We start from the raw sequence: 114,218 nt of genomic DNA, 5'->3' as shown, positions 1-114,218 counted from the left end.
GGAAGCGTTAAAGAAATGGGCTGCGGAAAAAAATTTACTTAACGAATCATCCATATTACTTGGAATTGCCCAAGAAAATCCGGAATCTACACCTCCTGAGAAATGTCGTTATGATGCTTGTATTGTTATTCCAGACGATTATCGGATAGATGACACGGATAATAACATTTTCGAAACTGAACTCGCTGGTGGTCATTATATGTAACCTATGAGGTGAAGCATACAGCCTAGGATATTCAAAAAGCGTGGGCTGATATTTTTCCTGCGTTAAATAGTAGCGGATATCAAATAGACGACAAACCCATATTCGAAAGATACATTGGTGATATGTTGTATAACCATTATTGCGAGATATGTATACCTCTAAAAGCGTTATAGTGCAGCAAGAAAACAAGCTTCACTGCCTTGATGGTTATGATTAGCTTTCATAATTTGTATTTCGATATGGTTCTAAGCTCTGATCGTTAAAGTATTCTTTTAAAAAGTCCCTTGTTGTTTCAGGGAATTGATAAGTTTTTGATAATTGGTCTGACTCGGATACAGATTGTTTTATACTTTCAATGGGTATCCACTCCGTTCCGATTTGTCCAACATCAGCCTGTGAGCTGATAAAAGTATTAGTCATTTTGATCCTGCATTCATAAATAAACTCTACTGCATGTACTTCCTTCGTGATAAAAGAGTACTCATGATTTTTTGATATGTATTCTCTAATACAAATAAACTTGTGTTCTGCGACATCAATTCCTAGTTCTTCTAAGCATTCACGTTGTAATGTCTGCTCTAGGGTTTCGCCTACCTCCTGAGCCCCTCCTGGCAAAGTATAATACACTCCAATTTCAGGACGTTCTTTTTTTATCGCGAATAACAGTCCGTCTTGAACAATCAGTGCCCGTGCTGTATTTCTAATCATCTATGACACCTCAATAAATTATTATGAATATGCATCACTGTTTTTTGGACCACTTATAAAAGGACCCAGCCTGAGATCACTTTTACTCTTAGGCTGGGTCGATTGTTATGACAAACAAAGGGCGATTTTTTTACTAAAGACCTCTATTTTTATTATTCATATACTAAAACCCAATACTTCTCTCCGGGTTTTCCTTCTTCAACAACCTTTTTCCATCCACTTTTTTCATAGAAACCTAATGCTTTATGATTTTCTGATACACACTTTAATCTTACGGGCTTACCCATTTTTTCTATAGCATGGTTAACTAATTGAGTACCAACCCCTTTACCGCTAAAATCGGGGTGTACAAATAAATTATGAATAAAGTTCTCAGGTAAATATAAAGATGCGAAACCAAGGATTCGGGAATTTTCTTCAGCTAATAGTATATATTCCTCAGTCGTATCTCTATCAAAATCATTTAAATTCATCTCTTCTGCATCTGCCCAGTGAAAGCTCTTGCGGCGCGATTCAAGATATATTTGTCTTAACTGAGGGTAGTCTATTTTACTTGCTTCTCTGATAATTATAAGATCAATCTCCTATCTACAAAAAATTATGAGTTATATAAACATAATAAAGGATATGGTGAACCCCCTTCAAGCAACAAGATGTCGCGAATGAAATACACTTGGAAGATCTAGGGGTAAATAAGTGCGAGTTGGCCGGCAGCAGAGCGGGTAGTCGATGCAGGGTTGTCTGTTGAGTTGCTTCCCTTGAAGTTGATCATTTTCTACAAACGATATATGTTCTAAACTAAAAAGCCGCAGCTACGCAGCTGTAATAGAATCTTTCTTCAGCATGGAGAATATCAATGTATCCGTAATGAACTCACCAAATATATAGTCCCGAAGCAAACCCTCCTGCACAAAACCCAACTTTGTTAAAAGATTTACAGACGAATGGTTTTCCGGTATTACTTTAGCTTGTACTCGGTTCATATCCAGCTCATTAAATGCAAATGGAATAATCGTATTGAGCACTTCGGTCATGATCCCTTTTCCCCAATAATTTGACCCTCAACTTTCGTAGCTATTCCCCAAGTGATCATTTCTTTTCTGGTAAATGCGTTTTGAAATCGAGTAAATGTCTTGGAGGCTGTCTCGATATTTTTGGGCCCTGGATATCCCCAATATTTTGTTACTTCTTGATCTGAGAAATAACTGTAATATGCCTCGGCATCTTCCGAACGTAATTCTCTCAATATAAATCTTTCAGTTTCAAGCTTAGGGAAAGAAGAAAATGCATCTTTAAAAGGCATATTGGATCCTCCGGTTTATGGGTTTTTAAAACTTCTTGTGTCATTTGGGACATCTTCCATGATTATACATTGGATGACTGAGGGGATGATTGATTGTTAGTGGTTATTGATGGATTAAACCCCTTATTTTGTGCTAAGGTCTATAATGAGGTGAATCCATGAATGGTAAAAAACTTGTGATCTTGATCGTGCTTATCTGTGTATTTGGATTAATCGCTATCTATGGGTTAATTTATTTGATCATATGGTTTGCTTTTAATTCATAAATTTCGGCCCCGGCATCTTGGACAATCTAACTTCTGCTTCGGGAGGTAATAACATGAGTGGTAAAAAAATTTTCCTGCTGGTAGTGCTCATTTTTGTAATTATCGAAATCGGGTTAATTGGATCCTACTTTTTGGCGACCGCGGAACCCCCAACTCATTAAACATTAAGTTGCGTTCTCCCATCGGTCCGTTAGTTAGTCAATATTTGTTAAGCGGAACTTCAAGTAGCTCCTAAGCGTCTTATATAAAAAGGAGCTGATTTAACATGGTTCAAGCAACCTTCATTATTTTCGGTGCTATATTTATTGCACTCGGTATCCTTAGTCGCATTAAACCCACGTTTGGTTGGAGTATGAATGAAGCGTGGAAAGTGAAAGGTGACTCCGAGCCAAGTGACGCCTACATTGAAGCCCGAAAGTTTGGTGGGTTTATAGCGATCGTGATCGGTTCATTTTTCTTTGCAATTGGAATTCTATTAATATTTATATATTAAGCTCTCAGTAAGCCAAGTTATTACATATTCAAGTAAATCTGGTTATAATACGATTCTATACTCGCTGGATTTATACGAGCTGAGTCCAATCCCTTAGTCTCTCTTATTTCCGATACGAGAGGGTTGCTCGTCTCTTATGTACTCGACCGCCGGCATGACGAATGCCCAGCCGAGACATGAAATGATGTTCGGTTTGGAGGTGAAAAACAGCTATGAAAAATAGAAACGTGACAGGTGTAGTGTTGGCCATTATTTATTGTGTTGTCCTTTATGGGATATTAATCGAAGCACCACCTGGTGAAGTTCCAAATAATCCGCCATGGGCATACTTAATGATTCCACTTGGAGCAATTGCAATTACGGCTCTCTTTGATTTTGTGATCAAGTACGATTTCTTCCGAAAAAAGGAGTAAAAAATGGAGCGAGTAAATGATATAATCCGATCAGAACAAGATCTCATTCGTCTCGCGCAACAAGATCTGGCCCAACCACACGATCGTCCATAGTCGGCAAGACTATTATATTGTTACGGCGAGGACGGCAGCAACAAAGAGGCCGCCATGCCGGAGACCTCTTAACCCTCTCTAAGTTTTATTTGCTTGATGGCCGTAAAATCGGACCTCCGGGTACGCCTCATTTGAGCGTTCCGGCGTTTCCCCCTTCAAATGCTCGTCGAAAAATTCAAGCACGTCTTCAAATAGCCGCATACATTCCTCCTTTAGGAACCTTCACATTCATGTTATCGGATATCAAGGCTTTTTCGAAACATTCAGCAATGAGTCCATATTTATAGGATAGGGTTGTAAGTATCATTAAATTTGATATTCATAGTTGTTATCAATCCGGATATACCCTAATATACAATGCCACCTATCTCTGTAAAAAACACTGGAGTAGTTCTGATTATCCCTATTCCCTTCGGCAACTAATATTTCATTATCACTGCAAGCCAGTACAATCCCCGTGTGGTCATGTGAATCATTAGATAGTAATTTTTCATAGATCACGATATCGCCACGTTGGGGAGTAAAGCCGTTATGCTTATCAATATGAAAAAAACCATTTTCAGGTAGCTGTGCCCATTCGAGCAACGCTCCTACACCGGCAAGTCGATATTTACCATTAGGGTATCGGATCGGCATTAAAAATCCAGCTTCAAAACAACAATGATACACAAAAGCAGCGCACCAACTGTTCTGTAAAACTTGATAGATGGCTCGATCCGGCCAATATTCACAAATTTTTCGATATCGCTGATCTCCTGGCAATCCGATGATGTTTGCTCTCCCCAGGTCTTCAGCAATTTCAGCCATTCTCATTCGTTTATCTACGTTACTAAAAACAATTTCTTCTTGGTTGCTCTTCTCAACTATGCACTCTCCCGGGATTCCCAGTTCACGAAAAACCTTCTGCAGTCTGTCGGCATCTTGTTGCTGCACGATACAACCCGGATTTTGAAAATACAAATGCAAAACATATGCATCCTTAATGATTTCATCAAGAGGGCCATGGGTCCGATCTCTGTAATCTCTGTAAAAGATTGCCCGTAGAATTGTGACCTGCTCTTCTGTAGTAAAGGCCTCCATCTCTCTTAAAATCGTTCTTACTGTTTCTGCACTATTGATGCCAGGGAATTCTATGATTCCAGTATTAAAGCGGTAATAATCATGAAGAAGGCCACTAATGGCTGCAATTTCTTGATTTTGATCCCTTCTCTTTGCAAGCAGCGAGGCAGTGCTGGACACTCCATATAATTGAACACAAGCTTCCTGTCGCTGTATTTCACTATCCAATGAACCGATCATCTCTTGAACAAGAATACGAATGCTATCCAACTGTTTATTATTCAAAGCATCGCCTCCATGTTTTAATGCGCCGTTAGGATGTACGCTGATTCTCTATAACGTTCCGTTAATCTACGAACCCTAGAAGATCATCAATATCCTCCTGTTATTCTAACTTTCTCGATATTCCCTACAAAGCCACTAATCTTTCCTATCCCATACCAGGATGAATAGCGTTGCTAATGGTCCAATTAATAATGATATTAGAAACCAATGAAGTCCGCTTCTGTTCTTTCCTTGTGCTAATCCTGCATTAATTAATGCCAGTGTTCCCCAGCCAATAGTGAACTCACTATTATTCATAAATTAACTCCTTATTTTTGTTAAATCGACGCTGCAACACTTTGTTAAACGAAGGAATTTTGTAACACCTCAGATCATGTACTTCTTATTTCACCTTTAAAATGCCTTTGAAATTACATATCTTTAAATTGGTTTAATAAACTCAACTCGATTGCCAAATGGATCCCTGAATTCAAATCTTTCATATCCTGGTATTGCTACAGATTCCAGTATCTCAATACCATTATTGTTAAGCAGCTTTTCCATTTCTTTTAGGTTTTCCACTTCATACGCTAGATGGGCTTTCGTTTGTAAACGATCCACTCCATCTTCTGTTCCAATATGTAGTTGTTGATCTCCTACCTGAACCCAAAAGCCGCCTCGACCAACTAATGATTCCGGTTTTGAGATTTCTTCCAGTTTGAGAATTCCACAATAGAAGTTCCTGGCCTCTTCTTCTTTTCCCTTCGGAATTGTGATTTGGGCATGATGAAATCGTTTTATCATATCAATGCTCCTTTTGAAAAATTTTTAATATATCGCTTCGTTCATACATGTAACGTTCTCATATTCACGAATCGTAATTAGAGATTTCTATTAAATTTCCATCTGGATCTCTTAGGTATACTGACGTGATCGATCCTAATGCTCCTGTTCTTAATACAGGACCTTCCTCAATCATTACATTGCAATATTCTAAATGGCGTATGACATCCGGTATATGATCGTCTGTTATAAAACATAAATCAGCAGTGCCTGGCATAGGCGTTTTCGCTTTTGGCTCAAACTCTTTGCCTGCTTCATGTAGATTTATTTTCTGCTGCCCAAAATGCAATGCCTTTCGTCCTCCTCCAAATGTTACAGTTCGCATTCCTAAGACCCGCGAATAAAATTCACAGGTTTGATCAATATTCGAAACAGTCAAAACTAAATGATCTAAACGATTGATGTTTATTTTAATCAGCCCCCATTTTAAAGTTTTCTTGCTTTGATCACGAAGGTTACCGGAAACATCTTCGCTCTTTTTACCAAATCATCATTTTCATCGTGCAACTGTATAATTTCATTGTCAGTTTCTTCAATCATTTGTTCAATAACAAACCCTGCTTTCGCCAACGCGTTAATGTAGGTTGATAGTTTACGATCAGATAAGGTTAGCTCGCCTTGACAAAAATCTGGAGATACCGAATACCAGGATTCATCGAAATAAGGCTTGTTAATAGTAAATCTATTATTTTCTTGAACAACACATCGGTGTATAGGATGAGACCAGCTGAAAATAAATATGCCGTCTTCTTTTAAATAAGAAGCGATCCGGCAAAAAGTGCCTTCAAGGTCGGTTGTCCAGCCTATGGCGTAAATTGAATAAACAATGTCAAAATAATCTGTGGGAACTTCACATTCTTCTTCCATGGGGGAACAGATCAATTTTGCCGAAAGACCGCACTTCGTCAAATGCTGCTTTGCCCTTTCAATTTGTTTTTCTGATATATCGATCCCCCATAGTTCAGATGCTTTGCGATCCCCGTGATATTGCAAGGATTGGCCGTTTCCACAACCAATTTCTAATAACTTTTTTCCGGAAACATCGCCAAAAAGTTGGCACTTTTCTTCTGAAACAAAGGCCCCATAATAAGGAAGCACAATTGCTCTTAAGAAGTCATTTCCTTTCGTATCCCAATAGAAGCTGTTTGTTTCATGAACATGATGCTTGTTCAACCTAATGACCTCCTCTTCTTCGATATCCTTCAGCCAAACCGTAGGACGAATGCCCCACAGCGCGAATATGGTGTTATACGAGATCCCCTTCTTCAACGAAAAACTTGCTGTCATTCGCAAAGCAGCTCTCTTATACTCGTTCTTCAATTAGGGTTGCTACACTTCCCATATGTTACCGTCAGGATCTGCGAACGTTATGTTCGGTCCGCTTGTCACTCGTTCACTTAAAATGTTCACTCCGTTTTCCTTGAATCGTTTAGAGAGTTCTTGAATTCTCGGAGTAATAAAGCATGCCATTGCATGGGGTTTGCCGTTGTCCAATGACCATGAAAACGTAATCGACCACCTTCTTCATCCGATTGGTGAAGGAACAATGCAGGTACGACTTGCCTTAAACCAGGTGAAGGCAGGTTTCCATTACGATCGGGAAGATTCAATACAGCCATCTTCATTCCAGGCTCAACAAGATCGTTGTTTGCGGGTTGGTACCCTAAATTCTTTTGGTACCATTGAATAGACTCGTAAACATCGTTTACTGGCACGTAAATACAAGTGATACCCGTAATGTCTTCCAGGCTTTCTTCCACTTCGTTTCCCTTATTTTCGTTCATATCAGTTCCTCCCTCTCATCATTGGTAATCAACTAAGGCTGCAGTTTCAGTTTTATTTCTCGCTTGGGCACGCTTTTTCTTAGTGTTATTTATTTATGTAATAAAGACCAAGTGCTGCGAACACTTGGTCAGTACAATTGGCTTGGATGGTTTATTCCATTCTAAGTCGTACAGGAACAAAACCCACCTTCGGCCTCAACCTTTGGGTGGGTTTCTACTTTCTCTTGTTGTTATTATGATGTATGGTGAAAGAGCAAGAATGAAATCCATGCCCACCTAAGATTCGATTATAGTTATATTTTACCTTTATTGGCATTTGCGTACAAACGTTCTCCATTGCATCTTTCATATAACGTTAATTGTAGCGAGCCTAAGGGAGCGCAGCGCCTGGGTAATAAAACGACTTGTGACGTTTGTGTCGTTTTACTTAAAGAATTTTTCGATTATAATTTCTGCACACTCTTCTGGTGTATTTAAACTGGTATCGACTGAGCAACTATATTGAATGTTCTCCGCCATTAATTCGCTTTGCCAATCTGACTGATCCTCTGATCTATCCCCACGCTCAATATTGCGCTTGCGACATATATCTAAAGGACAATACACCTCAACAATTTCTAAGGGATACCCCATAAAAATGCCTTTAACCTTGTCATAGTGTGGAACTAACTCGGGTCTTTCAACTAAAACCCCATCGATTAGAATGTTCTTGCCACTATCTGAAAATAATCTTGCTGTATGGTACATCATAATAATGACTTCGCTAAGATACTTCCAATAATCTTTATGCAGATGTTTATCCCCTATCATTTGTTCAAAAAGGTCATTTGCAACTACATAAAAAAATGGATCCGTGTGAGATTGAATGGCATCAACGATGGAAGTTTTTCCAGAGCTCGTTACTCCATTCAAAAAGATAATTTTCCCTTTATCCATCTGGCTCCCCTTCATGTTAGTGGTTTAATTAGGAATTACAATTTTCATAATTTCTCATGGTTTCGATAACTTTCCTTGAAAAGCTATCCATTATTATTTTTCGGTTCTTTCATACCAAGTTCTGTTACCCTCAATGTTTGTTTCTGAGTGATCACTAGCGTCCGATGTCTTGAAGTACCTAGCGTAATACGCATGTTCAATTGTTTTTTTATCTTTATCCGTATCAATATCCAGATAAATGTTGTCGGGGCATTCTTGAATAATCTCAAAAATAGACCATTCCATATTCTCTTCATTTATTCAGGTACTTCAATGTATTCTGATACTCTTGTTTTCAATATTTCAATTAGTTCTTCATCCATATATCTATATTCATCTTCTATATCAAGTCTTATTACTCGCTTTCCGTTTAGATCTAAGCTGAATTTTTCTTTCAGTCTTCTTTCATGTTTTTTCTCCATTACAAATATTAAATCAGCCCATCCAATATGGCCGGCAGTAACTTTGATTCTCGCGTTCTCTTCTGTACCGGCAGATTTTACATCATACATGTTGTACTGTTCAAATATCTTCTCTGCTGTAAGACTTCTCCATCTATTTCTACTACAGATAAATAACAACTTTATATTGATCACCTTCAGAAATTATTTTCATATCTCCCTTAAAATAAATATACCACTACTACCAAATCATGGTAATGGTCTATTATCTCCGAACACGAGAGGCTTAAGGAAAATCGCGCCGGTTCCTTGTTATTTGATGTTCCTGACTTCCTCAAGTTAACCTCAAGCCTCATTCTTTCAATATCCTCTTTGCAAATATGACTGAGAACAAACCCACCTCTGACCATCAACCTTTGGGTGGACGCTCAAGGTTTTTATAGAATGTGTGAGATCTCTTTTTTGCTCACCTCGTTACACCTTATGGATAAAAAAAGAGCCTCACACAAGTTATATAACTCGTGTGAAGCCTCTCATCTACTTCATGTTTCCTACGACTTTCACTCGCAGTCTCGTCGCATTTCCCGGATGATAAGCCAGCGGGGTTTCTTCCACTTCCACAAGCTCAACCGTTGCCGGATCAGCGCCAGCCAACACCGCCTGCTTCACGGCTTTTTCTTGCGCATCTCTTAGTGAATCCTCACGGGGCTCTGTAGAATAGATATAAATTTGTTCATATTGTCCGCTGATTTGAGCTATACACGCGCCAATGGCGTTGGCTACGCCCCCGTTCTCAGGCTTAATCATATGGGATACCCCGCGAATCGTGTCCGGGATAACGACACAGCCGCCGCCTACCAAAACAAGCTCAACGTCTCCCGATGATGTCTTCATTTTATCAATGGCCTGCTCAATGATGGTTGCAATTTCAGCTTGCACATTTTTAGCGAAGTCTTCATCCAGATGGGCTACCAAGCTCTTATCCCCGACATCCGCGAGACCCAGCCGAACGGCAATGTCGGTTGCAGTCAGCGTATGCCCGCCAAAGACCAGCGCTTCCTGTCCAATCTTGTATCCTACGCTGTCAGGGCCAACTGTAATTTTGCCGTTCTCCGAACGCACAATGCTTCCGCCGCCCAACCCGACGGAGATAATATCCGGCATGCGGAAATTCGTCCGGATATCGCCAACCTCGACCGCAACCGAAGATTCTCTCGGGAAGCCGTCCTGCAACACCCCGATGTCCGATGTCGTCCCTCCCACGTCGAGAACCATCGTATCTTTGATCTTCGCCAAATAAGAGGCACCGCGTATGCTGTTCGTTGGCCCGCATGCAATGGTTAGGATCGGAAATTGCTTAGCATAATCGATTGACATCAGGGTACCGTCATTCTGGCATAGGAACACCGCTGCGCCTGTGATGCCCTCTTCTTCTAACGCCTGTACAAATCCTTGGGTCGTCGTTTCAATCACCTTGCATAAGGCTGCGTTCAGTATGGTCGCATTCTCCCGTTCAATTAAGCCGACAGAACCAATCAATGAAGAACAGGAAACAGGGAATTCAGGTCCGTATACTTGATGGATGAGATCGCGAATCTGGAGCTCCTGATCATTTTTAATGGATGAAAACACACCAATAACTGCGATGGACTCGACGCTGCTCCCCCATTCCTCTAAAAGAGCTGTAATTTCAGCTTCATCGACTTCTCCAAGCACTTGGCCGTCATATTCATATCCGCCATGAACGAGAGCATATTTACCCGACAGCTTTTCCACCATATCCTCAGGCCAGGATGTGTACGGAGCAACGGAAGCCGTTGCCGGGTAACCCAGACGAATGACGCCGACTTGCGCCAGCTTTTTACGCTCAACAATGGCATTGGTACACTGCGTCGTACCTAACATGGCATGCGTGATTTGGGCTTTATTAATATTCGATTCCTGCAGCAAATTCCGGAGCGAGGTTTCAATCCCTGTTTTAATATCTAGACTTGTTGGGGATTTAACCGCATGAATCAAATGATGATTCTCATCCAATATGATGGCATCTGTGTTGGTGCCGCCTACATCGATCCCGATTCTATACATTCTCAGCCACCGCCTTTTTCACCAGTTCCTCAATAGCGACATAATCGTAATCATAACCGAAGTATCTTGGTCCTACCGTCTGGACTCCCTTTTCCGTTCTCCATTTTTCATGAGCAGGCAGTCCAACCACCCGTACGCGTTTACCGTATTTCAGGCTCTCCGTAGTTACAGGCGACAAGGTTTCGTAATCAACCAGACAGATCAAATCCGGGGTCATCGCTACCACTTGACCATTCTTTTCAGCAATCAGGTTTTCATTTTGAAAATGAACCTTCATCCCGCCGCCTTTAAACGCCTCAATTCCTTCAAGATGCATTTGGCCGAGGTTAAATCCTCCCTTGGTTTCCCGGATGACATCCACAATTTTGCCTTGGAAAAGTTCATAGCCGGACACCAGGTTCAGCAGTTCTTGAAGCTTATCGCCCGCGTCCCGATTCTTCGATGTAATGATGGCTCCGATCTGTTCGGACAGGGTCACGATATGATGAACGCCGCTCTGCTTGATTTGAGCACCCGTTGCAGGGTACAGGCTGACTAAAGCACTGGCACCCATTTCAACCGTAGCCACTCTCGCCAGCCGTTCCGTCCATTTGTTATCAATGGTCTCAAAGATGCCGATGTTCCCTTTTTCATCCGTAATCGCCATCGGTGTCGCCGGAATGCCGTCCAGGTTAAACGTGACCATTTGCAGCTCCGGGAATGCCCGTCCCATACCGTCACAGTCGATCAGAGGCAATCCCAGCTGCGCCGCAACGACGATGGGAATCATGGAATTGACGCCTCCCGCTTCCATCGGAAACGTGCCGGTGATCTGTTCTTTTCCCAAGTACTTCGCTAATTTTTGAAAAACCTTAACAAACTCGTCCCCTTTAGGGAATTTCTCCACGAGTACGGAAGGCGCCCCCATCATCGCGGCCGGGATAAAAAAGTCCTCATCCTGAATCTCATCGACGGAGAACAGTTTTACAGGTCCAAACTTCTCAATGGCCGAGAGAGCCATCAATTTGCCAATGTAAGGGTCCCCCCCTCCGCCGGTTCCTAAGAATGCTGCGCCGACGGCGATGTTTTCAACAGCTGCTTGATCTAAATATCTCATTTACGTTTCCTCCAATATGACTGTTTTCCGAGCCGATAAACGATAGCCTGCATAATAGATGACAAAAGAAATGACAATCCCGATCAACGGCTGATTCGGTACCTGCGGCAAGCTTGGGAACAGGGATAACACAACAGGGGTACAAGCGATGACCGCGCCCACAAGCCAGGAAATGACGCCCAGTATATTCACGCCTTCGACCTCATGCCAGCGGCTCTTGTCCCCTTTGCCAAGCACCCAGTAAGATGCGATCATCACGCCTGCAACCGGCGGAATCATGGCCGACAGAATGGACATAATCGGCGTAAAATAGTTGAGTATGCCAACGACAGCTAGTACCGTCCCGATCGTTCCGGCGATGCCGACGGCCCATTTTTCTTTTTCCTTTGATACGTTGAACACGTTTATTAAGGCAAAACCGCCTGAAATGGCATTCACGAGGTTCGTCTTCCATGTAGCGAGGATCAAAACAACACCGCCAATAAACGGAGTCGTGATGCTCAAAAAGGTTGCTGTAATATCGCTGGCCTGGTAAGCAATCGTCAGGACGGCTCCTGCACCGATCATCAGCAAGCCCGCTGGGATAATTCCGAAAAGGGCGGCTTTCAGGACATCGGACCGTTTTCTCGAAAATTGGGAGTAATCTCCCGCGACAACCGCTCCCAAGGCAAACGAACCCAGGGTTACCGCCAGTCCGTCCGTAAAGCTCATAGCTCCATGTGGCTTAAAATTCTGAATAATCTGAAGGGAGTCACCGGTCAATGCTTTGATAAGACCAAATACGCTGATCCCAATCAATAAAGGAACGGCAATATAGCTGATGACGCGCAGCACTTTAACGCCATAGATCGCCGAGACGACCATCACAAGACCGCAGATGAGAGAAGCCAGCGGAACCGGGACACTCATTCCACCTGCGGCTAACAAATTGGCCAAGGCCGCACCGCACACATTCGCCTGAATTCCGAACCATCCGAGGCACGCAATGGCGAGGATGATCGAAAGAATCGTCCGGGATCCTTGTTTGCCGAACACCTGACCCGCAACCTGAACCGTCGGTCTTCCCAGCTCCGTGCTTTGAATCCCCTGCAAAATCATGAGCAATACAATGATGGAGTAACCCACCAACGTGACGAGCAGCGCTTTCGACAATCCCATGCCTGCCACCAGCGTGTTTCCCACCAATAAACTGGGGATGCTGATGACCGCGCCGGCCCAGATGATCCCGAGACTAAACCAGGATTGATGCTCTTTAACGGCTTTCATATGATCTCCCCTCCTCAACCTTGTTCGTTCGAATTGTTTTTTCTTATTGTAAAAGATGAAGCCGGGCAGCGTCTTTTTCAGAAAACAAAAAAAAATCCGATGTTTTTGTCTGATTGGACAAAACATCGGAACTTTTTAGTTATGGATGAGACGGTAGACCATGCAGGCGGTATAAACATCGTACGATTCCGAATTGATGGTCACATCATATCCGATGAGCTCGCAAATTTTTTTGATGCGATATTTCACCGTATTTTTGTGGACGAACAACAGCTTGCTGCAGTCATCCATATTCCCCTTCGCATCCAGAAGAAAAGTCATCAGGGTCATCAGTGCGTCAGGGTCGTCCAATATCGGCTCTAGGACAGACAAGCATTCTTCAGTGATCTCTTCCCCTTGTTTGCTAAGGTCAATGGCCCGTTTCATGGAACGGACTTCAGCCGCGGTGTATAATATGCGGTGATGGTAGATGCGGTGAACCTCTTTAGAGGCTTCGTTGACGAGCTGGTACATCCGGCGTACATCCTGTGTGTTCCGCATCCTAGGAGAATATACGATGCTTGATATTTCCGCGATGAGACTCGTGGTTTCGATATATTCCGCTGCGATTTCAAACTCATTGTATTTATGGGAGCAATTCCCTAGCAAAACGACAATGCAGTGATCGATCGTTTGAATGACCGCGGTTTTATAATATTGCGAGAGATACGCTTTTAAGTCTTCCCTTATCCTTCTTTCCTCCGACAAATCCTGAATGTAAACGAGCCACATCATTTGGATGGCGGAAACGTCGATATACAGCAAACTGGCCAATCTGCGCATTTTTTCGCTTTCATCATTCACGATGGCTTTAACCAGAGCGTATTCGCTGACCTCGTTATGCTTATCTCCCCACAAATTGATGGCTACCTGTACCACCTCGCTGATTTGATCCATCGTCTTCGGAGGCAGCTTCGTATTTTCTTTAATGATAAACAGGTAAAGGGCTTCCCCGTTTTTTTGCTGAACACGCTTGTATTCAACAAAGCAGGACGAATCCAGCTCCCCTTCTCCCGTTCTGCCGTTCAAAATGGAAGGCGCCATGGACCGGATCAGATCCGCAACAGGGAGCGATGAATTTCGCGGCCACATGACACGATTGATGATATCCAGGTTGCTGTTTGTCAGGATGATGTTCGCTTTCATCCGGTCCGACAGCAGTTTAAGGGTAATTTCCACGCTCCGCAAATGTTCCGGCAGCAGCGATACCTTTTCCAGTGATTCATTCACGAAATGCTCATTCACATTCTGATTGCTGACGATCGCCTCCATGACTTCATAAATGACTTCATTATATCGAAGAGAGTAATCGTTTCTCGGCATGCAAATGATAATAAAATTCAAAGATTCGGCCAGCGCGAGCACTTCATCGGCGATATCTGGCATTACAATGCCAACATAGTACAGAATCAGCCCCACTTCACCCAGATCATGCAGGTATTGAACGGTTTTGCACTGCTGCTCCACGCTGTCCTTTATGGAATAAAAAGAGCTGATGACCAGCTCTTCGGCATACCACTCTTCTTGAACGGTCTGAATAATTTGCGAAAAGAAATTAACATCCGCCACCTCTAAAACAGATAAAGAGGATACGGTCTGATGAAGCCTGCTTGTTCCAGTGACCACCTGAGCTCCTCTAAATGAAGGCAGCTGCAGTATATCTTTAACGGTTACCCCAATTCAACCACCACTTTTTTGTCGATTCAAGCTGCTCCTATACTTCAGTCTGTGCGATAGCTTGATCATATACTTCTCTACATCTTTTATAGATAATATTAGTATAACCCTCGTTATGATAAGCAACCAAGTAAGTTCCCTTGCCAACTATGAAATTTTTTGCATATTCGGCTTGGTCCACTTTACATGCCAGCTTAATAAAGGGGCTGCATTAATATCTCCAACTGGCACTGGTTTCGCGTAACCTTCCCGCATCTATAACACGACCCGACCTTAGATAACTCATATCTTAGGCCGGGTCGTGTGTTGTATGATTTAACCCTATGAGCTTGCTTCTGACAACCAAGGGGCGAAAGCCCCGCAGCATAGATGCATTGTTAAGCGATGTTACTGTCTTCCCTGTATTTACTTTCTCATATAAGCCTTACAGATTTATATTGTTTTTTGTCCTTAGTGTATTCTAGTTATTTATAGTATTTTAATGGTATTTTGATCTACCTCATATGTTATAATTTTCTAGTACAATATTCGGCTATAAGGGCGGTCGGCTAATCTCCCAGAAGGGAGGTGATGCCCATGGAGGTCAAAGATGCACTTTCCTTAATGTTCATGTTCGGTATGTTCATTTTGGCATTGCTCACCTACATGAAAAAGAAATAGACCGCCCTGGTTAGGATAACGGTCTATTTCCGACCCATCTTACATGGCCGACTGCTCTTTATGCAGTTATTGTACTGGGAGCCGTGTTACCGCACGGCCCCTTATTTATTCTTACCTCAGTATAACTCATTTTATAACGCTTTTATAGGGATTATTTGTTTATTTATCTTGGTCCTAATGATTTAATTGCAGTGATTTCCCGTAACGTTCCTGTATCCACGACGTCCCACCAACTTAAGCTCCACCAGGGGCTGGCCGCGGTGCGGTTAGTCGGTGCGGATGTGTCCGCCTAAGCCTGCTGCTCTGCTGATCTCCTTCAGGCGGACCGAGGGTCGTCAGACCCAATGCGTGAATATAATGTTAACTGAAGTCAGCATCTCCTCAGGGACACACAGAAAAGATAGCCCCATATACCATTCTTGAGGCTCAGGAAGCTTAATACCTACAACCCTTTTTAACCTACACTTATCAATTGTTTTTTGAGCAGCATGATCTGACCAATATGATATGCATTATGAATACATAAATTTGATACTACTCCCCACCAAGGAGCATTGAAATATGAGGGGATTTCTTTTATAAGTTTATGATCTTCGCTTTCCTCAAGTGCCCTATTCCAACTTTCAAAGACTGTTTCAAGTCTCTGTAAGGTCTTCTTCCACTCAAAATCATTTATTGTATGTGGATTCACATAAAAAGTATCATCATTGTTTATTGAACTTTCTAATTCAAATTGTTCAACGTTATATCTCTCAAGCCACTTCTCATTCCAAAATATGAGATGATTCACGATCGACCAAATTGATTGGTTACTTTCATTTTCCCATGCAGCTTGTGTAGCATTTAAATCTTTTAAAATTTCATGGAGTGGAATGAACCAACTCTTATCGTTATAACAGGCGTTTAACTGGTCTATGAGAATAGATCTATAACTCATCCTTTTACCTCACTTTTCTATTAATCTTTCGGTTACTTCGGACGACGTTCCTGTATTCACGACGTCGAGAGGCTTAAACGACCGGAGGGAGTAGGTGTGTCAGCACTTAGTCACGCCTAACGTTCTTGTTTCACGAAACGACCCCGCCTTAGATAGCTCTTATCTTAAGCCAAGTCGTTTGTTGTCTGGTGTACTTGATTATACATCTGACAACCAAGGGGCCTAAGCTTCCGCAGCGTGAATACAGTGTTATGCGCCATTTAGGTCTTCGAAGCATCTCCTAAAAACCTTTGATCAAGATTCCAACTCTATTTTTTACTTTGGTATATAAACTCAACTTCACGATCTAGCAAATATCGATATTCAAATAATTGCATTGTTCTTTCCCTTATTCTCTCCTTTATAACCGTGGCTAGACTTACAGGTCCTCGTGATCCAAGGTATCCATTATAAATAAATGTCTCCTCTACAAATTTTGTTTCCTTTAAGTGATACTGTAACCATTCTTTCTGCGATTCAATGAGTGCTTCTCTTGGTTCTCGATCCAACTTTGAAAGAAGCTTTTCATATATTTGATTCAACTCTTTATCCCAAATCTCTGTATATTTGCTTTCCAACGCCCCCCATTCCAATGTTGTAATTATCTCTTCGGAATTCTGAAATTCATTAACTTCCACTTCATAATCATGATCTATAGGGTTTCGAAGCATTTCATCATAAAATTCTCCTTTCAATTCATAGTTCCCAATGTTCATGGATATCACTTCATTGTTAGAAGGATCTGATCGACCTCCAGTTATTTCTTTCGATTCTGTTCCATTACCTGTACTCACTACATCAAAAGGCATTTCAGAATTCACTATTGATTTAGTCTCGCTCTTCAAGGTAGTCGATTGACTAATATTTTGACAAGATGAAAACACGATCGTAATAAAAAATAATAAGAGCATCTTACCTTTCATAAATGATCTCCTAGCACTTTCCACGAGTCCTCACTTACAAAGTGTTGACTTGAAATTCTAATTATGTCTAACTCCGTGTTCGCTCTCAATTTAAGATTAGTGAAAAGATGATTTGTGTAATTCTCATGTGCTTCTTGACTTACCCAACCAGTTAGGGTTAAATACCGATGATTGTCTTTAGAAGAACAGGCAAATTTTCCACCAAGCATCGCATTAGTCGTTTTCATTCCTGGACTCCAAACTTGATTTTGGACCTCTTTAAAATGATTAATTCTATCTTCTTTTACATCGGTTAATGCAGTTCGAATGAACTTACTTTTTCTAAGAACTGAAATAAAATCATCTAAAAGCCCTGTGATGTTATTTACTTCTTCAAAAAGTTCAACATTAATTGATGAATACGTCTTTGACTGATTAGATTTTGAGACTATCTCATCATGTACATTGCCCATAAAGTAATCATAATCTTCTTTACTTTCCCAAAATGAATATATACAAGCCGACAACTTATTTTTTATATCCCAACCGCCTATTTGGCCTATGAATCCTTTTAGGTTATGTATTAATTCCCAATTTGTTTGTAACCTTGAAAAAGTATCAACTTCATTGCTTTTTACTTGACATGTAATTCTTTTAATTAACATTTCGATGTACTCCTTTTGGAATTTTTCATCTCTTGCGCTGATTTCATATAACTCCCGTTCTACGAATATCGCATACTCTTTCTTTTCCCAACGAGTGTGCGATAGTCGTATTACATTTGTATCTCCCATGGTATTCGAAATTACCAAATTATTCAATTCGATAATCGATCCAGCTGACTCAGTATACGGCGGACGTCTTTGATGCTGACATGGGTGTAGATTTCGGTGGTTTGGGAGCTTTCATACCCTAATAATCCTTGAATGTATCGGAGATCAGTACCTGCTTCGAGAAGATGTGTGGCGAAAGAATGTCTCAGGGTATGCACCGTAGCGGGCTTTCCATTCCCTTGCCTCTTTGATTTTTTTGTTAGTCGTCGACCCGCCCCCTGTGTCCCTTATCCCCATTAAAAAAGGCAGCCCCTCAGGGCTGCCTTCAGTTCTTCTCATACGTTCCGCATTCTTCATCCGAGTTTTTCAAGCTTTCCAGCTTTCAAACCCATTAATATAATCTACTCCCGCTCAATCGACACCAGCTGCTCGCTCTTATCCCAGTTCACCTTCGTGCCGAAGGCGTCGGCCACAAAACGCAGCGGCACGTACAGCGTGCTGTCGCGGTTGATCACCGGCTGGGTCAAGGTAACGGCTTTGCCGTCGATCGTCGCTTGCTTGGAGCCTTCCTTGATGACGATCTGGGTGCCTTTCAGGTCATCCACCATCGTCAGCTGCTTCGTGGCCCCGTTCCATTTTAACTGAGCATCCAGTTGACCGGCCACATACTTGATCGGCACCATCGTCGTATTGTTCACGATAATGGCTTCCGGGTAGTACCAGTAGTCTTCGTCGTCTTCAGCATCTTGGCGCGTTGTCAGCGAAATCTGCTTTTGCGTAATCTTCGCGTCTTCCGTCAAGAGACGGTACAGGTCGGATTTCGCATCGAGATGACGGATCACTTCACCTGGCGTCACGCCGATCAAGCTTGGTTCCCACACGCCTTTGGACGTGTCGACCTTATTCACGGTCACCGGCTGGTTGACGTTCCACGTCTCCGACTGCGAGTGAACTTTAACCTGCTTCACAGGCACGCCTTCACCCTGCGGAATTTGGATCGTCAGGTCCATGTTCTGCTTGCGGATCTGCAGCTTGCTGTCCAGGAAGAAGTCCAGCGAGAGCACGGTATCCTTGCCAAGGATCACCGACATATCGGGTTCTGCCATCATTTCTTTGACGGTGTCGTCGTATTGAGGCAGGAACTCGTTCAGCGCCTTCAGCGCTTCATCGGTAAAATAAGTCACCGCCGCGTCTTTATCCTTCAGCACGCTTTCCGGCGTGCCGAACGCTGCAGCCATATCTCCCATGTCCTCACCGGACTGGCTAAACGTAGATTCAAAGATCGGATAGTAGACGTCGTAGACGGCCGCGATCATTTCTTTCAATCCTTCTTTGTCCTGGGATACGCTGGTCAGGAAGCCTTTAACCAGGCCTGCCAGCTCATCCCCGCGAATGTCGATGTGCAGCTTCTGCAGCGACAGCGATTCGCCGTTCACTTTGTCAGTCACGGAGGACAGCGCGATCGAGGACGGGTTCGGCGCGTGCTTGATCAGGAAGCCGCCGACATCCTTCACCATTTTCAACGCGCTTTCGTTGGACATTTGAAGTCCAGTCATCGTGAGCCCTTCCATGCCTTCCATACCGTTCAGCGGAATCACGACAGGTTGGGTCATGCCTTCAAGAGACAAGGCCAGGTTGTCCTTATCTACGGACAAGTGGAAAGGAATCTGCTTGCCGTTAACCTTCACGGCGCCTTCAATCGATCCGGTGTTTGGATCCTGCGTACGAGCCGAGTCAATCGTGAGCGAGATCGAGTTGATCAGGTCGATCATCTGCTTATCCTCTGCCGTCAGGCCGCTATCCGCAGGCACCAGTTCAAGCGACAGCGAGGACTTCGATTCGGACGATTTGACATCCAGGGTACTGAGCACTGCTTTGTTGACGTCCAGGCCGCCAACGGCTTGACAGCCTGCAAGCACAATCAGCATGATGGCCAGTCCAAGCGCCAATCCCCATTTGAAACGCTTCTTCATCAGTTTACCTCCCCATTATGTATGTATGGAAAAAATTCCATTTTATATAGTATGCCAGCAGGTAACACCGAATGTAAAGAACATTTCAAACCGTATATATTTAACGCGGCATTTACGATATAATGAACATCATAAACGAGGTGAAGAAGCATGCAATCAAGTCCTTTGTGCCCCAAATTGGAAAAAGGGATGGAAATTATCAACCGGCGCTGGACCAGCCTGATCATCCATCAGCTGCTGAGCGGCCCGAAGCGTTTTTGCACCATCGAATCCTCCCTGCCGATCAGCGGCCGGTTATTGTCAGAGCGGCTTAAGGATTTAGAGCAGGACGGTGTCGTCCGGAGAGAGGTTTTTCCGGAAACGCCGGTGCGAATCGAATATTCCCTGACCGAGAAGGGCATGGCACTCGAACCGGTCATCCGGGGAATCGAGCTCTGGTCCGAGCAATGGGTCACGATTGATAATGCGGACTCCACGCCCGCCGAAGCTGCCAAGTGCTGCGAAGCGAAGCCTGCCTGCGACGAGGACCTTTAATACGTACGGATTGGACCAACGCCCTCATCATCACACACAACAAAAGGCGCCTGCTGCATGCAGAGCGCCTTTTCGATATTCCTGCCTTTTTTATGGATAATGAGCCGTCATTGCCTCCGGGCTTACTATACTTTGCGCCCAACGATGACCAAATCCCGTTCCACGCCATCCAGCTCGGCCACGCCCGGCAGCACGCCCCAATCCTCAAAGCCGTAGCGGCGCAGCAGCTTCAGACTCGGTTCGTTATGCCCGAACACAAAGCCCACCAGCCGGTTCAGTCCGAAGCGTGGAGCTTCGGCAAGCGCCTTTTCCAGCAAAATCCGGCCGACGCCCGCACCACGGCACTCTTCCGCCACATAAATGCTGATCTCCGCCGTCGCGTTATAGGCTGCCCGCCCATAAAAAGACTGGAAGCTGAGCCAGGCCACAACCTTCCCTTCGGAACGCATGACCCACAGCGGACGGTGATGACTGTTATGCTCATGGAACCAGGCCAGCCGGCTTTCTACCGTCACAGGCTCAAGATCCGCGGTCACCATTCTTCCCGCCACCGTCGTGTTGTAAATATCGACCACCGCCTGCAAATCCTCCAGCGCGGCGTCTTCAATGATGTAATGTTGTTGCGTCGTCATCTGCCCTGTTCAGCCTCCTACCGCTTGTCTACGAATCCATGTTATTTTCTATTGTAAAAGAATCCGGGAATCTGCGCTATAGGAAGCTTTTGACGATGCACTCACCTGTCCAGTCCCACCATCTGCTCGCTCCAAGCCCACAAGCGTTTTGCACTCTCCCGGTCGGCTGCTTTGGACTTCAGCGCCTGCTGCTTTTTCCGGTAAAAATATTTCCCGCTCACGCCCGCAACTTCCGGCGAAGCCGCCAGGTAAATGGCGGTGTCCGCCCCCTGCTCCGGCGTCAAGAACATGGGCTTCAGCGCGGCCAGCACCCGCTTGCCAAAGCCCGTATCGCGGTTCACCCCGATTTGCGTCGCGACAGCGCCGGGATGGACGCAGTTCGCGGTGACCTGGGTGTCTTGCAGCCGCTCGGCCAGCTCCACCGTAAACAAAATGTTCGCGAGCTTCGACTGGGCGTACGCCTTGATCGGATTAAAGCTGCGAGACAAAAACGGATCGTCAAAATGGATGCTGCCGGCCTTATATGCTCCGGATGCAACGACCACGATTCTTCCCTGCTCCGCCGCGGTCAGCTGGTCCAGCAGCAAGTTGGTCAGCAGAAAATGGCCCAGGTGGTTCACGCCAATGTCCATTTCGAAGCCGTCGCGGGTTAGCTGCCTTTTCAGCATGACTACCCCCGCATTGTTGACCAGCACATCCAGCACCGGATAACGCGCCTTGAACGCCTCAGCAAAGCGGCGGATACTCGCCAGATCGCCCAAATCGCACAGCATCAGCTCAATCGCCTCCGAGCCGCTCCGGCGGATAGCCTCCTGCAGTGCAGCTTGGCCGCGCGACTCGCTCCGGCACACCATAATAACGTGCGCTCCCTGCTTCGCCAGTTCGACCGTCGTCGCCAGTCCCATACCGGAGTTGGCGCCGGTCACGACTACCGTTTTTTGCTCCATGCTCACCCTGATCCCTCCTCTTACGCGTACTGCTTTTTCCTAAAATACTAGCACACAGGCATGGGAAAGCGTAGATGGTTCTGCTGAATTCCTCCCCTCTTCTTTCCGCATAGGCAGCGCCCTTATATACGGTTTTTCCGCAGGCTCATACTAGAGTGGCATCCAGCAGGATCGGGCCATAACGGACAGCATTTTGCAGCACCAAGACTCGAGGCACTTTCAAGAACTGCTTTTTCTTTTTGCAGATGAGAGGTTTATAATAGAAGCAACCCATGCTCTCACATTAAAAAACATAGGAGGTGTACCGGATTTATCCGGGAAATGATGCAAATCGGACATCAGATCGTATCCATTGAGCTGTTTGCCCAGCCGACGGCCGAGCAGCCTGCTTACCAGCCAGTCCTGCTGTGGGATGAAACCGGAGCCACGCTCGTCGACACTGGCAATGTCGGCCAGTTCGACCAGGTCCAGAAAGCAGTCTCCGAAGCCGGTCTCACCCTGAACGATATCAAGCGCGTCATCCTCACGCACCAGGACATCGACCACATCGGCAACGTATCCCGACTGCTTGAAGCCAATCCCGGCATCGAGATCTGGGCCCATGAAGACGATATTCCCGTCATCACCGGACAAGAGCCGCTGATCAAGGTCACGCCGGAGCGTCTCGCCCAAATGCCCGAAGCGGCCCGGGAGGCGATTCAAAACGTTCTCGACGAGCGTTCCTCCATTTCCATCAGCCGGGTGCTGCATGACGGAGATCAGCTGGAGCTGCACGGCGGCATTCAAGTAATCCATACACCAGGGCATACACCGGGACATATTTGTCTGTACCTTCCCAAAGAAAAGCTGCTGCTCGCAGCTGACGAGCTGACCATTCAAGAGGGCGAGCTGCAGGGACCGGCACCCGGTTTTACGCCGAATATGGCGCAGGCCATCGAAAGCATGGGCAAGCTGGCCGATCTGCCGCTGGATGGAGTCTTCTGCTACCACGGCGGCTTGTACGACAAGTCTCCGAACGAACGCATCCGGGAGATCATTCAAAGTCACCGGTAACCCATGCGTCTATCGGCGATCGGCGTTATTGCGTTAAAGATGACCGCGTTTAACGGAAGTTTTCAGACCGCGTAACCATATGATTGAAGTGACACGGGGAGCCTGGATCGGGCAGTTCGATCAACGAGCAATCGAGCCATCGGGCAATTGGACAACAACATTGACGGACACTGCCTGCTCACCAGCCCCCTCTACATAAGAAAGGATGAATAACCATGAGCAACCGAATCACCGCCTTGGAAAAGGCCATGAACGAACACGGCCTCGATAGCCTGCTCGTTACCGACCCTAAGCATGTTTATTACCTGACCGGTTTTGCCAGCAACCCGCATGAACGGTTTCTCGGCCTGCTGCTGACCCGCGGCGAACAGCCGCTCCTGATCGTGCCCGCCCTCGATGCCGAGGCCGCCCAGGCCGCATCTTCGGTAAAAAACATCATCACGCATGCCGACACGGACAATCCGTACGACCTGCTTCGGCAGCAGTTCAAGAACACGATCGGCACGCTCGGCATCGAAAAGGAACAAATCAGCGTGGCGCGCTACGAGCAGCTGCAGCAGTCGGTTGGCGCCGGGCAGTACGAAGATATCGGTCCGCTGCTGCGCGCGATGCGCGTCAGCAAGACGCCGGAGGAAATCCAGCGCATGAAGCATGCGATTGACCTGATTGAAGAAGTGCTGCGGCAGGGCCTCTCCCGCGTGAAGCCGGGTGTGACCGAGATCGAAATCGTCGCCGAGCTCGAATATTTAATGAAAAAACTCGGTGCGGACGGTCCTTCGTTCGACACGATGGTGCTGACCGGACCGAAGACGGCGCTCCCTCACGGCACGCCAGGTCAGACCAAGATCCAGTCCGGCGACCTGCTCATGTTTGACATGGGCGTCTACGCCAACGGCTACGCTTCCGATATCACCCGAACGTTTGCGGTCGGCGACATTTCGCCGGAGTTGACGAAGATTTACAACACCGTGCTGGAAGCCAACCTGCAGGGCATTCAGGCGATCAAGCCGGGCGTGACGCTGGCTTCCATCGACCGGGCGGCCCGCCAAGTAACGGAGGACGCAGGCTACGGCCAGTACTTCATGCACCGTCTCGGGCACGGCCTCGGCATGGATGTCCACGAGTATCCGTCCGTGCATGGCGGCAATACCGACTTGGCGCAGCCGGGAATGGTTTTCACCGTGGAGCCGGGCATCTACGTGCCGGGACTGGGCGGCGTACGGATCGAAGATGATATCGTCGTCACCGACAACGGCGTTGAAGTCCTGACCTCGTATCCGAAAGAATTAACAGTTATCGGCGGTTAATGCCTTATGAAACGGCAAAACCGGAAGAACCCATCGACAGATGGATCTTCCGGTTTATTTTGTGCTGCAACCATTCAGCTTATCTATTGAACAACGGCAATCATACAGTGGCCGTTTGCTCTGCTTAATCCTCGTCCTTGAATTTGAAATCGCGGGCGATATATAGAAACGGCGTTCCCACCGCGGTCAGCACGAACTTGATCAGATACGTCGTCAGGAAAATTTCAATCCAGACCGACAGCTCGTAACGTCCGGCAAAAGCAATCGTGCAGAAAATAAGTGTGTCCACCAGCGAGCTGATCATCGTGCTGCCGTTGTTGCGGATCCAGAACTGGTTCCGCTCGCCGAACAGCTTCCGCAGCCAGGCATACAGGCGCACGTCCAGGAACTGGCTGACGAAGTAAGCCGTCAAGCTTCCCAGCGCCAGGCGCGGCATCAGACCGAAGATGTTCTGCAGCGATTCCTGCGCGAGGTCGCTCTCGTCCGGCGTAAAGAACAGCGCCATCTGCATCAGCAGCGTCGTCATCAGCAGCGTGAAAAAGCCGAACCACACCGCCTTCTGTGCTTCCTTCCGGCCGTATTTTTCGTTCAGCAGGTCACTGGTCATATACAAACTGACGTACATCGTGTTGCCCAGCGTCAGGACGATGCCGAAAATATCGATCGTCTTCGTTACCTGAATGTTCGCGATCACCGTCGCGACCCCGATCCAGGCGTACAGCCCCTTTTTGCCGAATAAACGGTAGCACAGCAAGTACAGCGAAAAATTAACAAGTACGAACAAAATACCCCACAACAAATTGTACACTCGTGTTCCTCCTAGTTTTGATTACGCGGGATGGTTGCGAACCGCGGTTTTGGGGTCTTTGTCTATTCTTTCAAACCCAAAACATGTACTACTGTATCACACGGAAACGGAAGTTGCCATGTTTTTTTCTGGGACTGGAATTGTCTTGGGCAGGCTCCGGAACCACCGGGAGACACTGCTGCAAACAAAAACTGCCCACGTTCCGGCGTTCGCAGCCGGCATGGGCAGTGTTTTCAATATCTCATATAAAATGGATCACACTCGTTCATCATCCTGAACAAGGCACAAGGCACGGCTTTACTGCACGTCCGAATTGGTAAAATACAGCGTCTGCGGTCCGGCCGCTCCACCGGTCAGGCTCAGCTCGGCCGCGATCGTTTTGCCCTTTTTGTTCACCGTAAATTCAGTAAACTTCCAGGCGTTCTGATAGTTTACGAACGGCGACTGCAGCAGATCCTTGCCCCAGCCGATCACATAGTGGCCAGCGCCGCCGGATGGGTTGTCGTACACCGAAATGACCCGCTTCACGTCCTCTTCGTTGTTGATGGCCACGCTGAGGTTATACATGACCCCATAGTTGCCGTTGTTGATGACGGTTCCGCCGTCCACCGCGTTCCAGCCTTCCTCATACTCACCTGGCATGCTGTCGCTCCACGGACCGCTCGCCGCTGAGGAAATGCGGATCAATGAATTGCCGCTCGACGTATTGTAGTCCAATGTACCGGTACGGTCCGCATGAGGGAATGTCCCGCGCACGTGCACATCCTTCGGCAGAATTGGTACGTCCAATGGGTTGGCCGGCTGCTCTGTATAGCCCAGCGTCGTGACCGTGACGGTCGCATCCCCATGCCCTTCCTGCGTATGCGCGGCAAAATTGGCAATGCCGCTGGCGGTGTGCGTATTTTCCGCAAGGGCGGTCAAGTAATAGCTCTCACCCGGCTGCAGGATCGCTTCCTTCTTCTGGGCCGCACGATTGCTCATAAAATCAGCCAAAGCCATCTGACCGGCGACATCCGGATAATAATCCGTCGCAAGCCCGATCCCCTCCGAGAACAGCATGACAGGCTCGTCGGACGTGTTAGTCACAGCCACGGCCACGGTCAGCGGCTCGCCGGTCATATTTTGATGATGCCAAAATACGCGGAACGATCCGGTCACCGCATCCCTGTAGTAAGCGCCTTCAACTTTGGGGGATTCCGGAGAGTCGCTCAGGATCAGGGATCCGCCCGTTCCCGTCAGCACCGGTTTCACCATGGGGACCGCCGGTTTCAGCGTCTCAATCGGCACAAGCTCCGCGTCGTCCGCAAATGCCGCAGCCGATCCGGACAGCAGCAGCGTGCCCAGCAGGCCGATGTTCAGCAGCCATTTCGTCTTTTTCATGCTCATTCCCTCCTGAATTTGTAAGAGTATCCTTCCAGGTGGCGATCGTGGGATGTCATTTCGGATGGTTAACATGTTCGCGAAGGTGCGGTGTTTTCCTTTTTTTAGGGGACTGCGGCCAAAGGCTCATTTCTTGGGATGGTTTCGTGACGAATCTATTTTGCCCGATGGTCCGGGGCTCTCAAACATCTCAGCGCTGTTAAGCCTTGCTGCGGCACGTATCCTTTCTCCGCGGCCCCTCCCCGCCCTGAGGACAGTTCGCTTGGGTTCGCCAGCCAGTCCTTTGGTCGCAGAAAATAACGTCGAATGGTCTAGATATTTATTGCAATCTAAAAATGCCGCGCCTCTTAAGCTCATACTTTCTCATATCAAAAAAAAGAAACCAAAGCCCGCAAAGGCTTTGGTTTCTTCGGACGCGTCCGCAAGCTTACGCATGCGCCGAGTCAAGCTCGACATGATTGTTGTTAAACGTATCCTGGTCGTTCTCTTTCAAAATTTTGCTCGAGATCAGACCGGCCGTGATCGAGTCGTTGACGTTCAGCGCCGTGCGTCCCATGTCGATCAGCGGTTCAACCGAGATCAGGAGACCGGCGAGCGCCACCGGCAGGTTCATCGTGGACAGCACGATCAGGGATGCGAAGGTGGCACCGCCGCCGACGCCGGCAACCCCGAAGGAGCTGATGGTTACGATCAGAATCAGTTTAATAATGAAATCCCAGCTTGTCGGATCGATGCCGACCGTCGGTGCGATCATCACCGCCAGCATCGCCGGATAAATACCGGCGCAGCCGTTCTGGCCGATTGTGGCACCGAAGGTTGCCGACAGGTTGGCAATCCCTTCCGATACTCCAAGCTTCTTCGTCTGGGTTTCCACGTTCAGCGGGATGGTTGCCGCACTGGAACGGGAAGTGAATGCGAAGACGAGCGTCGGAAATACTTTGCGTACGTATTGGATCGGGTTGAACCCGAACAGCGTAATCAGAATCAGATGAATGATAAACATGACGATCAGGGCCACATACGAAGCGCCGACAAACTTGGCCAGCTTCAAAATCTCATCGATATTCGTGGTAGCGGTCGTCTTCGTGATCAAGGCCAGGATGCCGTATGGCGTCAGCCTGAGCACCAGTGTAACGATTCGCAGGACCACCGCATAGACCGCTTCGACCATTTTGCGGAAGGTAGCCGCCTGCTCCGGTTTTTTACGGTCAATGCCGAGAACGGCAACTCCGATAAAGGCCGAGAAAATAACGACAGCCAGCGTCGAGGAGCGGCGTGCTCCGGTCATATCCGCGAACGGATTGGTTGGAATGAATTCCAGCACCTGCTGCGGGATCGATTTGTCCTTCACGTCTCCCACTTTTTCTTCCAGCTTCTGACCTTGCGCTTGTTCGCGGTCTCCCGCTTGAATCTCAATCGCCTTCAGGTTAAAGGACAAGCTGGTTACGATACTTACCGAAGCTGCAATCGCTACGGTGATGAGCAGAACAGCGATGATCGAGCCGCTCATTTTGCCGAGGTTCTGTCTGCCCTTCAGGTTCATGATCGCCGAAATGATCGAAACCATGATCAGCGGGATGACGACCATTTGTAACAAGCCGACATAGCCGCTGCCGACAAGGCTGAACCAGTCGGTAGACTTGCTGACGACCTCCGATTGCGTGCCGAAGGCCCATTGAAGGATAAATCCGAAAATAATACCGAGCGCAAGGCCGGTAAATACGCGTTTCGTGAACGATACGTGCTTCTTCTGCATCCAGATCAACAGGCTGATCAGGATGAGCATCACAACGACGTTCACCACAGTCCAAAGTGTGTCCATCTCTCTTTCGTTCTCCCCTCTTATAACAATAATGTTAACGCCTGTCCCTGCGGCTTGCCCGCGGGCAGGTCGCTTGCTTTTTTGGGCAATCTGTGAAACTGGACTTTAGTGTAGCATAATTCATACTATTTGGGTAGGGTTAATTTCATGTTAGAATTTGCTGTAAAAAAAGAAAAAAGAAGCCATTCGCCAAGTGTACTTCGGAATGACTTCTATTTATTACCCGCATCCTGCTCAAAACTATACCGTCTTGGCGGATATTCCCATGATTTGATACACCTGCTCCAGATCGAGATGCTCTCTGACGAGCGACGCAACCCGGTCAAACTCCTGCTCTTTCAGCCCCGATGCGGAGAAAGTCTCCTTCACCGGGCGGAGCCCTTTGCTCTCCCGGATCCGGTCAAGCCATAAACGCCGAAGCCGGTCGTTATGAAACACCCCGTGCAGATAGGTGCCCCAGATCCGCCCGTCCAGCGTCCCCCAGCCTTCAGCTGCCGGCTGCTCTCCGTCCGGCCCCAGCTTAAACACCGGGGCCATCTGCTCTCCTTTCAGGCTGCGGCTCTGCCCCATATGGATTTCGTATCCTTCGACGAAAATCGGTTCGCCGGCGGCCAGCAGGCCTCGGCTCTCCGCGGACAGCAGCAGAGGGGAATGGTCCGCAACCCGGCCGGTCACCCGGACCGTGCGCTTCTCCTTCGCAAACGTCGTCGCGACCGGCAAATAGCCGAGTCCCTCCTCCTCCCGGGCCACGCCACCATCGGCGGCGTCCGGATCATGCAGCATTTTGCCGAGCATCTGGTACCCTCCGCAGATGCCGGCCAGCTGCGCATCGCCCGATTCGACGGCTGCGGCGATCGCCAGATCGAAGCCCTGGCTGCGGAGATACTGCAGGTCCCCGATCGTATCCTTCGTCCCCGGCAGGATGATCACATCCGGATGACCGAGATCGGCGGCCTTGGTAATAAAGCGGACCCGGACATCCCTTTCCTCCTGCAGCGGGTCAAAGTCGGTGAAGTTGGAAATGCGCGGATAGCGGATGACGGCAATGTCGATGTCCGCTTCCGGGCCGGACTGCCCTTTGGCGGTCAGCTCATCCAGCACGACGGAATCCTCGGCCTCAATGCGGATGTCCGGGATGTACGGAAGCACGCCCAGCACCGGAATGCCGGTCCGCTCCTCCAGCCAGTCCAGCCCCGGCTGCAGCAGGGACAAGTCCCCCCGGAACTTGTTGATGATAAAACCTTTCACCCGCTGTCGTTCGTGGGGCTCCAGCAGTTCTAAAGTACCCACCAGGAACGCGAACACGCCGCCCCGGTCGATGTCCGCAACGAGCAGCACGGGCGCATCGGCCCAGCCGGCCAGGTTCATATTGACGATGTCCCGGTCCTTGAGGTTAATCTCGGCCGGGCTGCCTGCACCTTCCATCACGACGATGTCGTACTGCCCGCGAAGCCTGTCGAGGGCTTCCAGCACCGTGTCCTTTGCTTCCGGCAGAAAGCGGCTGCGGTAATCGGTCGCGCTCATGTGTGCCAGCGGGCGCCCGTGAACGACGATCTGCGAATGCATATCGCCCGTCGGCTTGATCAGGATCGGGTTCATATCGGTGGTCGCCTCGATCCCGCAAGCTTCGGCCTGCATCCCCTGCGCCCGTCCGATTTCCTTGCCGTCCGCGGTCACGTAGGAATTCAGCGCCATATTTTGCGACTTGAACGGTGCCGTGCGGTATCCGTCCTGCACGAAGATACGGCAGAGCGCCGCGGTCACGACGCTTTTGCCGACGTCAGAAGCCGTTCCCTGCAGCATCAGCACGGCTCCCGGTGAGCCGTTCTTCCGTGTTGTATCGGTTAATTCCATCGCGTCTGCCTCCTAGTCAAAAACGGTAGATGAGTATGGTCAGCACGAGCAGAAGCACAGTCTCAATGCCCTCGTTCAGCGCGCCGTAGGTGTCGCCCGTTAAGCCGCCAAGCTTGGCTTTCATCCGCCGCCCTGCCCACCATCCGGCAGCCCATGCCGCCAAAGGAAGCAGCAGCCAGGCTAATCCGGCATGAAGCCAGGTGATGCCTCTATAATTCCAGATCCCGGCAGGTCCGTAGGGAAGCAGCGGAGACAGCAGCGCCGCGATCAGGGTGAGCCCTGCCGCCAGCAGGAAGGACTCCATGCTCTGCTTCCGGGTCATGCCGTTGAAATAACTGCCCGCCAGTCCCTCTTTGCCCCGCGCCATCGGCCAGGAAGCCATCGCATGGACCATGAACCAGCGGCTCCATACCGGCGGCAGCAGCAGAAGCAGCGGCGGGAGGCCGCCGAGCAGCAGCGAGTAAATCAGCGATGCCTTCAGCAGCAGGAGCAGCACGCAAGCCATGACGCCCATGGCTCCGACCCGGCTGTCCTTCATGATCTCCAGCATCCGCTCCCGCGAGCGGTAGCTGAGTAAGCCGTCCGCCGTGTCCATCCAGCCGTCGAGATGCAGGCCCCCGGTCAAGCCGACCCACAGGATCAGCATGAGCACGGAGACAGGAAGCGGCGGAAGCAGATACGAAGCGGCCGCTCCGCCGATCCAGACGGTCAAGCCGACCGCCAGTCCGACCAGCGGATAGAAGCGCGTGCTCCGCCGAAACAGCTCCGGCGTATAATCCAGGGTCATTTTGACCGGAAAACGGGTCAGAAATTGAAAAGCGGCCGCAGCCGCCTGAACGTTCATTTTCATAGGTGGTACTCCCTGCTCTTGAGCTCGATCGGAATGCCGGCCGTTACCAGAAAGACCTGGTCGCTGACGGCCGCTACCTTGCGGTTCAAGATGCCCGCGTAATCGCGGAACACCCGGCCCAGCCGGTATTCCGGCACGATGCCGTCGCCGACCTCATTGGTGACCAGCACCAGCGGAGCGGGATACGCCTGAATCTGCTCCACGAGTTGGTTGATGGCCTCCATGAGGCGTGGCTCCATATCCTCCTCGCCCTCCAGGGCCAGGAGTGTGTTGGACAGCCACAAGGTCAGGCAGTCCACCAGGACGGCCGGCGCGCGATCTTCCGCGGATGAAGCTGCGCCAGCAGGATCAACCTGCCCTGTGCGCAGCGCCTGCAGCAGCTCCGCCAGCCGCAGCGGCTCCTCCCGGGTCTCCCAGGGATACGCCGCTTCGGTGCGCTGCTGCCGATGGAGGGCGATCCGCTCCTCCATCTCCCGGTCAAAGGCCTGCGCCGTCGCCACATACACCGCCTGCCCGGCGCGGGCCATCATCCAGCGCTCCGCAAAGGAGCTCTTGCCGCTGCGGGCGCCGCCCGTTACGAGTACGCTCACTCGGACGTCACCGCCTCGCCGCCGGAGATGCCGGCGCTTTCGAAGGTGGCCATCTCGCGCACGATGCGGCATGCGGCGTCCACCAGCGTCAGACCGAGCACGCCGCCGGTGCCTTCGCCGATGCGCATGTCCAGATCGAGCATCGGCGCCAGCCCGAGCTCCTGCAGCAGCAGGCGGTGCCCCTGCTCATGCGAGGCGTGGGACGCGATCATGTATTCCGCGGCCAGCGGACAGATTGCCCGCGCCAGCAGAGCGGCGGCGCTCGAAATAAACCCGTCGATGACCACGGGACATCGATGGGCGGCCGCGCCGAGGATGACGCCGGCCAGGCCGCCGATTTCGAGCCCGCCGACCTTGGCGAGCACACCGATCGGGTCGGCCGCGTCCGGCGCGTTAACGACGAGCGCCTTCTCGATGACGCCGATCTTATGAAGCAGGCGCTCGTCGGTCAGGCCTGTCCCGCGTCCAGCCGCTTCCTTGACCGGTGTGCCGGTTAGAGCGCACATGACGGCCGAGCTGGCCGTCGTGTTGCCGATGCCCATTTCGCCGGTAACGAAGATGCGGACGCCTTGCGCCACCGCTTCCCCGACGACGGCGATGCCGGTCAGGATCGACTGCTCAGCTTCCTCGCGGGTCATCGCCGGTCCCTTGGCCATATTGGCCGTCCCGTACCGCACCTTGCGGGACACCAGCTGCGGATGGGCAAGGTCGCTCTTCACCCCGATGTCGACGCAGACGATGTCCGCACCGGCCTGCCGGGACAGCACGTTGACCGCCGCGCCTCCGGCGAGAAAATTGAGGATCATCTGCGGCGTCACTTCCTGCGGGAAGGCGCTGACGCCTTCCTCGCACACCCCATGGTCCGCGGCCATAATGATAACCTCTTTGCGCTCGAACAGCGGCTTCGTCTCTCCGGTTATGCCGGCCAGGCGGATTGCCAGCGACTCCAGCTTGCCGAGGCTGCCCGGCGGCACCGTCAGGTAGGCGATATGGGCTGCCGCCTCCTTCGACGCCGGCTCATCCAGGGGCTGAATCCGCTCCACGTACTGCTTCAAAAGTTCGTTCATCTTGCATCTACTCCCTCTCTCGTAAAACTGCCTTCAAACCGATCAACTCACGGCCCGCCTACTTTCCGCACTCGTTCTCCGGGCTGCTTTAATCCTACCGCTGCCTGGTCACCAAAACCTGCGGAATACCGCTGACCGGATGGGGAACGATGACCGGCTCAATGCCGTACACCAGACGGATCGTTTCCTCGGTCAGCATGTCTTCCGGCGTTCCCATTCCGACCGCCTGCCCGTCCCTTAATACCAGCAGTTTATCACAAAACTGCGCCGCCAGGTTCAAATCATGCAGGACGGCGACGACCGTGATGCCTTCTTCCTTCCGCCACTGCGCCACCAGTTCCATGAACTGGTGCTGGTAACGGATGTCCAGGTACGTCGTCGGCTCGTCAAGCAGCAGAATCTGCGGCTCCTGCGCCATCACTTTGCCAAGGGCGACGCGCTGGCGCTGCCCGCCGCTCAGCTCATCCAAGGGGCGGTCGGCAAGTTCGTGCAGCTGCAGCTTATCCATAATGCCCTCAATCAGGGCGTCAGGATCGCCGCCCTCGTCCCGTCCGAGCCAGTCCTGATATGGATATCGTCCCATCTCCAGCACTTCCCTGACCGGATAATGAACAGGAGGAAGGCCGTCCTGCTGGAGAACGGCCATCATGCGGGAAAGGATTTTCCGGTTATAGGCAGAGGCAGGTTTACCGTGAATCAGCACCTCGCCGCTGCTGGCCTTTTCCACGCCGGAAACCAGCTGCAGCAGCGTCGACTTGCCGCTGCCGTTCGGCCCGATAATCCCCCACCATTCGCCTTCCTGGACCGACCAGTTGAGGCCATAGAGAGCTGTGATGCCGCCATACTGTTTCCCTGCTTCCCTGATCTCGATCATGTCCATCTCCCCTTCCGCTGCTTTTTGTTCCGGTACAGCAAATAGGCAAAAAACGGAGCGCCTACGAAGGCCGTCACCACACCGAGCGGAATCTCGGTCGGCGCCAGCAGGGAGCGGGCGATCGTGTCGGCCCAGACCATAAAGACAGCTCCGCCGATGGCCGACAGCGGCACGATCAACCGGTAATCGGGACCGGTGATCAGCCGGATCACATGCGGAATGACGAGTCCGACGAACCCGATAATGCCCGCAACCGACACCGCGGCAGCCGTGAGCAGCGTGCTGACGAGCAGCACCCCCAGCTTCACGCGGTCCACGTTCATCCCCATATGGGCCGCCTGCCGCTCACCTAAGGACAATAGATTCAGCGCGCGGGCCCGGCTCCAGACCACCGCAAATCCCACCAGAAAATACGGCAAAAGGATGGCCGTATACGACCATCCACGCAGGCTGAGGCTGCCCATTGTCCAATATATAATTTCATTGATCGTCCGGTTCGACATCGCCGAAAGGAAGGATACGACCGCTCCGAGAAAGGACTGCATCACCACGCCGGACAGAATCAGACTGTTCGTCGGAATTTTTCCGCTCTCCCTGGCCAACGCGATGACCATCCACAGCGTCAGCATTCCGGTCACGAAAGCGACCGCAGGCAGCGTCCAGCCGCCGAAAAACGAATACTGCAGCCCGAAAAAGATCAGGAACGACGCGCCTACCGCCGACCCCGAGGAAACCCCGAGCGTAAACGGATCGGCTAGTGGGTTGCGCAGCACGCCCTGAAACCCCGAGCCGGCCACGGCCAGAGCCGCGCCGACCAGCATGCCCAGCAGAATCCGCGGCAGCCGAACCTTCACAATGATCTGCTCAAACGATGCGTTCCACGTCGGGTCGATATGGCTCCCGATCCATGGAATCCGGTGCAGCAGAATGAGGGCGATGTCCCGGATCGGCAGCGCGACCGAGCCGATCCCCAGACAGATCAGCAGGGTCAGGACGAGCAGGACGATGCCAATTCCTCCATAGCCTGCCAGCTTTTTGCTCATTATTTAAACAGGTCCGGATAAATGGCTTTCGCCACTTCCTTCAAGCCCTGCGTGACGCGCGGGCCAGGACGGCTCAGCAGATTGTCGTCAAGACCGATGACCGCATCGTTCTTCACGGCTGTAATCTGGTCCCAGCCGCTTCGGCCTTTAATGATGTCGCCAAGGCTTTTCTTCGTCTTCTCGTCGATGACGCTGTTGGCATACAAAATCACGTCCGGATTGTCCTTGATGATTTTCTCTTCGCTGATTTCACTCCAGCCCTCGGTGTCTGCCGCCACGTTCACGCCGCCGGCCAGGGTGATCAGCTCATCCATGAACTCACCCTTGCCAACCGTCCAGCCCGGGGAAAATTCGATGTATACCTTTTTCTTCTGCTCCGGCGTCAGCGATTTGACCGCTTCGGTAACCTCGTTTTCCTCCTGCTTCATCTTGTCGACCACCGCTTTGGCTTCCGCCTGATGATCGGTGATGAGGCCGTAAGTTTCGATATTTTTGATGACGTCATCGACTGTCTTCGGATCGGTCTTGAAAATTTGAATGCCGAGGTCGCGCAGCTTCTTCACCGCTTCCTCACTCATCGAAATGCCCGTGAATACGATGTCCGGCTGGGCCGCAATGATCGCTTCCTCGTTCGGTTTCGTAATGCCGCCCATTTTCGCCTTGGACTTGGCTGCTTCCGGATAATCGTCATAATCGGACACCCCAACGATCTCGCTGTCCAGACCAATCGCGAAGAGCGCCTCCGTCTCTGCAGGAGATACCGAGATAATATGCTTCGGCGCTTCCTTGAAAGTAAAGGACTCTCCGGTCGCATCCTGAATGGTCAGCGGATAGGTTGTTTTCAGTTCGTCTGTCTTTGTCTGCGACGCACTGTTATCCGTGTTTTGCTCCGTTTGTGCAGCAGGCTGCTGCGAGGCGGAGCTGTCTTCATTCTTGGCGCCGCAGGCGCTCAGCGATAAGGCAAGCAGCAGCGCCGCAAGGCCTGTGGACCAGCGTTTCAACGTTACGTTCATGATTTCGTTCTCTCCCTCTTTGTCTGTCGAATAATTTTCACAAAAGAGGCCTGACCGGTATACGAAAACGGAATAAACCTGACGGAAATGCAAGAGTGGTAGCGCCGCTGCTCACCATTAGCAGGTGTATGGCGTCTGCCGCTCCATTCTTTGTCAACTAAAAAACCCTGACTCTTGTTCGATCAAGAATCAGGGATTACGTCTGCACGGAACATCCCGCGGCGCCGCCGCGATGGACCGGTGTGCCTTGTAGCATGCTGCTAGGTCAAGTGGTCAAGCTAATGCTTGCTTGAGCCGCGGCGAACATGCGTTATGAAGGGCACGTGAAACGTAATCCTTTCCTCGAAGGACCGTCATTTCCTCTCGTGAGGCAGGTCTCCTGACTTACAGGCTGGGTAAAATCATCCCCGCCTTCCCATCCCGTGTAGCGGCGGAACAGTGGCTTCCTGGGGACATACCTGTTTACAGTGGCGGGACCGTGCCGGAGTTGCACCGGCTTCCCTTTTCACCCGGATCAACGCTCGCCTTATACGGCAGACAGCTTCCGGGACCTCATAAGCACTCCTATTCAATTATCCTGGCCATGCTTCTTTTGTCCTGATTATAGGGGAAAAGCCTGCGGGTGACAATGGAATTTTTGTGTCCGGCACTTGCCGGGATGCATGTCCGGTCGCGTGCCCGGGGGCATGTCCGGACGCGGGCCCGAAAGCATGTCCAAACCCGAGGAACGGACGATTTGGGGAGCAAGTCCTTGTATGAAGGCTGCCTGAGCCCTTTCTCCGCTTCCCATTGCCGGAGTGCAGAAAAGCTCGGACCGGTCGATGACGACCATTACCTCACTCGCATCCTCTCTCAAGCTTCATTCACCAGCTTGCCGTTCCAACTGCCGGTTTCTTCAGTGAAGCTCAGCCGGATCCACAGCAAACTCCCGGGCTGAACGTGAACGTCCCAGAAGGACAGCCCCGGGACGAGGCGGACCGCGAGCTGCCGCAGAACTCCACCATGGGCGACGATCAGCATTCCCGGCGGAACCGGCGATTCGGGGCCGGTGCCTCCCGATCTTTCCGATCGGGAAAGAGCTGCCTCGCTGTCATCGCTCCCCTTCGATCCGGGCAGTGCCGCCTCACCAATCTCGGTCCTTTGCGATCCGGTAAGTTCCGCCCCGCCAGTCTTGATCCCTTGTAATCCGGAAAGGGCCGCCCTGCCGCCGGTCTGGGCCTCTGCCGGTCTGCTGCATGCCCCTTCCACGTCCTTCAACAAGCTGCCGACAAACCCGTCGATCCTTCCGGCAAAATCCGCCCATGACTCCCCGCCCGGCGGCGTCACCTGCTGCGGCGAATCGATCCACTGCCGGTAAAGGGACTGGTGCTGCAGCTGTTCATAGGTATGCCCTTCCCAGGCGCCAAAGTCCATTTCCCGCAGCCGCGGGTCATACATCGCAGTATCTGCTTGCGCCGGACTGATGATCGCCAGTGTCTCCCGGCATCGGGCCAGGTCGCTGCAGTATACGCCGCGGAACGCCTTCCCGGCCAGCTCCCGGGCAAGCGGCGCAAGCTCGTCCCTGCCGCCCGGATCCAGCGGGATATCCGTATGCCCGAGGTAACGCTTCTCCCGGTTCCACCGCGTCGTGCCGTGCCGGACCAGCAGCAGATTTACCTGTTTCACTAGGAGGTCCATAAGCTGCCCCCTGCCGCCCACAGCACGGCGATGCCCAGCACAATAAAGATGACCGATACCGTGATAAGCAGCCGGATCGTCATCGTGATGTCGCGCGCCTCCATCGAGCGCAGCGCCTCGCCCATGTAAGCCCGGAACGAGGTGACGCCGTGGTACACGTTTTCGCCGCCGAGCCGGATGCCGAGCGCGCCCGCCACCGCGGATTCGGGGAAGCCGCTGTTCGGGCTCGGATGGCGGCGCGCGTCCCGGCGCACGGTTCGCCAGGCTCTGGCGGCGTCCAGACGCAGCAGCCAGGCGGACAGCACCAGGATGCCCGCGGTGATCCGGGCGGGAATGAAGTTGGCGATGTCATCCAGCCTCGCCGACGCCCAGCCAAGATGCAAATATTTGTCGTTCTTGTAGCCGACCATGGAATCGAGCGTGTTCACCGCCCGGTAGGCCATCGCCAGCGGCGCACCGCCGATGATGGCGTAGAACAGCGGCGAGACGACGGCGTCGACGATATTTTCCGCCACCGTTTCGACCGTGCCGCGGACGATCTCCGGCTCGTCCAGATGGGCCGTGTCCCGGCCGACGATCATGCCGAGCGACTTGCGTGCCTCGGGCAGATCGCCGCGCCGCAGATGGACAAGCACTTCCTTGCCGGCGTCCTTCAGGCCCTTGACGGCGATCGTCGTGGCGATGAGCACCGCCTCCACCGCCCAGGCCAGCCACGGATGCACCTGATGCAGCCCCCTGAGGACAAGCCATGTCAGCAGCAGAGAGCCGCCCGCCACGATGACCGGGAGCAGAATCCCCGCTCTTTTGAGTCCTGCCGGGCGGGTGACCCTAGCCCGAATGGCATTCTCCACCTTTTTGATCGCCTTGCCCATGCCGATGACCGGATGGGGAATCCACCTCGGATCCCCGATGATCCAATCGATGATAAAAGCCGCGGCAAGGATCCATATTGCGGTCATTTCCGCTCGCTCCAGGCCGCCAGCAGGCCTTCCTTCACCGTGCTGTACACCGCGCGTCCAATCATCGCGCCGAGGTCAGTCGCGGTGCCCGCATAGCGGTGCAGCCCGGCGTAAGCGGCGCTTTGGCTCACGCCGAGGACGACGGCGTCCGTCGTCGTCCCTGTTGCGATCAGCCCATTGTCCGGGTCGCGCACGTCCAGGTCGGCCAGCGCCGCGGCCTTGGCCTCCACCGCCGTCATGACGGCGTTCAGCATAGCCGCCTTCGTCAACTGGCCGTCGATGGCCAGCATGATGTTAATCGTTCCCGGCGTATAGGCCGCGAACGTCCGCCGCTCCGAGCCGGCACGGGCAGCATTGGATACGCCAGCCGTCGTGCAGCAGAACACCGCGGCCTGCTCGTTCTTCTCCTCATGCACCGCTGCATGGCGCAGCTGGACCGCCGTCAGCAGCCCCGCCGTCGTCTCCAGCGGGTATCCCCACGCCGTGAGCCATTCCTCCGCATCGCGCACCGGGTCGCTGCAGTCGTACGTCCGGTCCACATACATATTCGTCACCCGCTGCAGCCTGCTCATGCCGCCTCCGTGAATGGAGCTTCCGAGGCAGTCCAACAGCTCTGGAGCCTCAAGCAGCAAATGCCGCTCTTTCCGCGTCAGCACGAGCCCCGGCCACACGGTGGAATGGTACGTATCCTGCAATCCGTCCATAAATGGTGTCGTCATCGCTTCTTATCCCCCATATTGATCTTGTGTTTATGCGGACTCCAAAATCCGGTCCGCAAAGGATGTGCACATCCCGCGCAAGCGCCTTCTTGCATAGCAGCCGTACCAGCCATTGCCGCTTATGCCTGTACAGCCTGTCCTTTCGGGCAGATCAGTGCAGATCAGTGCAGATCATTCAGCCCGGCTGGCGAGCACGTCGCCCAGCACAGCAAGCAGCCGCGCGTTGGCGTCCGCTCCCTTCACCGCAAACCGGACATGACCCGGCCCCAGGCCCGGGTACATGGCGCAGCTGCGGATCAGGACGCCGCGAAGCCCGAGCTCGCGCTGCAGCTCCCCGGCACTCCACGGTGCCGGCAGCTCCGCGAGCAGGAAATTGGCTTCGCCGCCGCTCACGCGGCAGCCCAGATCCCGCAGACCAGCCCTCAGCCGGGCGCGCTCTGCGGCAATCAGCTCCAGCGTCTCGCGCTCATGCGCCTCGCCGCCCTCGAGGCAAAATTCCCCGGCGAGCAGGGCCAAGCCGTTGACGCTCCACGTCACCTGCTTGCCCGTCATCGCCCGGATCACGTCCGGATGCGCGGCCGCATAGCCCAGCCGCAGCCCCGGAATGGCATAAAACTTCGTCATCGAGCGGACCAGGATCGTCCGCGGAAACCGCTCCAGCTCCGGCAGCAGCGTCATCCGCCGCCCTTCCGGGATGAAGTCGATGAATGCCTCATCGACGACGAAATAGGTCCGGGTCCGCTCCGCCTCGGCCGCCAATTCCCGAATCTCTTCGAGCGGATACTGCACACCGTTCGGATTGTTCGGCTGCCCCAGAAAGAGCAGGTCCACCTTTTTCATCAGTCCGGCAATGTCCGAAACCTCAGCTCTCCAGTCGCGCTCCCGGCTGCCGAAGACGGCATGCACCTCGGCACCGAACTGCTCCGACAGCTGCCGGTACTCCGAAAAGCAGGGCTGCACGATCCCGACCCTCGACGGCGCCAGCCCGAGCAGCAGAAGCGCCATCGATTCCGCCGCCCCGTTTCCGATGCTTAAATGTTCCGGCGCCACGCCCAGTTTGCGGGACAGCAGCGCTTTCAGGCGTCGGTGTCCCGGATCCGGATAACGAAGGATGGAAGGCAGTGCCTGTCCCAGCTTCGCCATGACGCCTTCCGGCGGACCCAGCGGATTGATGTTGGCGCTGAAATCCAGAAAGGACGCTGGATCGCCGCCGTACAGTTCCGACGCGCTCTCCAGATCCCCGCCATGTCCGTATCGTTCCAGCATATGTATTTTCCCCCCAGCAGTTCACTGTCTTGAATCGCTTGCGAATGACCCCATTATGGCGTCAAATTTCGCTGCGCGTCAATTCGGTTTTCGCTTTTGTTTCTTGTCCGCAATTGGTTTACAATAGACGAGGAACCGAATTAATTAAGGCCTTTTAACGGAGGAATCAAATATGCTGTTTATCGATAACCAGGGAATTACCGACCCTGCCGTCAATCTGGCGATTGAAGAATTCGCCCTCAAACATCTGCCCATGGACGACAGCTACCTGCTGTTTTACATTAACCGTCCTTCGATCATCATCGGTAAACATCAGAACACGATCGAGGAGATCAACCAGGAATACGTGAAAGACAACAATATCAAGGTCGTTCGCCGGCTCTCCGGCGGCGGTGCGGTGTACCACGACCTCGGCAACCTCAACTTCAGCTTCATTACCAAAGACGACGGGGAATCGTTCCACAATTTCCTGAAGTTTACCCAGCCGGTCATCGACGCGCTGCACCATATGGGTGTCAACGCGGAGCTGAGCGGACGCAATGACCTGCAGGTCGGCGAGCAAAAGATTTCAGGTAACGCCCAATTCTCAACCCGGGGCCGGATGTTCAGCCATGGCACGCTCATGTTTAACCTGAATCTGGACGATGTTCAGGCTTCCCTGAACGCCAATCCGGAGAAATTCAAGTCGAAGAGCACCAAGTCCGTACGCAGCCGCGTCGCTAACATCAGTGATCTGATGAACCAAAAGATGACGATCGAGGAGTTCCGCTCCGAGCTGCTCCGCTACATTTTTGGCATGGAACCAAACGAAGTGCCGCAGTACAAGCTGACGGAAGCCGATTGGGAGATCATCAACCAAATTTCCAAGGACCGATACCAGAACTGGGAATGGAATTACGGCCAGTCTCCGCAATCCAACGTCAAGCACACGAAGCGGTTCCCGGTCGGCATCATCGACATCCGGATGGACATCAAGGACGCACGGATTCAGGATATTAAAATATACGGCGACTTTTTCGGCGTTGGCGATGTGGCGGATATTGAGGACCGTCTGCGCGGCAAGCGTTACGAAGAGTCCGAAGTCCGGGAAGCCCTCGCGGACATCGACGTGAAGCACTATTTTGGCAACATCGTGATGGACGACCTGATCGGTTTGATTTTTTTGGAAGAATAGTCAGCCCCGGAATTCGTCCTTATGGTAATAGTGACATACAGCAAAGAGAGGCCCCGTGAATTCCATGGACCTCTCTTTTTTATCGCTCGAACCCTCTCATCCTATGGTATAATCGGCTGCAAAAGCTTGCAGACGGGTGTCTTTCACTCACCGCTCAGGCTCACATGAACGGAGGTAAGGTTTTTCCATGGAAATCAGGCCGATCCTTGAAGCCGACTATGACCGCGTGATCCCGGTCGTCAACGACTGGTGGGGCGGGCGCCAAATGACGCATCTGCTGCCGAAGCTGTTTTTCGAGCATTTTCAAAATACCAGTTTTGTGATGGAGGAAAAAGAGAGTGGGAAGCTTGTGGCCTTCCTGATCGGTTTCCAGTCCCAGACGCATCCGAACGAGGCGTATATCCATTTTGTCGGCGTCCATCCGGATTACCGCAAGCAGGGTACGGCCCGGACGCTGTATGAGCTGTTTTTTGAAAAAGTTCTTCAGCTCGGCTGCGACACGGTGCGCTGCATTACCTCAGCTGTGAACGAAACGTCCATGAAATTTCACGCCCGCATGGGCTTTAAGCTGACGATGGCCAAAGACTATGCAGGTCCCGGGCAGGATTACATTTTATTCGAAAAGAAGCTAAATATGGACAGTGAAAAATAAGCACACAAAAAGCTGCCGCTAACCGGCAGCTTTTCTTATAGATATCATTTTCTCATTTATATTTACGCCAGTCCATGCTGCTGTTCTCCAGCAGATGTTCAAAATCGTTATCCAGGCGCTTCTGTTCCGCTTTGCGCGCTTCGGCCGCTTGTCTCTCCTGCTCTTCCTTCTGCTTCTGCTGCTCCGCCTTCAGCTCGTTGGACTGCTGCTTCAGCTTATCCAGCACCTCGCTGCTCAGGAGATCCTTCAGCGTCGCCGGTTTATCCGAGACTTGCGGCTTGCTCGGGGCTTGGTTTCGGTTCTTCTTAGCCATCGTATCATCTCCGTTTCCACCCACATTATAGCAGGTTTCCCAGGCTCCGTCATGCCCTGAACCCGCCCTTCGTGCCTTTTTGATCCTTGTTCTCACTCGGGTTTTACGTTACAATTTGGTCGCTTGCCTGTTTTGCACAGGCCGATCGTACGAACCGTGAAAGGAATGACTTCATTTGAACCGCTCCCGTATTGCCGACCTCAGCCTGCTCATCGTGGCGATGATGTGGGGATGTACCTTTTTGATCGTGCAGCATGCGGTCCGGGTCCTGCCTCCCCTTGCCTTCAACGGCATTCGCTTCTTGGGTGCGGCTGTGCTGCTGGCCCTGATCATTACGTTCTTCTACCGCAGCCAGTGGCGGGACATTTCCGGCAAAATGCTGCTCCACTCGTGCCTGCTGGGCCTTTTTTTGTTTCTGGGCTATGCCTTTCAAACGGTGGGGCTGCTGTACACGACCACTTCGAACGCCGGTTTTATTACGGGCTTGTCCGTCGTGTTTGTTCCGTTTTTGGCGCTCCTGCTGCTGAAAAGCCCCATATCCCGCTATACGTGGATCAGCGCGCTGCTGGCCGCCGCCGGCTTGTACCTGCTGGCTTTCGCCGGCACCGCCCTGACGCTGAACAAAGGCGACTTTCTCATCTTCCTGTGCGCGGTGGCGTTCGCTCTGCATGTGGCGTATACGGGCGTGTTTGCGCCGCGATATTCCGCGCTGCCCCTGGCTGCGATGCAGATGGCGGGTTGTCGGGCTGCTCAGCCTCCTCTCCTCGTTGTTATTTGAGAATGTGGGCCCGTTGACGCAGGTAGCGGATCGTCTGCTGAAGCCGGAAGTGATCTGGGCGCTCCTGGTGTCGATTGGTCCGACCAGCGCGTTCGCCTTTTGGATCCAGACCGTGTGCCAGAAATATACGAACCCGTCGCGGGTTGCCGTCATTTTTGCCATGGAACCGGTCTTTGCGGCATTGACGGGCGTCACCTTCGGCGGAGAGGTGCTGGGCGCCGCGGCGGGACTGGGATGTATTTGTATTTTTGTCGGAATGATCCTCGCGGAATTGAAATCTGCCCCGCGTGAGGTACAATAAGAAAAGTATGATCGATGTAATCCACAGAAGACAGACCGCTTTTAGTGGAAATTTTTCTTGCGAGATCAAGATGCTTTTCCCAATAGAGGTTGGATTTTCTGATCTCTAAAGAAAAGTATGATCGATGTAACCCACAGAAGACAGACCGCTTTCAGTGGAAACTTTTCTTGCGAGATCAAGATGCTTTTCCCAATAGAGGTTGGACTTTCTGATCTCTAAAGAAAAGTATGATCGATGTAATCCACAGAAGACAGACCGCTTTTAGTGGAAACTTTTCTTGCGATAATAGAATGCTTCAGCTTCGCTGAAAACGATAGATTCTATTATCTAGATAAGAGCCATACTGTGCAGGAACGTTTAGAGAAATACCCATCCTGCGGTAGAGAGAACATGGACGAGCATTTCAGCGCCCTTATAGGCAGAGAGGTTCGCCATGATTAAAGGAGAGAGAACCATGTACAAATTGATCGCGATCGACATCGACGATACTCTGATTAACGACGATAAAGAGGTGACCCCGGGCACCCAGCAGGCGCTGGAGCAGGCGGTCGCCAAAGACGTAGTCGTCACGCTGGCCACGGGCCGGGCCTATGCCTCTGCCCAAGCCATTGCCCGCCAAACCGGGCTGAACGTGCCGATCATTACGTACCAAGGAGCACTGGTCAAAAACCTGATGGACGAAAAAGTCCTTTACGAGCGCTACGTGCCAAAGGATGCGGGCTACAAGCTGTTCCAATACTGCATCGAGCATAACCTTCACCTGCAGGTTTATATCGACGACAAGCTGTACGCCCGTGAAGAGAACCAGAAGCTGAAGGATTACAGCGAGCTGAACCGCACGCCTTACTATATCGAGCCGGATTTTGAAAAGCTGATCGCCCAGAAGACGCCGAAGATGCTCATCATCGACGATCCGGCCTACCTGGATCAGCTGATCCCGATTCTGCGCGACCTGCTGGGAGACGAAGTGCACATCACCAAATCGAAGCCGCACTTCCTCGAAATCATGCACCGCGAAGGCACCAAAGGCCATGCCCTCACCTTCCTCGCCAGCCACTTTGGCTGCGACATGTCCGAGACGATCGCCATCGGCGATTCCTGGAACGATCATGAGATGCTCGAAGCGGCAGGCCTAGGCATTGCGATGGGCAACGCCATCCCGGCGCTGAAGGACATTGCGAACTACGTAACGTTAAGCAACAACGACGAAGGCGTGAAGGCCGCGATCGAGAAGTTCGTGCTGAACGTTTAATTCGGTCGAATATTTAGCGATACGCAAGATTTAAAAAAGACAGCCGCGAATCAGGATCACCGATCCTAGTTCGCAAGCTGTCTTTTTGTTTGCCGGCTAATATTTTCCCGGCTGCTGGTTTACCGTTTACTGAACCGCTTTGGCCCGGTCCTTGCCTTTATCCGACTCGCCGGCATTTTTGTTGGCGGCTTCCCGGTCCTGCTGCATTTCCTCCACGGTCTTCACCTTGAGGCGTGCCGCGCCGCGGTATCCTTCCCGGGTTGGAATCAGGTTGCCGGAAGCCAGCCGTACCGACGCCTCAGCGATGGCATCCCCGTATTGCGGCAGCCACTGCTCCTGCGCCACGAGCATTTCGTCGACCATCTGCCAAATTTCCTTCGGATTGCACACCGCGCCGACCAGCGGGTCCATCATGAATGCCTGGCGAAGCAGCTTGTCGTCGCCGTGCACGGCCGCTTCCACTGCCAGCCGCTGCACAGAAATGCTCGCATTGCAGACTGCCGCCGGTCCGAGCGGCAGATCCCCAACCATCGGCATGGAGATACCGTTACGGTCGACGTATCCCGGAGCCTCGATGATCGCGTCATCCGGCAGATTGGTGATCACTCCGTTGTTGACCACGTTGAAATGCCCACGGTACACCCGCCCCGTCTCCAATCCTTCGATAATGTAGGATCCGTGCTCATGGCTGCGCTGGTCCTGCTTGTATTCGAACGGCTTCTCCTTCATCCAGTTGGGAAAATCGGTCTCAAACCAGTTGCGCCCTTCCGTGCAGACGCGAAGGTATCCTCCGGTCTCCCCGTTGATCCAGCTGCCGAGGTCGATCCAGTCGTTGATTTCGTCCGCCCGCTTGCGGTACCACGGAACATACTCGCTGAGATGTCCGTTCGATTCCGTGCTGTAATAGCCGAAGCGGCGCAGCATGTCGATCCGTACCTTCTCCGTCCGGCTGAAATCTGGATGCTTCTCGAACGCTTCCAGCAGCTTGCCGGTCAGGTCCTCCCCATTATGGCGGATCTGGATATACCACGTCTGATGGTTGATGCCCGCGCAGATGATATCCACTTCCTCCTGCTTCAGGCCAAAAGCTTCCGCAATCTGCCAGTGGCCGCCCTGCACCCCATGGCACAGTCCGACCGTGCGGACCCCGCCGTACTTGTTGCAGGCCCACGTGAGCATCGCCATCGGATTGGCGTAGTTCAGCAGCAGCACGTCCTCGGACGCCATTTCGCGGATGTCCTTGCAGATGTTCAGCATCTCGGCGATGCCGCGCTGTCCGTACATGATGCCGCCTGCGCACAGCGTGTCGCCCACGCATTGATCGACGCCGTATTTGAGCGGGATGTCCACATCCGTCGCGAACGCCTCCAAGCCGCCAACGCGGATCGTACAGATAACATATTTGGCATCCTTTAACGCCTCGCGACGGTTCGTCGTCGCGTGAATGTTAATGTCCAGCCCGTTCTCCCGAATGTCCCGCTGGCACAGCTCGGTTACCATGTCCAGGTTATGCGGATTGATGTCCGTAAAAGCAACTTCCACGTTATGAAATTCCGGAACGGACAACAGGTCGCGCAGCAGTCCACGGGTAAAGCCAATGCTTCCCGCCCCGATAAAAGCAATTTTAAATGACACGGCAAAAACCGCCTCCCTTAAGAATAGTCGCCAGGTTCACCCTGATACAGGTATTGTAGCAACCCTTTCTGGGAAAACGTTATCAAATTCATGACCTCTTTGCCGGAAAAGTGTCAACGATTCTCACTTTTTGGATTTGGATTACTGCACATCCCGGGAATCCACGTACCCTGCGATCCGGGAAGCCTTCCGGTACTCGACCGGCGTCTGGCCGGTATGCTTTTTGAACATCAGATGCAGATACTGGCGGCTGCCGATCCCCACGTAATCCGCGATATCCGCCACAGGAATTTCCGTCTGCCGCAGGAGCATCGCTGTTTTGTCCATCCGGTAGGCGTTCAGGTATTCCATGATCGACAAGCCCGTCTTCTGCTTGAATACCCGCTGCAAATACCCGGGGTGAAGCCGGACATGCTCGGCGGCGTCTTTGACCTGGATGCTGCGATCGTAGTTCTGATACAGGTACTCGATGCACTGCCGCACGTACATGCTCTGCGTATCGGGACCGGCCTCCACGTATTCCTGATGCAGCCGGGCAATCCGGATCAGCAGCTCGGCGAGCATCAGCTGCGGCATCAGCTCCTGTCCGGATTCGGCGGCGTCCAGCTCCAGAACTAGATTTTTCAGCAGCTGATGCACGTCATGAAATTCCCTAAGCACGACATAGGGAGCCGGGTTCTGGAACAGCGCCGCAAGTGCTTCCTCTCCCTCGGCAAGCTGCTTCGTCGACGGCAGCACCCCATCCCGCTCGACAAAGCGGAATTCGATGTTGAGCATCCGGCAGGTTCCCGTCACCAGCAGACGATGGGGAACGGTTCCGTCCAGCAGGATAAAGCCGCCCTTGGTCAAATGCACGACCGCCTCGTTTTCACCAGACGGCTTTACTCCGACCGAACAGTTCCCGTCTATGACATACATGATTTCGGAGGAGTCATGGGTATGCAGCGCCATGTCAAAACCGTTCCACTCTTTAAAATAGTAGGCGCTCACCTCCGGCCGGCAGTCCGCCAGCATCAGCTTTTGGGGAAATAATCCGCCGGGTTCCCATCCGTCCAATTCGCTGCCATTCCATCCGCTGACGTTTGCCATGGATACGAACCTCCTTTTTCCCTTAACGGTCAGCCCAGCTCAACCTTCATCCCGGCCACGGCTAGCGTCACCTGCGGAGGGAGCGGATAAGACCGGTTCAGGTCGATATCATGCGACATATGGGTGTAGACCGTTCGCAGCGGCTTCACCTCTTGCAGCAGCTCTGCCGCTTCCTTCATATCGTACACGGACCGGGTGGGATAAGGCGCCGTCTCATGAAAAAAGCTCGTCCCGAGCACCAGCAGATCCAGGCCGTGCAGCGGCCTTTTCTCCTCCTCGTTCAGACCGATCGAGTCCGAGCAGTACACCCAGCGGAAGCCCGGCTTCTCCAGCCGGTATGCATAGGCATAACCGTTCGCGCCATGCGTCACCTTCCACGTGGTGATGTTCCAGCCGCCAAGCTCGATTCCAGCATCAGCGGGAATCATTTGAAGCTGCCGGTGGATCCATGGAAACTGCCGCTGAATTTGGTCCAGCACCTCCTGCGGGGCATACAGCTCCCCTTTGGCCTGCCGCCAGCGGCATTCATCCGCCCACTCCGGCAGCCCGCCGATATGGTCAAAATGCGCATGCGTCACCAGCATCCGCGCCGTCGCCCGCTGCCCGATCGCTTCCATCTGGCTGCGCCAATCCGGGCCGCAATCGATAATAAAGCTGTCGGCCTCCCCCTGCCCCTGGACGAGCACGGAAGAACGCAAGCGCCGGTTCATCCCCGTCGTCCGGGCCTCCTCGCATACCTCGCAGCTGCAGTACACGCGCGGGACGCCCATCGCGTCCCCGGTTCCCAAAAAGATCAATGCGTCCATTGCGTCGGTCATCTCCTTATTTTTCCTATGTATGTAGGGTGGTGGTTATATTCCTGGTTCGTTACAGCTATATAGAATGAACTCAAGAAATTCATGTTGAAGGGCTTGGATAAGCTGTTACAACAGGGGGTTCAATTCGAAACTTGAGTTCAATCTATAATATGATACCATATTCGCCTTTCGGAGAGTTCTCGGTCCAGAGACCGACTTCAAAATCATTCCAGCGACGATTTTTGCCGGCCCTTTATTCGAGTACACTGAGATCAAAGCTGCGAACGACGGACGCATCAGGCACCGCTGTTAAAACTGCCCCTGACCGGCGCAAGCCGGACACAGATGATCGGATGAACCGCATAATGCGGGTGCCCGGTGCCTGGGAGAAGTCCATAAATCCAAGTTCGCCAAATTTGTACCGTAAAATTTAGAAGAAACGAGGTCACCCGCATGGAGCTTTTCCGCAATGCCACATTTGTTAAAATGTTTTTGGCCAACTTCGCGTCCCAGCTTGGGTCAATGGTTGGCAGCATGGCTTTCGCCTTTTATCTCGTCGACCGCTTCAGCAGCCAGCCTGCATACGCCACGTTAGCCGAGCTGATGTATTCTCTGCCGACACTGGTCGTGTTCCTGTTCGTCGGCGTGCTTGCCGACCGACTCGACCGCAAACGCATCGCCGTCAACAGCGACTGGATCCGCGCGGTCCTCTCCCTGGTCCTGCTGCTCGCGATTTATGAAAACTGGATCGTCGGCGCGTTTGCCCTTCTATTTCTGCGCAGCGCCATCTCGAAGTTTTTTGCACCCGCCGAAATGAGCCTGCTCCAGGGGGTCATGAAACCCGAACAGTACGTGCAGGCTTCGAGTCTGAACATGTCTATCTCAGGCGTATTCATGCTCTTTGGCATGAGTCTTGGCTCGGCAGCTTACTATTACCTCGGCATTGAAGGCGCCATTCTGATCGACATGGCCAGCTTCGTCATCTCGGCCCTGCTTCTCATGTCATGCCGTTTCCCGCAGCATGTCTCCCAGCCCAACGGCAAAGTACGCTTGAAAGACCTGAATCTGAAAAGCATCGCCGCCGACTTCGGCATGGGCTTTCAATACATCGTCCGTTCGCGCCTGCTGCTGGCTATTATTCTCGGCTTTTTCTTCTTCGGCATCGTCAACGGCGTGTTTTCGATCCTGCCCCTCTTTACGATGAAATACAAGCTTAGTCCGGAGCACTACGAGGTATACACACCTTTGGTAATGGTATTCCTCGGGATCGGCTACCTGGTCGGCAGCGCAATCAGCACCCTGCTTATCAAAAAGATCGGTAAAGTCGGCGTACTGATCACCGGATTGTTCCTCATCGGCATCATTACGCTGGTCGCCGGCGGTTTCCACCACATTCAGCTGTACTTGGGCACGATGGTGCTGCTCGGTGTGATTCTCGCACCGATCAATGTCGTGCTGGGCGGATGGCTGCCGGAGCTCGTCGAGCCCCAAAGCATGGGCCGTGTCAGCGCCTGGATCGAGCCGCTCAACACGACCGGCCAGGCGATCGCGCTCGGATTTCTGGCCGTCGCCTTCCCCGGCATGGTATCCGTCACCGCACTGTACTGGATCCTGGCGGCCAGCATCTTTATCGTCAGCGTCTATTACCTCGCCGTCCTACCTTCGCTCAGCCGCAGGCACCAGCAGCAGGAGATGAACGTTGAAATGCCCGGCTGATGGCCGGGCTTTACTCAAAAAAGAAGAAAGCCCCTTCCCATAAAGGAAGGGGCCAGTATGTAACTAGTTCTTACTAATAAATCGTCAGCGCCGCAGCCACGGTAACCCCAATAAAGCATATGTTCCCGATCGTATTGATAATTTTATCGCTGCCGAAGCTGATTTTGACTCGGCGCACCACACCGAAGAAAAGCATCACGCCCACCATATGAATTACAAACCGCATCGGCGAATCCGATTCATTCACATAACCGACCAGCATCTTGCTACAGAATATCCAGAGTACGGCCAAAAACGTAAACAGTGCTGCACTATACAGGTACCGCGAAACACCTTTTACCATGGAATAACCGCTCCTTCCGTCTTGCTTATAGGACACTTCCAACTGACTATGGTCTAAACCTATTTTCTGACTGGTCAAAAAATATCATTACTCTAACTCTACCTTTAACTTTAGCATAGAACAGATATTTTTCCAACAATTCCCTTATTCATAAAAATGTCAGACTCTAGTTTTCGGATCAACTTGTCCGGGATCAGCCCACATAACAGCTACTCCCACATGACTATTCCGCCTGCCAATCCCTTTGGCACACAAAAAAGCAGGCCCCGCCAAGCGGTCGCCTGCTTAAACCCTGCTCCGATTTCTGCCACTCAAATCCCCGCCAGCACCTGGTACCACACACCCCGCTTGGAGTAGAGCGTGCTGCGCACCTCGGCCCAGCCGCCGAGGTAGCTGATATCGAACAGCCCTTTCGGCACCGGGTACTTGGAAGCGTTGGCCTTCAGCACCTCGTCGTCGACGGGCCGGAAGCCGTGTGCGGCAAAGATTTCCTGCGCTTCTTTGCTCCACAGATACTTCACGAACGCTTCGGCCACCTTGGTGGTGCCGTGCTTCTTGGCAAAAGCGTCTACGACGGCGGCCGGATTCTCGATCAGAATCGTGTTCTCCGGAATGACGACGTCGTATTTGACGCCCTGCTGGATGCGCGCAAGGAGCTCATTCTCGTACGTGACGATGACGTCGCCCACGCCGTACTCGAACGCCGCCATAGACGCCCGGCCGCTCTTGTCCAGCGACTCCACGTTCTTGTGGACCCGCTCCAGGAAAGCTTTGGCCGCGGCCGGATCCTTGTGTCCCTGCTGCTCCGAAGCTTTCAGACCTGCGCCGTAAATCGCATTGATGTCCCACTGCGCCCCGCCCGAAGTCTTCGGGTTGGGGTACAGCACTTTGACCCCCGGCTTGGTCAGGTCCTGAAAATCCTTGATTCCCAGCGGATTCCCTTCCCGCGTGCCCAGCACGACGATGGACCGGGTGACCATGCCTTGATCCGGATGTTTCGTCTTCCAGTCCTTGTCGATGAGCCCTGCACTGACGAGCTTATCGACGTCTCCTTCCATCGCGAGCAGCGTGACGTCGGCCTCAAAGCCGCCGGCAATCGCCCGCGCCTGGGTTCCCGACGCCTCATAGGACTCCTGGAATTTGACCGTCTGCCCGGTCTTCTCCCTCCATTCCTGCTGAAACTTCGGCAGGATGTCGGCCATCGCATCCTTCGCCACGCTGTACGCGCCGATCACCAGGGTGACGTCGCCGCCCGCTGCTGTTACGGTGCCATTCACCGGAGCATCCTTGCTGCAGCCGGTAAAGACGAGAATGCAGGCCAGCAGCAGAGCACCGAGAAGACCCGGGCGGAGTGCCGGCTTTCTATCGTGATTTTGCATCGTCTGCTTTCGCATCGTCTGCCACTCCTTTAGACTGAAACTTGCCGTGTTTGCCGCATCAGCCTGCCGGAGGGCAGGCTGGAATCGTAATACGGATGATCTTCACAGAAGCGGTATTGCTGTGTCATCTCTAAATTACGGAAGTATCCGTGCTAAGAGTAAGTATTTTCCGAGGTCAAATATGAGATTTCAAAGAAGCGATACTCGGATCCCTTTAAATAATGACCGGCATCGGGTCCACCTTAAGCCGGTTTTCTTCGATCCAGCTGCGCTCGTCGTTGAACAGGTACGCGCGGTGCACCAGCACCCGTACCGGCTGACCCGGCTGCAGCGTATCCTTCTCCAGCGAGCGGTACGTCATCAGCTTGTGGCTGCCGACTTCGACCTCCACCATCCACTCGCTGCCGCGGAAATGCAGATGGCGCACGATGCCTTCCTCCGTCGCGGACAGCACCCGGAATTCGTCGGGCCCGCCGACTTCAATGTACTCCGGCCGGATGAGCGCCCGGGTGCCGCTGCCCCCGGCAGCTTCCTCGAAGCCTTTCAGCTCGCGGGCATTCTCCACCACGGTGGACTCCCCAATAAAGGTCGCGACGAACGGCGTCTTCGGCTCCTTGTAAATATCCCACGGGGTGCCCTTTTGCTCCAGGCGTCCCTGGTTAATGATCATAATTTCGTCAGCTACCTCGATTGCCTCGTCCTGGTCATGCGTCACGAAGATCGACGTGATGCCCACCCGCTCGATCAGCTCCCTGAGCCAGGATCGGAGCTCCTGCCGGATCTTGGCGTCGATCGCTGCAAACGGCTCATCCAGCAGAAGCAGCTGCGGTTCCGGCGCGAGCGCCCGGGCAAAAGCGACCCGCTGACGTTGCCCGCCGGAGAGCTGCTGCGGATAGCGCTTCTCAAAGCCCGCCAGCCCGGTCAGCTCGACCAGCTCCATAACCCGGTCCTTGATCTGCGACTTCGGCGTTTTCTTCACTTTCAGGCCGAAAGCAATATTGTCGAACACCGTCATATGCTTAAACAGCGCGTAGTTCTGAAACACAAAGCCGATGCCCCGCTCCTGCGGCGGAAGCGCGTTGACCAGCTCTCCGTGGAAGCGGATTTCCCCGCTGTCCGGCGTCTCCAGCCCTGCAAGCATCCGCAGAATCGACGTTTTGCCGCCGCCGCTCGGCCCGAGCAGACCGATCAGGTGGCCCTTTTCAATTCCAAAATGCACATCCTTTACGGCATGAAAATCACCAAAATGCTTGTTCAATCCGCGAACTTCCACATGCATATCAGCGCACTTCCCTTCTTTTTTTGGCCCATTCCATCAAGAGGAGCAGACTTACCGAAAAAGCAGCCAGAACCAGCGCAACGCTGTTGGCCGAAATGACATTGAAATTTTCCACGTCCTGGTATACCAGCGTCGTCGCCGTTTGGGTCCTGTTAATGATATTACCCGATACGACGAGCACCGCTCCGAACTCACCCAGCGAGCGCGCCACCGTCAGCACGATACCGTATATGACCGCCCAGCGGATCGATGGCCAGGTTACTTTCCAGAACGTCGTCCAGCCGTAGGCCCCCAGCGTCGAGGCGGCTTCTTCCTGCTGAGCCCCGATCTCCTGCAGCACCGGCATCACCTCTCGCACCATGAGCGGAAAAGTGACAAACAGCGTGGCAATGACCATCCCCGGAAAAGCATACACGATTTTAAAGCCAATATCTTCGAAAAACGCCCCCACCGCGCTTCCCGGCCCCAGCAGAAGCACGATCATCAGCCCCCCGATGACAGGGGACACCGCATACGGCAGGTCGACGATGCTGTTCAGGAATCGCCGGAGCCCGCCGCTCATCCAGCTGCCGCGAACGAGATAGATGGCCATCATCATGCCAAGCAGCGTGTTCAGCACCGTCACGGTGACGACGATAAGCCCCGTCATCATCAGGGCGTGCAGCGCCTCAGGCCTTGCCAGGGCATCACCCAAACCGCCGAGGCCACCTTCAAAGGCACCCATAACCATTTTGCCGAGGGGAGCGATCAGCAGCAGGAAAAAGACCAGGTAAGTCAGCGTAATCCACAGTTTCTTCATGCTCTCTTCCCCTTCGTCTGCACAAAATTCACGACCCAGAGTATGACAAAAGACAGCGTCAGCAGCAGAATCGACACAGCGGCGGCCCCGGCGGTATTGTCGCTCTCAACCTCTCCGTAAATAAACACGGAGGCGATCAGCGTCCGGCCCGGGATGTTGCCTGCGACGAGCACGACGGCCCCAAACTCCGCCAGCGCCCGGGAGAAGGCCAGCATTCCACCGCTGAGCATGCCCGGCAGCATGGACGGCAGCACGACTTGGAAAAAGATTTTGGTGCCCGAAGCCCCTAGCGTCCGCGCCGCCTCCTCCTCGGAAGGATCGATTTCCTCCAGCAGCGGCTGCACCGCGCGGATGACGAAAGGAAACGTGACGAACACCATGGCGATGACGATCGCCGGCTGATGGAAAACAATTTCGAAACCGAGCGCTTCGGCGGCTCCGCCGATCAGGCTACCCGGTCCGAGCAGAAGCAGAATCATGAGGCCCCCGACCGCGGTCGGCAGGGCAAACGGGAGATCCACCAGACTGTTCAGCAGCGATCTGCCCGGAAAACGGTAGCGGACGATCACCCAGCCGATCATCGTACCGATCAGAACGTTAATCATCGTGGCCACAAGGGCCAATTTCAGCGTAAGGAGCACGGATTTCCACGCGATCGGGTCTTTCACGCTTTCCGCAAAAGCGCTCCATCCCAGCGAGAACGAATGATAATACACTCCCAGCAAAGGGAGCACGACCAACAGTACAAAATAAAGAAGAACGGTGCTTCGAAAACCCCAGGTCCAGCCTTTATGTCGCAGCAGTGTATTCACTTGACCCCTCCCTGCCTCCGGGAATCGGCCCGGTCGGCGCTTGACGATTGATGATTTCCATTATAGATTAAATTATTCCTATTTGACTACTTGGTTTTTGCTTATCAGTACTTTACCAAAAACTGTCTCACACCGTCAATACAAAAATAGATTTATTTCCAGTCTCCGTTTACGCCGCAAAGAAAAGAGCCTGCACGAGTGCAGGCCCTGCATTTTTCAGTTCAAAACATTCAGCCCGTTTCGGGGCAAAGTCAAGGTCTAACCGTGATGATCCTTTGCCTCATCGAGACCGTCTGCGATGGAATTCCCAGCACTCCTCTCTGTTATCGCTTCACCACGGACATATGGAGTTGATCGGCATGCGCAGTTCTTTTCGAACGTCTTTGGAAGGTTGCCAGGATGACGCCGCAAATAATCAACACCGAACCCGCAACTTGCATGTAGCTGATCGGCGTACCTAGAATGAAGTAGCCTGACACCATCGCAACAAATGGCTGCAAATTCAGAAACAAGGACGCGGTCGCGGCACCTACCTGACGAATTTGAGCGTTCCAGACGACGGCGCATAATCCTTGGATAAGCAGCGCGGACCCAATTAAGACAAGCCACCATACATAGTGTGGACGAATCTCAGCATGCGGTTCGATCCAGAACGATACCGGGAGTACTGCAATAAAGCCCAGCATCGTAGAGTAAGCCGTTGCCACAAGCGGTTCGATGCGCTCTGTCAGCTTTTTCATGAGAACGACAGACCCTGAAAATGCCAACATGCAAATCAGCATCCATCCAATCCCGGACGAGATGCGAAGCATAAAACCTGCGCCATTTACCACAACGAAAAAGACACCTGCAAAGGCGACGACCGACCCCATCGTCATCCGAAGCGTGAACGGTTCCTTTAGAAACAAGCGGGCAAACAGCGCAGTACAAATCGGTGATAACGATAATATCAATGAAGCCGTCGTCGCATCGACCGTGCGCAGCCCCGTAAAGAAGGAGACTTGATGCAGCAGCATTCCCACTAGAGCATAAGGTATTAAATACACGGTATCCCGCAGCGTAACCCGAACTAATCGGCGGGTGCCTATAAGAAAAACGTCTATCGACGTACCTTCAAAGAAGACAGACCGCGTTTAGCTGAAGTTTTTCTTGCGATTATAGAATGGTTCAGCTTCGCTGAAATTTATAAATTCTATAATCTTCAAATATACGAGCAGGAACACCGAGGAGACGGCAAGCCGATAGGCCGATAGATGCAGCGCAGGAAATGCTTGCAGCAAAAGCGAGCCCAGCACGAAGTTGCTACCGTAGAGTGATGCGCAAAACAATAGAAGCAGATAGGACCGCAAACGATTCGCCTTCTTTCAAAAATGTGGGTACGAAAAAAGCCTGCGGCAGCATGCCGCAGGCCTCGTTTTAGGAATATGAAACTTGGGGAACTGCACTCGGGTTATTTCGCCGGGATATACGATTCTTCAAGGAAGCTGAGGATCGCTTGAAAAGCCTGCATCCTATTTTTCTCTAACAGCACCATATGTGTTCCTTCTCCAATCTCTACCCAGCGGCGATAAACGGCGCCGGTCAGTGACGTGAAAAAGTTTTGCGCCAAATCAAGAGGCACATCGATGTCCCATTCCGCGTGAACAAGAAGGACAGGCACCGTGATCTCCTTGGGCTCATAAAAAGCTCTGTTAGCCGTCCAGTATTCACGGATGTCCAGAATCGTCCCATTGGTCGCCCGAATATGTCCCGGATGGTCGCTTTGGCTTCCCGGATCGGAAGCTAACGTCGCTTCGGTCCATTGTTCGAACCAGCCTTCCGGAATCAGATCGCCGCGTTTATCTTCAGGGGCGGCGCTTAGCCAGCGTTCCTTCGTGCTTCCGACCGGGACGAGACGATAGGAGCCGAGCGGACCTCCGGTATCGATAGGGACCGGTTTCGTGCTCAGCCACTGAGGCGCAACAAGAATAAGCTTGTTTACTTTTTCGTTGTTTCGGCTCGTATACGCCCCGGCGACTGTTCCGCCCCAGGACATTCCCAGAATGTTGACCTTCGATAAGTTCCGATGTTTTAAAACGAAGTCTACCGCCGAGCCCAGGTCGCGAACCCCCGTCTCCGTACGAACCAGCGGAGGGTTGGAGTCAGCGGGCTGCTCCATTTCAGGGGGTCTCGTCGAACCGCCGTAACCGCGTACATCTACGGCATACACGTCGTAACCATGACTTGCCAAATAGTCCAAGAACGTGAAACCATCCAATTCAACGTCATACAAACTGCCAATCGGATATGTGGCGCCGTGAACCATGACAATCGTTTTCTCGTTCGTGAACGTGTTCATGGAAGCCGGACGTTTGTTGCGTACATAAAGTTCGATTCCGGACGTATCGCTGGGGATACGGTGGTCTTCGGTCAAAATCGGTATATCGTGCCTAAAATCGTTTGTCGTCATGTTGTCAGCACCTTTCAATGTGATTAGGGTAGTTTATTAGATGAATTCCCATTTGAATCCGTTGCCGTTACGAGTCACGTACCCCGCAGAACTCCCCGGAAAATGGGTACTGAAATAAATGATGGGCCGATCCGCGATATAATCCAATACCCTGCGCCGAGAAACGCGTGCTTGTTCCGTGAATTCGCAATACATGGAGTTCCACTCGGGATGATATACCTGAAACGGATGGTGCATCACGTCAGCACCGAACAAAGCTTCTTCTCCGGCGGACGTGAGGCTGATCGACATCTGACCGATGCTATGGCCGGGAGTCGGAATAAATTTGAACATATCGAGGAACTCTCCCCCTTCTGGAGGGATTGTCTTCACCAGTCCAGCTTCGACGACAGGCAAAACGCTCTCTTCGTATGCGTTAAAGTTGGGTTCGTTTTCTTTATTGTGGCTGGCCGGGCTGGAGTAATATTGTTGTTCCGAAAGCGGAAATACATAGGTGGCGTTCGGGAACGTCGGTACCCAATTACCGCCTGCAAGCCTTGTATTCCAGCCGACATGATCCACATGCAAATGCGTCAACAGGACATAGTCCACGTCTTCCGGCGTAACCCCCGCCTCCAGGAGACGATCAAGATACGGCAGCTTTAGATTGGACAATTCCGGATTATACGGAAGATTTTTATCATTTCCCGTCGCTGTATCAATAAGGATCGTATGGTCCGGAGTCTTCACGACCCAAGTTCCTATACTAACGACAAGCTGAGAATCGCTGTCGATTAGACCGGCGGGCAGGGTATCCCGATTCTTTTCCAGAAACGCCGGGTCCCACGAGCCCGCAAAATAAATTTCCGGCGGGACGCCGCTCAGCGTCATTTCCGTGACACGGGTTACGGTTGCGTCGCCTACTTTATAGACTTTGTTCATTTGAAATCCTCCGGTTTTCTTTCTAAATCGTAGATCGTTCGAGACAACTATTATAATGGGATCTGAAAGCACCCCAAAAATTTCGCTCAATATGGAAATGGTTGAAGGAATTCGTAAATACCCGGGTATGAGACTGAACATCAACCTTGATATAATAGTAGTTCTTAACCCCTGATATTTCAACGGTTTTACAGCGTAATTCGCTCTGCTTCAAAGTGCTTGATACCACTGCAAATATCCGATATGATACACGTAAAAATTACGTTCACAGCGAAATTTTCAGGTGAGGAGGACTTCAGATGAATTCAATCGGCGATACCATTCGAAATACGAGAAAAAAACAAAAATTGACGCTCAAAGAGGTTTCCACCATGGCCTCCATCTCTTTGTCTTTTCTCAGTGAAATCGAACGCGACAAAGTGAATCCATCCCTTAGCGTTCTCAAGCGTATAGCAAACGCTCTGGGTGTGAATTTTACCGATCTGTTTGGCGAGGAGAAACGAAGCATCGTCATCAGAAAAAACGAACGAAAACCTCTCGTTCACTCCGAGGGTTCCAGAATAACTTGGTATGCTCTCAGTCATGGAAGCGGCAATAAGATGGGACCGATTTGGGGAGTTCTCGAAAAAGGCGCAACATCAGGGGATGTCGGCGTTGGCCATCCCGAAGGGGAGGAGTTTCTTTTTATCCATACCGGACGATTGGAGTTCATCCTTGGAAATGAACGGTTCACACTTGAAGAAGGCGACAGCATTTATTACGATGCCCGAACACCGCATAGTTACAAAAATATCGCCGAGGGGGAGACGCTGCTGATTGCCGTTCCCTCTCCAGCTACCTTCTAGATTCACTTTATCCTGTGGAGGAATAGGCCAGCCCGTTCATTGTGCTTACGGCACAGCAACTGTATCATAGGCTTATGACATGTCCAATATCAGGTAAAATACACTTTAGGAAAGGAGACATACGACATGCTGCATACCCTTGAATTAAGTACGGCGTCACGGGACGAAATGAGGGATATTACCCGCGAGATTATCTCGCTGGTTCATCAGAACGGGGTCAAGGAGGGGACGGTGCTGATTTACTGCCCGCACACGACCGCTGGCATCGCCATTAATGAAAACGCCGATCCGGACGTGAAGCATGATGTGCTGCTGCGTTTGGATGAGGTGTATCCGTGGGAGCATCCAAAATACCGCCACGCCGAAGGCAACACGGCTTCCCATTTGAAGTCGATCACCTGCGGACCATCGCAGACCGTGATCATTACGGAAGGTGAGCTGCTGCTCGGACGCTGGCAGGGCATTTATTTTTGCGAGTTCGACGGGCCGCGTCGCAGACAATACCATGTAAAAATTATGGAGGGATAAGGAAGCCCGCCGTATCCCCAAAAGCAGGCATGACAAAACAGGTGTCGGGGTATGAGGCGTTTCTGTATGCCCTCCCCTTCACCTTATTTTCTTCAGCTGCGCCCACACTCACCACAGCATTTATACGTTGGCGCAATACCAATTCACCGTTATAAAGTAAGTACCTAAAAAAATTACCGCAGACTGCGGCAGCATATCTTCACATGCGTGATGGCCGCGGGTTTGATCTCCTCAAAAGTCACGCGATCCTGGATGTAATACGATATGAATCCGTGCATGGACAAAAATAACGTTAACGGCAGATTGCGGCAATGATCGGGGCCGTGCTCCTCCTCGTTCATATATCGGCGCACCATGGAGGCAAACAATTCGAAGCAGCGCCCCTGCTCAGAACGGCAGTAGGACAGCAGTTCTTCGTCCCGGATCATGAACATGATCTCGTACTGATAAGGATGGTCCAGGCCGAAACGGATGAACTCCAGCATGAGCTGTTCCACCTTGGTCAAGTCCTGGGTCGGAGCGACCTTGAGCACCTTATTCAGCTGTACAGCGAGATTGTTGAAATCCTCAACCACGATGGCGTAGAACAATTCTGCCTTTTCCTTGAAATGATAGTATAAGGAACCATGACTGTAACCTAAATGCTGACCAATACTGCGCATAGAAATGGCCCGGTATCCCTTGGTCACAAACAAATGCCTGGCCGCTTCCAGAATCCTCTCCCTCGACAACTCCTGTTCCACTGCTCTTCTTGCCATAGACCTTATTCCCCTTCAATAAAATAAAGCTTTTCGCCCTCCGTAATCAGGGATTGCCCCTGCGTCAAATCCACCATCCACGACATAAACGTCTCCGCTTCGCGGTCTTCCGGTAGGCACGTCAGCCGCACCTTATCCGTAAACACCGTTTCCCCCATTCGGACCTCACGGCCCCGGAGCTCGTTCTCGACCTTTCCCAGCCAGGTATAGTCGATTTCCACAAAAATCTCGCGGTGAAGCACGCGTGTGATCGCTTCCCCCGCTTCAATCGCCGCCACCGCACCGTCCGTGTATGCCCGGATCAGTCCTCCCGCCCCCAGCATGATGCCGCCGAAGTACCGGGTCACGACGATCGCCACATTTTTCAACCCTTGATTGCGGATTACCTCGAGAATCGGCTTACCGGCCGTTCCGCTCGGCTCCCCGTCGTCCGACTGCTTCTGGATCTCATCCCTCTCCCCGATCATGTAGGCGGAGCAGTTATGTGTGGCATTGAAGTAGCGCTTCTTGATCTCTTCAATAAAAGCGTTTGCATCATCTTCGCTGTCCACCGGTTTCACATGGCCGATAAAACGGGACTTCTTAATGACAATTTCCTTGGATCCCGCCCCTCGGACGGTCCGATAGCGATCAATCATGTTCATGCCCTTTCTTATTTGCCAAGAAAGCAGTCCCCCGCTGTTGATTAACCGGTGAACTGCTTCCCTAGCTTTGTATGTCTATTCAAAAGTTGCTGATGTTATTCTTATTCGGACAGTCTTGCTTCCAGCTTCGCTTTTTCTTCCTCATAGCCCGGTTTGCCGAGCAAAGCGAACATGTTCTTCTTATAGGCTTCCACGCCAGGCTGGTCAAACGGATTGACGCCAAGCAGATAGCCGCTGATACCGCACGCCTTTTCAAAGAAGTACACCAGATATCCGAAGGAATACGGAGTCATATCCGGTACGGTTACGATCAGGTTAGGAACCTGTCCGTCTGTATGTGCCAACATCGTGCCTTGGAAGGCCTTTTTGTTGACGAAATCCATCGTTTTGCCAGCCAGGAAGTTCAGGCCGTCCAAATCGTCCAGATCGCTTTCGATCGTAATTTGCTTCGCTACATTGTCCACCTGGATGACGGTTTCGAAAATGTTGCGGCTGCCTTCCTGAACAAATTGTCCCATGGAGTGCAGATCGGTCGAGAAGTCGACGGATGCCGGATAAATGCCTTTGTAGTCCTTGCCTTCGCTTTCGCCGTACAGCTGTTTCCACCACTCGGATACGAAGTGAAGAGAAGGCTCGTAGTTCACGAGAATCTCGATGGCTTTGCCTTTGCGGTACAGTGCGTTACGCACGGCAGCGTATTGGTAGCTGAGGTTCTCATGGACGTTCGGGTTGCTGAATTCCTTGGAAGCGTCAGCGGCACCCTGCATCATCTCTTCGATGTTGATTCCGGCAGTAGCAATTGGCAGCAGGCCAACCGCAGTCAGTACGGAATATCTTCCGCCCACGTCGTCCGGAATGATAAAGGACTCATAGCCTTCTTCACTCGCGAGCTTCTTGAGGGCTCCTCTTTCCTTGTCGGTTGTTGCATAGATACGCTTGCGGGCTTCTTCCTTGCCGTATTTCTTCTCCAGCTCGGCTTTGAAAATACGGAATGCAATCGCAGGCTCCGTCGTTGTGCCGGACTTGGAAATGACGTTCACGGAGAAGTCCTTGCCTTCGATCAGATCGAGCAAATGCGCCACGTAAGTGGAGCTGATGTTGTTGCCGGCGAAATAGACTTCAGGCGTCTTGCGCTTGTCCTTTGGTAATACATTATAGAAGGAATGGGACAGAGCTTCAATCGCCGCGCGTGCGCCGAGGTAAGATCCGCCGATTCCGATGACGATCAGAACGTCAGAATCGCTTTGGATTTTCGCTGCTGCTTTTTGGATGCGTGCAAATTCTTCCTTGTCGTATTGGGTAGGAAGATCGATCCATCCCAAGAAGTCAGAACCTACGCCTGTCTTGTTATGAAGCTGCTCGTGAGCGAGTCGGATCGGCTCTGCCAGATAATCCACTTCGTGCTGACCGATAAAGGAGAGCGCCTTACTGTAATCGAAATTTAATTTGGTAGACATATCTAATGTAAACCTCCTAGTTTGGCTTCATCTCTATTCTATTTACGCTCCGAAAAAAACAGCTTTAGAATAGGATACTGTAATTTCACTGCATTTGGCAAGGACAATATGACGCTTATCCACCCACAATTTCACTTCTTCCCCCATGGATTGTCGCATGGCCTCATGGTAAACTTAATGAATGCTTATATCTCACAGGAAAAGGTGATTCTCATGAAAAAAATAGGCTTCATCGGACTGGGCACCATGGGAGCGCCCATGGCTTCCAATTTGTTAAAACAAGGTTACGAGGTAACCGTCTATAACCGCACGGCTTCCAAGGCCGAAGCGCTTGTCAAGGAAGGTGCGTCCCAAGCTGCCACTCCTGCCGAAGCGGCCTCAGGACAGGATGCGGTCATCACGATGGTCAGCAATGACGATTCCATCCGCGAGGTGTTTTACGGCGAAGACGGCATTCTGAAAACGCTGGCTCAAGGCACCACCGTCATTGACAGCAGCACCATTTCCCCGGGGCTCGTCAAAGAGCTGGCCGCCGAGGTTCACAAGCTCGGAGCCTATTTCCTCGACGCACCGGTTACTGGCAGCAAGCCGGCGGCCATCGACGGCACACTCGTTTTTATGGTCGGCGGAGAAGCTTCCGTGCTGGAAGCCGCATCCGGCCTGTTTGATACGCTGGGCAAGAAGGTCATCCATATGGGGCCAAGCGGCAGCGGTTCCGTTGCCAAGCTTGCCCATAACACGATGGTCGGCATCAACAACCTGGCCTTGGCGGAAGGCTTCGCCATCGCCGCCAAATCCGGCATTCCTGCGGACAGCTTCCTCGAGCTGGTTCAGCTCGGTTCGGCCGGCAGCAAGGCCGCGGACCTGAAAGGCCGGAAGATCATCGACCACGACTTCAGCAACCAGTTCTCCCTTGCGCTGATGCTCAAAGACCTGAAGCTTGCCTCCTCCCTCACCGACGCCACCGGCGTACCGTCTCCGATGCTGAACCTGGCAAAAAGCCTGTTTCAAGCCGGGCAGACGCAGGGCTTCGGAGATGAGGACCTGTCCGCTGTCGTCAAATGCTATGAAGCATGGATCGGACAGACGATCGGCGGTAAACCGCTGCAATAATGGACAGGCTCCTTCCATATACAGCCATAGGTTGAATGGAACGGCTCCAAATTATGCAGAAAAAGTGAGTTTACCGGAGAGAAAAGGGTAAGTCCGCCAGATGACGGACTTACCCTTTTTCGTTACTCCGCCGGGTAGGAGCAGCAGTAATCGGTTACGCTGAACACTTCCAGAGCGAATTTGGAATGGGCAGGCACGTGAAACGTGTGTGCTCCCTGAATTTCTTGCCAGGATTCTTCACCGGGAAGAAGGACCTTCAGGTGGCCGGACAGGATCTCCATAATTTCAGGACCGTCCGTCCCAAATTCATACGTGCCCGGAAGCATGATTCCGAGCGTAACCTTGCTACCATCTTCCAGAATGACGGTGCGGCTGGTCACCTGGCCGTCATAATAGACGTTGGCTGCTTTGACGATGGTGGCATTGCTGAACTGCGACATGTGCTCACTGCTCCTTTTGAACTCAAAATATGAATTAAACGGCTATGACCTTACAGCAGCCCTTTGACACGGCTGACTACATTGTCCACCGTAAATCCGTATTCTTCAATGACGCGGTTGCCAGGAGCGGATGCGCCAAAGATGGAGATGCCGAGAATGTCGCCTTTGTCGCCGACATAGCGTTCCCAACCGAATGGAGAAGCCATTTCGATGGCAAGACGTGCTTTGACGTCAGGCAGCAGGACGGAATCTTTGTAAGCTTGATCTTGTTTTTCGAACAGATCCCAGCTTGGCATGCTGATGACGCGAACTTCGATGCCCTCTTTGGACAGCGCTTCGGCAGCTTTCACAGCCAGCTGTACTTCGGAACCCGTTGCGATGATTTGCGCTTTAGGTTTGCCGTTCTTCGCGTCAGCTACTACATAAGCACCGCGCTTGATGCCTTCGCGTGCGCCCTCAGCCGTAGCGGCCAGGATTGGCAGGTTTTGGCGCGTCAATACGAGCGCTACCGGGTTCTCTTTATTTTCAACCGTGTAAGCCCAGGCAGCCGATGTTTCGTTGGCGTCAGCCGGACGGATCACAGTCAATCCAGGAATGATGCGCAGCGATGCCAGCTGTTCGATCGGTTCATGGGTAGGACCGTCTTCACCAACCGCAATACTGTCATGAGTCAGAACGTAAGTGACAGGCAGCTTCATGATCGAAGCAAGACGAACCGCCGGACGCAGGTAGTCGGTAAATACGAAGAACGTACCGCCGAATACTTTCAGTCCACCATGCAGCGTCATGCCGTTCATCACGGCAGCCATCGCGAATTCGCGTACGCCGAAGTAGATGTTGCGGCCTTCGCGGCTGTCAGGCGTGAAGTTAGCCAGGTTGTTCAGGTGAGTCATCGTGGAGCTTTCCAAGTCGGCGGATCCGCCCAGCAGCTGTGGTACGCCGCCTGTAAGACCGTTCAGGGCGTTACCGGAAGCAACACGTGTCGATACGGCTTTGTCTTCCACGGAATACTTCGGAAGGTCTTTATCCCATCCTTCAGCAAGGTCGCCGGCAACAGCCTTTTCGAATTGAGCGGCCAGTTCAGGATAAGCTTTCTTGTAAGCTTCGAACTGCTCGTTCCATTCTTTGTTGACTTTCACGCCGTGTTCTTTCACTTTCGCGAAATGAGCGCGAACTTCTTCAGGCACGTAGAAGTCTTCTTCGTATACCCATTTGTAGAATTCTTTGGTCAGCTTGGCTTCTTCCGCACCCAGTGGGGATCCGTGAGTACCGCCATGGCCACCCTTACCTTGTTTGTTCGGGCTTCCGTAACCGATGATGGTTTTCACTTCGATCAGGGTCGGTTTGCTCGTTTCGGCTTGCGCTTCCGCAATGGCTTTCTCGATGGCCGGAAGATCGTTGCCGTCTTCCACGCGCAGCACTTGCCATCCGTATGCTTCGAAACGCTTTTGTACGTTTTCGGAGAAGGACAGGTTGAGTTTACCGTCGAGGGAAATGTCATTGGAATCGTACAGCATGATCAGCTTGCCGAGCTGTTGATGGCCCGCCAAAGAAGCAGCCTCATGCGAGATACCTTCCATCAGGTCGCCGTCGCCGCAGATCGCGTACGTATAGTGGTCAACCACTTTGTAGTTGTCTTTGTTGTAAGTTGCAGCCAGCTGAGCTTCAGCCATTGCCATACCAACGGCCATAGCCACGCCTTGTCCAAGAGGACCTGTCGTTGCGTCAACGCCAGCGGTGTGACCGAACTCTGGGTGACCTGGAGTCAGGCTTCCCCATTGACGGAATTGTTTCAGTTCTTCCATTGGAAGATCATATCCGCTCAGGTGAAGCAGGCTGTACAGCAGCATAGAGCCGTGCCCAGCGGAGAGAACAAAACGGTCGCGGTTAATCCAAGTCGGATTCTCCGGATTGTGGTTCATCGTCTTTGCGAACAGCTGGTATCCCATTGGTGCAGAGCCCATCGGCATACCCGGATGTCCGGAGTTGGCTTTCTCGATCGCATCGATCGCGAGGGTACGGATCGTCGTAATCGACAGATTATCGATGGTCGCGTTCTCGGCCTTGTCAATCGCTTGATTCTTGTCAGTCATGGTTATCCTCCTCAGTATTTCTGGGAAATTAACATGAAGCGGGCACACTTGAAAGCACGGAAAAACCCGGCGGCTTAGAAGAACATCCGCTTGAATGTTTCATTTTGACTTATTATAACACTTGCCTTTCTTCTTTTCCATAACCTTTATCACCATTCCCCATGGAGAAGGTCATTATGCGGAGCAAATCAGAACGGATGACGGGGCAGCAGATCCCGGTCGAAGCCATGAGCCGGGCGGGATTGGGCTAAGTCTAGCCCGCCCTCCGTCTGGCAATAGTTTCAAACTTTTTTCATTACCTCTGCGGTTGACGCGTCTTCCATCTATGACCCGCACGGTCCGGTCCTGAAACAGCAAAAACCATTGGAAACAGCCGTTTCTTCGAGTATGATAGTTCGTAACTCAACTGCATGTAACCGAGGTGAAAACGTCAAATGAACGGAAATACGCACATTCTGGTCGTGGAGGACGACAACGACATCAGCCGCCTGCTCTGCAGCATCGTCCGCCGCAGCGGATATACCGCACAGCCCGCCTTTTCCGGAACCGAAGCCCTCATTTATTTGAAGCAGCAGCCCTGGGACATGGTCCTTCTGGATTTGATGCTTCCCGGCTTATCAGGCGAGGAAGTGCTGAACGAAGTTCGGGAACACGGCGCCCCGCCGGTGATGATCGTTTCCGCAAAGGGCGACCAGTCCGGAAAGATCGCCGCCCTCCGCGGCGGTGCCGACGACTATATCACGAAGCCGTTCGACATCGAGGAAGTGTCTGCACGCATCGACTCGCATCTTAGACGGGTCCATCGTGCCGCGAACTCCGCCAAGCCGGTCATCTTTTCGCATAAAAATTTGGTGCTCGATCCGGAAGCCAAAACCGTACACGCCGACGGCGAGCCGATTTCCCTGACCGCCCGCGAATTCGATATCCTTCATTTGCTCATGGCATCGCCCAAAAAGGTATTTTCCAAATCCAATCTGTATGAGAGCATCTGGGGCGAGGAGTTTCTCGGAGATGACAATACCGTCAACGTACATATGAGCAATCTGCGCAGCAAACTGGCCAAAGCTTGCCCTGGCGAGGAATGGATCGAAACCGTCTGGGGCATCGGTTACCGGCTGAAGCCGTGAGGAGACGGTGGACATTAGGCCGCTGCCTTTTTGGGCTGTACAGCCGCATCTTCAACAGCATATCGTTATCCGCTGCAGTCTTGTACCGGCCGCAGTCGGCTCTTCAGACTTAAGCCTTTCTTAAGAATTGCCTTAAACTTCTCTTACGCTTTCCGGAATACACTGAGCCTATCACTAGAGGGAGGCTGATGAGAAAACCATGAGCGAATATGTTCTTCGCACTACAAATCTCACCAAAACGTTCAAAAACGGCATCGCTTTGGATAAGGTGAATCTCTCGATCAAACGGGGGGCCATTTACGGATTCATTGGGCAAAACGGAGCCGGCAAATCCACGCTCATCCGCATCGCCGCGGGGCTGGCCTTTCCGACGGAAGGCTCGGTGGAGCTGTTCGGATACAGCGGTCCTTCGGAAACAAACGAGGCGCGCAAACGCATCGGATCCATCATTGAAAGCCCGGCGCTGTTCCCGCAAATGACGGCGGAGGAGAACGTCGAAGCCAACCGGCTTCTGCGGGGCATTCCCGGAAAAGACTGCGTAAAGCGCACGCTTGAACTGGTGGGCCTGGAAGAGACCGGTCGGAAAAAGGCGAAAAACTTCTCGCTGGGCATGAAGCAGCGTCTGGGCCTGGCGATCGCCCTGCTGGGTGATCCCGAGTTTCTCATTCTGGACGAGCCTACCAATGGGCTTGACCCTATGGGCGTCGTCGAAATGCGCGAGCTGCTCAAGCGGCTGAACCAGGAACGGCGGATCACCATCCTGATTTCCAGCCATATTTTAAGCGAGCTGCATCTGCTGGCCACCCATTACGGCATCATTCACCGCGGCGTCCTGCTCGAGGAGCTGACGGCCAAAGAACTGCAGGAGAAATGCCGGCAGTTCATTCATATCAAAGTTAACGACCCCGCCGCGGCGGCATCGGTCCTGCAGAACCGTCTGGACACCACGGAATTCGAGGTTATGCCGGACGGGTCTATCCAGCTCTACGATCATTTGGAGCATCCCGGGCGCGTATCGACCACACTCGCCGCATCCGGCCTGGAGATCGAGCAGTTTATGCCGAAAGGCGAAGACCTGGAGACGTTTTTCACGAAACGGATCGGAGGTGTGCAGCCATGAGCAACGTCATCAAAGCGGAATGGTTCAAGCTGCGCAAGGACCTCTCGTTCCGGACCCTGCTCCTGTGCATTGCGGCGGCCGCCATCGTGTATCCCCTACTCGTCATCATGGACCATACCGCCGGCGAGCCGGAAGTCACGAGCCTGGAGTTTATGCAAAATGTGCTGGCCGGCAACGCTTATGTGCTGAAATTTTCCGCTGCCCTGCTGGCCGGTTTCTTTATTTCCAGCGAATATTCGACCGGCGTCATGAAATGCATCGCCTCTTCCGGCAACAGCCGGATCCGGCTGTTCGCCGCAAAGCTGCTGGTCTTCACCGTTGGTACGACCGTGCTTGCGCTCGCCCTGCCTGTGGTAGCGACAGCCGTGATGATGATCGCAAACGGAGACGCGGGATCGTTATCGCTGCCTTTTGTACTGCTCGCCCTGGGATTTACCGTCCTTTATGCGGCCGGATTTGCCGGCATTGCCGCCTTGTTCTCCACTCTGCTGACCGACAGCGGCAAATCGATCGGCTTCCTGTTTATCCTGTTCTTGCTGGCTGATTCCCTGTTCGCCGGAGCCGGCAGATACATTCCCTTCATCGGCACGCTGTACGACTACTCCGTATTCAAGCTGGTCAACAACGTGCCGATCCTGGAACGAAGCAGCGGGCAGCTTACCGCCATGACCATTGTTCCGGTCGTCTGGTTCCTGATGTTTGGAGCTTTGGGCATTCTGGCCTTCCGGAAGAAGGAGATTAAGTAAGAAGCCATCCCATACAAACAATGAGCTGCAAGGTAGTGAATCTATTTTCGTGGGAAACCATCTAACCAAAGGAGGCGGACAAACGATGCTCTACATCACCATTGTCGCTGTCGCCGTAATTGCTCTGCTCGTCGTCCGCCTCCTGCGGATGCGCAGGGAACTTCGGCGGGTAACCGCCCAGCTGAAGAGCTACAACGAAGGCAGATCGCGCAAAAAAACCGATTTGTCCTATTACGAAAAAGATCTTGAATCGCTTGCGGCTGAAATCAACCGTCTGATAGACCGGGTGACCGAGAGCGGCGCCCTGCAGCGCCGAACGGAAAACGAGCTGAAGCAGGCGATCGCCAACATGTCCCATGATATCCGTACGCCGCTGACGTCGATCTTCGGCTATATTCAGCTGCTTGAGGCCGAGGACCTCAGTCCCGAAGAAAAGCATGCATACTTAAGTGTGATCAAACACCGTTCGCAGCGTCTGCAGGCGCTGCTGAACGATTTTTTCGAGCTGTCCGTGATCGAGTCCACCGATTACGAGCTGAAGCCGGCGCGCATCCGTTTCATCCCGGTGCTGCAGGACGTGATCATGAGCCTGTACGACCAGTTTACCGACTGCAGTATCACCCCATTACTGGAGTTTCCTGAAGAGGAGATCATCGGGTTTGCGGATGAGTCGGCCGTCAAACGGGTCATCGAAAACCTGCTGCTCAATACGATCAAGCACACGCGCGGCGAAGTCGGCATCGGGCTGAAGCGGCAAAATAACGAGGCGGTGCTGGCCATCCGCAATGATGCCCCGCATCTCGCCGGCACCGATCCCTCCCTGCTGTTTGACCGGTTCTATACAGCCGACCAAACGCGCTCCGGTAAAGGGACCGGCCTCGGCCTGTCTATCGCCCGCAGCCTGATGGAGAAGATGGGCGGCCGGCTTTCCGCCGAGCTGAGCGGGGACGTGCTGACGATGACATGCCGCTGGGAGCTTACCACCGGCGGGATTTCGCAGGGAACGTCAGTCACCTGAGAGAAGATGTTATAATGGAAAATTCACATGTTGTAATTGAAAATCCATATGAAAAAGAACCCCTTGGAATGGCATTCACAGGCGGGCCTCAGCCCTCCTGCCTCCAAGGGGTTCTTTGGTTTGAGTAAATTTGGCGTGGATCCTCACCAGAGGATGGCGCCCGTGTCGATGCTGGCCCGCCCCGGCGCGAATTCTGCTCGCATGAGCGGACCGCGGGCAGACTGTCGAAGCAGGCCACCCTAGCGTAAATTCTGGTTGCAGATGAACAGCTGTCGTGCCTGCTGTCCGATTGTCAGGGCGAGTTCGCTTTTAAGCGTACAGCAGACAATCATGGCTGCGGTCCGGTTGTTAGGGCGAGTTCTGCTGTAAGCTTTCGACAGACAGTCATGGATGCTGCGAGCTCTAGCGCGGATTCCGCTTACGCGCGGCCAGCAGGCGGTCCATCGCTGCGGACCGCTCTTCCTCCGGCTGCGGCGGGCTTTGCGCCGCAGCTTCCTTGCCCGGCCCGGCCACCGGCTGCCGGGCTGTTGGCGTCCCGCGCGGCGGCGAAGGCGAAGCCGCCGGGCGGGACGCCCCCGAAGCCGGACGCTCCGCTCCGGCTTCCTGCGGGCTGCGCCCGCTGGCGCCGGCCGCGCCGCGCTCAGCGCGCGCCTGCGGCGCCGGTGCCGGCGGCCCGGCAGAGCGGCCGCCGTAGAAGGCGGCGGTGCGCTGCTTGCGCGCCGCCAGCCTGCCCAGGCCGGCGTCCGGGGCCTCCGCCCCGCCGGCCGGTGCTTGCCGCCGCCGCAGGATGGCGGCGGCCCGCGCAGCGATGGCGCCCCATGGGAGCGCCAGGCGGCGGACGGCAATGTCCGCCACCCACAGCACCAGGGCCGCGGCCAGCAGCGCATAGCTCCAATCATGGAGCTGGCGGCTCGGCTTGGCTTTGGCGGCAAATACCTGCTCCGGATGGTCCATCGACAGCATCCGGCCGCCGGTCAGCTCAGCCAATCGCTGAAGCCCCTGATCCGCATTCCCGTCCGCAATCCGGTATTCCGGGGAGTAAGGGACGACCAGCCCGGTGCCGGGCGCAGCCGGCTTGCCGCTGCCATCGAGCAGCGTCATCAGATACGAACCGGACTGGTCCACCGGCAGCTCTCCGGTATAGCTTCCCGGCGCCTCCTGAACGAGATCCACCTTATGTTCCTGCAAATCATCCCCGGTAATGACCGCCTGCAGTTGATCCGTGCCCGCCGTATCCGATTTGACTTCAAAGCGGACCCGGTTCCCCTCGATCTGCGTACTTACCTCATACGGGGAAGCCGTAAACTGCGGGAAGGTCCACTTTACCATCTGGGTCACGACATTGGAGAAGGCGGGCCAAGCTACCCAGTCCTTCGACCATTTGCCCATCAGGTCGCTCGTCCAGGCGACGGTTCGGCCGGATCCGTACTGCCACCTCGCCAGCAGCGGGTCGGGCTCCGGACTGGTCAGCACCGTCTGCGCCCCCTGCTTCGGCGTGGTGGCGACATAGCCGTAAACTTGCGGCACGCCATTTTCGAACAAAGACGTCCAGTCCCCGCCGTTTTGCAGTGCCGGCACAAACGGCTTGTCCACGATGTAGGACTTGGACATCATCGCGGCTTCGCGGCTGAAAATGGACGGTATCGACGAAGCGTCATCCACAAAGTAGTATCGGCCCTTGGCCTCATCCGCCAGCGACTGCAGCAGATTGACGTCTGCGTCCATTCCGACCGCAACCGTGGACATCGTGATTTTGCCGCCCTTCATTTGCTCGATCAAATCGCTGTATCCGCCGTTTCCGGCCGACTGTCCGTCGGTCATCAGAATGATATGCTTCCGCTGGGCCTTGACCTTCAGCATTTCTTCCACAGCAGACGCTGCAGCCGGGTAAATATCGGTCCCGCCCTCGCTTTGGATGGATTGGATCTGTGAGATGACATCCTCCTTGCCGTTCGCCAGGGGCTGAGGGGCCACCACCCACCACGGCTGGGAATCAAAGGCGAGCACGCCGACCGTATCCTTGGATCTCAGCATCTCCACCGTACGGATCGCTGCTTCCTTGGCGAGCTCCATTTTGTCCCCGCTCATGCTGCCCGAACGGTCAATGACCAGGATCAGACCGAGGGACGGGATCTCCCGCTTGCCCTCCAGCTCCATGGAGACGGGGAGCAGCTTTTCGATCGGCGTCTTGAAATAGCCGCCCATGCCGTAACTGTCCTCGCCACCGGCCATCATAAAGCCGACCCCGTAGGTGCGGACCGCCTGTTCGATCATGGCCATCCGCCGCTCGCCAACCTGGTCACCGGAAACGTTGTTAAAAATGATGGAGTCATACGCTGCATATTTCGCCGGCTCCAGCGGCAGAACACTCGGATCGATCCGCTCATACTGAACCAGGCCCGATGAGAGGGCAGACGCAAGATTGGCCGCGTTTCCCTTCTCGCCTTCCACGATCAGCACCTTGGGCGGACCTTCCACCCGGGTAAAGGCATATCCCGCATTGTTGGCCGACTGGCGGTCGCCGTCCATAAAAATTTCGGCACGGTAGCGGTGAAGCCCCGTTTTTTTCGCCAGCCCCTTCACGGCGTATCGGTTGTCTCCCGGGGTCACGTCCACCGACTCGCGTCCGATCTCGGCGTTGTCTTCATACAGCCGGAGCTCACCCTTGCCTTTATAAGTGCTCCGCACCAGCACTTCAATATAATAGGACTCTGCTTGGTAGAGCTTCTCCGGGACTTTGACTTCCTCCACGGAGACGTCCTGCTGTTCGGACGAAGGCATCTCCAGCACGTCAACCGGGATGCCCTGGTCCTTCAACAGCCGTCCAGCCGACAGCATGCTGCCGACATTCTCCTCCCCGTCAGTGATCAGGACGATCCGGGAATCCGAGCGGCTGTCCAGCATGCTCCCGGAGAGTGTCATGCCGGCTTCCAGATTCGTGTATTCCCGCTTCAGGTCCGCATTCAGCCGAAGGGAGTCCGGGAGCTCACGGGTCTCTTTTTGCTCAACAGCCGCGTCCAGACCTGTTGATACCACCGCGATGGTGTCCTTCGCTTCCTTGCCTTTGGCCGATTGTCCAATAAACGCTTCGGCGCTTTCCGTGTCCGTCATGCTCATCGAGCGGTCGACGACATATACGACCTTCTTTTGGTGCAATACAGTATAAGATTGCAATCCGGACAGCATCAGCACGAGCAGCAGCAGGATCACGGAACGGATGGCGATCGCCCAGGTCTTGCGGCGGCCGGCCAGGCGAAAGTCCGATTTGTACGCATACACCATCAGAAGCGCCAGCGGAAGGAGCAAGAGCAGCAGCCAAGGGTGATTAAATTGAACGCCCACGCTGGTACACCCCCCATTCGGTCACGATCATCAGCAGTACGACGGCGGCGGCCAGCCACATGAGCGAGTAGCGGCTTTGACCGATTTTCCCATCTGTTCCCGGATTCCCTGCCTGTTCTCCGGCACCTGCCTCAGCCCTGCCTGTATCGTCTTGCCCCGATTTCAAAACAACCGGCTTAGAGGAGACAAAGGTCCCCTCAAAAGGATCGGCAGCCGTCTCCACCAGATAGCTGATGGTGTCCCCCTGACTGTTTCGCTCTTCAAAAGCATACAATCCGGGTACTAGCGGCGCCGTCTGCAGGGAGGATATCGCCCGCTCCCGTTTTTGCACCTCCGGAACCGGCGCTCCCGCACCAGGCACCCCGGTATGCTGCACCTTCCATTCCGCTTGCTCCGCATCCGCTGCGATCGGCACCTCCATGCCCGATCCGGCTGTTACCCTGCCGAGACCCGTGCCTTCGCCTTCGTTCAGCCAAGAAACCGCGTTATGGACGAGAATCGGAAACTCCGCCGACAGCGGAAGATCCGTGTCCTGCAGCCGGAACAGAAACGACAGCCGCGGATGTCCCGCTTCCTTGCCCGCATATACCGCCGGCGTACCGCCGATCGTCACCAGCGGCTCGGCCCAGGCCGGCAGCGGTTCCTTGTGCAGCTCGCCCACGTAGAGGCCTTTCAGCGTAATGTACCGGTTCACCGGATGATCGGATACTTTAGGCTCCTGACCGTTCACCTTGACTTCCGAACCGCTGCCACCGATCGACCACAGCGGGGTCTCTTCAAGCAGCTGCCTCCAGGAACCTTCCTTCGTAAATTCAGGCGCCTGCCCGTCCACAACGATCAAATCCGGCGGATCCTTGGGAACCTGTGGAACAGACGCAGCGTTCCCTGAATCCGCCGTTTTCGCGGAATTGCTGGGCTCTTCCGTTGTCATCCGGGTCACCTGCGCTCCGGTCAGCTGCAGCGCCTTTTCCAGAAACAGATTGCCCGGCGTCAGCAGCAGAATGCTCGGCTCCCGGCTGCTTTTCCCAAAAGCGTAAGCTGTATTGTCCGCGGCATATCCGTCATCGCCATCCAGCTCAATCCGGTACACGTCAGCCGGCGGCAGAGACTGCAGAACCAGCGTGGCGCTGTGCCGGGTAAGATCGGCCGATTCGGTACGCAGCAGCTTGTTGTCCCCATAAATGCGTACATCGACCGGCGCATCCCATGTCCCGCTTGAGCCGAGCACGGCCACCGCATCATTACCTTCCTTGTCCTGCTGAATGCCAAACTGCTGGATGCCGGCATTTTTCACCGGACCGTTTCCAACCAGGACCGCATGTGCAGGAACTTCAAACGTCACCTGGTCGCTGGCGCCCTTCCATTCGCCGTCCGTAAAAAGAACAACCTCGGCGTTCTGCTCCTCCCGCGTAAGCGCAGAGGCCAGCGACAGTGTCTCATTATACGCCGCCTGACCGTAGTAAGGCGTGAGACCGTCGATCGCATCCTGAATGCGCTTCGCATCCTTTTCCCGGGAAATGATCACGTCGGGCTCGGATTTCATGCTGAGCAGGGTAACCTCGCTGCCGCGGGCATGCTTCTTCACGTACTGCTTCATCTCGGATTTCATTCGTTCGATCCGCGTCTCCTGCGGGTCCTGGGAAGACTGTTCTGCATTGCCGGCTGGCGGCGCCGCTATTGCACCCATGCTACCGGATGTATCGGCAACGAAGACGATATGCCCCCCGCTATTTCCGGATACCCACAGATAAGGCTGCAGCAGGGCAAAAACGAGCAGCGCGGCGGCAAGCAGCTGCAGCCACAGCAGCAGACGATTTTGCAGCTTCTGCCACGGGCGGTTGGCTTCGATATTTTTCAGCACCCGGTCCCACAGCAGGTGGCTGGGCACGGTGGTGTCTATAAACTTGCGTTTGAGCAAATACATCAGCAGAATCGCCGGTATGCTGAGCGCAAACCACAGCCCTGCCCATGAACCGATTCCCACAATGCTTCCCCCTTTCTCTGTAAGCCAAGCTCGTCACGCGATGACGAGACCTGCCTCCGCCATTACGCCAAACACCGCCTTTTGCAGGCTCATATCTGTCGAAACCCGGATGAAGGTCATGCCGCGATCTGCAGCCAGCTTCATCAGGTATTCCTGATACCGTTCAAGCTCGTCCTGGTAGGCCCGTAACACTTTGCCGGTGAAGGCGATATCCTTCCCGGTGCCCAGCTCGCTGTCGATCAGCCTTAGGTCGCCGCTGTAGGCCGGGTCGATTTCCTCCGGGGCCAGCACCTGAACGAGTACGACCTCCTGCCCCGCCCCTCTTAAGCGGCTCAGCATCAGCCCGAGATCCTCCTCCCGTTCATCCAGCCAAAAGTCCGAGAAGATCCAGGTCATCCCCGGCAGTCTGGGCATCGCTCCTGGTGCGCCGAAGGCGGCCGCCAGGCTTCCTTCTTCTCCGGGGGCCGCGTCCTGAAAAAACCGAAACAGCCGATGGGCCGCCCCGCGCCCGCGGAGCACGGGCAGGCGGGCTCCGATCTGGCTGCTGAAGCAGCAGGCCTGCAGCCGTTCGTAAGAGCACAGCGCAACATATCCGATGCTGGCGGCCAGCTGCTTCGCATACCGCAGCTTGGAGGGAATCGCTTCATTCCCATTCCCCTCCCGTCCCCGGGCCCCGCCTGCAAAATCCATCGATGCCGAGCAGTCCACGTACAGACTGACCATCAGCTCCTGCTCGTCCATAAACTGCCGGACGAACGGCTTGCCTGTCCGCGCATACACGCCCCAGTCGAACCGGCGGATGTCATCCCCGGGAGCGTAAGGCCGGTAATCGGCGAATTCGAGCGAAGAGCCGAGCCGGCTGGAGCGCCGCTTGCCCTGCAGGGTACCGGCCACACGCTTCGCAGAGCCAAGGCTCATCCGCTCCAGCCGGACCATCCAGTCCGGGGGCAGCAGGTATTCCGCGCTCATCCCTGCGCCTCCGCCCGCTCGAGCATCTCGCGGATCACCTGGTCCGTCGTAATGCCCATGGCCTGGCCTTCAAAGTTCAAAAATATCCGGTGCCGCAGTGCCGGCACCGCGACGGCATGGATATCGCCGGTGGACAGGTGCATCCTGCCTTGGCAGACCGCCCGGACCTTCCCCGCCGAAATGATCGACTGGATGCCGCGCGGCCCCGAACCGAAGCGCACGTACTTCTTGATGCCCTCCGGCGCCGTCGCTTCTTCCGGATGGGTCATCATCAGCAGCCTGGCCGCATAATCCAGCACTTCATCGGCGACCAGCACTTCCCTTGCTCCCTGCTGGATTTCCAGCAGCTCAGCGGCACCGGCCTGCTTCCGCACCTCCGGCTGGCGGTTCGTCGTTGTCCGCCGGACGATTTCCTTCAGCTCCTCGCTTCCCGGATACGGCACGAGAATTTTGAGCAGGAACCGGTCCAGCTGGGCTTCCGGCAGCGGATAGGTCCCTTCGTTTTCAAGCGGGTTTTGCGTCGCCAGGACGAAGAACGGTTTCGGCAGAACGTGCGTCTCGCTGCCAACCGTCACCGTTTTCTCCTGCATCGCCTCCAGCAAAGCGCTCTGCGTTTTCGGGGTCGCCCGGTTGATCTCGTCCGCCAGCACGATGCTGCTGAAGAGCGGCCCGCGCTGAAAGGACATCGAAGTCTCCCCCTGACGGCCGAAAGAGATGACCTGCGTGCCTGTAATGTCGCTTGGCATCAAATCCGGCGTAAACTGGATTCGCGAGAACGACAAGTCGAGCGTATCGGCAATCGTGCGGACCAGCATCGTCTTGCCCAGACCGGGAATGCCCTCCAGAAGGGCGTGGCCTCCTGCGAAGATGCACCATAGCATCTGCTCGACGACCTCCTGCTGGCCCACGATCACCTCGGCGATCTGCCCCCGTACCCGGGATATCGTCTCCTTCCAAGCTTCCGGTTGAATTTGCGTATCCAGCATTAACCTTCCTCCTCAATTGTGGATCAGGGATTCGGATTGATTCCCGTAAAATATTCCTCGACCAGACCCTGCATCTGCTGCGGCAGATCGCTGCGCCCCAGCGACTTTTTGGCCTCGGCCTCATATTCTTTGTACACTTCCTCGTAAGGTCGGCTCGCTCCCTCGACTCCCGGGGCGACGCCGCCTTTCTGGACCGTTCCGCCTCCGCCTTGGATCGGACCGGTGTCCGCCTGCACGTTCCCTTTGCCGGCAAACTCGCGCGGCGTCGTCACGAGCTCGCGTCCGCCTTGGCCAAGACCTGCACCGGAACCGCCCGGTCCCTGGCCGGCCCCGCTGCGTCCGGAGCCGCCCTGTCCGGCACCGGAACCGGATCCGCTTCCGGATCCACTGCCGGATCCCTGGCCGGGACTATTACCTTGGCCCGCCCCGTCAATCGGCTCCGATGGATCGCCTCCGCCGGTGTCCGAAGGCTCGCCCATCCCGGCCGAATCCGCCAGGGCCAGCTGTTCCGCCGCGCCGCCGGTGGCCCAGGCATCCGATACGGGCATGCCGGCCGCCGTCATCTGCGAAGCCAGGCCGAGCCCCTGCGATGCCAGGCTTGCGGCCAATGCCGAAGCGGCGTCGGATTGGCTGGAAGACGCCTGGCTCGCGGCAATCGCTTTGGCCAGCTCATCCTCCAGCCCCTTCAGGGCTTCGTCCAGCTTGGAAGGGTCCGTGCCGGCCAGTGCCTGCTCCGCCTTGCTCATCGCTTCTTGAAGGGCCTTGGTGTCCTGTTTCTTCCCGGCCTCTTCGGCCATCTTCTTCAGAGCCTCCCGCAGCTGCTCTTTCTCTTCCGGCGACAGCTTCCGGATCTGCTGCTTCAGCTGGTCCAGCGCTTTTTTCATCGCAGCCTGATCCTTCTGCTCCAGGCTCTTCCCGATGGAAGACAGCTGGGGCGTCTGCTGCATCTTCCGGCCCAGCTCCGACAGGTTCCGCGCCTTCTCTTCCTGCTGTTTGGCCGTCTGCTCCATCGCCTTCATCGTTTTCTCCAGCTGCTCCAAGGCACGGTCCGGATCTTTGGTCCCGTCCAGTTCCTTTTGCAGCGTCTTGAGGTGGTCGTCCAGCGGTTTTTTCGCCGTCAGATCCAGCTTCTTCGTTTCGAGCTCTTTCACCAGATCCTCCGTTTTCTTTCGCTGCTCCTGAACCCACTGCTTCTGCTCCGCCGCCTGGGCAAGTTTGTCATCCATCGGGCTTGGCAGCAGCGCCAGAGCAATGCATACGGCAAGCCCCCCGCCGCAGCCAGCCCACCACTTCGTCAGCTTCGGCCTTCTCAGCCTTGTCTTCATCTGTGCCGCAAACAGGCGTCCGTATTCGGACGCCTGGGTCCGCTGCCATCGCGCCGCCGCCGAATCGTTCCCGGCAAAAGACAATGCGGTCACCATCATGTCGCTTCGCTCCGCACTGCCGCTGGCGAGATCCATCGCTTCAGCCGCTTCCTTCACACGGATGCGGTGCAGCAGCCCGGCGGCCAGACCGGCGGCCGCTCCTGCTACCGCAAGCCCGGCAGCCGCCAGCTGGTAGAAAGGAATCGGCCACAGCCTGGCGGCGAGCAAGAAAAGCAGCGCCGCCGTCAAACCGCAGGACAACCCATATGCCAAATACCTCAGCATTCTGAAGACCTGCAGACGGGCGCGGGCCCGGTGAATCGCCTGCATGATAGGGTCCATGGTTTCTACCTCCTTTTTAAATGAATAAATATTCGGTAGCTGTCCTTCTCATCCCGTCCTGCTTCCTTATGATCCCGTCCAGCACTTACTTCACAGGTTCCATCGTTGCTCCGCCATCTGTGCCGTCTGTCTCTGCCTGCTTCCTTCTACGGCGAACGGGGCGAATCCGGCGGATGCTAAACCAGAGCGACACAATGATGACTACGCTGTACACCACCACAAATTCCTGCCACAGCTGAATCGGCGCATCCGCGTTGAGCGTCGTTCCCCGGACGAGGAAAGCCTGTTTGGAAAAGCTCGGTTCGAATAAGCTGATCAGCGCCGCCGCCGGATTCAGGCCAAGGATATAACCAACCCAGGAGTAATCCGGCTGCAGCACTGATTGTGCATTTTGTCTCTGAACCAAGCTCAGGGCGAACAGATACAGCAGTCCCGTCAGCAAAAAGATGCACAATCCCACGCCATAGGTCACGATCACGGAGATCATCGTCCGCTTCAGCAGCGTGGAGAAAAGAACCCCCAGCGATCCCAGCATCAGCATAATGAACAGATAGAACAGGAACAGTGAGACCAGCTGATTCAGGGAGATGCCGCCATACATAAATACAATGCTGTATACCGGCAGCGTCGCTACCACGATCAAGGCCATAAAGCTGAGCGAGGATACCAGCTTGCTCAAAATGATCGTCGACGAGCTCTGTTGGGTGGTTAGCAGCATGCTGAGCGTCTGCTTTTCCCGTTCGCTGCTAATGACGCCCGCCGTCAGCGCCGGTGCCATGAATGCGATCAGCACCAGCTGGGCAAAGCTCAGCACATAGAACATGATCTGGCCCATGCCCGAGTTGAATCGGGTCTGCCCGCCGCCGTTCCCGAGGTACATGCTGACATAGATAAAGCCCAGGGCGATCAGCCCGAGAACCAAAATATACACCATCAGGGAAATCGCCGACCGGGGGGTCCGCATCCGCAGCCGGAATTCCTTATCCAGCACGGGATTGATCCATTTGCGCGTCCAATTCATGTCGCGGGCCCTCCTTTCGTAATTTCGAGGAATACGTCTTCCAGGTTGGTCTGCGCCTCGTGAAACGAAAGTACGGGGTAACCCCATGAGACGATTCTCTGAAGCAGGGCTCCCTGATCCTCATCCCCGCCGCCGAAATGGACATGGATGCCGGTGTTGTCGGCAAGCACGCCGCTGACGTAAGGTTCGTCCCGCAGCCGTGCCGCAAGCTCTTCTTCCCTATCCAGCGAACGGATGTGAAGCACTTTTTTGACGCGAAGACGATTCTGGATATCGGCCACCCGGCCTTGGGCGACCATTTGCCCGTGCTCAATGACGCCGATTTCATCGACCATTTCCGCCAGCTCGGGCAGGATGTGCGAGGAGATGATGATCGTTTTGCCCATCAGCTTCAGTTCCTTCAGAATTTCGCGCATTTCGATGCGCGCCCGCGGGTCAAGCCCGGATGCCGGTTCGTCGAGAATGAGCACCTTAGGGTCATGCACCAGGCATCTGGCCAGGCACAGCCGCTGCTTCATCCCCCGGGACAGGCTGTCGACGTAGGTGTCCGCTTTGTCGCTCAGGTTGACGAGCTCCAGCAGCTGGGGAATCAATTTGTCCCGCTCCCCGCGCGGGATGTTGTAGCTGGCTCCGTAAAAATGCAGGTACTCCGTCGTTTTCAGCTGGTCATAGACCCCGAAGAAATCCGGCATGTAGCCGATTCTTTTGCGGACCTCCTTGGGGTTTTCGGTCACTTCAAAGCCGTCTACCCGCGCGGTGCCCGAAGTGGGCAGCATAAGCGTGGCCAGGATCGACATCGTCGTCGATTTGCCGGCCCCGTTCGGACCGACGAATCCAAAAACGGTTCCCTGCGGAATGTACATATTAATATCTTTTAACGCTTGAAAGCTCCCATAAGTTTTCGTTAAATGTTCGATTTCGATCATGGCTTCTCCGCCCCCTTCAGGCTGATCTCCGGAAGTTTCAACTGGACGTGCTCCTGGGCTGTCAGCATCAGGCGAATCCGGCCGCCCGCCAAGTATTGTTGGACGTTCTTCTCAGCCTTCCACTGCTTGGTGGCATCCCAGGTTACCGGGTCCCAAGTCTGTTTGTCATTGTTGAAAATCTGGTATTCCGTTTTCTTCCCGGGGTTGTTCGCACGGAGAGTCAGCACGGCAGAGGCACCCTGCTTCAGCGCAGGCACCGTGTACTCGAAGGTGATGCTGCCTTGGTCCATTTCGGTGGTTCCGCTCGGATCTTCATACCATCCCGGTGACGATATCTGCGTAACCTTCGGCTGAATAAACCCGAAAGGAATGTTGAGCTTTCCGTTCTGCGCCCAGTCGATGGAAATGGGCTGTGCCCACAGGTTCAGCTGATTGCCTTCCAGCTTCTTGCCCTCCATGTTGTAGCTGACCAGCGGATCCTTGCTCCAGGCCATCACGTAGGAGCCTGACTGATACCATGCCGTGTTCGGAACCGTGGTCATCAGAATTTCGCGTTCCCGTGTAAATTCGTCCGCCTGGCCTCCGGTAAGATTGCCAAAGATTTGGTTGGCCATATTGTACGGATTAACGGCGGTCGGTTTACTGGCACCCGATAGGGGCTTGGTTTCCCCTTTGCCGAAGTCGCCGAGCTCAAACAGGCTTCCGCCTAGCGCCAGCACCGCATGATTCAGATTATAGGAAGTGTTGTTCGTCACCTGCCCTCCGATGTTCCCCTTGGCATCCAGCTGGATCTTCACATCAAACTGGCCGACCTTCCGGTTCTCCCGGCGATTGGACCATACCTTCGCGAGGGACCACTGCGGCATATCACTCAAGGTCAATCGGGTCGACTGATCACCGACCTCCACAAAGCTGTTCGAACGGTTCGAGCTGCTGAAAGCCCCGTTGGTCCGATCAACCGTCAGATAGGTATGTGCCGGAAAATCAATCGTGAACTCCCCGCTCCGGGGCGTAAAGAACGCCGAAGCGCTGACCTCCGAGGCATTGCCCTTGCCGTCCAGCTCCAGCATGTTGATGGTATGGGCGAGCTGTTTGGTTTTATCGGCCGCTCCGATCATGTAGACGGTGCCGCTGGCGATAACCGCGATGAGCGGAATGATCCACCAGGCCCACTCGCGCTTGTCGGCCTTTTTCAGAATCCAGTACAGCACCGGGGCCACAATCACGGCATAAACGATGAGCAGCCAGGCCATGACTGGAAAAGACGGCATTTTGAGCGAAGGAAAATAATCCAGTACGTTGATGAGATTGTACATCTGGTTCTGCATCATGTTGAATTTGTTGTTCGGCTGATTGGACAGCGCCAGGTGATCGCGCAGCAGATACGACCATACCGACGGATGACCGCTCCAGGAAGCCAGCGGTTCCATCGACAAATCGTAGGCTGCATACAGCACGGTGCCCTGCTCGACTTGGCGGGAGGCGATGAGCGGCTTGCCGCCGGCCTGATACCTAACCTCTCCTCCTTCCACCGGGGAAGTGTCGGAGAGCGTAAGCTCACCGCCCAGCTCCAGCGGCTTGCCGCCCAGCTTGGCGAGCTCCGGAAGGGATGATGCCGTGTAAGTGCCCGTATACTGAACCGGGGCAATCTGCTCGAAAGCGGCCGCCGACTTCGGATATGCCGCACCGCCGGCAAGGACCAGCTCGCCGCCGGAACGCACCCACTGCTCTACGGCTGCGGCCTGCCCTTTGGACAAGGTGTCCGAGGCAAAACGGTTCAGCACGATGACGTCAAGGCTGTCCAGCAGCATCGGATCCTCTGGCAAATCCGTGCCTTTCAGCGGCAGAACGTTCAGGTCATACCCGCTGCTCCGCAGCACGTTTAAAAAATTCATCGTGTCGGGGTCCTCCGACAGAACAGCCACATTGGAGGCCGTCACAGGCATGCCTTTCAGATAAGGCGTACCGGAGCTGAAGCTGACCCGCTTGCCCTTTTGGAATGAATTTTTATAAAAGCGGATTTCATTTGTATCCTTGGTGAAGTTGTCCCCCGGAACGCCCATGATGACGACCTTGGCCGTATCCTTCGGCAGTTCGACGTGCTGGACGTAAGTGGCGGGAGCCAGTCCGGTGTCAATCTGGATAACCAGATCTCCGGAAATATCCTGGCTGCTGGTGAGGGTGAATTTGACGGGATTCCAGCTGCCCATTTTCATTTTGCCGTTGTAGCCGATTTCGGTTTTCAGCGAAATGGAAGGGGCATCCTCCGCATTCGCGGTACCGCCCCATCCAGGCAGGAGCAGCAGCACCCATATGGTAAGCAGCACTGGAAGTACGATCCGCCTTATGTAACGTCGAAATGATTGCATGATTGTCTCCTCTCTTCTCTCAGGCTTCTTTGGTCATTCTACTATAGGGATGCGGCGAAATTGGTAAAATATTTTCATAATTTTGGATAAATTGTCCGAACTGGGCTAAATCGACAAAAAAATCCCGCTCTATGAAGAGCGGGACGGATATACCTACAGCTTGATGCGCACGGTGATCCCCATAGCTCCATGTCATTCATCCTATTGACGAACGCGATGGGGTCAAACCCTGCATCCTCGTCACATCTCCTGAAAACTAGCGAGCCGCTTCTCGTACGCAAAAAGCCTTTATTCATTTTTTCAATGATTCATAGATACTGGCTGCCTGCGCTATAGTTCGCGCCAAGGGTGCCTGTCTATTGCGGGTTACCCGTTAAAAACGACCGTCTTGTTCTCGTGCACCAGAATGCGGTCCTCGATATGCCATTTCACCGCTCGCGCCAGCACGACACGCTCGATCGTCCGGCCGATCCGCTTCAGCTCGCTGACATCGTCGCGGTGGCTGACCCGCTGAACGTCCTGCTCGATGATCGGTCCCCCATCCAGCTCCTCCGTCACGTAGTGCGCGGTCGCCCCGATGATCTTCACCCCGCGCTGATAGGCTTGGGCATACGGTTTGCCGCCGACGAAGGCCGGCAGGAATGAATGGTGGATGTTGATGATCCGGTTGCGGTAATGCTCGATAAAGAACGGTGAGACGATCTGCATATACCGGGCGAGGATGATCACGTCGATGTCACCGCCCACAACTTCAAGCTGGCGCTGCTCCGCTTCCTTCTTCGTATCCGCCGTCACCGGAATGTGATGGTACGGAATGCCGAACGATTCCACATATTCCTTCATATCCGGATGGTTGCTGACCACCATGGCGATTTCGGCATCCAGGTCGCCGGCCTGCCACTGCCACAACAGCTCGACCAGACAGTGGTCTTCCTTGGATACGAAAATGGCCAGCTTCTTCTTACGGCTGACGTTCTGCATTTTCCAATCCATCCGGAAGGTCGATGCCACTTCGCTGAATTGGCTTTCCAGCTCCGGCAGCCTCTTCTCCAGCTCCGGCAGGTCGAATTCAACGCGCATAAAGAACATGCCGCCTTCCGGATCCATCGTATATTGGTCCGACTGGACGATATTCGCGCCGTGTTGATGCAGAAAATGCGATACCGCCGCCACGATTCCCGGTCCGTCCGGACACGAAATCAGCATTCTGGCGCGGTTGGCGTGCGCGTTTCCCGTGTTGTTTTCCTTTTTGACATGCAATTCCATGTGTAAATCCATTCCTCTCTCTCGTGTTCTCTCTCTTGAACCGTATGGCCCCTCTGTGATTCTGTCGGCTTACGCCAAAATTCCTTTACCCGCAAACCAGGCGGTCAGGCGCAGATTGATCTGCTCCTCGCTGAGCTCAGGGAACAGTCCCGCTTCCATAATCATGTCGTACAGACGCTCCATCGGCTCGCGCGGATCGGCTTTCTTCGCCTTGGCGTCAGTTTTCAGCACATTCCACACGTCCAGCACATATTGGCGTGGATCGACTTCCTGTTTGCCAAAGAAGGAATGCAGCTGTTCAACCTGGCCGAGGAACTCAGAGCCGAAGCGTTCGCCGACATTGCCGCGAAGCAGCGCAATCTCCACCTCGTACATAGGCCGCTGCGTCTTCGCATCCTTGCCGATCCACGGCGTTTCCAGAATGAACGGGAGCCCTTGCAGCTTCTCGTGGTGGACAACGCGGTTGATGGCGTCAAAGCCGATCCAGCCGGATCCGATTGGCGTATGACGGTCTTTGGCGGCGCCGCGCGGATTTTTACTGTCATTGATATGAACGACGCCGATCCGGTTCAGACCGATGATCCGGTCGAACTCTTCCAGCACGCCATCAAGGTCGTCCACGATATCATAACCGGCGTCATGAATGTGGCAGGTGTCCATGCAGATCGTCAGGCGTTCGTTGTGCTTCACCTTGTCGATCATACGGGCGATTTCGTCGAACGTGCGTCCCATCTCCGTGCCTTTGCCGGCCATCGTCTCCAGCGCGATATGAACCTCCGTCTCGTTGGTTCCGTCGAGCACTTCATTCAAGCCGTCGGCGATGCGCTGAATGCCGTATTCGGCATCCATGTCGGTGTAAGCGCCGGGATGCAGCACGATGTTTTTGACCCCGATGGCATGGGTCCGGCGGATTTCCTCCTGCAAAAAGTTTACGGCGAGCTCAAACGTATTCGACTTATAAGAGCCGAGGTTAATAATGTAAGGCGCGTGAACGACGATTTCGTCGATGCCGCTCTCTTTCATTTGGGCTTTGCCTTCTTCGATGTACATCGATTCAATGGGCTTACGCCGCGTATTCTGCGGTGCGCCCGTATATATCATAAACGAACTCGATCCATAGGTGTCCGCTTCTTTGGTTGCAGTTAACAGGCCCTTGTCCGAAAAGGACACGTGAGAACCAATTTTGAGCATGGTTTATCCCCCTTAAACGAATTATCCCTTATTTTATCGTGGATAATGAAATAAATCTATAAATGCGTTATAATTCTAAAGAATGGAATATAACTGCGATAAACGATTTATAGAGGTGACAATATGCATAGTTCACTGGGCACAAAGTTGCTGACTGCAACGGCGCCGTCCAACACGTTTATGAATTCCATATTTGTGTGGGCCATCATTTTGCTTGTGTGCATGGTGATCGGCGGATATTTTATGATCCGCAAATTTCTGAAGGTGCTGCCGAAGAATGACGGCAAGTCCAAGCTGGACTGGCAGAATTACTGGGTCGAAACCAGCCGGCATCTGTGGACGGACGAATCCAAGGCGTTTCTGGACAAACTGGTGAAGCCGGTACCGGGTCCCTTCCGGGATATCGCCAAGCATTCGATTGCAGCCGAAATCGGAAAAATTGCGGTGGAGAGCGGAGCCAAGGAAGTGACGCAGGATCACTGCATCCAAGGATATATCAAAGCAACGCCAAAACGGGACAATAAATTCCTGGTGGCCTTTCTGAACAAGAACCAAATTGACTATACACCTTACAAGCATCTGATGGACGAATAATCCGCGGCTGGGACCGGGTTTTCAGGACCTTTTCCGAAGACCCGGGAACGGGAAATAGAATAGCGCTTTATAGAAGGAACACCCCCGTGCAGGAGTGCTCACATTGAAGAAATGGGTTCATTTCGACAGTCTGATCTCTGCCGGGGGTTATTTATATACATATCATAAAATGAAATCAACTTCGGAGGAGAGGATCGGATGAGAGTCGCCATTTGCGGAGGTACCGGCTTTATCGGCAGCGCGCTATCGGAGCATCTGCTCAAGAACGGGCACGAGGTGACTGTTGTCACCCGCAAGCTTCCGCCCGATCATAAACGCGACCCTAGGCTGGTGTTGTATACGTGGGATGAAATTGCGAGCCATCCCGAATTGATGGAGGGCATGGACGCGCTGGTCAACTTGGCCGGTTCTTCATTAAGCCAGCGGTGGACCGCCAAGGCAAAGGACAGCATTATCCGCTCTCGCCTCACTACCGTAGCTGCCGTCGCCAAGCTTGTGGAGGAGCTGCACAGCAAGCCAGGGGTCGTCATTCAGGCCTCAGCTATTGCCGTCTACGGCACCTCATGGACCGACACCTTTGACGAAAACAGTCCGAAACGGGTCATGGATTTTCCTTCGGATGTCGTCAGCCGGTGGGAAGACGCTGCCGACAGCATCCAGGGCGTGCGGCTCGTCAAGCTGCGCATCGGCGTCGTGCTTGGAAATCAGGGCGGAGCCTTCCCGATCATGCGCCTCCCCTACAGGCTGGGGGTCGGCGGCAAAATCGGCAGCGGCCGGCAGTGGCTGTCCTGGATTCATCTGGAAGACATCGTCCGGCTGATCGAGTTTTGCATGACGCATCCGGAGGCCGAGGGTCCGGTGAACGCCACGGCACCTGAACCGGTTACCAACGATCAATTCGGGCAAGCCGTTGGCCGTGCGTATCACCGGCCACATTGGTTTCCGGTACCCGCCGTGATGATGAAGGCCGTTCTTGGCGAACAATCCTTGATCATCTTGGAAGGCCAGCGCATTCTTCCGGCCAAGGCGCTTGAGCTGGGCTTTAAATTCCGGTATCCCCGCCTTCAGGAGGCTTTGAACGACCTTGCCAACAAGCCGGGATGAACGTTCTACAAGGGATCTCAGGATACCTTGAATGTATAGACTCCACTGATGATGGTAAAAGTGTCCCCGTCATTCAGCGGATACTCCTTGTAGGGCACCATAGGCTCTCCATGCAGCTTGGTTCCGTTGCGCGAGCCCAGATCCTTGATCAGGTAGCCGCCGTCCTTGCTTCTGGCCAGCTCGACATGCGCGCGCGAGGTGCCTGTGGAGGCTTCTACATACTGGGCAACCTCTTCCGACCTTCCAATCACGAAGTGCGGCAGCTTCAGCTCGATCCGTTCAGAGGGGCGCCCCTGCTCCCCTTCGCGAATCAAATAATAGCCGGGACTGCCGGAGCGACGGCCTTTCCCTCCGGCAGCACCATCCACAGGCGCAGATAGAAGTACAGTCGCATTACTTCGTCCGGTGCCGGACATAGCCTGTCCTTCCTTCAAACGGAAATCGTGCCCGGCGCTTCCATCCGATCCAGCATGCTCGCTGGCCGCACGTTCAACCCCGGCTGCATGGGTAGCCTCAAGGTGGCTCCACAGACGCTGCCGGATATCCGAATAATGTTCCCGGTCGGCCGGAGTTTCCAGACCTTCCCGACCTTCCCGTTTTTCCCGTTCTTCTCTACCATCCCGTCCTTCCTGTCCGATCCCAACCCCGCTTCCAACTCCGCTCCCCAGACCTAGCCCCTTATTGTTAGAGCCTACCGCCGAGTAGCTTGGCCAACTTGTCTCGCTTGTCCTCTGCCCTCCTCCCCTCAGCTCAATACCTGTTGATGCAGCAAGTAAATCCTGCGAAAACTTCCACTTCCAATCCGGTTCCGCATCATCTGTTCCGTGATCGTCATCATCGTGATCCTTTCGCCTGCTGCCTTTGCCGAACCAGCCGGTCAGCTGCTCCACCTGAAACCGTGGGATTCTCTTTCGTGAAGCCGAATGACGATCATCATCGATTTCACCCGATCCGAAATCCGGGATTTCTCCTTCCAGCGCTTGCTGCGCAGAACGGCCCAGCTTTAGCTTTCCAGACCAGCTAAGCCAAGCCCCCACACCAAGCAGAATCGTCAATAAGATACTGATCAGCAGCGAGCTTGTCGTAGGTTTCGGCATATAAATCATCCGCCAGATGACGGCGGCACATAATAGACAGCCCAAAGCAATATAAATCTTTCCACCAGACTTTCCGTTTACTTCCCGTTCATCGTTTGCGTCTAAGACATCGTCACGGTCCGGATTCCGGTTCCACTGGTCAAATGCTTCCTGAAGCCCGCCCACTCCCGGAAAGGAGTCCCTTTCGAGGCCTTGCCGATCTGCCTTCTGCAATGGCATAGACCGCGGCCGATCCCCTTCGGCTGCCCGAGCATTTGTTCTTGCCTTATGAAAAGGGACCACGCTGCTGGCTGCAGAGTCTTCTGCTTCTCTTATTCCTTTTCCCGGAACACGACTGCCACCTGGCAACCATTGCCTGTCAGCCTGCTGAAAATGATTTTGATACCCTTCTACCGGCTGGCCGCCTCCCGAATGGTCAGCATATCCATGTCCATCATCCTCCTCGGCGGTTAACAGTTCGAGCAGGAGCTTTTTAAGGCCGGAGACCGAAAAGTCCTCGCCTCCGGTGAATTGAAGCAGTCTTTGAACACCGTTTCCCTTTAGCTCCTGGACCGTGGCCATCAGCCGCGTGACTAATTCCTTCAATCGGATTCGCAGCGGCTTGTCCTGAAACGGCTCCTCCAGTGGAACATAGGTAAAATAAAGCGTTCCCGAGTGCAAGGACCCGTCAACGAAGATGTAATCCTCGTCCAACACATACTTATCCGGCTGCAGCATGTAAGACTTGCTCTCTTCCAGCGTCCCGGCCACCTGGCACAAAAGCCCGTAATAATCCGGCATGCTGAGCCTCTCTCCCCTTAGCATATGGGACAGCATCTTCTTGCCTGTAATGTCATACTGGAGCGTTACCCGGAGATCCATCTCCTTCAGGCGCAGCGGAAGAAATCTGGCAATCCGGGAGGCCGAAATCATAGATAACTCTATATTGTTTAATTCATCGGGACGGTACCCTTCAGCAGGGCCAATGACCATAAAGGTTCCGTCATGTTGAATAAAGTCACGCGTCAGGGACTCCAAACCGGTGTTCACCTCCAAAAACCATCTCTAGGAACTTATCACTTCGTAAACTCAAGAATCATAAATACATGCACGCGCATATAAAGCCAGGCAGCACGGCAAGCATAAACGGAAAATGAAGCTGCTCTTTCCGATTTCCCCTCAAGCTGGTCAGGCTCCTTAATACAAAAAATCCGGACAGGCTCCCCGCGGCTTGGCGCAGTCGCTTCATTGCGTCCCTCCTCCACAAGGAAATCAACAGCCCGATGATTCCCGCAAAGATGACCGAATAAACCACGCACTGGACCGCAAACAGAGCGCCCATCCAGGCACCGATCCCGGCAAACAGCTTCACATCTCCGGCTCCGACCGCGCCCATCCAGTACATGACGAGCAGCACCAGGAATCCGGCAGCCAGCCCTTTCCCTGCAAAAGCGAGCCCGGACCAGCCGTCCCAAATTCCGTGGAAGGTTATCCCCGCGATAATTGCGCTGAAATTTAGCTTATTCGGGATCTTCATCGTCCGGATGTCGGTCACAAAAGCAGCGGCAATCAGCACTGCACATCCATATATGGCTGGATTCACGGTACAACCGCCTCCTTTCCCCTTCTTTATGTAGTTGAACTAAACTAACTGTTACCGTAATTACGGTAAAGGTATCGGACACATGAGGTTAAGCAGGCCAAAAAGAGGTTTTGCACGACCCAAACGAGGCTAGTACACCAATTGAGGTAAAACCACCAATTGAGGTATGAGCTATCCCTTTACAACGGTAAACATAACCTCCAGCCGCTGGCCGTCCGAAGTCGTGATGACGAAGGGCCATGTTCCGGGTGTCGTGTTAGGTCCAACCCACCATTCCCACTCGATAGTTCCATCCGCGTCCGCCTGCTTTTCCCCCAAGTATTTGGCGGTGCTTTGACCGCTTTTATAAAACACAGATAAATTTGCCGATCCGTTTAGAGCGATCTTGGCGCGCACCTTGGCCTTTTTGCCTACATACGCGGGATCGGGTTTGGATAAAATGCTGATGGATGTGCGTCCATCAACATCCCCTTCACCCTCTCCTGAGCCTTCTTCATCAGTGGCGCCGATCCACAGGCGTTCCTGTGCTTTGGCCTGAATCACGATTTTTCTATTGATAAAAGGGACCTTTATCGGCAGCTCGTAGCTCACTTCAATGCCAAAGTACGGATCCGTCCTGTTCTTGAGGTCAGGGATTTGAATATTGGAAACATGAATTCGCTCGTAGCTTAGAAAATGGCTTTGCACTTGTGGCTTCAATATCGGTTTGACCACCGGATCGAGCACCGCCTCTGCCGTCTGATTTTTTAAATCCTGTAGCGGAGCTTCGGCCCGCCCCACTGCCTCATTCGTCCATTCCTTCAGGGGAGACGGAAGAGCCCCCGTATATTGGGAAGCCCAATCGCTTAGCGACAGCTCGGGAACCGACCAGCTCCCGGAGTCACGCTCCTTGGATTCGTCTCCCGTCCCTGCGGATGCTTCCGGCTGGATGGCCAAAGCCACCGGATATATGTGGGAAGATACCAGCTTGACGGTATCCGAAACGGTGCTTTGCAGCGCCGTAGAAATGAGTGTCATCTGAACGATATAAATCAGAAAAATGACGAAGAACAAAAAGACGGGCAGCACCAATGAGGCTTCCAGGACGATACTGCCCAGCTCCCGCTTCCCCCGCTTCGGAAACGCTTTGGCGAAAGCAGAAGCTCTCCCCCAATTCATGCGGTGCAGGCGATCAATAAGCAAAATCCGCTTTTTTCGTAACATAGTAACGGTTTCCTTCCACGTTATCCGGACTGCCTCCGGCATAACCCGCCATTTGGATCACGCCGGGCAGAAACCACAGCCTCATTCCGATCCGGACTTCGCCAGAAGCATACGTGGCGCGTTCTGCAGGATTAATTCCCGTATTCAGACGAATCAGCGCCAGCATTCTGGACATTTTCTTCTTATTGTCGCTGTGGATCAGCAGGAAAAATCTCAAGTAGTCACGGTATGTCATTTGAATCTTGACGTAACTGGACAGCTCTATGGATCCTTCCCTGCAGAGCTTCACCATGTCGGCCATGGCCATCTCTACTCCGTACAGCAGCGCTGCAGCTAGAACGAGCAGAGGATTTCCCAGTTTGCTGTTCTTCACGAGCCCCTCCATGGTCCGAACCGCCAGCCGTGCCGCAAAAATTTCGGCATAGGCCGCTGACACATTACCCACCGGGTTATGGAAGCCGTACACGATATACTCCAGCTCTTGATGGCTTACGCTCATCTCATCGGCAACCGCATCCCCAAGCCGGCTTCCCGGGCTTGCCGCCGCATCTTTCAGCAGTCCAAGATCAAAATGGGTAAAATACAGCGCTGCATATTCGTTCTGGAACAGTTCGTCCTTGATGCCCGACATCATCCCCCCCATGGATCCATACACCGAGTCCGTCTGCTTCATGGCCGATTTGCCCGCATCATAGGGGTCATGATCAAGGTCGGTCCCCTTGTACTCGCTGCCTGCGTCTTCCTTATTAAAGGTCAAGCTATCGTCGTAATACTGCTGAAGCTCCTGGTATTCCTCATTGTGCTGCTTCACTTTCTGGTCCAGCTTATTAATGCTTTCCAAAATGCCCGCCGCTTCGGACAGCCTGGCCTTGCTCTGCTTCTCTTTTTCTTTCCTTTCCTTGTCGGATCCCCGATGCTCCTGCAGCTGACCCGCCACCCGGTCGAGCTTATTCCCACTGCCTGACACGGCGTAATCATGGACATAACGGTCAGCGGCGCTTACTCCCCGGATCACCTCATTTTTCATGCGCCCACTGCTTCCCTGAACGCCGGAAGACTCGGCAAGGGAAGATAAAAGTGTTGATAACTGGTTGTTAAAGGCACTATAACCCTGTTTTTGGGTCTTAATTACATCATTCAATTCCTGAAGCAGACTATCGGACAGCAGCAGTTGGTCTATGCCGTCCCGGATGCCATGAATCGCCGCTGGATCGCTTCCGGATGCTTCCGGTGCCGCCCCCGGGATTATGGCGCTCCCGACCTGATCGTAGCCTTCGGTCCCGCCGCGGTTTCCGGCTTCTGTAATCACTTCCTTCATCTTATCGTTGCTGCTCCGGGCCTCCTCCCAGTACTCCAAGGCATTCTGGAGTTCCTTCGCATGGCTCTTGGCCGCCGAGGACTGGATGCCCTGCAGGCGGGAAATGACCTTTCCTGAGCTGCGGTTATACTCCCGTATTTCCGAGCTGTACTGTTCCTCTTCGTCTTCGCCACGGTTTGCATCCTGATTGGCCTTGTCTACGTAGTCCTCATATTGTGCGGCGATGTCGGCCGCGCTGACCACTTCCGAAGAACCGAGCGATTGGTCCGGTATCGCCCCTCCGGCAGGGCTCATGATCAAATCCGGAGCCTCCTTCAGGCTTTGACCGGCCTTTCTTTGGGCCGCCAGCATCTGATCGAGGGCCTCCTCGCGCTTGTCATACAGCTTCTGCAGCTTGCCCAGGACATCCACCGTATCCGAGGCTTCCTTCATGGATTCGGACAGCGGCTTGAACCTGCTGACGAGTTCCAGAGAAAAGTCGATGGGCGCTTTATACTTCATCTCCTCGCTGACTTCCCTATTAAAAATGTCATACTCCCCCAGCATCCGTTCCATCTTGAGCGACGAGGTGTCCAGCTGAAGCGGAAGCAGATCAAACCGATCGCTGCGGTCTCCCTTGTCCATCGTGCTGTTAAGCACGCCAGCCATAATTTGATCGCCGCTCGTGCTGCCGTGTGCAAAAAGTCCATACCTTTCCTGCAGTTCAGGGTCGTACGACGACATGACCGACCGGACCGCCGCACGGACCAACCGCTCGCTCTGCACCTTCATCGCCGCGATCCGGGCGTAGTCGATAAATAATGCGACAAACGCAAAAATCATGGCCAAAACCCCAATAAGAAAGATGGATACCGATCCACTTTCCGAGCGTCTCATGCCGAACACCCGCCAATCCTCCTCTCCAGGTCCTAAGGCTGGCTTCCGGAAACTTGAAGCTGCTGCAGCACCCCAGCCGCGCTGCCTCGATCCATCCCTTCACCAGCATCATTCTTCTTGAACTTCGAGCCGTAGTATCTCATCAGATGGATGCTGCGGATAAATTCTACCGGATCCACGACCAAAGAACTCCCGGAGGTTCGAAGCTCGCTCCCTTCGTCCAGCATGGCATCGAGCGGCCGAAGGGAGATCATTTGGTTCAAGCTGGCAGTTACTTTCCGCTGCAGCAGAGCATTTTTATAGGTCATATCCCCCTGCATGCCTGCCGGAATTGCCGAGCCGGTTTTGCTCAGCTTGATCGCCGTCAGCGCCCCTTGCGTGGAAGAGGTACTTGGAACGGGTACTGTCTGCGAGTTTTCGGCTCCTGCCCAGCCGAACAACGCACCAAGCCATTGATCGTCTGTCATTCGCCAATACAGCGAATCATATTGGTTGACCGGAACCGAGCCGTCAAGCGCTTCTTTATGGCTGTTATCCCAGCTGTAGGCCGTGCGCTCCGCGGCTGCGGACGCCGCTTGATGCAGCATGCTCTGCTGATACATATACAGGGACAGAAACAGCAGAATCATCGTCGTGAACAGAACGACCGGCATGACGAGGGAGGCTTCCAGCGTAAAGCTTCCCTCGCATTCTTTTAACCTAGCTCGTAAATTCTTCACTTTTTTTGTTGACGTTAGCCAGCAGTTTGTTGATAAGCTCCATAATTTGCTTCTTAAACAGAAGCGCTATAATGAGGATCACGACGATAATCAGCAGCATTTCGAGCGTTCCGAGCCCCTCCTCGTCCTTCCATAATTTCTTGCCGCTTCGTCTTATCATTGTCAGCATTTATACCCCTCCTACATGTTCATCATCATAAAAGCCGGTGTGCCCACCAGCACAATCACGATCATAAAAATGACCATCATTGGAAAAACGAGCTTTGACGAGGCTTGCTCTCCTCGTGTCCGGGTAATGGCCTTGCGCTTCTCCCATAATCCCCGGGACAAGTCGTTCAGAGCCATGGCAAAGTCGCTGCCCCCTCGCCGCAAATTGAGCAGCACGGCTGTCGTAAACGCGGATACCTCCTGCACGGCACAGCGTTTGCTAAAATTCTCAAATGACTGCTGAAAGGAATATCCGCCTTCCAGATCATCGATCATCCGGATTAGTTCCTTATAAAGCGGATGATCCCTTGGGGTTTCCTTCTGACGTGCGCATCGCGTGATGGCCTTCTGCACCGTCTCGCCGGCTCCGACCAGCAGGACGATCTTGTTCAGCAGCTCGGCCAGCTCGATCGTAATATCCTGGTCCCGCTTATCAACCTTCGTGTGCAGGTCCTTAATGATCGCGGCCGGCAAAAGGATGGCCAGCAGCCCTCCAATAATAAGCCCCGTGTTCCCCCCGGCGGCAAGCGTCAGCAGGCAGCCCAGCATCAGCATCAGCCAGCTGTAACACAGCATCTCTCCGGCATACAGGAGCGTCATCTCCACGCTGTGCCGCTGCCCGTAAATCTTCTGGATCGAGCGCTGAAGCCTGAAGAAAAAGAGCGGAAAACGAGCAGTCAGCTTGTATTGGTCGATGATGTACAGCATGGGCCGCATCACCGCTCTCAGCCGAATCCCTTCCATCGGCAATGTCATCAACCGCTTATATTTGTCGCCGCAGCGCTGGTTCTGCACCACCCAACCTCCCGCCAGCAGAGCCAGCATCACGGCAGCCAATAATTTCATGACTTCACCCCGTTCACACCTTGATATTCATCATTTTCATAATCCATAGCAGGCACCCGGCCAGTCCCGCCAGTGCCCCTGTCGAAATCACGATGCCCATCCCGCTGTACAGCGACTGCATATAGTCTCCGGCCGTAAAATTCATAAACATCAGCATCAGGATAGGCGCAGCCAACAAGGCTCTGGATTCAAACTTTTTCTGGGCGATCATGACCGAGATCTCCTGTTTGATATCCAGCTTCTCGCCGATCACAGTTGAGGTGTGCCGAACAACCTCGACAAGGTCCCCGCCCGTGCGCTTACACGTCGTGAACACATCCGCAAAATTCGTAATATCCTCCATTGCGGCACGGCGGCTGAAGTCATTCAATGCATCCTCGACCGGTTCGCCATACTCCATCCGCGCGCAGATAATGCCCAGCTCGGTAATCAGGTCATTCTCCGCATCGGGGTCGAGCATCCGCAGGTCCTGAATAGCCTCCCTAAAACCGTTCTCCACCGATTTGCCCGCAGACAGAGAGGAAGACAGCGAATACAGCGCCTGCTTAAAGTGAAGATTCATCGCAGTCCTCCTGCGCTCGAGAAGATGAGCCCTCCAAAACCGCGGAACGATCCATCCGCCGGATGCCATGATTATAGCTACGAGCCATTGGTGATAGAATAAATAGCCAATTCCGAAGCATAACAAGCCCCCAATAGCAATGCATGCCGTACGCTGGAGCCCGTTCAGCTCATAAGTCTGGTAATCCGGAAGCTTCTTCCCTATACCCTCTGGAGGGGGAGATCCGCCCATGCCTTGCCTTCTGAGCGCCCTGACTGGCTTCTTGGGAGGAGCGGCCTCCCGCCGGTTACCGTCGCTCTCTGTTCCCTGCTGTTCGTGTAACATCGCTTCACCTCCCTGGTGACAGTACCCAACTGGTTTATTAAGGCCTTTTAATTTGATGCTGAATCAAGCAGCCCGCGACCCCAATCTCTTCATATTTGAATTATAAATGTCCGCTTCACTTCTTTGCGGCGGCGATTCCCGCAGCCTGAAGCTTTGCGACATGAATCAATCCGTTTCCCGTCGGCTCCAGCTCCCCTTCAACCTTTCCTTCCTTCTCCCCCGTCTCCCGAAAACGGAACAGCGGATTAAGGACCACCTCGCCGTTCTCCAGCCCGGCCACCTCGCTGATTTCAGTGACCTTCCGCGTGCGGTCGCGCATCCTGGACAGATGGACAAAAATATCGATCGCCGAGCTGATCTGCTGGCGGACGACAGGCACAGGCAGATCCGCTCCGCTCAGCACCATCGTCTCCAGCCGGCTGATCATATCGCGCGTGTTGTTCGCATGGCCTGTCGATAAGCTTCCATCATGGCCGGTGTTCATCGCCTGCAGCATATCGAGCGCTTCGCTCCCCCGGACCTCGCCGACCACGATCCGATTGGGACGCATCCGAAGGGAGGAGCGGATCAGATCCCGGATGGCGATTTCCCCTCTCCCCTCAGTGTTGGCGTTACGGGTCTCCAGAGCGACCAGATTGGGGACCGTGACAATCTGAAGCTCAGCCGAATCCTCAACCGTGATCACCCGTTCGTCCGGCGGGATGAACTGCGACAGGGCATTGAGGAACGTCGTTTTGCCGGAACCCGTCCCGCCGCTGATAAAGATGTTGTATTTCCCCACCACCAGCTGCTGCAGAAACTCAGCCGCCTCCTGACTCAGTGCTCTCCGGACGATCAAGTCCTGCATCGTCATCGGCGATTCGGGGAACTTCCGGATCGTCATCGTCGGCCCCTTCAGCGCAACCGGCGGCAGGACGATGTTGACCCGCGAGCCGTCCTTCAGCCTGGCGTCCACGATCGGCGAAGACTCGTTGACGACGCGGTTCACGCCGGCAACGATCGACTGGATAATGTCTTCAAGCCTCGACCTCGATTCGAACTTCAGCGGCAGCCGGGACACCACGCCGTCCTGCTCGATAAAAATATCCTCGTGGCTGTTGATCATAATTTCGGTAATCGCGGGATTGTCCACTAAAGGCTGCAAAATGTCGAGCCCGCGGAACGAATCGAAGATCCGCCGGATCAGGCTGCGCTTCTCCTGCGCGGTCAGCTCGCGAAGCTCAGGTCTCCTGAACACCGTCCGCTCGATATACTGCATCAGCTCCCGGTTGCCCAGCGCAGAAGTCACGTCCAGTCCGGACCGGATTTCTTGACGAAGCTCGCGGAACAGCTCTTCATCCATATCCCCTCACCCCCGAACCACTGACGAATGAGTCCCCCAAGAGGGACTTGCACAGCTTGAGGATATCCCGCTGGTAGATCGGCGAGCTGAGCAGCAGCTCTTCGTTGCTGTTTTGCTTCCAGGAAGGGATATACGGCAGAACGCCGTCCACCTCCGGAATGCACGCGGGCAGCGGATTGGCCAGCTGCCCGGTGAACCGATTGACCACGTACCGGCTCTTTCCGGCAAGCTCGGCGAACAGTTCCGGCTGGCTTCGCTCCATAAACGCAAACCACTGGCCGTTTTTGTACAGATTGGTGATATCGTCCAGCATCAGCCAGACCAGGTGGCGGCATCCTTCCAGGACGGCGGCCATGCGTTCGTTCGGCCCGGAATCTGTGTCGGCGATCACCACGTCGTACCGGCCGCTTGCCGCGATGCTCTGCAGCAGCTTCCGTGTATCGGCCTTACCCAATTGAACCAGCTCTTTCAAATTGGTGACGGGTTTGAACCAATCCGCACGAATTCCCGGATGATGGACGGTGTACGGCTCCGGAGATACCATTGTCTGCACATGCTTCTCCTCCTGGGCCGCTTTCAGCTCATACAGCATCCCGGGCAGCCCCTCGGCACTCTCCGCACCGCCCCCCTGTCTGGGAAAAATTCCGCTGCTGTTCACGGTTTCGAGGTTCAAATAAAATACCGACAGGCCGGCCGCCCCCAGCTGTTTGGCCATATTAACGGCTGCGGTCGTCTTCCCGCTCCCGCCCACAACGGAGACGAAGCCGATCGTCACGGCCTCTCCGTCTGCCACCGGCAGTGTACGCCGCTGACCTTCCCTCCGGCATAAGCCGAGGATGGAAGCCATCAGCTCCGGAAGGGGCTGATATTTAGGGAGCATCGGTCCTTGTATAGAGGCGGCCTCCCCATGTCCGAGCAAAATCCAGTTCGGTATATCGCCGTTCTTCCCGGCAAGCCAGGGTTCCAGGAAGGCGGCCTCCCCAACGACGGCGTCGGGCAGCTCCTCGCCGTCCATATACTTCAAAAAAGCGTCCAATTTAGTGAATCCGGATATGTGCAGCTTGTCCCCAAACTCGCTGCTGTGAACATAGTGCAGGATACCCTCCAGATACTGCGCCTCCTTGACCGCAAGCGTAATTCGGTATGGTACCATTACGAATGATCCCTCCTTGTTTCCAGACAGCAAAAAAGCACCGTCCAACAACCCGCCTGGCGGGTGTTAAACGGTGCTTCCGCTATTGGTAAGTATTTACTTAATTTAGAATTTATCACATCCGGACCGGAAACACAATACACTTTGACATGAAAAAATCGATCCGGTGACAGTTCATTTTTCACAGAAAACGGTTCCTAATCTCTGGCGTGGGCAGCAGGCAGGCTTCCTCCTTGCCAAACCAGCGGTACCGGTTGCGCGCGACCCAGCGATAGATCACGTTCCGGAGCGGCGCAGGCACAGCGATGAAAGCATACAGAAGCGGCCAAGGCTGCTTTAAACGCCGCACAATCCGCAAAGCCGCAGCAGATTCCGTATAGTAGCGTCCGTTTTCAATCAGAACGACGGTATTTAGGGTTCCGACTGGCAATCCGCCCTCCCGGAGCAGCTTCTCTCCGATCTCGGACTGAAGTGAGGCAAAATGGAATATTCCTGCCGGATCCCGTTGGAGAATGAACTTGGTCAGCCCCTGGCATAAATGACAGACGCCGTCAATCAGAACAATGGCATTTGGCTTACCTGCGTTTCCTTGCTGCATGGTCATCGGCGAGCCCTCCCTTACCTCCAGTATCTTCCTTATTGCCTCGTAAATCAAGCCACCTTATTACTCCCTCAATATAGAAAAAAGCACGGGATTCATAATCCCGCACCTGTATCTCCTGGATGATATTAATGGGCAAGCGCCTTATCAATCCATTGGTTCTCAACGATTTGCTGTTCCAGCTCGCCTGTAAAGCTCTCCATGCACTTGCAAATAAAGTCTTTGCGGCATACAGGACAAGGAGTTTTCTGCAATCGGCTGATGTTAGTCATTTTCCATTCCGGAAAACGGTTATAGAACGCACGGCACTCTGTTCCGTCAGCCAGGTTGATAATGAATTCGTACAATCCGCTTTTTTCATTGCTGCTGGCTTCTCTGACGTTCGTAATGATCGGTCTGTAAGACATATGCATCACCCGTTTATTTAGTTTTCTTGCCTCGGACAAATAGTACGTAACAAGTACTTAGACATATTAAATGAATTTTATATATCATGTCAACAAAGAAGGGTATGTAATTCATGTATTTGGCCCCAATATGTCTCTACAGTACCGATCGCTTTTGCTTCCCTTCAATATAAAGGATGCCTACCTCCCAAAGAAAATATCCAGAATCGTGCCAAGCTGATCTTTCTTTTTCCCTTCCAAAATATCGGGATTAAGCACCTCAACATTCCCGCAATGCTTGCAGGAAACAAATAAAAAATGGATATGCTGGATATCAAACATCTTGCTGAGGCCGGCTCCCGTCATGGAAACCTCACGGATGTCGCAGATCCGCCCCTTGCACTTAACGCAAACAAAACGATCCTCAATGATGTCCTTAATGCTCAAGCTGATCTCCCCTTTCCTTTGGTGCCTAACTATTTTACGCCAGGGCGGTGGAAATCGTTCCAGGGATATGGTTATGCCGAAAAAGGATCGACAAAAAGCCGGAAGCAGCCGCCACCGCGTGGTGAGCCCCCGGCTTTTGTTACGATGATAAAATTCAGCGGAGCTAAAGCCATTCCATCATCGCACGGAAAACTTCCGCGAAACGCGGCCAGTTTTCTATGAAGGTACGTCGATAGACGTTCGGATACATCCTGGCGTTATTTAAATAACGTTCAGCTCGACATCGATATTCCCCCGCGTGGCTTTGGAATACGGGCAGAATTCATGCGCCTTTTTCGCAAGCTCTTCCGCTTGTTCACGTTCGATCCCGGGCAGCTTGATATCGAGACGGGCCGCAAGGCGGAAACCGCCGTCGCTCTCGTCTTTGCCGATCATGACGTTGGAAGTGACTTCCACATCATTGAGCTTCACGCCGGCCTGGCGGGCCACATTGGCCAGTGCGCTTTCGTAGCAGGCACCGTACCCGGCTGCAAACAGCTGCTCAGGGTTGGTTCCATTGCCGCCGGCTCCGCCTAATTCTTTGGGCATACTGAGTTCATGCTTCAGGACACCATCGGAGGATGCGACCGAACCCTCCCGGCCGCCATGGACCGTTGCCGTTGCCGTATATAGAGCTTTCATCTTCATCGACTCCTTTTCCTGAAATTTGACCTTACCCTCATTAATTAAAGCGATCCTTCCTATTTGAAACGGGATCCTTCGGATAATGGCTATTCAGAAGAGGTGTGCATCCCATTCTTGTGTGTCCCAAAAATAATTGTACAACCACATAAAAGTTTCCCTAGACAAACAAATTTGTATGAGTACAATGAATAGTAGAACATTTATTACATTACAATAATTTTAATAAGGTGTGATGCATATGAAAGACACCGAAATTATACATCCTTCCAAGTCCAATACGTGGGAGAAACCGAAGGAAAGAACTTCGCTTTCTGACGTAAACCAATCTATGAAAGTCCCGGTGAACGCCTCGACTTTTCGCAAATTTCTGGCCTTTGTCGGCCCCGGATATCTGGTTGCTGTAGGCTATATGGATCCCGGAAACTGGGCGACGGACATCGCCGGGGGATCCCGGTTCGGCTATTCCCTGCTGGCCGTGATCCTGCTGTCGAACCTGATGGCCGTCCTGCTCCAGTCGCTGTGCAGCAAGCTCGGCATCGTCACGGGACACGACCTGGCGCAGGCGTGCCGCAGCCATTACAGCAAGCCCGTCAGCATCGGTCTGTGGGTGCTGTGTGAACTGGCCATCGCAGCATGTGATCTGGCCGAAGTCATCGGTTCGGCGATCGCCCTGAAGCTGCTGTTCGGGATTCCGATCCTGTACGGCGTGCTGATCACCGCCCTCGACGTCCTGCTGGTGCTGCTGCTGCAGCACAAGGGCTTTCGGGCGATCGAGACGCTCGTCATCGTGCTGATCGTGACGATCGGACTGTGCTTCGGGATCGATCTGTGGCTCTCCAAGCCGGATGCCGCCAGCATCTTCACCGGGTTCATCCCGACGGCCGATCTGGTGACCGATCATCAGAAGCTCTATATCGCCATCGGCATCCTTGGCGCGACCGTTATGCCGCATAATCTGTACCTTCACTCATCGATCGTGCAGACCCGGCAGTACGAAAACACCGACAAGGGCAAGCGGGAAGCCATCAAATTTTCCGTGTGGGATTCGACGATTGCGCTGACGCTTGCCCTGTTCATCAACGCGGCGATCCTGATCGTCTCGGCGGCGACATTCCACAAGGCGGGGATGACTACGGTCGCCGACATCAGCGATGCGTACCATCTGCTGACGCCGCTGCTCGGAACGACGCTCGGAAGTATTTTGTTCGCCGTCGCCCTGCTGGCATCGGGCCAGAACTCGACGCTGACCGGCACGCTCGCCGGACAGATCGTCATGGAGGGCTTCCTGAACCTGCGGCTGCCGTCCTGGCTGCGCCGGCTGATCACCCGGATGATCGCCATCATCCCGGCGGTCATCGTGACGGCCATCTACGGCGAGAGCGGCACCGAGGATCTGCTCATTCTGAGCCAGGTCATCCTGTCCCTCCAGCTGCCGTTTGCGGTGGTTCCGCTGGTCAAGTTTACTAGCGACAAGAAGCTTATGGGCAAATTCGTCAATCCGGTTTGGGTCAAAATATTGGCCTGGGTCGTGACGGCGTTTATCATTGTCCTGAACGTGTACCTTCTGATTCAGACCATTTTCGGTTAATAGCAACGGACACAATAAAAGCCCCGTATCTCATGGATGCCATGGATACGGGGCTTTTTTAAAATATCAGGACTTGCCAAGCTCGCTCAGGGCCAGGTTAAGCTTCAGCACATTGACCCGCTTCTCGCCGAATACGCCGAGGTCCCGGCCCTCTGTGTTCCGCTCAATGAGACGGTCCAGCTCATCGGCCGAAACGCCGCGCAGCTTGCTGATCCGCGGTACCTGAGCTTTCGCTGATTCGGGTGTAATATGGGGATCCAGCCCGGAGCCCGAGTTGGTGATCAGGTCCACCGGAAGCTCGCTGACTGGCACGTCAGGGTTGTTCTTTTGCCAATCCGCGATCGAGGCTTGAACCCGCTTCAGCAGCTCGGGATTGGACGGGGCATAGTTGTTCGATCCCGAACCCTCTGCCTTGTAATCAATGCTGGAAACCCGCCCCTGGAAGAAGGAAGGGTCCGTAAAGGACTGGCCAATCAGCTCGGAACCCACGACCTTTCCCGTGCTGTCCTTTAGCATGCTGCCGCTCGCCTGGTTTGGAAAGATCAGCTGGGCCAGGCCGGTGCTCACCAGCGGATACGCAATCCCGCATAGGACGATCAGCACCAGACTCGTGCGCAGCGCGACACCCCACAAGGAGCCGTTCCACTTTTCTTCGCCGACCGCCGTCGTCACTGTCGTTTTCATATCTTATCATCCCTTTATCATAATCTATCGCTTATCCATTTCTTTAGTTCATTCTATTTAAATCCACAAATGAACCACCAGATCAATCAGCTTGATGCCAATAAAAGGCGCAATCACGCCGCCAAGGCCAAAGATCAGCAGGTTGCGGCTCAGCAGGCGGGACGAGCTTACCGGCTTGTAGGCCACCCCTTTCATCGCCAGCGGGATGAGCAGCGGGATAATGACCGCATTGAAAATCAAGGCGCTCAAGATCGCCGAAAGCGGCGAGCCGAGCTTCATGACGTTCAGCACGTTCATTTCCGGGATGGCGGCCATGAACATGGCGGGGATGATGGCAAAATACTTAGCCACGTCATTCGCGATGCTGAACGTGGTAAGCGCGCCGCGGGTCATCAACAGCTGCTTGCCGATGGCCACGACCTCGATGATCTTCGTCGGATCGGAATCGAGGTCGACCATGTTGGCCGCTTCCTTCGCGGCCGCCGTGCCGCTGTTCATCGCGAGCCCGACGTCGGCCTGAGCCAGCGCCGGCGCGTCGTTCGTGCCGTCGCCGGTCATGGCGACCAGCTTCCCTTCGGCCTGCTCGCGGCGGATGACCGCGATTTTGTCCTCCGGCTTGCTCTCAGCGATAAAATCGTCAACGCCTGCCTCCCGGGCGATCGTAGCCGCGGTCAGCGGGTTGTCGCCGGTACACATGATCGTCTTGATCCCCATTTGCCGGAGCTGGTCAAAGCGTTCCTTCATGCCGGGTTTGACCGTATCCTTCAGGTGAATCAACCCGTAAATACGGCCGTCCACGGCGACAGCCAGTGGCGTACCGCCTTCCGACGCGATTTTATCGGATTCCATATCCAGATCCGCCGGAATACTTCCACCTTGGGCCTGCACCCAGCGCTTCACCGCGTCCACCGCTCCTTTACGGACATGCCGCCCATCCACCAGGTCGATGCCGCTCATCCGCGTCTCCGCCTTGAACTCGATAAACTCTCCAGCGGCGGCCGCTTCCGGATGTACCTCCATCGACTGCTTCTTCACCAGCTCCAGCACGGAGCGGCCCTCCGGCGTCTCGTCTTTAACCGAGCTGACGGACGCCCAATAAGCGGTTTCCGCGTAATCCGCGCCCCCCACCGGAATGAACTGGCTCGCCATCCGGTTACCGAAGGTAATCGTACCCGTTTTATCCAAAATGATCGTGTTGATGTCGCCGGATGCCTCGACGGCTTTCCCCGACATGGCCAGCACGTTGAACTGCGTAACCCGGTCCATGCCCGCGATGCCGATGGCGGACAGCAGCCCGCCGATCGTCGTCGGAATGAGGCACACGAGCAGGGAGATCAGCACCGGGATATCCAGCGAAATGCCGAAATGCTTGGCAATTGGCGCTAACGTGACGACCACGATCAGAAATATCAACGTTAGTGTTGTAAGCAGCGTGTTAAGCGCGATTTCATTAGGTGTTTTCTGGCGCGCCGCCCCTTCGACCAGGGATATCATCCGGTCCAGGAACGATTCGCCCGGATCGCTTTTGATCATCACCTTGATCTGGTCACTGACGACGCGGGTTCCCCCGGTGACTGAGCTGAAATCGCCGCCGGCTTCTTTGATCACCGGTGCCGATTCGCCGGTAATCGCCGATTCGTCCACCGATGCAAGGCCTTCGATGACTTCCCCGTCACCCGGGATCATCTCGCCTTGGGAGACAATGACGACATCGCCTTTGCGCAGCTCGGCCGAGCTGACGACCTTGATCTCGCCGCCCACGATTTTGTTCGCCGTCGTGTCTTTTTTGCTCTTCTTGAGCGTATCGGCCTGGGCCTTACCCCGGCCTTCCGCCAGCGCCTCCGCGAAATTCGCGAACAGGACGGTGAAGAGCAATATCAGAAACACGGTCAGATTAAACCCTATCCGTCCCTCGGTATGAAAATAAGAGGGAAAAAGAACCATCAGCAGCACCACGAAGGTGCCGACCTCCACAACGAACATGACCGGATTTTTCATCATTACGGCCGGGTTCAGTTTCATAAAGCTGTCTTTCAGCGCCTGTTTGGCAATGCCGCCAGACAGCATGCTTTTGCGTTGTCCGCTCATGACTTGCTCCACCTCTTTAGTTAAGTGTTAAAAATTCGGCGACCGGCCCCAAAACGAGGACCGGAAGGAACGTCAGCGCCCCGATCAGCAGCACGGTTCCGGTCAAAATGCCGGCGAACAGCTTGTTGTCGGTCCGGAAGGTGCCCTGAGTCTCAGCGACCTTCTGCTTCACCGCCAGCGAACCTGCAACGGCGAGCAGCGCGATAATCGAAATATATCGGCCGAGGAGCATCACCAGACCGGTGCTTACATTCCAGAATACGGTATTGTCCGCCAATCCCTCGAACCCGGAGCCGTTATTCGCCGCCGAGGAGGTGAACTCATAGAGCGACTGGCTCAAGCCGTGATACGAAGGATTGGTAAAGGCATCGGTTCCCAGGTGCGTCATAAACGAAATCGCCGTCGGCGCAAGAATAATGAAGGGATGCATCAGAATTGCCACCGCAATCAGCTTCATCTCCCGGGCTTCGATCTTCCGCCCCAGAAATTCCGGCGTCCGGCCAACCATCAGGCCGCAGATAAATACGCCGAGGATCGCATACATGATCATATTGACGAAGCCGACCCCCTTGCCGCCGAACACGACGTTCAGCATCATTTCGGCCAAGGGCGCAAGTCCTCCCAGCGGCGTCAGCGTATCATGCATGTTGTTGACCGACCCCGTCGTAGCGGCGGTGGTGACGGTTGTGAACAACGCGGACTGCGCGATACCAAAGCGCACCTCCTTGCCTTCCATGCTGCCGGCCGAGCTGTTGATTCCCAATTGGTTGATCAGCGGGTTGCCGGCTTTTTCCGAGAAATACGTCAGGCACAGGAACGCTACGAACAGCGTCATCATGACGCTGAAAATCATCCAGCCCTGCTTCTTGTTCCGGGCGAACCGTCCGAACGTGTAAGGCAGTGACGCCGAAATCGTCCACATGCTGAGAATTTCGATCACGTTGGTCAGCGGGCTCGGGTTCTCGAACGGATGGGCCGAGTTGACGCCGAAGAAACCTCCCCCGTTCGTTCCGAGGTGCTTGATCGATTCCAGCGAGGCTACAGGACCCAGCGGAATCTGCTGCACGCCGCCACCCAGCGTTTGCACGGCCCGCATCGGCTCCAGCGTCTGCGGCACTTTGAGCCCGACCAGCACCAGGGTCACGATGAGAGCGAGCGGCACGAACAGGCGGACATGCGCCTTGATAAAATCCTCGAAGAAGTTCCCGAGTCCCTCACCCCTGCGGGTGATGCCGCGCATAAAAGCAATCGCGATAGCCAGGCCCGAAGCGGCCGAGGTAAACATCATCATCGTGATGACGATCATTTGGCCAAAATAAGACATGCCGCTCTCTCCGCTGTAATGCTGGAGGTTCGTGTTCGTCATAAAGCTGATGACCGTGTTGAAGGACAGGCTCGCCTCCATATTGCCGATGCCGCTCGGGTTGCCCGGAAGGCCGCCCATCGTTCGGAGCAATATATAGCTGATCGCTACCAGAAAAATATTGGTTGCGATCATGCTGAGCGCGTACTTTTTCCAATTCATGCTGCCCCGCTGCTTCAGCCCGATGATCCGGTATAGAACTCTTTCCACGCCGCTGAAGATCCGGTCCGTCCGATTCGGTTCATTGGAGAACATATGATATACGTAAGTGCCTACCGGCTTCACGAGCAGCAGGAGCACGAAAATCACGATACAAATTTGCAAAATATCCAAGGTTGGCTTCCCCCTCTTACGAGCATGTTCTGCTTTGGCCCCTTGAGGCTTACAGATTTAAAATACCGGTCAAAATTTTTCCGGATGGATCAAGGCGTAAACCAAATAGATAAAGACAAGCACGGCGAATGCCCCAACGACGATCATTGGTCTTTGCCCCCTTCTTCCACCACTCGGCCGCACCAATGAAGAAATAACAAGAACACGCCATAGGTGGCAGCGAGTGCAAGTATCATATATACATCCATCATCGTTTCCGGTCTCTCCTTTGCATGGTTAGAATCATCTTTATTTCAGTAAAAATCCGACTTCGCCGTTTAAGGTATAAATGATGTGATCGGCACCAAGCCCCCGGTAAATGCCGGGTGAGCTGCCCCTCTGCGTAATGACATATACCGGTTCCGACGTCCAGGGACGGCAGATTTGCAAATAGCGGCAGGTCAAGTTGAGGCTGCTTTCAAACAGAAAGATTTTGCCGACCTCCATTTCGGGCACCACCCAATACTCCGCTTGATTCGTATTCAGCCGGATGATCCGCTGCACCCCCATCTTTCTCAAGAGGCGCTCCTCCTGAGCGCTGTTGGTCAGAACGGCAAAGGGCCTTTTCCAATACATCAGCAGCTTGATAAAATTGCGTCCCGCCTCGTTCGGCGCGGTCACGATGACGACGTTGTCCATTTCAAAGGCTCCTCCTGTGCGGCAGCCGCAAATACGCAAAAGAAGCCGCAGGGAAAGAAGGACCTTTCCCGCGGCTTCTTGAATGTAGACGAATATGAATAGGATCGTCCTTTATTCAAAATGCGCACGACAAGTGCTGCCTCTCCCGTTACGCTGACGAGGTTAGCTGTCGGATTCGGGCGTGAGAGTCGCCCTACCTTCCGGTACTTGCCGTACCGGAAAGATTCACCCCGGCGGCTTCCGTTCCAGGCGGCCGCTGTGGTTCCCCCGCTCCCGGCCGTTTCCGGCCGAAATTAAGCGTTATTGATAATTGTATGTGATTGTGATGAATGCTCTCTTTTGTTCCAGTAAGCTAAAAAAGGGTAAAAAAAACACAGAGGCCAGCTGATCCCCCTGTGATCCGAAAGTTTATTCGGGTCGCAAGTTTCATCATTCCTCTCTCAAACGACGCTTACGAGGTTAGCTGACGGATTCGAGCGGTGAGAGTCGCTCTACCCGGCCGGATATCCATGGCATCCGTAGCCGGGATTCACCCCTGCGGCTGGCAGCAGACCCCCGACTCTCACACCGGTTCGCTGCTCCATGGCACGCGTTTGGTTCCCCCGATTTCCGCGCTTTTTTGCGGAAACTCAGCGATTAGTAATGGAAACTGTATTGAATACGCTCTGAATCATACACCCGCTCCTTCCAAGCTGTAAAGGCAGTCTAAAAATCATGAACCGCGAATTTTGGAACATTCAGGACCTTATTAGCGCTTACATTTTGGCTTTTTGACTTCTACCTCTTCCATGCTCCCGATTTGGCGCATTTATGGAAACCAGGTCATTCCGGGACACCGGCTCGCAGGAATATCCGCATTGACATTACAGTTCAATCGTTTAAAATTAAATTGTGCGCTTGGTAAATGCTTCGGCTGGATGATGATTCATAGCAGCACAAAAGGAGGAGGATGGCAGTGAGCGTCTATGATTTTCAAGTGAACACGCTGCGCGGCAAAGAGGTATCGTTAAAGGAATATGAAGGTGACGTGCTGCTGATCGTGAACACGGCCAGCAAATGCGGATTTACGCCGCAGTTTCGCGGGCTGCAGGAGCTGTACGACGAATTCCGCGACCATCATTTTCAAATTCTCGGTTTTCCGAGCAACCAGTTTGCCAATCAGGAGCCAGGTACCAGCGAGGAGATCGGCGAATTCTGCCAGATGAATTACGGGGTCACGTTCCCGATGTTTGAGAAGATCGACGTCAAGGGCAGCAACGCCCATCCACTGTTTCAATACCTTACCCGGGAAGCGCCGGGCGTGCTCGGATCAAAAGCGGTCAAGTGGAACTTTACCAAGTTCCTGGTCGATTCCAAGGGAAGGGTCATCAAGCGTTACGCGCCCAAAACGACACCCGACAAAATCGAAAACGACATCCGCAAGCTGCTTGAATCCGGAAAAAGCGAATAGGCAAATCAGCCCCACAAAATAACGCTACTTGCTGCGATCCGAATTCACTTGCTTTGCGGGACCCCGAAATATACGAAAATGCAATAAGCAAAAAAAAAAGCTTCCCTGGATTTCTCCAAGGAAGCTTCTTTCTGTGTTCATAGATGCGGTAGAGAGGACTCGAACCTCCACGGGCGTACGCCCACTACCCCCTCAAGATAGCGTGTCTGCCATTCCACCACTACCGCATATCCAAAGTTCATTTAGCGAACTTTTTTATTATACACAAAATCATCCGAATTGTAAAGGGAAATGCATCAGAACACCAATTATGTAATATTACATAACACATTAAACAACAAAAACAGTGATTGAGTCGCCCTAACATTGACAAATCATTATATTCATGTAATATTAACTTACAAATAATAATGATCGATGATTATACTTTGCAATTCACGTAATGTTTTTTACCACAAAAATATGGAGGTGACCGTGTTGAACGACAAAAGCACCAAACTGCTCGATTACGTGCAAACGCTGGATAACGACTTGTCGGTTGGAGGCTTCATCCATGTGTTCGACCTCCAAACCCGGATTGCAGAAGGGCGCATCCAGAACCAGGAAGAGCTGGAAGGATTCATCCTTCATCCGATGATGAATCGCTTGGTCCGCCAAGACGGCGCGGCCATTCTGGCGATTTACGCAGCTGCCGACCAACGGGATATCCGTCAGATCGCCCGAATTGACCGGTATATCCTCGGAAGAATCGCTGCACATGAAAATGATGAAGCGGTGCGCCAACGGGGAAGAAGACTTTTGAAACTGGCCCAGGCCCTGTACCCCTGGCTCAATCTGAAGGTTCTTGACGAACTCGCGCAGAAGGAGCTGTCTCCCGTCTGCCTGGCCACGACGCATGCCTATGTCAACTATCAGCTCGGGTCCAGCCGCGACCACACCGTTTATGGCTATATGCAATCTGCGGTCTGCACATGCATCCAGCTCGCTGCCCGCTCGCTAAGCATTCCGCCTCACGACGCCAAAGCGTTGGCCGGCAAATGGACGGCTGAAATGGAGCGCGCATGGACAGCGGAGAAAGACTCCCTGCCCACAGACCTTGTCAATATCCAGGAGAACGACTCCCATATCGCCTCTTGACCTCTTTAACAACACCACAAAGGCACTCCGCTCTGCCCTGCCGCAGCGAAGTGCCTTTTTCTGTTCCCAAGTATGTACTTGACCCTCATCTTACTGATCGCGGGACTGGTTCTTCCGGTATTCCACAAACTTGATGTACTCCTTGATAAACTCCTTCTCGTGATCGGAGAGCGGCATTTCGTTTAACTGCCTTCCGTTTTCCCACAAATAAGGATCCTGCTGCTCTTTCACCATATACGGCCCCGGTTCCTTGCCCAGAATCAGCCAGTCAAGGCTGACGCCGAAAAAGCTCGAAATTTCGATCAATTTATTGGTGCTCGGGGTGGACTTCCCCCTTTTCCAATCTCCGAAATTCCCCGTGCTGATATTAAGCTGCTCGCAAAACGACTTTTTGGTCATCCCCTTCTGCTTAATCAATGCCTCAATACGTCCGTAAATGGATTGCATAAAAAACCGCCTTCCAGTCATGTCGCAAAAAAACGACGCATTTAAGTAATTTTATGCTTGCAATATGACGCAAAAACGTGTATAGTATTCTTTATATTAGGAATTTCCATACCTATGGCTCTTATTGTATCATTAGTCCCTTTTCTATTCCAACCGCCCTGCAATCATTCACTTCATATCTGACATTACCTTTCCAACGCGATTCGGGCCCGCTTATGACCAATACCAAGACAGGGAGCGACCGCTTTTGCACACACTAGACATTTCTTATCATGAATTGATCCATGCCATGAAGCAATGTATTGCCGTCGTGGATGCCGGAGGAGTTATCATTTCAGTGAACCACGCCTGGATTCAAAGCGCATATGACGAAGGCGTCCCCCAATCCTTTAACTGGGTTGGTATTAATTTTATGCAAATCGCCGACGCCCTTTCGGGAGAAGACGAACAAGACCTGGACAGACTCCAGGCGGTTTTGCAGGGTATTTCTACATACTACAGGAACGAATTCCGATCGAGCTGCATCCAGCCCTCCCGCTGGTTTCAAATCGAGGCTTTCCCGCTCCGGAACGGCGCCAGGGAGGAACCCCGGGGAATGATCGTCTGCCTGTCGGATATCAGCCGAAGCAAGCAGCTCGAGAACGACTTGATGATCGCCTTATCCCAGATCCGCACTCTACGCGGATTGCTGCCCATCTGCGCCGTCTGCAAACGAATTCGCGATGACGATGACTTATGGAATTCCATCGAGAGTTTTTTGCAAAAGCATGCCCACACCGAATTCACGCACGATATTTGCCCGGACTGCATACGGCGGCTGTATCCCAAGTACTCGTCCATATTGGACACGCCTACTCACCAGTAGCTGCACTACCTCCAGTCTCTTCCCCAACAAAACACTTCTTCAAAATCATCGTCAACGCGCCGCAGCTTTTTTTCGTTGACGTTCTTTGTTCATATCCATATAATTGTTATGACAATTATTTTTTGAAGGAGTGTTTTCCCTGACCCGCTTCTCATCTTCATCCCAAACGATCGGTTTCCGATACGGAAATATGTCCCGCAGAATGTCTTCTATTTTTGCAGGCCTGCTTAAGCCTTTCGGCATCACACCCGAGCAATGGTCCGTGCTGTACCAGGTTCACCTCCAGGAAGGCATTAACCAGAAGGAACTCGCGCTTCGCTCCGGCAAAGATCAGCCCTCCATCACCCGCATTCTCGATGTGCTGGACAAGAAAGAACTGATTCAGCGCAAGCCGGATCCGGCTGACCGCCGGGCTTATTTAATCTACGCCACGCCAGCCGTGCAGGAGCTGATGAAAGAAACGATCCCGATGGAGCTGAAGCTCAATGACGAGCTGATCGCCGGCATTACGGACGAGCAATTGGAGTCACTGAACCGCATCATGGATCAAATCAATAAAAATATAGACCGAATTTTAATGGAGTAGGAGTCACCTATGAACGACACCCGAGAGAAACTGTGGACACGTGAGTTTATTATGCTTACGCTGTGCAATCTGCTGTTATTTTTAAATTTGCAAATGATCGTATCCCCTCTGTCCGGCTATGTAAAAGAACATTTTCACGCCAGCGCCTTCATGGTCAGCATGTTTACGACCCTGTTCTCGCTGGCTGCGATCGCGGCGCGCCTGTATTCCGCCAAGGCTTTGGAGAGAGGCATCCGTAATCAAATCTTATATATCGGCCTTGCCTTAGCGCTGCTCGCCACCTTCGGTTACCTGTGGAGCGGCACGATGGCGCTGCTGCTGCTGATGCGGATCGTGTTCGGCGTGGGCTTCGGCATGGGCAGCACGACGCTGCCTACGATGGCATCCGGTATTATACCGGTCCGCAGGCTGGGCGAGGGCATGGGCTATTTCGGACTGTCGACAAGCATCGCCCTTTCGCTTGGACCCGTCATCGGGACGGCGCTTCTGGAGAATAAAGGGTTCGACACGCTGGTATATGCTACGCTAATCGTTATTGCCCTGATCTTCCCGCTGGTCATTCCGCTGACCAAAAAGGTAAAACCGGCCGCCCCGGCCATTCCAAAAGAATTTACGGCGGTTCCCCAGAAGCAGGGCTTTCCGAAAGCGCTCCTTCTGCCCAGCCTGATGAACCTGCTGATGTCCATTACCTATGGCGGACTGCTCAGTTTTATTAATTTGTTCGGAAAAGAGGCCAGCCTCGCGAACGCATCGCTCTTCTTTCTGTTCAATGCGGCCGCCGTCGTGCTGATTCGGCCCATCTCGGGCAAAATTTACGACCGCAAGGGGCATATCGCCCTGCTCATTCCGTCGGCAGTGCTGCTCATTGGGGGGCTATGGCTGTTGTCTTATGCCCATACCACCGGATTTTTAGCCCTTGCCGCCCTGTGCTACGGCCTCGGATTCGGCACGGTTCAACCGACCCTTCAATCCTGGATGCTGCAGCAGGTTCCTCCGCAAAAGCAGGGACTCGCCAACAGTATGTATTTCAACTCACTGGACCTTGGCATCGCCGTTGGAGCCATGATTTTGGGCCAGATTGCCCAATATTCGACTTACGGGGCAATGTACCGTTACGCATCCTTGTTCCTCGTCCTGTTCATCATGGTATACGCGTTCTATCTTGCCAAACGGGCCAAGAACAACAACATGCCAAACCGCGATACCGGAACATCCACAACCGTCTAAAGCCCCTTGGGCTTGATCGATTCAGCACCTTTCTGCCTGGCAGAAGGGTGCTTTTTATTTCTTTTACAATCACAGCCATATGCCCCCAGCCCACAGATCACTCTACTCCCTGTAGTTCCCCCGGGTTCCTCTAGAGGCTCCCCCGATGCATCATTGAAAATTACAACATTAATACATGTCATATTTTATAACTTAAAATGTTAAATACACTTTCAAATCTATCAATCAAGGAGTAAAATAGTCATATTATCTACCATAAGCCATAAGCCATATTCCTATTCCAATTCCGGGGGAGAGATTACGATGAACATGCCGGCCGCATCCACTGCCTTCGAGACGTTTATGCCCGTTCAGCCGGGCTTTGCCAAGCATTTTACCGATTACACAGAGCATTGCGACTTATTACCAGACACTCCGCTGCCTGTTCTGTTCTACCAATTTTCGGTCCCATGCGGCCACTCTGGACGCTGCCCCGTGCTGCCCGGGGGACATGTCGATATGTTGTTCCCGATCGGAGGCTCCCCTACCGATTCTGTGCTTCTCGGCAGCGTTCTTTGCCGCCGGGAGGTGCCGTTTCGTCCAGGCACGTTATACTTCGGTGTCCGGCTGCTTCCCGTCCCCCTCGCTCCTGCTTTTAAAATTCCGCTAAAAGAATTAGCGGACCGATCCACGCCGCTGGATCGCGCCTTATCCATTCCAGCCGCCGCCATACAGCAAATCCAGCAGGAAGACGCCTC

General features: G+C 53.4%; 114 protein-coding genes, 1 tRNA gene, 2 pseudogenes and 3 riboswitches (2 of these 120 cut by a window edge). Of the genes and pseudogenes, 30 read left to right on the top strand and 87 right to left on the bottom strand.

The features are described from left to right. Positions 1-378 (top strand): annotated as a pseudogene (locus tag ABIE48_RS02180) (AraC family transcriptional regulator) (it extends 89 nt beyond the left edge of the window). A 40-nt stretch (positions 379-418) separates the two neighbouring features. Here ABIE48_RS02180 and ABIE48_RS02175 read toward each other — a convergent pair. The 4 genes from ABIE48_RS02175 to ABIE48_RS02160 form a co-directional block, all read right to left on the bottom strand. Then, positions 419-913, bottom strand: a complete 495-nt coding sequence (locus tag ABIE48_RS02175; RefSeq protein ID WP_192716340.1) for an NUDIX domain-containing protein — start codon at positions 911-913, stop codon at positions 419-421. 152 nt (positions 914-1,065) lie between these two features. After that, a complete protein-coding gene (locus ABIE48_RS02170) occupies positions 1,066-1,485 on the bottom strand; it encodes a GNAT family N-acetyltransferase (protein ID WP_145025783.1) in 420 nt (139 codons plus the stop codon). Positions 1,486-1,725: 240 nt separating this feature from the next. Further along, positions 1,726-1,947 carry a GNAT family N-acetyltransferase gene (locus ABIE48_RS02165; protein WP_145025785.1) on the bottom strand — a complete coding sequence of 74 codons (222 nt, stop codon included), beginning with the start codon at positions 1,945-1,947 and terminating at the stop codon, positions 1,726-1,728. Next, positions 1,944-2,216 (bottom strand): GNAT family N-acetyltransferase, encoded by a 273-nt coding sequence (locus tag ABIE48_RS02160; protein ID WP_145025787.1) that lies wholly within the window; start codon positions 2,214-2,216, stop codon positions 1,944-1,946. The genes ABIE48_RS02165 and ABIE48_RS02160 overlap by 4 nt, the downstream gene beginning before the upstream one ends. Positions 2,217-2,747: 531 nt before the next feature. Between ABIE48_RS02160 and ABIE48_RS02155 the strand changes: the two genes are divergently transcribed. Both ABIE48_RS02155 and ABIE48_RS02150 read left to right on the top strand, forming a co-directional pair. Beyond that, complete coding sequence (locus ABIE48_RS02155; protein WP_076173393.1) at positions 2,748-2,975, top strand: DUF6199 family natural product biosynthesis protein; 228 nt, start codon at positions 2,748-2,750, stop codon at positions 2,973-2,975. 212 nt (positions 2,976-3,187) lie between these two features. Continuing rightward, entirely contained in the window at positions 3,188-3,388 is a 201-nt protein-coding gene (locus tag ABIE48_RS02150) for a hypothetical protein (protein ID WP_192716339.1), read from the top strand. 171 nt (positions 3,389-3,559) lie between these two features. Here ABIE48_RS02150 and ABIE48_RS02145 read toward each other — a convergent pair whose 3' ends face one another. The 14 genes from ABIE48_RS02145 to ABIE48_RS02080 all read right to left on the bottom strand — a co-directional run bounded on the left by ABIE48_RS02145 (position 3,560) and on the right by ABIE48_RS02080 (position 14,922). Continuing rightward, complete coding sequence (locus ABIE48_RS02145) at positions 3,560-3,682, bottom strand: hypothetical protein (protein WP_260866818.1); 123 nt, start codon at positions 3,680-3,682, stop codon at positions 3,560-3,562. A gap of 105 nt (positions 3,683-3,787) precedes the next feature. Then, complete coding sequence (locus tag ABIE48_RS02140) at positions 3,788-4,825, bottom strand: CHAP domain-containing protein (protein ID WP_354518209.1); 1,038 nt, start codon at positions 4,823-4,825, stop codon at positions 3,788-3,790. Between the two features lie 135 nt (positions 4,826-4,960). Continuing rightward, complete coding sequence (locus tag ABIE48_RS02135; RefSeq protein WP_192716338.1) at positions 4,961-5,122, bottom strand: hypothetical protein; 162 nt, start codon at positions 5,120-5,122, stop codon at positions 4,961-4,963. A gap of 123 nt (positions 5,123-5,245) precedes the next feature. Then, complete coding sequence (locus ABIE48_RS02130) at positions 5,246-5,608, bottom strand: VOC family protein (protein WP_116231992.1); 363 nt, start codon at positions 5,606-5,608, stop codon at positions 5,246-5,248. Between the two features lie 64 nt (positions 5,609-5,672). Beyond that, on the bottom strand, positions 5,673-6,056 hold the full coding sequence (locus ABIE48_RS02125) for a VOC family protein (protein WP_145025797.1): 384 nt from the start codon (positions 6,054-6,056) through the stop codon (positions 5,673-5,675). Positions 6,057-6,073: 17 nt separating this feature from the next. Then, on the bottom strand, positions 6,074-6,820 hold the full coding sequence (locus ABIE48_RS02120; RefSeq protein ID WP_354518207.1) for a class I SAM-dependent methyltransferase: 747 nt from the start codon (positions 6,818-6,820) through the stop codon (positions 6,074-6,076). 156 nt (positions 6,821-6,976) lie between these two features. Further along, positions 6,977-7,117, bottom strand: a complete 141-nt coding sequence (locus ABIE48_RS02115; protein ID WP_354520563.1) for a VOC family protein — start codon at positions 7,115-7,117, stop codon at positions 6,977-6,979. Then, positions 7,054-7,431 carry a hypothetical protein gene (locus ABIE48_RS02110; RefSeq protein ID WP_192716336.1) on the bottom strand — a complete coding sequence of 126 codons (378 nt, stop codon included), beginning with the start codon at positions 7,429-7,431 and terminating at the stop codon, positions 7,054-7,056. The genes ABIE48_RS02115 and ABIE48_RS02110 overlap by 64 nt, the downstream gene beginning before the upstream one ends. A 423-nt stretch (positions 7,432-7,854) precedes the next feature. Further along, the gene (locus tag ABIE48_RS02105; RefSeq protein WP_192716335.1) at positions 7,855-8,367 is read right to left on the bottom strand and encodes a phosphotransferase-like protein; all 513 of its coding nucleotides are present in this window, start codon (positions 8,365-8,367) and stop codon (positions 7,855-7,857) included. Between the two features lie 296 nt (positions 8,368-8,663). After that, positions 8,664-8,993, bottom strand: coding sequence for a low molecular weight protein tyrosine phosphatase family protein (locus tag ABIE48_RS02100; RefSeq protein WP_192716627.1), 330 nt, complete (start codon positions 8,991-8,993; stop codon positions 8,664-8,666). A 351-nt stretch (positions 8,994-9,344) separates the two neighbouring features. Continuing rightward, complete coding sequence (locus ABIE48_RS02095; protein WP_192716334.1) at positions 9,345-10,895, bottom strand: hydantoinase/oxoprolinase family protein; 1,551 nt, start codon at positions 10,893-10,895, stop codon at positions 9,345-9,347. Continuing rightward, positions 10,888-11,991 (bottom strand): S-methyl thiohydantoin desulfurase family protein, encoded by a 1,104-nt coding sequence (locus ABIE48_RS02090; protein WP_192716333.1) that lies wholly within the window; start codon positions 11,989-11,991, stop codon positions 10,888-10,890. The genes ABIE48_RS02095 and ABIE48_RS02090 overlap by 8 nt, the downstream gene beginning before the upstream one ends. Beyond that, positions 11,992-13,257, bottom strand: coding sequence for a cytosine permease (locus ABIE48_RS02085; protein ID WP_192716332.1), 1,266 nt, complete (start codon positions 13,255-13,257; stop codon positions 11,992-11,994). A gap of 135 nt (positions 13,258-13,392) precedes the next feature. Next, positions 13,393-14,922, bottom strand: a complete 1,530-nt coding sequence (locus ABIE48_RS02080) for a PucR family transcriptional regulator (protein WP_483312642.1) — start codon at positions 14,920-14,922, stop codon at positions 13,393-13,395. Between the two features lie 627 nt (positions 14,923-15,549). On the opposite strand from ABIE48_RS02080, the gene ABIE48_RS02075 reads away from it, so the two are divergent. After that, positions 15,550-15,633, top strand: coding sequence for a putative holin-like toxin (locus ABIE48_RS02075; RefSeq protein ID WP_220687457.1), 84 nt, complete (start codon positions 15,550-15,552; stop codon positions 15,631-15,633). A gap of 454 nt (positions 15,634-16,087) precedes the next feature. Here the strand turns inward: ABIE48_RS02075 and ABIE48_RS02070 are convergent, their stop codons facing one another. The 5 genes and pseudogenes from ABIE48_RS02070 to ABIE48_RS02050 form a co-directional block, all read right to left on the bottom strand. After that, on the bottom strand, positions 16,088-16,570 hold the full coding sequence (locus ABIE48_RS02070) for a DinB family protein (protein WP_192716331.1): 483 nt from the start codon (positions 16,568-16,570) through the stop codon (positions 16,088-16,090). A gap of 308 nt (positions 16,571-16,878) precedes the next feature. Continuing rightward, positions 16,879-17,532 (bottom strand): lysozyme inhibitor LprI family protein, encoded by a 654-nt coding sequence (locus tag ABIE48_RS02065; RefSeq protein ID WP_192716330.1) that lies wholly within the window; start codon positions 17,530-17,532, stop codon positions 16,879-16,881. Further along, the gene (locus ABIE48_RS02060; protein WP_181909088.1) at positions 17,529-18,176 is read right to left on the bottom strand and encodes a YdbC family protein; all 648 of its coding nucleotides are present in this window, start codon (positions 18,174-18,176) and stop codon (positions 17,529-17,531) included. Before ABIE48_RS02060 ends, ABIE48_RS02065 begins: the two co-directional genes overlap by 4 nt. A gap of 152 nt (positions 18,177-18,328) precedes the next feature. Continuing rightward, positions 18,329-18,541, bottom strand: a pseudogene (locus ABIE48_RS02055) (tyrosine-type recombinase/integrase); the annotation flags it as partial. Positions 18,542-18,685: 144 nt separating this feature from the next. Further along, complete coding sequence (locus ABIE48_RS02050) at positions 18,686-20,257, bottom strand: copper amine oxidase N-terminal domain-containing protein (RefSeq protein ID WP_192716328.1); 1,572 nt, start codon at positions 20,255-20,257, stop codon at positions 18,686-18,688. A 150-nt stretch (positions 20,258-20,407) separates the two neighbouring features. Here ABIE48_RS02050 and ABIE48_RS02045 point away from each other — a divergent pair, with 150 nt between their 5' ends. Continuing rightward, entirely contained in the window at positions 20,408-20,791 is a 384-nt protein-coding gene (locus tag ABIE48_RS02045; RefSeq protein ID WP_084204047.1) for a winged helix-turn-helix transcriptional regulator, read from the top strand. 125 nt (positions 20,792-20,916) lie between these two features. Here ABIE48_RS02045 and ABIE48_RS02040 read toward each other — a convergent pair whose 3' ends face one another. Further along, on the bottom strand, positions 20,917-21,423 hold the full coding sequence (locus ABIE48_RS02040; RefSeq protein ID WP_089545564.1) for a GNAT family N-acetyltransferase: 507 nt from the start codon (positions 21,421-21,423) through the stop codon (positions 20,917-20,919). A 101-nt stretch (positions 21,424-21,524) separates the two neighbouring features. Further along, positions 21,525-22,370 carry an SDR family oxidoreductase gene (locus tag ABIE48_RS02035; protein ID WP_192716625.1) on the bottom strand — a complete coding sequence of 282 codons (846 nt, stop codon included), beginning with the start codon at positions 22,368-22,370 and terminating at the stop codon, positions 21,525-21,527. Positions 22,371-22,691: 321 nt separating this feature from the next. Between ABIE48_RS02035 and ABIE48_RS02030 the strand changes: the two genes are divergently transcribed. Both ABIE48_RS02030 and ABIE48_RS02025 read left to right on the top strand, forming a co-directional pair. After that, complete coding sequence (locus ABIE48_RS02030) at positions 22,692-23,423, top strand: MBL fold metallo-hydrolase (protein ID WP_192716327.1); 732 nt, start codon at positions 22,692-22,694, stop codon at positions 23,421-23,423. Positions 23,424-23,638: 215 nt separating this feature from the next. Further along, positions 23,639-24,730, top strand: a complete 1,092-nt coding sequence (locus tag ABIE48_RS02025; RefSeq protein ID WP_192716326.1) for a M24 family metallopeptidase — start codon at positions 23,639-23,641, stop codon at positions 24,728-24,730. Between the two features lie 124 nt (positions 24,731-24,854). On the opposite strand, the gene ABIE48_RS02020 is transcribed toward ABIE48_RS02025, so the two are convergent. The 14 genes from ABIE48_RS02020 to cobD form a co-directional block, all read right to left on the bottom strand. Continuing rightward, complete coding sequence (locus ABIE48_RS02020) at positions 24,855-25,538, bottom strand: queuosine precursor transporter (RefSeq protein WP_076173410.1); 684 nt, start codon at positions 25,536-25,538, stop codon at positions 24,855-24,857. Positions 25,539-25,835: 297 nt separating this feature from the next. After that, positions 25,836-26,918, bottom strand: a complete 1,083-nt coding sequence (locus tag ABIE48_RS02015) for a hypothetical protein (protein WP_192716325.1) — start codon at positions 26,916-26,918, stop codon at positions 25,836-25,838. 427 nt (positions 26,919-27,345) lie between these two features. Then, positions 27,346-28,740 carry an L-cystine transporter gene (locus ABIE48_RS02010; RefSeq protein ID WP_192716324.1) on the bottom strand — a complete coding sequence of 465 codons (1,395 nt, stop codon included), beginning with the start codon at positions 28,738-28,740 and terminating at the stop codon, positions 27,346-27,348. 240 nt (positions 28,741-28,980) lie between these two features. Beyond that, entirely contained in the window at positions 28,981-30,594 is a 1,614-nt protein-coding gene (locus ABIE48_RS02005; RefSeq protein ID WP_192716323.1) for a cobyric acid synthase, read from the bottom strand. Positions 30,595-30,610: 16 nt separating this feature from the next. Next, positions 30,611-31,444 carry an adenosylcobinamide-GDP ribazoletransferase gene (cobS, locus tag ABIE48_RS02000; RefSeq protein WP_192716322.1) on the bottom strand — a complete coding sequence of 278 codons (834 nt, stop codon included), beginning with the start codon at positions 31,442-31,444 and terminating at the stop codon, positions 30,611-30,613. Beyond that, on the bottom strand, positions 31,441-32,034 hold the full coding sequence (gene cobU / locus ABIE48_RS01995) for a bifunctional adenosylcobinamide kinase/adenosylcobinamide-phosphate guanylyltransferase (protein ID WP_260869417.1): 594 nt from the start codon (positions 32,032-32,034) through the stop codon (positions 31,441-31,443). Before cobU ends, cobS begins: the two co-directional genes overlap by 4 nt. Next, a complete protein-coding gene (cobT, locus tag ABIE48_RS01990) occupies positions 32,031-33,101 on the bottom strand; it encodes a nicotinate-nucleotide--dimethylbenzimidazole phosphoribosyltransferase (protein WP_192716320.1) in 1,071 nt (356 codons plus the stop codon). The genes cobU and cobT overlap by 4 nt, the downstream gene beginning before the upstream one ends. Before the next feature lie 94 nt (positions 33,102-33,195). Beyond that, positions 33,196-33,975: an ABC transporter ATP-binding protein gene (locus ABIE48_RS01985; protein ID WP_192716319.1), complete on the bottom strand. Its 780-nt coding sequence runs from the start codon at positions 33,973-33,975 to the stop codon at positions 33,196-33,198. After that, positions 33,972-35,018: a FecCD family ABC transporter permease gene (locus tag ABIE48_RS01980; RefSeq protein WP_076173418.1), complete on the bottom strand. Its 1,047-nt coding sequence runs from the start codon at positions 35,016-35,018 to the stop codon at positions 33,972-33,974. The genes ABIE48_RS01985 and ABIE48_RS01980 overlap by 4 nt, the downstream gene beginning before the upstream one ends. Next, positions 35,018-36,031: an ABC transporter substrate-binding protein gene (locus ABIE48_RS01975; RefSeq protein WP_145136764.1), complete on the bottom strand. Its 1,014-nt coding sequence runs from the start codon at positions 36,029-36,031 to the stop codon at positions 35,018-35,020. The genes ABIE48_RS01980 and ABIE48_RS01975 overlap by 1 nt, the downstream gene beginning before the upstream one ends. Positions 36,032-36,383: 352 nt before the next feature. After that, positions 36,384-36,601: riboswitch (cobalamin riboswitch) on the bottom strand. A 282-nt stretch (positions 36,602-36,883) separates the two neighbouring features. Continuing rightward, positions 36,884-37,708 (bottom strand): histidine phosphatase family protein, encoded by an 825-nt coding sequence (locus ABIE48_RS01970; protein ID WP_192716318.1) that lies wholly within the window; start codon positions 37,706-37,708, stop codon positions 36,884-36,886. Further along, positions 37,696-38,667 carry an adenosylcobinamide-phosphate synthase CbiB gene (gene cbiB, locus ABIE48_RS01965; RefSeq protein ID WP_192716317.1) on the bottom strand — a complete coding sequence of 324 codons (972 nt, stop codon included), beginning with the start codon at positions 38,665-38,667 and terminating at the stop codon, positions 37,696-37,698. The genes ABIE48_RS01970 and cbiB overlap by 13 nt, the downstream gene beginning before the upstream one ends. Then, a complete protein-coding gene (locus ABIE48_RS01960) occupies positions 38,664-39,386 on the bottom strand; it encodes an adenosylcobinamide amidohydrolase (protein ID WP_192716316.1) in 723 nt (240 codons plus the stop codon). Before ABIE48_RS01960 ends, cbiB begins: the two co-directional genes overlap by 4 nt. A gap of 171 nt (positions 39,387-39,557) precedes the next feature. Continuing rightward, a complete protein-coding gene (gene cobD, locus ABIE48_RS01955) occupies positions 39,558-40,652 on the bottom strand; it encodes a threonine-phosphate decarboxylase CobD (protein WP_192716315.1) in 1,095 nt (364 codons plus the stop codon). Between the two features lie 172 nt (positions 40,653-40,824). Between cobD and lplA the strand changes: the two genes are divergently transcribed. Continuing rightward, positions 40,825-41,826 (top strand): lipoate--protein ligase, encoded by a 1,002-nt coding sequence (gene lplA / locus ABIE48_RS01950; RefSeq protein ID WP_192716314.1) that lies wholly within the window; start codon positions 40,825-40,827, stop codon positions 41,824-41,826. Between the two features lie 187 nt (positions 41,827-42,013). Continuing rightward, the gene (locus ABIE48_RS01945; RefSeq protein ID WP_192716313.1) at positions 42,014-42,478 is read left to right on the top strand and encodes a GNAT family N-acetyltransferase; all 465 of its coding nucleotides are present in this window, start codon (positions 42,014-42,016) and stop codon (positions 42,476-42,478) included. A gap of 52 nt (positions 42,479-42,530) precedes the next feature. On the opposite strand, the gene ABIE48_RS01940 is transcribed toward ABIE48_RS01945, so the two are convergent. After that, a complete protein-coding gene (locus tag ABIE48_RS01940; RefSeq protein ID WP_105446012.1) occupies positions 42,531-42,791 on the bottom strand; it encodes a YqkE family protein in 261 nt (86 codons plus the stop codon). A gap of 175 nt (positions 42,792-42,966) precedes the next feature. On the opposite strand from ABIE48_RS01940, the gene ABIE48_RS01935 reads away from it, so the two are divergent. The 3 genes from ABIE48_RS01935 (at position 42,967) to ABIE48_RS01925 (ending at position 45,122) form a co-directional block, all read left to right on the top strand. Continuing rightward, positions 42,967-43,569, top strand: coding sequence for a DMT family transporter (locus ABIE48_RS01935; protein ID WP_354518196.1), 603 nt, complete (start codon positions 42,967-42,969; stop codon positions 43,567-43,569). Between the two features lie 13 nt (positions 43,570-43,582). After that, complete coding sequence (locus ABIE48_RS01930) at positions 43,583-43,870, top strand: EamA family transporter (RefSeq protein ID WP_354518194.1); 288 nt, start codon at positions 43,583-43,585, stop codon at positions 43,868-43,870. A gap of 454 nt (positions 43,871-44,324) precedes the next feature. Beyond that, positions 44,325-45,122, top strand: a complete 798-nt coding sequence (locus ABIE48_RS01925) for a Cof-type HAD-IIB family hydrolase (RefSeq protein ID WP_076173429.1) — start codon at positions 44,325-44,327, stop codon at positions 45,120-45,122. 126 nt (positions 45,123-45,248) lie between these two features. On the opposite strand, the gene melA is transcribed toward ABIE48_RS01925, so the two are convergent. From melA to ABIE48_RS01910, 3 genes are all read right to left on the bottom strand, one after another. Then, positions 45,249-46,757: an alpha-glucosidase/alpha-galactosidase gene (melA, locus tag ABIE48_RS01920; RefSeq protein WP_145025853.1), complete on the bottom strand. Its 1,509-nt coding sequence runs from the start codon at positions 46,755-46,757 to the stop codon at positions 45,249-45,251. Positions 46,758-46,898: 141 nt separating this feature from the next. Next, positions 46,899-47,846 (bottom strand): AraC family transcriptional regulator, encoded by a 948-nt coding sequence (locus ABIE48_RS01915; RefSeq protein WP_354518192.1) that lies wholly within the window; start codon positions 47,844-47,846, stop codon positions 46,899-46,901. Between the two features lie 29 nt (positions 47,847-47,875). Then, entirely contained in the window at positions 47,876-48,652 is a 777-nt protein-coding gene (locus ABIE48_RS01910; protein ID WP_192716311.1) for an MBL fold metallo-hydrolase, read from the bottom strand. A 444-nt stretch (positions 48,653-49,096) separates the two neighbouring features. Here ABIE48_RS01910 and ABIE48_RS01905 point away from each other — a divergent pair, with 444 nt between their 5' ends. Then, complete coding sequence (locus ABIE48_RS01905; protein WP_145025857.1) at positions 49,097-50,359, top strand: MFS transporter; 1,263 nt, start codon at positions 49,097-49,099, stop codon at positions 50,357-50,359. A 73-nt stretch (positions 50,360-50,432) separates the two neighbouring features. Here ABIE48_RS01905 and ABIE48_RS01900 read toward each other — a convergent pair whose 3' ends face one another. The 8 genes from ABIE48_RS01900 to ABIE48_RS01865 form a co-directional block, all read right to left on the bottom strand. Next, positions 50,433-50,702 (bottom strand): hypothetical protein, encoded by a 270-nt coding sequence (locus tag ABIE48_RS01900; RefSeq protein ID WP_192716310.1) that lies wholly within the window; start codon positions 50,700-50,702, stop codon positions 50,433-50,435. A gap of 311 nt (positions 50,703-51,013) precedes the next feature. Next, positions 51,014-52,081 carry a sulfate ABC transporter substrate-binding protein gene (locus ABIE48_RS01895; protein ID WP_192716623.1) on the bottom strand — a complete coding sequence of 356 codons (1,068 nt, stop codon included), beginning with the start codon at positions 52,079-52,081 and terminating at the stop codon, positions 51,014-51,016. Positions 52,082-52,295: 214 nt separating this feature from the next. Continuing rightward, positions 52,296-53,360, bottom strand: a complete 1,065-nt coding sequence (locus ABIE48_RS01890; RefSeq protein ID WP_076173434.1) for a sulfate/molybdate ABC transporter ATP-binding protein — start codon at positions 53,358-53,360, stop codon at positions 52,296-52,298. Between the two features lies 1 nt (position 53,361). Continuing rightward, positions 53,362-54,159: a sulfate ABC transporter permease subunit gene (locus tag ABIE48_RS01885; protein ID WP_116231956.1), complete on the bottom strand. Its 798-nt coding sequence runs from the start codon at positions 54,157-54,159 to the stop codon at positions 53,362-53,364. Then, entirely contained in the window at positions 54,156-54,971 is an 816-nt protein-coding gene (cysT, locus tag ABIE48_RS01880; protein ID WP_076173436.1) for a sulfate ABC transporter permease subunit CysT, read from the bottom strand. The genes ABIE48_RS01885 and cysT overlap by 4 nt, the downstream gene beginning before the upstream one ends. A 323-nt stretch (positions 54,972-55,294) precedes the next feature. After that, on the bottom strand, positions 55,295-56,059 hold the full coding sequence (locus tag ABIE48_RS01875) for a DMT family transporter (RefSeq protein ID WP_354520559.1): 765 nt from the start codon (positions 56,057-56,059) through the stop codon (positions 55,295-55,297). 362 nt (positions 56,060-56,421) lie between these two features. Further along, positions 56,422-57,420: an alpha/beta hydrolase gene (locus ABIE48_RS01870; protein ID WP_192716309.1), complete on the bottom strand. Its 999-nt coding sequence runs from the start codon at positions 57,418-57,420 to the stop codon at positions 56,422-56,424. Positions 57,421-57,456: 36 nt separating this feature from the next. Beyond that, complete coding sequence (locus ABIE48_RS01865; RefSeq protein ID WP_192716308.1) at positions 57,457-58,341, bottom strand: MBL fold metallo-hydrolase; 885 nt, start codon at positions 58,339-58,341, stop codon at positions 57,457-57,459. A gap of 299 nt (positions 58,342-58,640) precedes the next feature. On the opposite strand from ABIE48_RS01865, the gene ABIE48_RS01860 reads away from it, so the two are divergent. Both ABIE48_RS01860 and ABIE48_RS01855 read left to right on the top strand, forming a co-directional pair. Next, positions 58,641-59,186 (top strand): helix-turn-helix domain-containing protein, encoded by a 546-nt coding sequence (locus ABIE48_RS01860; RefSeq protein ID WP_145160688.1) that lies wholly within the window; start codon positions 58,641-58,643, stop codon positions 59,184-59,186. A gap of 126 nt (positions 59,187-59,312) precedes the next feature. Next, positions 59,313-59,714, top strand: a complete 402-nt coding sequence (locus ABIE48_RS01855; protein WP_192716307.1) for a secondary thiamine-phosphate synthase enzyme YjbQ — start codon at positions 59,313-59,315, stop codon at positions 59,712-59,714. A 173-nt stretch (positions 59,715-59,887) separates the two neighbouring features. On the opposite strand, the gene ABIE48_RS01850 is transcribed toward ABIE48_RS01855, so the two are convergent. The 3 genes from ABIE48_RS01850 to ABIE48_RS01840 all read right to left on the bottom strand — a co-directional run bounded on the left by ABIE48_RS01850 (position 59,888) and on the right by ABIE48_RS01840 (position 62,573). Further along, a complete protein-coding gene (locus tag ABIE48_RS01850) occupies positions 59,888-60,472 on the bottom strand; it encodes a TetR/AcrR family transcriptional regulator (RefSeq protein WP_076173442.1) in 585 nt (194 codons plus the stop codon). 5 nt (positions 60,473-60,477) lie between these two features. Beyond that, positions 60,478-61,110 carry a YigZ family protein gene (locus ABIE48_RS01845; RefSeq protein ID WP_145026418.1) on the bottom strand — a complete coding sequence of 211 codons (633 nt, stop codon included), beginning with the start codon at positions 61,108-61,110 and terminating at the stop codon, positions 60,478-60,480. 107 nt (positions 61,111-61,217) lie between these two features. Further along, on the bottom strand, positions 61,218-62,573 hold the full coding sequence (locus ABIE48_RS01840; RefSeq protein ID WP_192716306.1) for a glucose-6-phosphate isomerase: 1,356 nt from the start codon (positions 62,571-62,573) through the stop codon (positions 61,218-61,220). 213 nt (positions 62,574-62,786) lie between these two features. On the opposite strand from ABIE48_RS01840, the gene ABIE48_RS01835 reads away from it, so the two are divergent. Continuing rightward, the gene (locus ABIE48_RS01835; protein ID WP_192716305.1) at positions 62,787-63,686 is read left to right on the top strand and encodes an NAD(P)-dependent oxidoreductase; all 900 of its coding nucleotides are present in this window, start codon (positions 62,787-62,789) and stop codon (positions 63,684-63,686) included. Positions 63,687-63,808: 122 nt separating this feature from the next. Here the strand turns inward: ABIE48_RS01835 and ppnP are convergent, their stop codons facing one another. Then, positions 63,809-64,126, bottom strand: coding sequence for a pyrimidine/purine nucleoside phosphorylase (ppnP, locus tag ABIE48_RS01830; RefSeq protein ID WP_076173446.1), 318 nt, complete (start codon positions 64,124-64,126; stop codon positions 63,809-63,811). A 50-nt stretch (positions 64,127-64,176) separates the two neighbouring features. Next, complete coding sequence (tkt, locus tag ABIE48_RS01825) at positions 64,177-66,219, bottom strand: transketolase (RefSeq protein WP_192716304.1); 2,043 nt, start codon at positions 66,217-66,219, stop codon at positions 64,177-64,179. A gap of 434 nt (positions 66,220-66,653) precedes the next feature. Here tkt and ABIE48_RS01820 point away from each other — a divergent pair, with 434 nt between their 5' ends. The 4 genes from ABIE48_RS01820 (at position 66,654) to ABIE48_RS01805 (ending at position 70,230) form a co-directional block, all read left to right on the top strand. Next, a complete protein-coding gene (locus ABIE48_RS01820) occupies positions 66,654-67,346 on the top strand; it encodes a response regulator transcription factor (RefSeq protein ID WP_145025876.1) in 693 nt (230 codons plus the stop codon). A gap of 199 nt (positions 67,347-67,545) precedes the next feature. Beyond that, positions 67,546-68,466, top strand: a complete 921-nt coding sequence (locus ABIE48_RS01815) for an ABC transporter ATP-binding protein (RefSeq protein ID WP_145025878.1) — start codon at positions 67,546-67,548, stop codon at positions 68,464-68,466. Next, positions 68,463-69,212 (top strand): ABC transporter permease, encoded by a 750-nt coding sequence (locus ABIE48_RS01810; protein ID WP_192716303.1) that lies wholly within the window; start codon positions 68,463-68,465, stop codon positions 69,210-69,212. The genes ABIE48_RS01815 and ABIE48_RS01810 overlap by 4 nt, the downstream gene beginning before the upstream one ends. An 85-nt stretch (positions 69,213-69,297) precedes the next feature. After that, positions 69,298-70,230, top strand: a complete 933-nt coding sequence (locus tag ABIE48_RS01805; protein WP_145026420.1) for a sensor histidine kinase — start codon at positions 69,298-69,300, stop codon at positions 70,228-70,230. Positions 70,231-70,632: 402 nt separating this feature from the next. Here the strand turns inward: ABIE48_RS01805 and ABIE48_RS01800 are convergent, their stop codons facing one another. From ABIE48_RS01800 to ABIE48_RS01755, 10 genes are all read right to left on the bottom strand, one after another. After that, entirely contained in the window at positions 70,633-73,572 is a 2,940-nt protein-coding gene (locus ABIE48_RS01800) for a VWA domain-containing protein (protein WP_192716302.1), read from the bottom strand. Then, positions 73,556-75,556, bottom strand: coding sequence for a vWA domain-containing protein (locus ABIE48_RS01795; protein ID WP_192716301.1), 2,001 nt, complete (start codon positions 75,554-75,556; stop codon positions 73,556-73,558). The genes ABIE48_RS01800 and ABIE48_RS01795 overlap by 17 nt, the downstream gene beginning before the upstream one ends. Before the next feature lie 33 nt (positions 75,557-75,589). Next, positions 75,590-76,525, bottom strand: a complete 936-nt coding sequence (locus ABIE48_RS01790) for a DUF58 domain-containing protein (RefSeq protein WP_192716300.1) — start codon at positions 76,523-76,525, stop codon at positions 75,590-75,592. Further along, positions 76,522-77,511 carry an AAA family ATPase gene (locus ABIE48_RS01785; RefSeq protein ID WP_145025892.1) on the bottom strand — a complete coding sequence of 330 codons (990 nt, stop codon included), beginning with the start codon at positions 77,509-77,511 and terminating at the stop codon, positions 76,522-76,524. The genes ABIE48_RS01790 and ABIE48_RS01785 overlap by 4 nt, the downstream gene beginning before the upstream one ends. Positions 77,512-77,534: 23 nt before the next feature. After that, positions 77,535-79,217, bottom strand: a complete 1,683-nt coding sequence (locus ABIE48_RS01780) for a phage tail tape measure protein (RefSeq protein WP_192716299.1) — start codon at positions 79,215-79,217, stop codon at positions 77,535-77,537. An 85-nt stretch (positions 79,218-79,302) separates the two neighbouring features. Beyond that, complete coding sequence (locus ABIE48_RS01775; RefSeq protein ID WP_192716298.1) at positions 79,303-80,238, bottom strand: ABC transporter permease; 936 nt, start codon at positions 80,236-80,238, stop codon at positions 79,303-79,305. After that, positions 80,235-81,164: an ABC transporter ATP-binding protein gene (locus ABIE48_RS01770; RefSeq protein WP_145025901.1), complete on the bottom strand. Its 930-nt coding sequence runs from the start codon at positions 81,162-81,164 to the stop codon at positions 80,235-80,237. Before ABIE48_RS01770 ends, ABIE48_RS01775 begins: the two co-directional genes overlap by 4 nt. Beyond that, positions 81,161-83,533, bottom strand: coding sequence for a DUF7408 domain-containing protein (locus ABIE48_RS01765; protein WP_192716297.1), 2,373 nt, complete (start codon positions 83,531-83,533; stop codon positions 81,161-81,163). Before ABIE48_RS01765 ends, ABIE48_RS01770 begins: the two co-directional genes overlap by 4 nt. 366 nt (positions 83,534-83,899) lie before the next feature. Then, positions 83,900-84,799: a formyltetrahydrofolate deformylase gene (purU, locus tag ABIE48_RS01760; protein WP_192716296.1), complete on the bottom strand. Its 900-nt coding sequence runs from the start codon at positions 84,797-84,799 to the stop codon at positions 83,900-83,902. Positions 84,800-84,868: 69 nt separating this feature from the next. Next, positions 84,869-85,990, bottom strand: a complete 1,122-nt coding sequence (locus tag ABIE48_RS01755) for a deoxyribonuclease IV (protein ID WP_076173461.1) — start codon at positions 85,988-85,990, stop codon at positions 84,869-84,871. 123 nt (positions 85,991-86,113) lie between these two features. Here ABIE48_RS01755 and ABIE48_RS01750 point away from each other — a divergent pair, with 123 nt between their 5' ends. Next, the gene (locus ABIE48_RS01750) at positions 86,114-86,584 is read left to right on the top strand and encodes a DUF2621 family protein (protein ID WP_105446035.1); all 471 of its coding nucleotides are present in this window, start codon (positions 86,114-86,116) and stop codon (positions 86,582-86,584) included. 198 nt (positions 86,585-86,782) lie between these two features. Next, entirely contained in the window at positions 86,783-87,688 is a 906-nt protein-coding gene (locus ABIE48_RS01745; RefSeq protein ID WP_192716295.1) for a TIGR01777 family oxidoreductase, read from the top strand. A 17-nt stretch (positions 87,689-87,705) separates the two neighbouring features. Here the strand turns inward: ABIE48_RS01745 and ABIE48_RS01740 are convergent, their stop codons facing one another. From ABIE48_RS01740 to ABIE48_RS01680, 13 genes are all read right to left on the bottom strand, one after another. Then, positions 87,706-89,814 (bottom strand): DUF6382 and FHA domain-containing protein, encoded by a 2,109-nt coding sequence (locus ABIE48_RS01740; protein ID WP_192716294.1) that lies wholly within the window; start codon positions 89,812-89,814, stop codon positions 87,706-87,708. Between the two features lie 46 nt (positions 89,815-89,860). After that, positions 89,861-90,367, bottom strand: coding sequence for an A24 family peptidase (locus ABIE48_RS01735; RefSeq protein WP_258875279.1), 507 nt, complete (start codon positions 90,365-90,367; stop codon positions 89,861-89,863). Between the two features lie 171 nt (positions 90,368-90,538). Beyond that, on the bottom strand, positions 90,539-91,570 hold the full coding sequence (locus ABIE48_RS01730) for a TadE/TadG family type IV pilus assembly protein (protein ID WP_354518178.1): 1,032 nt from the start codon (positions 91,568-91,570) through the stop codon (positions 90,539-90,541). Continuing rightward, positions 91,539-93,764, bottom strand: coding sequence for a TadE/TadG family type IV pilus assembly protein (locus ABIE48_RS01725; protein ID WP_192716621.1), 2,226 nt, complete (start codon positions 93,762-93,764; stop codon positions 91,539-91,541). Before ABIE48_RS01725 ends, ABIE48_RS01730 begins: the two co-directional genes overlap by 32 nt. 32 nt (positions 93,765-93,796) lie before the next feature. Beyond that, a complete protein-coding gene (locus ABIE48_RS01720) occupies positions 93,797-94,483 on the bottom strand; it encodes a TadE family protein (protein ID WP_354518176.1) in 687 nt (228 codons plus the stop codon). Further along, positions 94,464-94,652, bottom strand: a complete 189-nt coding sequence (locus ABIE48_RS01715) for a Flp1 family type IVb pilin (protein WP_116231932.1) — start codon at positions 94,650-94,652, stop codon at positions 94,464-94,466. The genes ABIE48_RS01720 and ABIE48_RS01715 overlap by 20 nt, the downstream gene beginning before the upstream one ends. An 11-nt stretch (positions 94,653-94,663) precedes the next feature. Continuing rightward, a complete protein-coding gene (locus ABIE48_RS01710; RefSeq protein ID WP_192716293.1) occupies positions 94,664-95,536 on the bottom strand; it encodes a type II secretion system F family protein in 873 nt (290 codons plus the stop codon). 13 nt (positions 95,537-95,549) lie between these two features. Then, positions 95,550-96,329: a type II secretion system F family protein gene (locus ABIE48_RS01705; protein ID WP_192716618.1), complete on the bottom strand. Its 780-nt coding sequence runs from the start codon at positions 96,327-96,329 to the stop codon at positions 95,550-95,552. A gap of 208 nt (positions 96,330-96,537) precedes the next feature. Continuing rightward, positions 96,538-97,764, bottom strand: coding sequence for a TadA family conjugal transfer-associated ATPase (locus ABIE48_RS01700; RefSeq protein ID WP_192716292.1), 1,227 nt, complete (start codon positions 97,762-97,764; stop codon positions 96,538-96,540). Further along, positions 97,757-98,917 (bottom strand): P-loop NTPase family protein, encoded by a 1,161-nt coding sequence (locus ABIE48_RS01695; RefSeq protein WP_145025925.1) that lies wholly within the window; start codon positions 98,915-98,917, stop codon positions 97,757-97,759. The genes ABIE48_RS01700 and ABIE48_RS01695 overlap by 8 nt, the downstream gene beginning before the upstream one ends. 181 nt (positions 98,918-99,098) lie before the next feature. Continuing rightward, positions 99,099-99,521 carry a thiol-disulfide oxidoreductase DCC family protein gene (locus ABIE48_RS01690; protein WP_145025927.1) on the bottom strand — a complete coding sequence of 141 codons (423 nt, stop codon included), beginning with the start codon at positions 99,519-99,521 and terminating at the stop codon, positions 99,099-99,101. 125 nt (positions 99,522-99,646) lie between these two features. Next, a complete protein-coding gene (locus tag ABIE48_RS01685; RefSeq protein WP_089549992.1) occupies positions 99,647-99,925 on the bottom strand; it encodes a hypothetical protein in 279 nt (92 codons plus the stop codon). A 180-nt stretch (positions 99,926-100,105) separates the two neighbouring features. Next, the gene (locus ABIE48_RS01680; protein WP_397342080.1) at positions 100,106-100,270 is read right to left on the bottom strand and encodes a zinc ribbon domain-containing protein; all 165 of its coding nucleotides are present in this window, start codon (positions 100,268-100,270) and stop codon (positions 100,106-100,108) included. On the opposite strand from ABIE48_RS01680, the gene ABIE48_RS01675 reads away from it, so the two are divergent. After that, positions 100,223-100,573: a hypothetical protein gene (locus tag ABIE48_RS01675; protein ID WP_260869442.1), complete on the top strand. Its 351-nt coding sequence runs from the start codon at positions 100,223-100,225 to the stop codon at positions 100,571-100,573. The two genes, ABIE48_RS01680 and ABIE48_RS01675, sit on opposite strands and share 48 nt — an antisense overlap. A 39-nt stretch (positions 100,574-100,612) precedes the next feature. On the opposite strand, the gene ABIE48_RS01670 is transcribed toward ABIE48_RS01675, so the two are convergent. Next, positions 100,613-101,032, bottom strand: coding sequence for an organic hydroperoxide resistance protein (locus ABIE48_RS01670; protein ID WP_089549991.1), 420 nt, complete (start codon positions 101,030-101,032; stop codon positions 100,613-100,615). 241 nt (positions 101,033-101,273) lie between these two features. Here ABIE48_RS01670 and ABIE48_RS01665 point away from each other — a divergent pair, with 241 nt between their 5' ends. After that, entirely contained in the window at positions 101,274-102,623 is a 1,350-nt protein-coding gene (locus ABIE48_RS01665; RefSeq protein WP_192716291.1) for an Nramp family divalent metal transporter, read from the top strand. A 66-nt stretch (positions 102,624-102,689) separates the two neighbouring features. On the opposite strand, the gene kdpC is transcribed toward ABIE48_RS01665, so the two are convergent. From kdpC to ABIE48_RS01640, 5 genes are all read right to left on the bottom strand, one after another. Beyond that, the gene (gene kdpC / locus ABIE48_RS01660) at positions 102,690-103,307 is read right to left on the bottom strand and encodes a potassium-transporting ATPase subunit KdpC (protein WP_192716290.1); all 618 of its coding nucleotides are present in this window, start codon (positions 103,305-103,307) and stop codon (positions 102,690-102,692) included. 57 nt (positions 103,308-103,364) lie between these two features. After that, positions 103,365-105,395, bottom strand: a complete 2,031-nt coding sequence (gene kdpB / locus ABIE48_RS01655) for a potassium-transporting ATPase subunit KdpB (RefSeq protein ID WP_192716289.1) — start codon at positions 105,393-105,395, stop codon at positions 103,365-103,367. Positions 105,396-105,411: 16 nt separating this feature from the next. After that, the gene (kdpA, locus tag ABIE48_RS01650) at positions 105,412-107,091 is read right to left on the bottom strand and encodes a potassium-transporting ATPase subunit KdpA (protein WP_354518172.1); all 1,680 of its coding nucleotides are present in this window, start codon (positions 107,089-107,091) and stop codon (positions 105,412-105,414) included. Positions 107,092-107,160: 69 nt separating this feature from the next. Further along, the gene (gene kdpF / locus ABIE48_RS01645; RefSeq protein WP_354502751.1) at positions 107,161-107,238 is read right to left on the bottom strand and encodes a K(+)-transporting ATPase subunit F; all 78 of its coding nucleotides are present in this window, start codon (positions 107,236-107,238) and stop codon (positions 107,161-107,163) included. Between the two features lie 141 nt (positions 107,239-107,379). After that, positions 107,380-107,769, bottom strand: a complete 390-nt coding sequence (locus ABIE48_RS01640; protein WP_192716288.1) for a hypothetical protein — start codon at positions 107,767-107,769, stop codon at positions 107,380-107,382. Between the two features lie 137 nt (positions 107,770-107,906). Further along, a riboswitch (cyclic di-AMP (ydaO/yuaA leader) is annotated at positions 107,907-108,079 on the bottom strand. 122 nt (positions 108,080-108,201) lie between these two features. Continuing rightward, positions 108,202-108,414: riboswitch (cyclic di-AMP (ydaO/yuaA leader) on the bottom strand. A gap of 310 nt (positions 108,415-108,724) precedes the next feature. On the opposite strand from ABIE48_RS01640, the gene ABIE48_RS01635 reads away from it, so the two are divergent. Continuing rightward, on the top strand, positions 108,725-109,219 hold the full coding sequence (locus ABIE48_RS01635; protein ID WP_145025948.1) for a glutathione peroxidase: 495 nt from the start codon (positions 108,725-108,727) through the stop codon (positions 109,217-109,219). Between the two features lie 144 nt (positions 109,220-109,363). Here the strand turns inward: ABIE48_RS01635 and ABIE48_RS01630 are convergent. Then, a tRNA-Leu gene (locus tag ABIE48_RS01630) sits at positions 109,364-109,446 on the bottom strand. Between the two features lie 250 nt (positions 109,447-109,696). Between ABIE48_RS01630 and ABIE48_RS01625 the strand changes: the two genes are divergently transcribed. Further along, positions 109,697-110,356, top strand: coding sequence for an urease accessory UreF family protein (locus ABIE48_RS01625; protein ID WP_192716287.1), 660 nt, complete (start codon positions 109,697-109,699; stop codon positions 110,354-110,356). Positions 110,357-110,446: 90 nt separating this feature from the next. Here ABIE48_RS01625 and ABIE48_RS01620 read toward each other — a convergent pair whose 3' ends face one another. Then, positions 110,447-110,803: a helix-turn-helix domain-containing protein gene (locus ABIE48_RS01620; RefSeq protein WP_076173486.1), complete on the bottom strand. Its 357-nt coding sequence runs from the start codon at positions 110,801-110,803 to the stop codon at positions 110,447-110,449. A gap of 247 nt (positions 110,804-111,050) precedes the next feature. Between ABIE48_RS01620 and ABIE48_RS01615 the strand changes: the two genes are divergently transcribed. The 4 genes from ABIE48_RS01615 to ABIE48_RS01600 all read left to right on the top strand — a co-directional run. Beyond that, positions 111,051-111,668, top strand: a complete 618-nt coding sequence (locus ABIE48_RS01615; protein ID WP_192716286.1) for a PAS domain-containing protein — start codon at positions 111,051-111,053, stop codon at positions 111,666-111,668. Between the two features lie 202 nt (positions 111,669-111,870). After that, the gene (locus ABIE48_RS01610) at positions 111,871-112,254 is read left to right on the top strand and encodes a MarR family winged helix-turn-helix transcriptional regulator (protein WP_186326045.1); all 384 of its coding nucleotides are present in this window, start codon (positions 111,871-111,873) and stop codon (positions 112,252-112,254) included. 9 nt (positions 112,255-112,263) lie between these two features. Then, on the top strand, positions 112,264-113,481 hold the full coding sequence (locus ABIE48_RS01605) for an MFS transporter (protein ID WP_089549982.1): 1,218 nt from the start codon (positions 112,264-112,266) through the stop codon (positions 113,479-113,481). 303 nt (positions 113,482-113,784) lie between these two features. Then, on the top strand, positions 113,785-114,218 hold the 5' portion of the coding sequence (locus tag ABIE48_RS01600; RefSeq protein ID WP_145025963.1) for an AraC family transcriptional regulator. 406 nt of this gene lie beyond the right edge of the window; 434 of the gene's 840 nt are visible here — the first part of the coding sequence; the start codon lies at positions 113,785-113,787; its stop codon lies beyond the right edge, outside the window.

It is taken from the genome of Paenibacillus sp. OAE614, from assembly GCF_040546645.1.
GTDB classification, from domain to species: domain Bacteria; phylum Bacillota; class Bacilli; order Paenibacillales; family Paenibacillaceae; genus Paenibacillus_AQ; species Paenibacillus_AQ favisporus.
The sequence above is the reverse complement of the archived record's forward strand: the minus strand, read 5'-3'. Positions and strand labels throughout refer to the sequence as shown.

Excerpts from the sequence above, each read along its gene's own strand:
- ABIE48_RS02175 (WP_192716340.1), bottom strand. The coding sequence starts at position 913 with ATGATTAGAAATACAGCACGGGCACTGATTGTTCAAGACGGACTGTTA.
- ABIE48_RS02165 (WP_145025785.1), bottom strand. The coding sequence starts at position 1,947 with ATGACCGAAGTGCTCAATACGATTATTCCATTTGCATTTAATGAGCTG.
- ABIE48_RS02160 (WP_145025787.1), bottom strand. The coding sequence starts at position 2,216 with ATGCCTTTTAAAGATGCATTTTCTTCTTTCCCTAAGCTTGAAACTGAA.
- ABIE48_RS02155 (WP_076173393.1), top strand. The coding sequence starts at position 2,748 with ATGGTTCAAGCAACCTTCATTATTTTCGGTGCTATATTTATTGCACTC.
- ABIE48_RS02150 (WP_192716339.1), top strand. The coding sequence starts at position 3,188 with ATGAAAAATAGAAACGTGACAGGTGTAGTGTTGGCCATTATTTATTGT.
- ABIE48_RS02145 (WP_260866818.1), bottom strand. The coding sequence starts at position 3,682 with ATGCGGCTATTTGAAGACGTGCTTGAATTTTTCGACGAGCATTTGAAG.
- ABIE48_RS02135 (WP_192716338.1), bottom strand. The coding sequence starts at position 5,122 with ATGAATAATAGTGAGTTCACTATTGGCTGGGGAACACTGGCATTAATT.
- ABIE48_RS02130 (WP_116231992.1), bottom strand. The coding sequence starts at position 5,608 with ATGATAAAACGATTTCATCATGCCCAAATCACAATTCCGAAGGGAAAA.
- ABIE48_RS02115 (WP_354520563.1), bottom strand. The coding sequence starts at position 7,117 with ATGGCATGCTTTATTACTCCGAGAATTCAAGAACTCTCTAAACGATTC.
- ABIE48_RS02110 (WP_192716336.1), bottom strand. The coding sequence starts at position 7,431 with ATGAACGAAAATAAGGGAAACGAAGTGGAAGAAAGCCTGGAAGACATT.
- ABIE48_RS02105 (WP_192716335.1), bottom strand. The coding sequence starts at position 8,367 with ATGGATAAAGGGAAAATTATCTTTTTGAATGGAGTAACGAGCTCTGGA.
- ABIE48_RS02095 (WP_192716334.1), bottom strand. The coding sequence starts at position 10,895 with ATGTATAGAATCGGGATCGATGTAGGCGGCACCAACACAGATGCCATC.
- ABIE48_RS02090 (WP_192716333.1), bottom strand. The coding sequence starts at position 11,991 with ATGAGATATTTAGATCAAGCAGCTGTTGAAAACATCGCCGTCGGCGCA.
- ABIE48_RS02085 (WP_192716332.1), bottom strand. The coding sequence starts at position 13,257 with ATGAAAGCCGTTAAAGAGCATCAATCCTGGTTTAGTCTCGGGATCATC.
- ABIE48_RS02075 (WP_220687457.1), top strand. The coding sequence starts at position 15,550 with ATGGAGGTCAAAGATGCACTTTCCTTAATGTTCATGTTCGGTATGTTC.
- ABIE48_RS02070 (WP_192716331.1), bottom strand. The coding sequence starts at position 16,570 with ATGAGTTATAGATCTATTCTCATAGACCAGTTAAACGCCTGTTATAAC.
- ABIE48_RS02065 (WP_192716330.1), bottom strand. The coding sequence starts at position 17,532 with ATGAAAGGTAAGATGCTCTTATTATTTTTTATTACGATCGTGTTTTCA.
- ABIE48_RS02060 (WP_181909088.1), bottom strand. The coding sequence starts at position 18,176 with ATGTTAATTAAAAGAATTACATGTCAAGTAAAAAGCAATGAAGTTGAT.
- ABIE48_RS02050 (WP_192716328.1), bottom strand. The coding sequence starts at position 20,257 with ATGAAGAAGCGTTTCAAATGGGGATTGGCGCTTGGACTGGCCATCATG.
- ABIE48_RS02045 (WP_084204047.1), top strand. The coding sequence starts at position 20,408 with ATGCAATCAAGTCCTTTGTGCCCCAAATTGGAAAAAGGGATGGAAATT.
- ABIE48_RS02040 (WP_089545564.1), bottom strand. The coding sequence starts at position 21,423 with ATGACGACGCAACAACATTACATCATTGAAGACGCCGCGCTGGAGGAT.
- ABIE48_RS02035 (WP_192716625.1), bottom strand. The coding sequence starts at position 22,370 with ATGGAGCAAAAAACGGTAGTCGTGACCGGCGCCAACTCCGGTATGGGA.
- ABIE48_RS02030 (WP_192716327.1), top strand. The coding sequence starts at position 22,692 with ATGATGCAAATCGGACATCAGATCGTATCCATTGAGCTGTTTGCCCAG.
- ABIE48_RS02025 (WP_192716326.1), top strand. The coding sequence starts at position 23,639 with ATGAGCAACCGAATCACCGCCTTGGAAAAGGCCATGAACGAACACGGC.
- ABIE48_RS02015 (WP_192716325.1), bottom strand. The coding sequence starts at position 26,918 with ATGAAAAAGACGAAATGGCTGCTGAACATCGGCCTGCTGGGCACGCTG.
- ABIE48_RS02010 (WP_192716324.1), bottom strand. The coding sequence starts at position 28,740 with ATGGACACACTTTGGACTGTGGTGAACGTCGTTGTGATGCTCATCCTG.
- ABIE48_RS02005 (WP_192716323.1), bottom strand. The coding sequence starts at position 30,594 with ATGGAATTAACCGATACAACACGGAAGAACGGCTCACCGGGAGCCGTG.
- cobS (WP_192716322.1), bottom strand. The coding sequence starts at position 31,444 with ATGAAAATGAACGTTCAGGCGGCTGCGGCCGCTTTTCAATTTCTGACC.
- cobT (WP_192716320.1), bottom strand. The coding sequence starts at position 33,101 with ATGAACGAACTTTTGAAGCAGTACGTGGAGCGGATTCAGCCCCTGGAT.
- ABIE48_RS01985 (WP_192716319.1), bottom strand. The coding sequence starts at position 33,975 with ATGATCGAGATCAGGGAAGCAGGGAAACAGTATGGCGGCATCACAGCT.
- ABIE48_RS01980 (WP_076173418.1), bottom strand. The coding sequence starts at position 35,018 with ATGAGCAAAAAGCTGGCAGGCTATGGAGGAATTGGCATCGTCCTGCTC.
- ABIE48_RS01975 (WP_145136764.1), bottom strand. The coding sequence starts at position 36,031 with ATGAACGTAACGTTGAAACGCTGGTCCACAGGCCTTGCGGCGCTGCTG.
- ABIE48_RS01970 (WP_192716318.1), bottom strand. The coding sequence starts at position 37,708 with ATGGACCTCCTAGTGAAACAGGTAAATCTGCTGCTGGTCCGGCACGGC.
- cbiB (WP_192716317.1), bottom strand. The coding sequence starts at position 38,667 with ATGACCGCAATATGGATCCTTGCCGCGGCTTTTATCATCGATTGGATC.
- ABIE48_RS01960 (WP_192716316.1), bottom strand. The coding sequence starts at position 39,386 with ATGACGACACCATTTATGGACGGATTGCAGGATACGTACCATTCCACC.
- cobD (WP_192716315.1), bottom strand. The coding sequence starts at position 40,652 with ATGCTGGAACGATACGGACATGGCGGGGATCTGGAGAGCGCGTCGGAA.
- lplA (WP_192716314.1), top strand. The coding sequence starts at position 40,825 with ATGCTGTTTATCGATAACCAGGGAATTACCGACCCTGCCGTCAATCTG.
- ABIE48_RS01945 (WP_192716313.1), top strand. The coding sequence starts at position 42,014 with ATGGAAATCAGGCCGATCCTTGAAGCCGACTATGACCGCGTGATCCCG.
- ABIE48_RS01940 (WP_105446012.1), bottom strand. The coding sequence starts at position 42,791 with ATGGCTAAGAAGAACCGAAACCAAGCCCCGAGCAAGCCGCAAGTCTCG.
- ABIE48_RS01925 (WP_076173429.1), top strand. The coding sequence starts at position 44,325 with ATGTACAAATTGATCGCGATCGACATCGACGATACTCTGATTAACGAC.
- ABIE48_RS01915 (WP_354518192.1), bottom strand. The coding sequence starts at position 47,846 with ATGGCAAACGTCAGCGGATGGAATGGCAGCGAATTGGACGGATGGGAA.
- ABIE48_RS01910 (WP_192716311.1), bottom strand. The coding sequence starts at position 48,652 with ATGGACGCATTGATCTTTTTGGGAACCGGGGACGCGATGGGCGTCCCG.
- ABIE48_RS01905 (WP_145025857.1), top strand. The coding sequence starts at position 49,097 with ATGGAGCTTTTCCGCAATGCCACATTTGTTAAAATGTTTTTGGCCAAC.
- ABIE48_RS01900 (WP_192716310.1), bottom strand. The coding sequence starts at position 50,702 with ATGGTAAAAGGTGTTTCGCGGTACCTGTATAGTGCAGCACTGTTTACG.
- ABIE48_RS01895 (WP_192716623.1), bottom strand. The coding sequence starts at position 52,081 with ATGCAAAATCACGATAGAAAGCCGGCACTCCGCCCGGGTCTTCTCGGT.
- ABIE48_RS01890 (WP_076173434.1), bottom strand. The coding sequence starts at position 53,360 with ATGCATGTGGAAGTTCGCGGATTGAACAAGCATTTTGGTGATTTTCAT.
- ABIE48_RS01885 (WP_116231956.1), bottom strand. The coding sequence starts at position 54,159 with ATGAAGAAACTGTGGATTACGCTGACTTACCTGGTCTTTTTCCTGCTG.
- ABIE48_RS01870 (WP_192716309.1), bottom strand. The coding sequence starts at position 57,420 with ATGACGACAAACGATTTTAGGCACGATATACCGATTTTGACCGAAGAC.
- ABIE48_RS01865 (WP_192716308.1), bottom strand. The coding sequence starts at position 58,341 with ATGAACAAAGTCTATAAAGTAGGCGACGCAACCGTAACCCGTGTCACG.
- ABIE48_RS01860 (WP_145160688.1), top strand. The coding sequence starts at position 58,641 with ATGAATTCAATCGGCGATACCATTCGAAATACGAGAAAAAAACAAAAA.
- ABIE48_RS01855 (WP_192716307.1), top strand. The coding sequence starts at position 59,313 with ATGCTGCATACCCTTGAATTAAGTACGGCGTCACGGGACGAAATGAGG.
- ABIE48_RS01850 (WP_076173442.1), bottom strand. The coding sequence starts at position 60,472 with ATGGCAAGAAGAGCAGTGGAACAGGAGTTGTCGAGGGAGAGGATTCTG.
- ABIE48_RS01845 (WP_145026418.1), bottom strand. The coding sequence starts at position 61,110 with ATGATTGATCGCTATCGGACCGTCCGAGGGGCGGGATCCAAGGAAATT.
- ABIE48_RS01840 (WP_192716306.1), bottom strand. The coding sequence starts at position 62,573 with ATGTCTACCAAATTAAATTTCGATTACAGTAAGGCGCTCTCCTTTATC.
- ABIE48_RS01835 (WP_192716305.1), top strand. The coding sequence starts at position 62,787 with ATGAAAAAAATAGGCTTCATCGGACTGGGCACCATGGGAGCGCCCATG.
- ppnP (WP_076173446.1), bottom strand. The coding sequence starts at position 64,126 with ATGTCGCAGTTCAGCAATGCCACCATCGTCAAAGCAGCCAACGTCTAT.
- tkt (WP_192716304.1), bottom strand. The coding sequence starts at position 66,219 with ATGACTGACAAGAATCAAGCGATTGACAAGGCCGAGAACGCGACCATC.
- ABIE48_RS01820 (WP_145025876.1), top strand. The coding sequence starts at position 66,654 with ATGAACGGAAATACGCACATTCTGGTCGTGGAGGACGACAACGACATC.
- ABIE48_RS01815 (WP_145025878.1), top strand. The coding sequence starts at position 67,546 with ATGAGCGAATATGTTCTTCGCACTACAAATCTCACCAAAACGTTCAAA.
- ABIE48_RS01810 (WP_192716303.1), top strand. The coding sequence starts at position 68,463 with ATGAGCAACGTCATCAAAGCGGAATGGTTCAAGCTGCGCAAGGACCTC.
- ABIE48_RS01805 (WP_145026420.1), top strand. The coding sequence starts at position 69,298 with ATGCTCTACATCACCATTGTCGCTGTCGCCGTAATTGCTCTGCTCGTC.
- ABIE48_RS01790 (WP_192716300.1), bottom strand. The coding sequence starts at position 76,525 with ATGAGCGCGGAATACCTGCTGCCCCCGGACTGGATGGTCCGGCTGGAG.
- ABIE48_RS01785 (WP_145025892.1), bottom strand. The coding sequence starts at position 77,511 with ATGCTGGATACGCAAATTCAACCGGAAGCTTGGAAGGAGACGATATCC.
- ABIE48_RS01780 (WP_192716299.1), bottom strand. The coding sequence starts at position 79,217 with ATGGACCCTATCATGCAGGCGATTCACCGGGCCCGCGCCCGTCTGCAG.
- ABIE48_RS01775 (WP_192716298.1), bottom strand. The coding sequence starts at position 80,238 with ATGAATTGGACGCGCAAATGGATCAATCCCGTGCTGGATAAGGAATTC.
- ABIE48_RS01770 (WP_145025901.1), bottom strand. The coding sequence starts at position 81,164 with ATGATCGAAATCGAACATTTAACGAAAACTTATGGGAGCTTTCAAGCG.
- ABIE48_RS01765 (WP_192716297.1), bottom strand. The coding sequence starts at position 83,533 with ATGCAATCATTTCGACGTTACATAAGGCGGATCGTACTTCCAGTGCTG.
- purU (WP_192716296.1), bottom strand. The coding sequence starts at position 84,799 with ATGGAATTGCATGTCAAAAAGGAAAACAACACGGGAAACGCGCACGCC.
- ABIE48_RS01755 (WP_076173461.1), bottom strand. The coding sequence starts at position 85,990 with ATGCTCAAAATTGGTTCTCACGTGTCCTTTTCGGACAAGGGCCTGTTA.
- ABIE48_RS01750 (WP_105446035.1), top strand. The coding sequence starts at position 86,114 with ATGCATAGTTCACTGGGCACAAAGTTGCTGACTGCAACGGCGCCGTCC.
- ABIE48_RS01745 (WP_192716295.1), top strand. The coding sequence starts at position 86,783 with ATGAGAGTCGCCATTTGCGGAGGTACCGGCTTTATCGGCAGCGCGCTA.
- ABIE48_RS01730 (WP_354518178.1), bottom strand. The coding sequence starts at position 91,570 with ATGTTACGAAAAAAGCGGATTTTGCTTATTGATCGCCTGCACCGCATG.
- ABIE48_RS01725 (WP_192716621.1), bottom strand. The coding sequence starts at position 93,764 with ATGAGACGCTCGGAAAGTGGATCGGTATCCATCTTTCTTATTGGGGTT.
- ABIE48_RS01715 (WP_116231932.1), bottom strand. The coding sequence starts at position 94,652 with ATGCTGACAATGATAAGACGAAGCGGCAAGAAATTATGGAAGGACGAG.
- ABIE48_RS01710 (WP_192716293.1), bottom strand. The coding sequence starts at position 95,536 with ATGAAATTATTGGCTGCCGTGATGCTGGCTCTGCTGGCGGGAGGTTGG.
- ABIE48_RS01705 (WP_192716618.1), bottom strand. The coding sequence starts at position 96,329 with ATGGGCGGATCTCCCCCTCCAGAGGGTATAGGGAAGAAGCTTCCGGAT.
- ABIE48_RS01700 (WP_192716292.1), bottom strand. The coding sequence starts at position 97,764 with ATGGATGAAGAGCTGTTCCGCGAGCTTCGTCAAGAAATCCGGTCCGGA.
- ABIE48_RS01695 (WP_145025925.1), bottom strand. The coding sequence starts at position 98,917 with ATGGTACCATACCGAATTACGCTTGCGGTCAAGGAGGCGCAGTATCTG.
- ABIE48_RS01690 (WP_145025927.1), bottom strand. The coding sequence starts at position 99,521 with ATGACCATGCAGCAAGGAAACGCAGGTAAGCCAAATGCCATTGTTCTG.
- ABIE48_RS01685 (WP_089549992.1), bottom strand. The coding sequence starts at position 99,925 with ATGTCTTACAGACCGATCATTACGAACGTCAGAGAAGCCAGCAGCAAT.
- ABIE48_RS01675 (WP_260869442.1), top strand. The coding sequence starts at position 100,223 with ATGGATATGCTGGATATCAAACATCTTGCTGAGGCCGGCTCCCGTCAT.
- ABIE48_RS01680 (WP_397342080.1), bottom strand. The coding sequence starts at position 100,270 with ATGACGGGAGCCGGCCTCAGCAAGATGTTTGATATCCAGCATATCCAT.
- ABIE48_RS01670 (WP_089549991.1), bottom strand. The coding sequence starts at position 101,032 with ATGAAAGCTCTATATACGGCAACGGCAACGGTCCATGGCGGCCGGGAG.
- ABIE48_RS01665 (WP_192716291.1), top strand. The coding sequence starts at position 101,274 with ATGAAAGACACCGAAATTATACATCCTTCCAAGTCCAATACGTGGGAG.
- kdpC (WP_192716290.1), bottom strand. The coding sequence starts at position 103,307 with ATGAAAACGACAGTGACGACGGCGGTCGGCGAAGAAAAGTGGAACGGC.
- kdpB (WP_192716289.1), bottom strand. The coding sequence starts at position 105,395 with ATGAGCGGACAACGCAAAAGCATGCTGTCTGGCGGCATTGCCAAACAG.
- kdpF (WP_354502751.1), bottom strand. The coding sequence starts at position 107,238 with ATGATCGTCGTTGGGGCATTCGCCGTGCTTGTCTTTATCTATTTGGTT.
- ABIE48_RS01640 (WP_192716288.1), bottom strand. The coding sequence starts at position 107,769 with ATGGACAACGTCGTCATCGTGACCGCGCCGAACGAGGCGGGACGCAAT.
- ABIE48_RS01620 (WP_076173486.1), bottom strand. The coding sequence starts at position 110,803 with ATGCAATCCATTTACGGACGTATTGAGGCATTGATTAAGCAGAAGGGG.
- ABIE48_RS01610 (WP_186326045.1), top strand. The coding sequence starts at position 111,871 with ATGTCTTCTATTTTTGCAGGCCTGCTTAAGCCTTTCGGCATCACACCC.
- ABIE48_RS01605 (WP_089549982.1), top strand. The coding sequence starts at position 112,264 with ATGAACGACACCCGAGAGAAACTGTGGACACGTGAGTTTATTATGCTT.